This is a genomic window from Mesorhizobium sp. M0833 (assembly GCF_040319905.1).
GTDB lineage: Bacteria > Pseudomonadota > Alphaproteobacteria > Rhizobiales > Rhizobiaceae > Mesorhizobium.
Map to the genome: position 1 here is coordinate 114,134 of NZ_JAMYOQ010000004.1, position 111,036 is coordinate 225,169.

Genomic DNA, 111,036 nt, shown 5'->3' on the forward strand with positions numbered 1-111,036 from the left:
CCACCGGCCTGCCGGTGTTGGGGTCGATGAGGCCCTTGGGCTTCGGCGCGACGAGCGTGCCGGAACTGTCGTTCAATCCCATTCCAGCGCTCCTTTTTTCCATTCATAGGCAAAGCCGATGGTCAGCACCGCCAAAAACACCATCATCGACCAAAAACCGAGCATGCCGATCTGGCTGAACGACACCGCCCAAGGAAACAGGAAGGCCACCTCCAGATCGAAGATGATGAACAGGATCGACACCAGGTAGAAGCGGATGTCGAACTTCATGCGCGCATCGTCGAACGAGTTGAAGCCGCATTCATAGGCCGAAAGCTTTTCCGGATCGGGGTTGCGGTAGGCCACCAGGAAGGGTGCGGCAAGCAGCGCCAGCCCGACCACCAGCGCCACGCCGATGAACAGGACGATGGGCAGGTACGAACCTAAAAGTGCGTTCATGCTGCAGTTTCCGTTGGCGGCCAATCCACTCTGATTACAGCACCGGACCCACTTGCGGAAGCGTGACAGTTTAACCACTGAACCGTTTTAAGGGGGCTCTATGCTGCAACGCGGCGAGGGTTAGCGCAGCGCTTTCGGCGAAGCAAGTCAAACCTTGTTCAAATCGCGGTACTGGGCGGCATATCCGGGAAAACTGGTCAGATCCGCTCCTGTTTGATTTCTTTCACTTTTCACTCCACTTTTCTCTCCTGACATGGATACCGACAAAACCCTGCTAGCATGGCGCGGAATCGCAGATTCTCTGCTCTGTCCGGCATCATCAGGATACCCGCATTGATGAAGGAAAAAATCTCGCTTCGCATGGCCCGCCGCATCGCGCTGGCGGCACAGGGATTCAATGACCCCCGACCCGCCGGTACACCCGACCGCCGACATCTGGCCCGCGTGCTTGCCCGTACCGGCCTGCTGCAGATCGATTCCGTCAGCGCCGTGGTGCGCGCCCACTACATGCCGCTCTATTCGCGGCTTGGCCCCTACAAGCTGGCGCTGCTCGACGACGCCGCCATAACGCGCAAGCGGATGGTCTTTGAATATTGGGCGCACGAAGCCTCCTTCCTGCCGGTCGAGACCTATCCGCTGATGCGCTGGCGCATGCAGCGGGCCGAGCGCGGCGAGGAAATGTACAGCGGACTGGCCAAATGGGGCCGCGAGCACGCCGCCTATATCGAGGAGATCTATCGCCAGGTCGTCGATCACGGCCCGATCGCCGCTTCAGCCCTCGAAGGCCAAAAGGGCAATGGTGGCTGGTGGGGCTGGAGCCATGCCAAGCACGCCTTCGAATGGCTGTTCTGGGCCGGCCGCATCACCACAGCGCATCGCCGCGGCTTCGAGCGGTTCTACGATCTGCCGGAGCGCGTACTGCCGCCGGCGGTACTCGCTCTGCCGGTTCCTTGCCCCGAGGATGCGCACCGCGAATTGCTGCGTATCTCCGCCCGCGCCCATGGCGTCGCCACGGCAGGCGATCTGCGCGACTATTTCCGCCTCTCGCCCGCCGATATCAAGGGTCGCATCGAGGAGCTGGTCGAGGCTGGCGAGCTGTTGCCGGTGAGCGTCGACGGCTGGAGCAAAACAGCCTATCTCCACAAGAACGCCCGTTTGCCGCGCCGGACCGAGGCGCGCGCCTTGCTTGCGCCGTTCGATCCCGTGGTCTTCGAGCGGTCGCGCACCGAGCGGTTGTTCGACTTCCACTACCGCATCGAGATCTACACGCCGGCCGAAAAGCGCCGCTATGGCTATTATGTGCTGCCGTTCCTGCTCGGCGACAGCATCGTCGGGCGCGTCGACCTCAGGGCCGACCGTCCGGCCGGCGTATTGCGCGTCCATGCCGCCTATGCGGAGCCCGGCGCCCCGCCGCAAACCGCCGCCGAGCTTTTCGAAGAATTGAAGCAGATGCAGGGCTGGCTCGGGCTTGAGCGCATCGAGGTGACAGTTGCCGGTGATCTTGGGCCGGCGCTGGCCGACATTGCCGCGTCGTAGACGTGCGTTGACACGACTGCCTCCACAAGCCTAAATCCGTTTCAGACGGTCCCCTGCCCGCAACGGCAGGGGCCAAGAGGGAATGCGGTGCGAAATCTCGATTTCAAATCCGCGGCTGTCCCCGCAACTGTAAGCGACGAGCCAAGGCCGAAAACCACTGGGATATTCCCGGGAAGGCGGCACCAAGGCGATGACCCGCGAGCCAGGAGACCTGCCGTCTAGGACATAAGAATCCGATCGCCTGGCGGGTTTTCCGGGCAAGGAGCCTGATTTGGAACGCGACAGCAGTTTTTCGGCTGAGACAGCGGATTTATTGTCCGGCCCTGACGATTCCCTGGCCGGCGTTACCGTCATCGTCTGCTCTTCCTGCCGTGACGAGACCGGTTCGGACGCTCATCCCCGCGCCGGCGAACTGCTCGCCGAGGACACGCGCCGCGCCGCTTCCGGCGAAAACATCAAAATCCGCACCGTCGAATGCCTCGGCAATTGCAAGCGCCGGCTCAGCGCCGCCATGCTGCGCGACGGCTGCTGGAGTTACGTCTTCGGCGACCTGACCGCGACCAGCGGCGCCGATCTCGTGACCGGCGCAAAGCTCTTCGCCACCTCGACGGATGGGCTCATTCCGTGGCGCGGCCGTCCCGATTGCCTGAAGCGCGGTCTGGTTGCCCGCATCCCTCCCCTCGACCTTTTGAAGGACTTGATATGACCGCTGCCTCCCTTTCGCGCGTCCCCTGCACCGTCGTTACCGGATTTCTCGGCGCCGGCAAGACGACATTGATCCGCCATTTGCTCGAGAACGCCAAAGGCAAGCGGCTGGCCATCATCGTCAACGAGTTCGGCGACATCGGCATCGACGGCGAGATCCTGAAGGGCTGCGGCATCGACACCTGCCCCGAGGAAAACATCGTCGAGCTGGCCAATGGCTGCATCTGCTGCACTGTCGCCGACGATTTCGTCCCGGCGCTCGACCAGATCCTGTCGCTGATGCCGAGGGTCGACCATGTCCTGATCGAGACGTCCGGGCTGGCCCTGCCCAAGCCGCTGGTCCAGGCCTTCCAGTGGCCGTCGGTCAAGAGCCGGGTGACCGTCGACGGCGTCATCGCCGTCGTCGACGGACCGGCGCTGGCTGATGGCCGCGTCGCCAACGACATGGACGCCCTGCAGGCGCAGCGCGCGCAAGACGAGACGCTCGAACACGACGATCCGGTCGAGGAAGTATTCGAGGACCAGCTCGCTTGCGCCGACCTGATCATCCTGTCGAAGAGCGACCTGATGGACGCAGCCGGCTCGGCCCGTGCCAATGCCGTCATCGGCAAGCATGTTGCGCGGGCGGTGAAGATCGTGCCGACTTCGCAAGGCAAGGTCGATCCGTCGGTGCTGCTCGGCCTCGGCCTCGCCGTCGAGGACGACATCGAGAACCGCAAGACCCATCACGACGACGAGCTCGACCACGAACATGACGATTTTGACTCGTTCGTCATCGACATCGCGTCGGTGTCCAACCCGGACGAGCTCGCACAACGCGTCGCCACGGCGGCGGAGGAAGAAAACGTGTTGCGCGTCAAGGGCTTCGTCGAGGTTGGCGGCAAGCCGATGCGGCTCCTGCTGCAGGCTGTCGGTCCGCGCGTCAACCATTATTACGACCGCGCCTGGACGGCTGACGACGACCGCCGCTCGCGCCTCGTCGTCATAGGCCTGAAAGGGCTGAACCGCCCGGCGATAGAGCGTATCCTCGCCGGCTGACCCCAGGTACGAGCCGCGATGCACATCCTCACCACCACATCCGCCTCGCTCGACGATCTCGCCGAGCCTGTCGATCTCAGGCAAACGCCTGCGGATGTCGTGGCCCTGTCCTTCACCGACAGCGACCTGGCCGGGCTGGCGGCGGCGTGGAAGGCGGATGCGGACCGCCTGCCGTCGATGCGGCTCGCCGCCTTGCGTGACCTGCGCCATCCGATGTCCGTCGACCTCTGGACCGAGAGCGTCGCCCGCCATGCCAAGGTCATTCTGGTCCGCATCCTCGGCGGCTACGAGTGGTGGCGCTATGGCTGCGACCAGCTCGCCTCGACCGCCCGAGCGCGCGGCATAAAACTGGCGCTGCTACCAGGCGAGAGCCACGACGAGGATTTGCGACTGATCGAAGGCTCGACGCTGCCGCGCGAGGAGTTGGACGCCCTGCTGGGCTATTTTCGCGAGGGCGGGCCGGCAAATATGACGGCGCTGGTGCAGAGGCTGGCAAGTCTCGCTGGATCTGGTGCGGCGGTAGCCGAACCCGTTAGCGTGCCAAAGGCGGGATTTTACGAGCCGGGGCTGGGGGTCGTCCCCCTCCCCCTCGAGGGGAGGGTCCGGCCGAAGGCCGAGGGTGGGGTCCTCTCCGAAGCGTGCCAACACTTTGAAGCGCGCCGACAGAAAAAAATGTCGAGCACTGCCGCAACGACCCCACCCGGCCCTTCGGGCCACCCTCCCCTCGAGGGGGAGGGAGACGTCGTGCCAATTCTCTTCTACCGTTCGATGCTGCTCGCCGCCGACGTCGCGCCCATCGACGCGCTTTTCGAAGCACTGAGCGCGCGCGGCATGGCTCCCGTGCCTATCTTCGTCTCCAGCCTCAAGGACCCGGCCTCACTCGCCTTTGTTGAAACCGCGCTTGCAACGCTGAAGCCTGCCGCCATCATCACCGCCACAGCTTTCGCCTCCGGGGCCGAGCCGGGCGTTGAAACCCTGTTCGACCGCGCCGGCGTGCCGGTGTTCCAGGTCATCGTCGCAACCACCCGCCGCGACATCTGGCAAACCAATCAGCGCGGCCTGGCGCCCGCCGACCTTGCCATGCATGTCGTCCTGCCCGAGCTCGACGGCCGCATCCTGGCCGGCGCCATTTCCTTCAAGGGCGAAAGCGAAACCGATCCCGCATTGGCCTTCCGCGCCTTCGCCAACCGGCCAGAGCCCGACCGCGTCGCGCAAGTGGCGAACCGTATCGAGGCATTCGTGCGCCTGCGGCGGACGCCGCGCGCGGAACGCAAGCTCGCCATCCTGATCCCCGACTATCCGAGCGCCCCCGGTCGCACCGGCTACGCCGTCGGCCTCGACGTGCCGTCCAGCGTGCTGGCAATGCTGCACGACCTGAGAGAACAGGGCTACGCCGTTGAAAGGATTCCGCAAACGCCAAGGGAGTTGTTGGATTTGCTGGAACGGGGCAATGGTGGGCTGAGACTGGACGATTATCTCGCTCTTTCTGCAGAGTTACCGACTGCGGCACTCGCTGCCGTGGAGGCGGCATGGGGTAAGGCGGAAGATGAGACAGGTTCGCGCGAGGCGCCCCCCTCTGTCCTGCCGGACATCTCCCCCTCAAGGGAGGAGATTGGCCGTTTCGCCGACGGCTCTACCTTAATACCGTCGGTAGTTGGCGAAAGCAGAAGTCACGGAGCAATCTCTCCCCTTGAGGGGGAGATGTCCGGCAGGACAGAGAGGGGTGTTCAAGCGCCGGCCGTCGCCAAATTCCCCTTCCGCACGGCCACGTTCGGCAACATCACCGTGGCGCTCGCCCCCGATCGCGGGCGCTCGGTCGACCGCCGCGCCGACTATCACGATCCGACATTGCCGCCGCGCCATGCGCTGGTCGCCTTTGGCCTCTGGCTGCGCCAGTCGCTCGGCATCCATGCAATTGTCCATGTCGGCGCCCACGGCACGCTGGAATGGCTGCCCGGCAAGACCGTTGCGCTCAGCGAAAACTGCTTTCCCGAAATCGTCACCGGCGCCCTGCCCGTCATTTATCCGTTCATCGTCTCCAACCCCGGCGAGGCAGCGCAGGCCAAGCGGCGCGTTGCCGCCGTCACGCTTGGCCATCTGCCGCCGCCGCTGGCCGGCGCCGGGCTGGACGAAAACCAGCACAGGCTCGAACGACTGGTCGACGAATATGCCCAGGCCGACGGGCTCGACCGCCGCCGCCGCGACCGCCTGGCCAAGCTGATCGTCGAAACGGCGGAAAAGACCGGCCTCGCCTCAGAGGCTGGTGTCGCCAGGACCGACGCAGCCGACGAGGCTTTGCGCCGCATCGACGCCTGGCTCTGCGATCTCAAGGATTTCGCCATCAAGGACGGCCTGCACATTTACGGCCGCTCGCCGGAAGGCGAAGCTAATCCGGTACGGCGGCAAAGTGCGGCAGCTGAAAAAACCGCGCTGCTTGCCGCCCTCGACGGCCGCCACGTCGCTGCCGGTCCGGCCGGCGCGCCGGCGCGTGGCCGGAGCGATGTGCTGCCGACCGGGCGCAATTTGTTTACCGCCGACCCGCGCACCATGCCGACGCCGACATCGTTCGATCTCGGCAGGGCGGCCGCCGACGAGGTCTTGCGCAACTACATGCAATCGCATGGCGACTGGCCGCGCTCGCTGGTCATCGACCTGTGGGGCTCGGCCTCGCTGCGCACCGGCGGCGAGGAGATCGCGCAAGGCCTGGCGCTGATGGGCTGCCGGCCGCAATGGGATTCAGCCACCGGCCGCATCACCGGCATCGAGGTGCTGCCGCCGGCAACGCTCGGCCGCCCGCGCATCGATGTCACCTGGCGCATATCGGGCCTGTTCCGCGACATGTTCCCGACCCAGATCGCGCTGATCGACGCCGCGGCCAACGCGGTGGCGACCCGCGACGAGGACGATTCGGAAAACCCGCTGGCGGCCAGGACCCGCATCGACGGCAAGATCAGCCCGCGCATTTTCGGCACTTCGCCCGGCACTTACGGCGCCGGCGTCGAGGACATGTTGTCGAGCGGCGACTGGTCGGCGCGCGAAGAGATCGGCCGCACCTACCTCGACGCCACTTCGCATGCCTATGGCGGCGCCGAGGGCGAAGGCATTTCGGCGCCCGGCGCGTTCGAGGGCCGCATCGCCGAGGCCGACCTTCTGGTTCATACCGGCGACGACCCCGGCCGCGACATCCTCGAAGGCTCGGCCGACGTCGCCTTTATCGGCGGCTTTTCGGCAGCGCTTGCCGCGCTCGGCAAGAACGCCGACGTGATCGTGCTCGACACCACGGACCCGCAAAAGCCCAAGCCGCGCTCGGTTGGTGAGGCCGTATCCCGGGTAGTTCGCGCCCGCGCGGTGAACCCGCGCTTCATCGCCGGCCAGATGCGGCACGGGCCGCGCGGCGCCTCGGAATTCGCCGAGACGGTCGACCGGCTGGTCGGCTTTGCCGAGACTACCCATGCCATATCAGGCAAGCTGATCGAGGCCGTGCACGATGCCTATCTTGGCGACCCCGTGGTGCGCGCCTTCATCCTGCGCGAGAACCCGGCGGCGGCGAAGGTGATTGCCGAGCGTTTGCTGTCAGCACGGCGGCGCGGGCTCTGGCATCCGCTGCGCAACTCGATCGATGACGATCTCGCCGCACTGATTGCCGAAGCGCAAGCTCTGGGAGTGGCGGCATGAACGCTTTCTCGCGCCGTGGCGCCTGCCCTGCCTTGTCCGCGCCGATGCAGACCGGCGACGGGCTGCTGGTGCGGCTCAATCCGGTCGCTGGAGGACTGTTGCCGAAGTCGTTGATCGGACTCTGCGAATCCGCCTTGCGCCATGGCAACGGCATCATAGAAGTGACCGCCCGCGGCGGCCTGCAGATACGCGGCCTGCCGCCGGCAAGCGCGCGGCTACTGGCGATGGAGGTCGATGCGCTCGGCATCGCGGTGCGCACCGGCGTGCCGGTCGAGACCGGCGCGCTGGCCGGGCTCGACCCGGAGGAGATAGCCGACCCGCGCCCGATGGCGGAGCGGATTCGGGCGGCAATTGAAGAGGCTGGTCTGACGGCAAGGCTCGGTCCGAAGGTTTCAGTCGTCATCGAAGGCGGCGGGCAACTGACGATGGATGCGGTGACGGCCGACATACGACTGGCTGCGATCAGAACCGACGCGGGCGTCCGCTGGCTGATAGCCGTTGCTGGCGACGGGCAGAATGCCAAGCCTCTCGCCATGGCCGAGGAGGAAGCAGCCCGTGATATCGCCGTCGCGATTCTAAGGATGGTCGCCGAAAAAGGCCGCGAAGCTCATGCAAGGGATTTGACGGAACGGCAGCGCAGATCTCTCGCAAGCTGGCATTCCTTCGCGCCCCCCTCTGTCCTGCCGGACATCTCCCCCTCTAGGGGGGAGATCGGCAGTTCCGCCGACGGCCGTACTTCTGCTGCCTCGGTATTCGGCGCGACTTCGGCGATTAGCGAAGGCGGAGACCAAGGCGCAATCTCTCCCCTAGAGGGGGAGATGTCCGGCAGGACAGAGGGGGTCGCCGCCGAGCGCTTTCGCCCGCCCATTGGTATCTTCAACCTGAGCAACGGCCGTGCCCTCGGCATCGGCCTGCCCTTCGGCAGCATGCCCGCGCAAAAACTCATCGGCCTCACGCAAGAAGCCATCGCCCTGGGCGTCACCGAAATCCGCCTCGCTCCAAGCCGCGCGCTGCTTTTCATCGGCCTGCCACCGGCCGCCTGCCCCCAGCTGCACCAAGCCGCCGCAACCCTCGGCTTTGTCATCGACGCAGCCGATCCGCGCACGAAAATCGCCGCCTGCCCCGGCGCACCCGCCTGTGCCTCCGGCCGGATCGCCACCCGCGACATCGCCGAGATCATCGCTGCAGAAAACCGCGACATCCTCGATTCCTCGCTGACGCTGCACATCTCCGGCTGCGCCAAGGGCTGCGCCCATCCCGGTCCGGCGGAGCTGACCCTGGTCGGTGGCGAAAACGGAGCCGGACTTGTCGTGGACGGGACGGCAAAGGCATTGCCCGCCGGATACAGGCCGGGCTACGACGCCGCGCACGGCATCGGCCGCGTTGCAGCGGCGATCCGCAGCGCACGACATCCCGGCGAAACCGCTGCCGCCTGCCTGGTGAGGCTCGGCACGGCGGGCGTCGTCAAAGCTTACCGACAGGAATGAACATGACCGCCTACGACTACATCCATGATGGCACGGCGATCTATGAGCGCTCCTTCGCCATCATCCGCGCCGAGGCCGACCTGTCGCGCTTTTCCGAAGCCGAGGCCGACGTCGCTATCCGCATGATCCATGCATGCGGCCAGGTCGAGGTCGCGCGGCACTTCGTTTTCTCGACCGATTTCGTCGCCGCCGCGCGCACAGTATTGGGCGCCGGCGCGCCGATCTTCTGCGACGCGCAGATGGTCTCGCACGGCGTCACGCGCGCCCGGCTGCCTGCCGGCAACGAGGTGATCTGCACGCTGCGCGATCCGCGGACCGCCGACATCGCGAAAAAGATCGGCAACACCCGCTCGGCCGCCGCCATCGATCTGTGGGGCGAGCGCATGGCCGGTTCGGTCGTCGCCATCGGCAATGCACCGACAGCCCTGTTTTATCTGCTGGAAAAGCTGCGCGACGGCGCGCCGAAGCCGGCGGCGATTATCGGCATGCCAGTCGGGTTTGTCGGTGCCGCAGAATCGAAGGATGCGCTGGCCGAAAATTCCTATGGCGTGCCTTACGCCGTCGTGCGCGGCCGGCTGGGCGGCAGCGCCATGACCGCCGCCGCCCTCAATGCATTGGCGAGGCCGGGCCTATGAATGCGATTGCAAAAGGCAGGCTTGTCGGCGTCGGCACCGGACCCGGCGACCCGGAACTCTTGACCCTGAAGGCAGTGCGCGCGTTGGCCGAGGCCGAAGTCGTTGCGCATTTCGCCAAGCGCGGCAACAACAGCAACGCACGGGCCATCGTCGGCGCCCATTTTCGCCCCGATTTGATTGAACTGCCGCTGCTCTATCCGGTGACGACCGAGATCGACAAGGATCACAGCGATTACCGCTCGCAGATATCGGATTTCTACGAAGAGTCGGCCGAAAAGGTCGCCGCGCACCTAAGCGCCGGCAGGATGGTCGCGGTGCTTTCGGAAGGCGATCCGCTTTTCTACGGCTCCTACATGCATCTTCATGTCCGGCTGGCGCACCGTTTTCCGACCGAAGTCATCCCAGGCGTCACCGCCATGTCCGGCTGCTGGTCGGCGACCGGCCTGCCGATCGTCCAGGGCGACGACGTGCTGACGGTGCTGCCGGGCACGATGAGCGAATTCGAGCTGACGCGTCGCCTCGCCGACACCGACGCTGCGGTGATCATGAAGGTCGGCCGCAACCTGCCCAAGATCAGGCGCACGCTGGAGGCAACCGACAAGCTGGCGCGGGCCATCTACGTCGAGCGCGGCACCATGCCGGGCGGCGTCTCGATGCGGCTGGTCGACAAAAAGGACGACCAGGCGCCCTATTTCGCCATCGTTCTGGTGGCCGGCTGGTCGGGCCGGCCAAGCGCATTGAAAGCAGAAGCATGAGCGGCCGCCTCACCGTCATCGGCCTCGGGCCCGGCAATGCCGATCAGGTGACGCCGGAAGCCAGCCGCGCCGTTGGCGAGGCAAAATTCTTCTATGGCTACAAGCCTTATCTCGACCGGCTAGATCTGCGCCCCGAGCAGACCCGCGTCGCTTCCGACAATCGCGAGGAACTCGCGCGCGCCAGGGACGCGCTGCTGAAGGCTGCGGAAGGCCACGATGTCGCCGTCGTGTCGGGCGGCGATCCCGGCGTCTTCGCCATGGCGGCGGCCGTCTGCGAGGCGATCGAGGCGGGCCCACCCGAATGGCGCACGGTTGACATCGCTATCGTGCCCGGCATCACCGCCATGCTCGCCGTCGCCGCCCGCATCGGCGCGCCGCTCGGCCATGATTTCTGCGCCATCTCGTTGTCCGACAATCTGAAGCCGTGGGATTTGATCGAGCTGCGCCTGCTTGCCGCGGCGGGCGCCGGCTTCGTGATCGCGCTCTACAATCCGATCAGCAAGGCACGTCCCTGGCAGCTTGGCCGCGCCTTCGAGTGCCTGACGGCGATCCTGCCCGGCACCACGCCGGTGATCTTCGGCCGTGCCGCCGGCCGTCCCGACGAGCGCATCGAGGTTTTTCTGCTGGCCGACGCCGATGCCGCGAAGGCCGACATGGCGACCTGCATCATCATCGGCTCGCCGGAAACCAGGATCATCAAGCGGCGTGACAAGGCCGCGCTGGTCTACACGCCGCGTTCTGCAGCGGGCCCAAGAACATGACCGACCAGAAAATGATCGACCATAGCGGCAAGCGATTCGATGGTTCCCGCCGACGTAACGTCCGGCAACGCCGGCCTGCGGATCATGACCACCTCGACACCGAGCGCCCGCGCCGCGGCGATCTTGCCGTAGGTCGCCTCGCCGCCGCTGTTTTTGGAAACAACGACTTCGATGCCACGGCTTTCGAGCAGCGCGCGCTCATCGACCTCATGAAACGGCCCGCGCGCCAACAGATAGGCCGCGTCGGGCACAGCGAGCCTGGGCTCGACCGGGTCGACACTGCGAATGAGATAATGATGCCGGGGAGCTGCCTCGAAGGCGGCGACCTCCTGTCGCCCGAGCGCCAGGAATACACGGCGCGGCACCGATCCCAAAGCCGTCACCGCGCTGGCAACGGTGTCGACCAACATCCAGCGATCACCTTCGACCGCCTCCCATCCGGGACGCCTGAGCGCAACGATAGGCACGCCGGTCATGCGCGCTGCTTCCGCCGCATTGGCGGAGATTCGCGCCGCATAGGGATGCGTGGCGTCAATCAGCAGGTCGATCTTGTTCTGGCGGAGATACGCCGCCAGCCCGCCGGCACCGCCGAAGCCGCCGACCCGCACCGGCACCCCCTGCGCGGCCGGGTTTTCGGTGCGACCGGCCAGCGACAGCATGACCGAAATATCCGCGCGCGCGGCAAGCTTGCCGGCCAGTTGCCGTGCTTCGGTGGTTCCGCCGAGGATCAGAATGCGGTGTGTCATCATGCCTGCTGAAGCTCCGCGCGGCGCCAAGCTCACCTCAAAGTGGCTCACGATCGTCGGCATCGGCGAGGACGGTGTAGCGGGTCTCGGCGACGAGGCCAAGCGGTTGATCGCTGAGGCCGAGTTCGTCCTCGGCGGCAAGCGCCACCTGGCCCTTGTCGCATCACTGGTCAAAGGTGAAGCGCGCGCCTGGCCGACGCCTTTCGATGCCGAGATGCGCGACGTGCTGGCGCTCTCTGGCAGACGCGTCTGCGTGCTGGCCTCCGGCGATCCCTTCTACCACGGTGTCGGCGTCACCCTCGCCCGCAAGGTCGCGGCAGAGGATATGCGGGTGATCCCCGCGCCCTCGGCCTTTTCGCTGGCCGCCTCACGCCTGGGCTGGGCGCTGCAGGACGTCGAGACCGTCTCGCTGCATGGCCGCTCGCTCGACCTGATCCGGCCGTTGCTGCATCCTTGCACCTGCATTCTCGCGCTGACTTTGGACGGCGATGCACCGGAAGCAATTGCCCGTCTCCTGACCGAGCTCGGCTTCGGCGCTTCGCGGTTGACGGTACTGGAGGCACTGGGCGGGCCGAACGAAAGGCTGCGCTCGGCGAGCGCCGGCACCTTCGACCTCGCAAAGATCAATCCGCTCAACGTGCTCGCGATCGAAGTTGAATCGACTCCGCAAGCACCCATCCTGCCGCTGACAGCGGGACGTGCCGATCGTTTGTTCGAGCATGACGGCCAGATCACCAAGCGCGAAGTGCGCGCCGTCACCCTGTCCGCTCTCGCGCCAAGGCGCGGCGAACTGCTGTGGGACATCGGCGCCGGATCGGGCTCCATCGGCATCGAATGGATGCTGGCCCATCCTTCCATGCGTGCCATCGCCGTTGAGGCCGATCCGGCCCGCGCCGCCCGCATCCGACGCAACGCCGCGGCCTGCGGCGTTCCCGGTCTCGCCGTCGTTGAAGGTTCGGCACCGCAAGCTCTTGCCGGGCTGGAAACGCCGGCAGCGATCTTCATCGGCGGCGGCGGCAGCGATGCCGGCGTGCTGGAAAGAGCCATCGATGCCTTACCTGCCGGCGGCCGCCTAGTCGCCAACGCAGTGACCCTGGAGATGGAGGCACTGCTGCTTTCCCGTCAAGCTGTGCTCGGAGGCGAGCTTACCCGGATCGCTGTATCCCGTGCTTCGCCGGTTGGTTCGATGCAGGCCTGGCGGCCGGCTATGCCGGTCACCCAATGGAGTTGGGCCAAGCCATGATGGTCGCGGGCATCGGCAGCCGCAAAGGTGTCAGCACACGCGACGTGCTTGCTGCGGTAGAAACCGCGCTGGAGGCGCACGGGCTTGCCCTGCCCGCGCTTTCAGCCCTCGCGACCGCATCTCTCAAGCAGGATGAGGCGGCAATCTTCGCCGCCGGACGTGAACTCCGCCTCCCGGTGATCGTTGTCGAGCAGGACGAACTCAAAGCTGCATCTGCGACCAGCCACTCCGACCTATCACAGGAGCATGCCGGCACGCCGTCTGTTTCCGAAGCCTCGGCGCTTGCCGCCGCCGGCAAAGGCGCAAAGCTGCTCGGGCCGCGCACGGTGCTCGGTGCTGTCACCTGCGCCATCGCCATCAGCGGAGATGCGGCATGACCGTTCACTTCATCGGTGCCGGCCCGGGTGCTGCCGATCTCATCACCTTGCGCGGCAGCCGCCTTCTCGGCAGTTGTCCCGTCTGCCTCTATGCCGGATCGATCGTCGCGCCGGAGCTGTTGCAGCACTGCGCGCCCGGAACGAGGTTGATCGACACCGCACCGATGTCACTCGACGAGATCGAGGCCGAATATCTGGCCGCCCACGCGGCCGGCCATGATGTCGCCCGCCTGCATTCCGGTGATCTGTCGGTCTGGAGCGCAGTTGCCGAGCAGATCCGCCGGCTGGAAAAGCACGGCATCCCTTATACGCTGACGCCGGGCGTGCCGTCCTTCGCCGCTGCGGCGGCAGCGCTGCGCCGCGAGCTGACCATTCCAGAAGTCGCGCAAAGCCTGGTGTTGACCCGAATCTCCGGCCGCGCCTCGAAAATGCCGCCCGGCGAAACGCTGGCCGGCTTCGGCCGCACCGGCGCCACGCTGGCCATCCACCTTGCCATCCACGCCATCGACCGCGTCGTCGCCGAGCTGACGCCGCATTACGGCGCCGACTGCCCGGTCGCAGTCGTCTTCCGTGCCTCCTGGCCGGACGAGCGCGTGCTGAGCGGCACGCTGGCCACCATCGAGGCGCAATTGGCCGCCGATCCGATGGAGCGCACGGCAATCATCTTCGTCGGCCGCTCGCTGGCGGCGGAAGGCTTTGGCGAAAGTTCACTGTATGACGCGCACTACCAGCGGCGCTTTCGCGGACGGGGCGGGTTGTGAGCGGCGCCAATAGAAACACTACGGTCGAGCAGGCGCTCACCCGGCTGAACTTCAAGCCGCGCCAGCTGGAGCCCGGTCATGTCTGGCTGGCCGGTGCCGGCCCTGGCGATCCCGGCTGCCTGACGCTGGAAGTGCTGGCCGCCCTCGGACAGTGCGACGCGCTGGTTTATGACGCGCTGGTCTCGCCCGCGGTCGTCGCCGTCGCCGAGGGCGCGGAACTGTTCTATGCCGGCAAGCGCGGTGGCAAACCATCGATGAAGCAGGACGACATTACCGCTCTGCTGGTTCGGCTGGCGCGCGCGGGCCGGCGCGTCGTCAGGCTGAAGGGGGGCGATCCCTATATTTTCGGGCGTGGCGGCGAAGAGGCGCTGGCGCTGGCGGGGAAAACCATCCCGTTCCGCATCCTGCCTGGCCTGACGTCCGGCCTCAGCGCGCTGGCCGCCACCGGCATTCCCGGCACCATGCGCGGCATCAACAAGGCGCTGATCCTGGCGACCGGTCACGCCGCCGGCACCGATGACGATCTCGACTGGGCGGCCATCGCCCGTACCGGCCAGCCGGTGGTCATCTATATGGGCATGGCCAATCTGCCACTGATCGCCGCCTCGCTGCTCGAGGGCGGGCTGGCGCCTTCGACGCCCACCGCGGTGATTGTCGCTGCGACGACACCGCAGGAACGGATCGTCGTCGCCACGCTCGCCACCATTGCGGAAGAGACAGCGGCCGCCGGTCTGACGTCGCCGGCGCTGATCGTCGTCGGCGGTATAGTCGCTATGCGTGCGGCACTGGCGGGCGAGCCATGACCCGCGCCATCATCGTCGGCGCGCCGCGCTCGGGCTCGGGCAAGACCAGCGTCACCATCGGCATTCTGCGCGCGCTCGCCCGGCGCGGCCTGAAGGTGCGCGGCGCCAAGTCCGGCCCGGACTATATCGATCCCGGCTTCCACACCGCCGCCACAGGCTTGTGCGGCATCAACCTCGACAGCTGGGCAATGCCGCCGGCCCTGCTTAACGCACTGGCCGGCGAAGCGACCGAAGATGCCGATTTTATCTTCCTCGAAAGCGCCATGGGCCTGTTCGACGGAATTCCGGCTGCTCCGGGCCGCACCGGCTCGGCCGCCGACCTTGCCCGACTTTATGGCTTGCCGGTGCTGCTGGTGCTCGACGTTTCCGGCCAGTCGACCACGGCGGCGGCCGTTGCCAAGGGCTTTGCTACTTATGACCCCGATGTGCGCATGGCCGGTGTCGTGCTCAACCGATTGGGCAGTGAACGCCACCGCCGACTGTGCGGCGACGCCATCGAAGCGCTCGGCTTGCCTGTCGTCGGCGCTATCCTGCGCGATCCCTCGCTCAACCTGCCCGAGCGTCATCTCGGCCTCGTTCAGGCCGGCGAATATGAGAATCTGATGGCGCATCTCGACCGGCTGGCCGATATGGTCGAGCGCTCGCTCGACCTCGACGCCATCATGGCTCTGGCGGCGCCATTCACGCCCGCGCCGGGCAATTTCGGCGACGCGCTGCCGCCCCCCGGCCAGCGCATTGCACTCGCCGAGGACGCTGCCTTTACTTTCCTCTATCCGCACGTTGCCGCGCATTGGCGCAAGGCCGGCGCCGAGATCGTCCCATTCTCGCCGCTCGCCGATGAACCGCCCGGCGACAATTGCGATGTCTGCTGGCTGCCCGGCGGCTATCCCGAGCTCCACGCCGGCCGCCTCGCCGCCGCTGCGAATTTCAGGGCGGGCATGGCGAGGTTCGCCGCCACGCGGCCGGTGCATGGCGAGTGCGGCGGCTTCATGGTGCTCGGCGAGGCGCTCGAGGACGCATCGGGCGAGACGCATCGGATGCTTGGCCTGCTCGGCCATTCGACCAGCTTCGCCAAGCGCAAGATGAATCTCGGCTACCGCGAGGCGCGGCTGCGGTCCGGCTGTCCGCTCGGCAGCCAAGGCACGCTGATCCGCGGCCATGAGTTCCACTACGCGCAGATGGTTGCGACCGGCAATGACGAGCCGCTGGCCGATCTCGCCGACGGGCAAGGCAACCCGCTCGGCGCCTCCGGCTGCCGGCGCGGCAATGTCAGCGGCACGTTCTTCCATGCCATTGCGAGGGGCGCATGAAGGCCTCGCAACAGCAAATTCTCGATGATATCGCGCTTTGCCTCGTCTTCTTTACCCGGCTGCCGCTGCCGCGAGCCGACTTCCGTAGCCGCAGCCTTGCCGCTGCGATCTGGGCTGCACCGGTCGCCGGTCTCGCCGTCGCTATGGCCGGTGCGCTGGTCTACGCCGTCGGCACGAGGCTGGGCCTAGCCGGAGGTTCTGCTGCAGCGTTGGCCCTTGCCGCGATCTTGCTTGCCACCGGCGGCCTGCATGAGGACGCGCTGTCGGATGTTGCAGATGGTTTTGGCGGCGGCAAGACACGCGACAGGAAATTGGAGATCATGCGTGACAGCCGCATCGGTGCCTACGGCGCCTGCGCGCTCGGCATCTCGCTGCTGATCCGCTGGAGCGTGCTCTCTGGATTCGCCGGCCCGGCCCACGTGTTCTGGGCTTTGATTGCCGCGCATGCCGCCTCGCGCGGCCTGCCCGGCGCCTTCATGCACCTGCTGCAGCCGGCCCGCAGCGACGGCCTTTCGGCCGAAGCGGGCACCGTCTCGGCTAAAACAGCTGGCATCGGTGCCGTACTCGGTGCGGTCGCGCTGCTGGCGCTTGGGCTCGGCGGCGCCTTCACAGCACTCATCTTGCTTGGACTGGTATTTCTCGCCTTCCGCTCGCTTTGCCTCAACCAGATCGGCGGCCAGACCGGCGACACCGTCGGCGCCCTTCAGCAGCTGGGCGAGATCGCAATCCTGCTCGTCGCTTCCATTTCCCTTTCTTGACTCTGTTTCGGAGATTTTGCCCCCATGCCTTTCAAATCGCTCGATGAACTGCGCGCCGCCTGCCTCGGCCTGCCCATTGGCAGCGACGCCGCGGCCAATGCCGTCGCCCGCCGCCAGGACACGCTGACCAAGCCGCAAGGCAGCCTTGGCCGGCTGGAGACAATAGTCGCCTGGCTGGCGCGCTGGCAGGGCCGCGACATGCCAAAGCTCGACCGTGTCAAGGTCTTCGTCTTCGCCGGCAATCACGGCGTCACCGCGCAAGGCGTGTCGGCCTTCCCGTCGGAGATCACCGTGCAGATGGTGGCGAATTTCGCCGACGGCGGCGCCGCCATCAACCAGCTTGCCCGCATCGCCGGCGCGGAGCTGGACGTCATCCCGCTTGATCTGGATCATCCGACCGGCGATTTCACGCAAGACGTGTCGATGGACCACGAGGCCTTCCTCGCTGCCGTCTCGGCCGGCTACGGCGCGATCAGCAGGGAACTCGACCTTGTCTGCTTCGGCGAAATGGGTATCGGCAACACCACCCCGGCGGCGGCCATTTCGACCGCGCTGTTCGGCGGCGGCGCCGAACGATGGACCGGGCGCGGCACCGGCGTCGACGATGCCGGCCTCGTGCGCAAGATCGTCGCCATCGAGGCCGGCCTGAAGCGCCACGCCCCGGCGCTGGCCGATCCGCTGAAGGTAGCGGCAGCCCTCGGCGGCCGCGAGCTCGCGGCGATCCTTGGTGCGACGCTGGCTGCGCGTCATCTCGGCGTGCCGGTATTGCTCGACGGCTTCGTCTGCACCGCCGCAGCGGCACCCTTGGCAGCGCTGCACCCTGCTGGCCTCGCCCACACGCTGGCAGCCCATGTCTCGGCCGAATCCGGCCACCGTCGTCTATTGGAGGCGCTCGGCCTGCCGCCCTTGCTCGACCTCGGCATGCGGCTCGGCGAAGGCTCCGGCGCCTGCCTCGCAGTCAACATCGTCCGCTCGGCGCTGGAGTGTCATGCCCGCATGGCAAGTTTTGCCGAGGCTGGTGTTTCGGAGAAGTAATCGGATACGGCCTATGAACTCGATCCACTAAGGCAGCAGCTTCCGTTCGCAATGTTTCTCAGATAAATCTGGTGGGGATGAAAAAGTTTCAGCCCGCCTACTCTGCTGCGTTTCTCATTGTCGGTAGCGGTGCGCTAATTTCGCGCGGCAGATATTCCAGCTACGGTCCGATCGACACTGCGATTCTCGTCCTTTTCTTGATCTTCTTCTGGTGGCTTATCAGCGACTTTTCAGGGGGAAAAGCCGATGTTGATGCTGACAAACGTCAGAGTGCTGACAATGGCATCGCTTTTCGGTTCGGCAAGCTTCTGAGCCGCGTTTTCGGGCGCGGCAATCGCAGCGTTTGATCCAGTCGGCTGCGAGCTAAGAGCACACGCCTCGCCAAAGACTATCGGACTCCAAAGGCAGCCCAAAGTTGATGAAACGAGCGCGGTGAATGAAACCGGCTCGTTCTAAGGTCTTTCCACCAAATCCTGGAGATTTTTGGTGGGTGTGCACAGGATCGAACTGTGGACCCGCTGATTAAGAGTCAGCTGCTCTACCAACTGAGCTACACACCCACACGGCCGGTAAACCCAGCGTTGGCGGGCATATAGCCGCCGCCATCCGCCATGTCCAGCCCCGTGGGATTCATTTCCCGACAAATCGCCGAAGTGCCGAGGTCGTCAAACAAAAAGCCTGCCTTCAGCCACCTTCACCGCATGGCCGCCGATGCGGGCGGCCGCCAGTTCGCCGCCTTCGACATTCAATTCGAGGCGGATGCGCGACGGCCGGCCCATCTCCAGCCCCTGCTCGATCCACAGTTGTGAAACGCCGTCCGTTGGGCCGTCGAAATGCATGATCGCGCCGGCGAACGCGGCCGCCGCTGAGCCGGTCGCCGGGTCTTCGTAGGACGGATTACCGGGCACCATCATGCGGACATGGAAGGCACTGTCATGGTGCACCGTCTCGCGGCAATACACATAGGGGCTGGCGAAGGCCCATTCGCTCTTGCGTGGTGCCAACTCCGACCACGCCTGGTTGTCCAGCCTGATCCGGGCGGCCGCCTCCAGATTGGCGACGGGGATGGTCACGTAAGGCACGCCAGCCGACCAGAACGAAACGCGGTGGTTCTCGAAGCCGATCTCGTGCGGCCCAAGGCCAAGGGCCGCGCCGATCGCCTCGGGATCGGCCGACAATTCCAGCTGCGCAGGCAGTTTCGCCAAATCGAACTCGGCAAAGGTCGAACCATCGTGCTTGCTGACAGCGCAGCGCACCGGGCCGATATTCTCCTCGAGGACGAAGATGCCGGCGGCCTCTCCCGCCATTTCGGCGAGCGCTATCGCCGAGCCGACGGTCGGGTGGCCGGCGAACGGCATTTCATAGTCGGGTGTGAAGATACGGATGCGGGCCCGATGCTTGGGATTATCAAGCGGCAGCACGAAGACGGTTTCGGACAGGTTGAACTCGCGCGCCACCGCCTGCATCGCCGCAAGGTCCAGCCCGTCACAGTCGAGCACCACGGCCAGCGGATTGCCGGCCAGCCGGTTGGTGGTGAATACGTCGTAAAGCAAGTAATTCCGCGGCTGCATCTCAGTAAGTCCTCTGCCTCATTCCTAACATGAGCGAAATTTAATTTGAATTTTGAACCATAAGGCCTGATTTGTGCACTGATGGGATATCACTGAACATAGGGGTCCGGCGTGGACCAGATTGTCAATCTGCCAAAGACGGAATCCGCTTCCGCCATCGAGACGGCGCTCGGACTTGACCACCAGGGCCTGAAGACAAAACGCCGTCGCGGTTGGCTTTACGCATTGTTCGCGCTGCTTGCCGTCGCCGCCGGTGCCATCGGCTACCCGTGGTATGCGGGCTCGCCCGCCAAGATCGAGTATACCACGACACTGGCCGCCATGGCCGACCTTACCGTCGCGGTTTCGGCTACCGGCACGCTGCAGCCCCTCACCCAGGTCGATATTTCCAGCGAACTCTCCGGCGTCGTCCGCTCGGTTTCGGTCAACGAAAACCAGCTGGTGAAGAAGGGCGATGTGCTGGCTGCGCTCGACACCGCAAAGTTGGAGGTGCAGATCGAGCGCGCCCAGGCCTCCGCCAAGGCAGCGGCGGCGAGCGTCGAGGACGCCACTGTGACCCTGGCCGAAAACGAAAAGGCGCTGGTGCGCGCGGCACAACTGACCAAGCGCGGCATGGCGACGGACCAGTCGCTCGAAGCGGCAACCGCCACGCGCGACCGCTCGAAGGCGGCGCTCGATATTGCCAAAGCCAACCTCGCCATGGCCAGTGCCGATCTCAAGGCGCAGCAGACGGATCTTGCCAAGAGCACCATCTACGCTCCGATCGACGGCATCATACTGACGCGCTCGGTCGATCCCGGCCAGACGGTCGCCTCTTCGCTGCAGGCGCCGGTCCTGTTCGTCATCGCCGCCGATCTGAAGAACATGGAGTTGAAGGCGGCGGTCGACGAGGCCGATATCGGCGCCGTCAAACCAGGCCAGCATGCGCGCTTCACCGTCGATGCCTTCCCGGAACGGCCGTTCGACGCCGAAATCCGCGACATCTCCTATGCCTCAGTCACCACCGACGGCGTCGTCACTTACGATGCAAGGCTGGATGTCGACAACAGCGAACTTCTGTTGCGGCCCGGCATGACAGCCACCGTCTCGGTCGTCACCAAGCAGGCCAGGAACGTGCTCACCGTGCCGTCGATCGCCTTCCGCTACCGGCCGGCCCAGACGGCGGAGCGCGGCTGGAGCCTCACCGACCTGTTCACAGGCCGCATGGGACGCCCCGGCGGCAACCGCCAGCACCAGGCGGCGACGAAGCCCACCGACGGCTCGCGCACGCTCTACGTGCTGGAGAATGGGCGGCCGCATCCGGTCAACGTCAGGGTCGGCTCGACAGACGGAGAACTGACCGAGATCGTCTCCGGCCTGGAGGAAGGCGCACAAGTCATTACCGCCTCGCAGCAGCGGAGCTGATCGTGATCGGGCGCGATCACCCTCATAGGCTTCGACAAGGTCTGGAAAAGCTATGGGCAGGGGGAAGCCCGGGTGCACGCGCTGGCCGGCGTCGACCTCGCCATCAGGCGCGGCGAATTCGTCGCCATCATGGGCCCGTCCGGTTCCGGCAAATCGACGGCCATGAACATCATTGGCTGCCTCGACACGCCGACCGCTGGGACTTACAGCTTCGAAGGCATCGACGCCGGCCGTCTCGACCGCAACCGCCGTGCTCAGCTGCGCAATCTCTATGTGGGCTTCGTCTTCCAGGGCTATAATCTCTTGCCGCGCACTACGGCGGCGGAGAATGTCGAACTGCCGCTGATCTACCGCGGCGTAGGTGCCCGCGAGCGCCGCGGCCTTGCCATGCAGGCACTTGCCGAGGTCGGCCTTGTCGGCCGCGAGCATCATACGCCAGCCGAGCTGTCCGGCGGCCAGCAGCAGCGCGTGGCGATCGCCCGCGCCATCGTCACCAGGCCGACGCTGCTCGTTGCCGACGAGCCGACCGGCAATCTCGACACCGCCCGCACGCACGAGACCATGGAGCTCCTGACGCAGCTGAACAGCGAGCTCGGCCTGACCATCGCCATGGTCACGCACGAAGCCGATGTAGCCGGCTATGCCCAGCGCACGATCCGTTTCCTCGATGGCCATGTTGCCTCGGATATCGCCAATCTCGAGATGGCCTAGCCATGATCTGGGAAACCGTCCGCCTCTCGCTCCGCTCCATCCGCCGCAACGTGCTGCGCTCGTTCTTGACGCTGCTCGGCATCGTCATCGGCGTTGCCGCCGTCATCGCCATGCTGACCATCGGCTCGGGCACCACCGAGAAGGTCAAGTCCGATATTTCCAAGCTCGGCAGCAATCTGCTTGTCATCCGTTCCGGCCGTCCGGCGGGGCCTGGCGGCCCTGGAGGGCTCGACCAGGTGGTCCGGCCTCTTGCCTACAAGGATCTCGCAGCGCTTGTCGCGCATCTGGACGGCGCGCGCGCTATCGCGCCGGCGTCGCAAAAGCAGGTGCGCGTCATTTTCGGCACCGAAAGCCTGACCTCGGGCGTCACCGGCACCGACAGCGCCTATCTCGATGCCCGCGACTGGAAGCTGGTTTCGGGCCGCCCGTTCAGCGATTCGGAAACCCGCTCGGGGACCGACGTCTGCTCATCGGAGAGACGGTGCGCCAGCAGTTCTTCGGCGCCGGTGACCCCGAAGGCGAGATCATCCGCGTTAACCGCACCTCCTGCAAGATCATCGGCTTGCTCGAACCGAAGGGCTATACCGGCTTCGGCCAGGACCAGGACAATGTCGTGCTGATGCCGCTCGCCGCCTATCAGCGTCGCATTGCCGGCAATCGCGACATCGAATCGATCTATGTCGCCGCCGACGACCGTACGCCAACCACGGTGCTGCAGCAGCGCGTCGAGGACATCTTGCGCGACACACGCCGCATCACGCCCGACCGAGACGATGATTTCTCGATCCGCGACATGACCCAGATCGCCGATGCCATGGCCAGCGCCACCACCACCATGACTGGCATGCTCGGCGCCGTCGCCGGCGTCAGCCTGCTCGTCGGCGGCATCGGCATTATGAATATCATGCTGGTGTCGGTAACCGAGCGCACGCGCGAGATCGGCATCAGGCTCGCCATCGGCGCCCACGAAAAGCACATCCTCATCCAGTTCCTGGTCGAGGCGACGGTGCTGTCGCTGCTTGGCGGCATCATCGGCATCCTGATCGGCCTGGCATTGGCCGGCCTCGCCTCGCTGACGCTGACGATCCCGTTTGCGCCAAGCCCGGCGGTCATCCTGCTTGCGGTCGGCTTTTCCGCGCTGATCGGCATGGTGTTCGGCTTCTTCCCGGCGCTGCGCGGCGCACGGCTCAACCCCATCGACGCGCTGAGGCATGAATAGAGCGTTGCAGCAAATGTCGCCTCGCGACGCTGCCAATTTTATAAGCAACCTGCCCTTGTCGCAGCACAATCTGCAATGATAACAATGCTGTTGGGGACTAAGGGGGAACAATGGATGAGCAAGAAAGGGCGACTGGCTCTGGCGATGGTGATCGTCGAAGCCGCATTGGCAGGGCTTTGGTGGAATTTGATCCGTTATGGAATGGATAATCCCGATCGCGTCACAGCTGACTTCCAGCAGGTAATTGGGCAGACGATGGGAACGGCGATGGGGGCACTCCTGGGTCTCGGCGTGCTGCTGTATTTTGTCGCTGCCCGCAGCGACCGCAAGGCTATTGAAGGCAGGTCGCGACGTTAGAGTCGGAATCCTTGCGCAAAGTGCCATTCGATCAGCGGTCTCATATGTGGCATCAACCCGTCCGGCAGATCGGCTGCATTACGGATGATCACAGGACCTTCGATTTCAGGCTCTGACTCGGCCGCGACGAAAGCGCGGATCCGCTGTGCCAGGTCGTCGGCGGAGGCCGTCTCGCGGTAGCGGCGAAAGATCACCGTGCCGCTTGCCGTCGACAGGGCGTAGTGGCGCCTGCCGCGTGTCGCGCCTGATAGGTCGAGGCCGGTTTCCTCCCGTACCTCGCGGATCATGTTGAAGTCGACGTCGACAAGGCCGTCGCGGAAATCGGTTGGCTCGAACGAGCCGGCGGCGAAGTAGATGCGCCCGGCATTGACCGTATGCGGCGCCATGCGGATCGCCACCAGCGCATTGTCGCCAGCGACCAGCAAGGCGTGCGCGTAGGCATGTTCGGCGCCAGGCACCTGTCTATTGCTGCGCCAAAGCATGAAGGTCGAATACCGCACCGCATGGCAGCGGCCGACGAGGCGATTGTCGCGGTAGCTGAGTGCGGAAAGCAGCACCACAGTGCCGTCGAAAAGCGCCGGCTTGGATGCGGTCTCACGCCGCCAGTTCGCCGCGATCGCCTCGGCATTATCGCGCTCGAATGGATGCGGGCCAGGATCGAGCCTGACGTCGATGGCATCGACCGGCAGGATGACGTTGCGCGGCAGGTCGAAACTCACGCCTGTCTCACGCCATGTCGAGGCCAATTGCTACCGGGCAATGGTCGGATGCCTTCGGCCGGTCCCACCCTGCGCGTGGGAAGCGCTCGACCTCCTGGCCGGCCGGAAATATGGTGCGCCAAGGCTGTCCGTTACGGATGATATCGGGAACGGCGGTGGCGTTCTGCCTGGCCAGCGCCCTCGACAAAAGGATGTAGTCGAGTTGGCAGAGATGCCGCTCTTCCGGTCCGCGCGTGTGATAGAAAGTCCAACGGTCCATTTCCGGCCGCCGCTCGACCGCGTTTTCGCAAAAACCGCCGGCAGTGAGCACGTCGATGCAGGACCGGGTCTCGTCGATCACCTCGAAGCGATAGCCGTCGAAAACATCGCCAGTGATCTTCACGCGCTGCCGGTAGTCGTTCATGTCGCCGCAGATTGCCCAGCGCTTGTCGGCGGCATGGTCCTTGCCGAAGCGCTCCTCGATGATCCGGCGCACCGCCTGCGCCTCGGCGATACGCAGCGGCATTGTCGCCTCGCGGCCGTCGAGGCCGTTACGGGGCGAGCCCATCGACTTGAAATGCACGAGATAGAGCGTCAACGGCGCGCCAGCCACGGTCAGATCGATTTCCAGGCAGTCGCGCCGGAAGATGCGTTCATTGGCCTGGTGACCAAGCGCCGCCAATTCCGCCGTGTGCAGCCCGAATTGCTCGAACGTGACATAGGCGTAGCTGGTCATGCGCACGAATTCGATCGGCTGGCCCTGCGCGGTCTCGTTGCGCATCATCACGGCGACGTCGATGCCGCGCGAATCATTGCCGGCGGTGGTGTATTTCTGCCGGTAGCCTTGCCCCACCATCTTGAACAGATAACCATATTCGAAGGCCTTCAGCGCCTCGATATTGTCGACCTCCTGCATGCAGATGATGTCGGCGCGGGTGGCCGCGATCGCCAGCGCCGTCAACTGCCGCGTGTCGTCGGATTGCGCGATGGCCCGCGCCTGCTCGAGCATCTTGTATTCGGCCTCGCTCTGGATGTCGAAAAGCGCCAGCGTGCGATCTTCGTTGAGCTGATTGCGGTATCCGGAATAATCAAACCTGTTCATCAGGTTTTCGACGTTGAAAGTGGCAAGGCGCAGCGACATGGCTTTGACCTTTGCCCGCAAGCGCGCCCGAAAACAAGGGCGCAGAAATCAGGCGGCTCTGCTTGATCGCGCGCTCGCTATGGCTGACGGAACCTTTTTGTTCATCTTCCGTTCAGATGGAAAGTTCCATCAATAGGCCCTTCCCCGGGGTATTCTGGGCGTGGGGCCTGAATCTTCGGAGAGTGCGATGAAACCGCTCTTTTTATCTTCTGTCAGATCCGGGCTGATGGCCCTCGGTCTGATCACCGGCCTCTCGGCCCCCTCGCTTGCCGGGCCAATACCCAAACCTCTGCTGCCGGTGGCGGGCAATGCTGCCGACATCGTGCAAATTCGTGAAGATTGGGCAGGCGGCAATGACAGGCAGATCTGGCGTTGGCGCAATCGCGGCTTTCGGCAATGGCACGGCGGCGACGATTGGAGATGGCGGTCCCACAATTTCCGCGGCCGTCATTTTTCGAGACACTGGGATAATGGCGGCTGGGACGACAGCTGGCGCTGGCGCCACCATCGCCGCCATTACCGCGGCGGCTACTATGATGATGGTGCGGGTGCCGCGATTCTTGGCTTGGGCCTGGGGCTCGGCCTTGGCAGCCTGTACAACAGCTACAACTACTACGACGCGCCGCCACCGCGCCGCTATTATCGCGCAGGGCGGCTTTCCAGTGCACATGTCCAATGGTGTTACAATCGCTACCGGTCGTACCGCGCCTGGGACAACACCTTCCAGCCCTATTACGGGCCGCGCCAGCAATGCTACTCGCCCTATAGGTAAGCAGGCCGACAACAAGCATCGTTCGGCGCCGTGCTTCGCGGCGCCTTTTTCTTCCAGCCAGGAACCGCGAACATCTCCCAGTCCCGACTGCTGATAACGCTATTTTTATCAGGCAGGTCTAATAATCCTCCCGATCAGAACGCCCGAGACGCGAAAAATGGCTGGATTGCGTGCGATGGCCGAGGACGAACAGAGGGACAAACGCCGGCAGCGCGTCTTCAAGGGCGCGACGATCCTGACCGGCATGACCAATTCCGAGGTCACATGCACGCTGCGCAACATGCATGCCGGCGGCGCCGAATTGAAGGTCTCGATCGACGCGCGCGTGCCCGACGAGTTCCTGCTCTATGTTCCGACCGACGGCATCGCCTACAAGGCCGTGGTCCGCTGGCGCCGCGAGGATCGCATCGGCGTGATGTTCATCGGCACCGAACCAAAGCCCAGTTGGCACTACGGCTGATATCTACCGGCGCTATCCGGGTGGCAGGACTTGCAGCGTCTGCTCGTCAAACAGCGGCTCATCCTGGCCGACGCGAACGAATAGAAGCTTTCGCAGTTCGGGTGATTGCACCTCGAAATACTGAATGCCGTCCGGGGCTTCGCCCCATTCGCCGCAAGGCGGTTCGCCGACCTCGTCAGGGTTGGCGACGGTCTTCAATTCCTCACGATAGGCGGCATCGGGACTGAAAACATACCGGAGGATGCGCGCGGGCGTCGCCCCTTCGGTGTAAGGCATGAGCACGCAACGTGTGCTGATGGCTTTCTCGGTCTTCTGCGGAAAAATGCGCCGCAACGCAGCATCGGCGGCCTCGCCAGGCAGCATATCGAAGACTTCGACGACGGGATCGGCCGGCCCACCGTCGCTGTATTTGATGGCAAGAGCATTGCCGCCAAGCTCGAAATGAATCCGGCGAAAGCCGAAATCGCAGCGCTGTACCCAGGCAGCCAGCCCGACATCCCTGTCCGCCAAGCGTTCCCAGCTGCATTTGTTGATAGGTGGACGCGACGGCGTGCTTTGGTCGGCACCAGCGTCCGTGGCCATGGCCACAAGGACCGACAGGATGCAGATACAGGCCGGCAGTCTCTTGTTATTCATCGCTGCAACCCGTCAAGCTAAAGGCGTCCCAGGCTGAACCGTCGGGATTGGCTTTGGCGAAATCGGGCCATTCGGTAAAAATCGCGCCAAAGTCAGGCAACAGCAACCCTGCCGGTGCCGGCGAAGTTTCGCGGGAACTCAGCTGCTCGGCACCGCCTGCACTGAACGCATAGACCTGCCCATCCCACACTCTGCACAGTCCGGTGCCGTCCTCGAGACCCGCCTCGCGATCGTCGTCGGTGCAGGTGTGCCGGATCGTACCCACCGGAAACGAGTACTTGCCATTGGTCCAGGTGATGTCCGACGGCAGACGAAGGTTGGTGTTGGGCACGATCAGCGAAAAGACCTCGGTCGTCAGCGCAGCCGGCTCGTTGTCTGTGGGCCGGAACTGTATCGTCGCTCCCGAACGCGGCTCGCGATAGGTCGCATGGCTGAGCGAACATTCTGTTGCGTTCGCCGCTTGCGACAGGCTCAGCATGCTCAGAAAAATAGCTGCTGCCTTGCGGATGATCATTTAAGTCCCTGGAGCAGCATCATTGTGAAGTCTAAGCATCGATGCCTTAGCATGGCCCGATGTCATGGTCGAAAGAAAGAATCGATGATGCGAAATCTCTTGATGCTCATTTCGATCTTAACATTTTCGTGCGGCAGCGCCTTTGCCACGGAACCCTATGTCGGCACATGGTCCCGGGACAGATCGAACTGCACCGCCGTTGCGGATGTTCAACGCCAGACTGTCTACACATTGTACCGCGATGCGCTGTCGGTCCCTGCTCTCGGCTGTGACCACGCAATGTTTCTCAAGACACCCACGGGTTGGGTGGCGCGGGCCAGCCAATGCTACGGATCCGACCCGTCGGCCGAAGAGCCGTTCTCCCGTGTCATCCATGTTGTCGTCGACGGGGCGACGTTGAGACTGACATGGCCGGGCTTCGACAGCGGAGTTCTTGTCAGATGCTGAAGACAAGTGCCCTTCCTCTGGATCTACAGCGTCGAGGACGGCAGCTTCAGCCTTAGATCACCCCGACAAGCAGCGCGGCTCCACCTATGAAGCCAACTGCGCAGACCCACAGGAGCCAAAGCCCACTCACCCTGCATTCGAGAACCGCGGCAGCCGGATTGGCGGGATCGTAGTGGACCTCGACCTTGTCGCCCTGGAGGTAGCGCCGTGATTGACCGCTGACGAGGCTCGGCAGCGAAGCCGTCACGTTTGCGCCGAAAGCGATGCGATCGGCGGCGTAGCGCTGGCCGGCGACGCTATAGCTGTAGACGATGCGGGATTTGAAGACTGTTCGCCAGGGCCGATAGCCGCTTCCGGACCTGTCGCGGGTCTCAAATTTCTGCAAGCCCGAAGCATCGATGTGTCCTGCCGTGATGGGCCATTTCGCCGCCTGTTCCGCTAGTGACTTCTGGGCGAAGCCCATGCGCAGGACAAACAATCCCATGAACAGCAGCAGGGCCGCGGCGCCGAGGTTCTGCGGCTTGGGCAAAAACGGCCGGATCGCTTCCAGGACGCCGCCGACGGAGAAGACCAATACCAGCGCGCCAACCACCAGCCCGGCCGAAAGCTGGACCATGAATTTGAAGGAACCTTCGGGCATGGTGCGTTCGATTACGGCCTTGGCTGGATCGGCCGGGTTGTAGAAGACGGTTACGCCAGCCCCGTTTGGAAATTTCGCAAGGGTTTCCGCCACGGCAAAGTTTCCAAGGTTCTCCTGCACGCTGTAGTGCGAACTGCGAAACTTCTTGCCGTTCACCTTGTATTCGAAGGTGATCGCCGGGAAGTTGCGCATCTCGGTCGACCCTCTGCTGTCCGAACCGGATCCCGAACTGGTCACCTCGCGAGCCTCGACACGCGACGAGACGATCTTTCCCGGCGTCGGAGACCAGCGGCTGACCGCCCTCACCTCCCACCACTTCAGGAACGTGACGAGGGAGAGCATGCCGGCAACCGCGCAGGCAAACCCGATCAACAGAAATTTGAGTTCCAACGCTCACCCCCTTTGGCACTTTTGTGCCATGCCCCGCACAGGCATACCACGGTGATGAGGATAATACGCCTGTCCACAAGCCTGGGAACCACACAATATTGATGCGAAAAAGCCGGCGGATCGCTCCGCCGGCCTTTCTTGATCGGCAATGAAATTGCGATAGTTCTTGGCCTTATCGACCAGCTTGTTCTTGGAAATCCCCCGCGCGCCAGCAGGGCGAAGCCTGAGGACGCGCAACGAAACGAATGTGGATTTCCTTCAGTTCTTGGCCTTGTCGACCAGCTTGTTCTTGGAATCCCCCGCGCGCCAGCAGGGCGAAGCCTGAGGACGCGCAACGAAACGAATGTGGATCTCCTTCAGTTCTTGGCCTTGTCGACCAGCTTGTTCTTGGAAATCCCCCGCGCGCCCGCAGGGCGAAGCCTGAGGACGCGCAACGAAACGAATGTGGAGTTCCTTCAGTTCTTGGCCTTGTCGACCAGCTTGTTCTTGGAAATCCACGGCATCATTGCGCGCAGCTTGGCGCCGACTTCCTCGATCTGGTGGCTGTCATTGTTGCGGCGGATGCCCTTGAAGCGCGACATGCCGGCGCGGTATTCCTGCATCCATTCCGAGGTGAACTTGCCGGTCTGGATATCCTTCAGCACGCGCTTCATCTCGGCCTTGGTCTCGGCGGTGATGATGCGCGGGCCGGAGACGTATTCGCCCCATTCGGCGGTGTTCGAGATCGAGTAGTTCATGTTGGCGATGCCGCCTTCATAGATCAGGTCGACGATCAATTTGACCTCGTGCAGGCACTCGAAATAGGCCATTTCCGGCGCGTAGCCGGCTTCCACAAGTGTCTCGAAACCGGCGCGGATCAATTCGACCAGACCGCCGCACAGCACAACCTGCTCGCCGAACAGGTCGGTCTCGCACTCCTCGCGGAAATTGGTCTCGATAATGCCCGAGCGGCCGCCGCCAACGCCGCAGGCGTAGGAGAGCGCCAGGTCGAGCGCATTGCCCGAAGCGTCCTGGTTGACCGCGACCAGGCACGGCACGCCGCCGCCCTTCTGGTATTCGCCGCGCACAGTATGGCCAGGCCCCTTCGGCGCGATCATCACGACGTCGACCGAGGCTTTAGGCTCGATCAGGCCAAAATGCACGTTGAGGCCGTGGGCAAAGGCGATCGCTGCGCCATCGCGGATGTTCGGCGCGATCTCGGATTTGTAGATGTCGGCCTGCAGCTCGTCGGGCGTCGCCATCATCATCAGGTCGGCCCACTTGGCGGCATCGGCCACGCTCATCACCTTGAGCCCGTCGGCCTCGACCTTCTTGGCGGTCGCCGAGCCGGCCTTGAGGCCGATGGCGATGTCCTTGACGCCGGAATCCTTGAGGTTGAGCGCATGCGCCCTGCCCTGGCTGCCATAGCCGATGATGGCGACCTTCTTGCCCTTGATCAGGTTGAGATCGGCATCGCGATCGTAATAGACACGCATTTTTCTTCCTTCCCGTTTTGAATTCAGAGGCCTTGCGGCCCGGTTTTTGCCCCGTAAAGAGCTAGAAACTGCTGCGTCGCCCGGACGGCATCGCCGCCGATCGCCGCATCAGTCAATTCCAGCCGATCGCCAAGCAGCAGGCGGATCTGCACGTCACGGGCGACCAGCCCGAAAAAGGTGCGGAACGCCGTCTCAGCATCGGAAAACTCGAGGAAACCAGCTTCCTTGCCTGCCTCGAGCACCGGCTTAAGGCGCCTGGCCAGTGCGAAGCGGCCGTTCTCCAGCACGATGGCGCCGAGATCGTCTTTCCCCGAACTAGCATGGCCGACCGCCACCCGGTTCAGCGCGATCGAGGTGTCGCTCGAAATTACCTTGAGCCAGTCCGAAGCGAAGCGTTCGAGGCTCGCCGTCAGCGAAGCAAGGTCGAGCCCCTTGCGATCAACCGGCACTACCCGCACCTTGGACGCCTGCCATTGCACCGTTGCCGTCAACAGCCCGTCGCGATCGCCGAACCATTTGTAGAGCGTCTCCTTAGAGCAGCTCGCCCGCCGCGCCACCGCGGTCATGGTCAACTGATCGCCCTCTTCGACCAGCAGGCGAAGGGCAGCGTCGAGCACGGCTTTCTGCCGCTCCGTCAGCGTCTCGCTGGTGTCGATGTCGGTCACAGCGTGCAACACAGTCTTTCCTCAGGAGGCGAACTCGCCCGCAGTTCATATGGGAGCTCGATAGCGTACCGTACGTTACGGTTCGGCTTTATGGCGTATTGCCCGACCCGGCGCAAGTCTTTATTTCTGTAGCTTGCTCCATGCGGGGCATCACGGGAGACACGGATCATGCTCGCCGGATTGCTTGCCTTGACCGTTACCGCAGTGTTCGCAGGCGCGGCTATCTACGTCAGCGTAGCCGAACAGCCGGCGCGGCTTCGCCTCGAGGACAAAGCATTGCTGCAGGAATGGCAGCCTTCCTACAAGCGCGGCGCAGCCATGCAGGCCTCGATCGCCGTCATCGCCTGTATTCTAGGCCTCGTCGCGTGGTGGCTGACAGCCAATTTCGCTTATCTGGCCGGCGCCGTGCTGATCATCCTGCCTTGGCCATGGACGCTGCTGGTGATGATGCCGGCAAATAGGTTGCTGGAGGCGATGGACGCGAACACCATCAATCCTGAAGCTCGGACATTGATCGTCAAATGGGGCAATTTGCATATGGTCCGCGTCGGGCTTGGCGTTCTGGCGACATTGGCATTCCTCTGGGGCAGTGCCTGACCTCGCAAATCGGCGCATCTTCGCCATGAAGGCGTGTCACTCCAGGGCGGGCGGAACTCGCAGGCGCCCAAGCAGAGCTGACAGCGCATCGAGCTCATCATTGGAAAGCCGGGAGCCGACCAACTCCGCGATCGAGCGGCCGTAGACGGCCCACATGCGGCGACGCGTCTCGCGCCCCTTGTCGGTGACGCGGACGGTTTGCCCGCGGCCGTCATCGGCAACGGGAAGCTTCTCGACCAGCCCGTCGGCTTCCAGCCGCGCCAGCAGCCGGGAGATGTTGTACTGCGCAAACAGGGTGCGCTCGGTGAGTTGGAACGGCCGCAATCCGCCCTCGCCCGCCTCGGCAAGCTCATGCAGGACGTCGTACCACGCAAGCGGCGGCAGGCCACTGTCCTTCAGCGCGTCCTCGGCTCTTTCCAACAACTGGCGCGAAACCCGCATCAGGCGGGCCCAGGCTTTGATTGCTGGAGGTGTAGGAATCCCGGTCATGATTGCATCGTAGGGGATAGATGCAACTGCATCAAGCTTGACGATCGATGCAAATGCATCTATATAGATGCAGTCGCATCAATCACGAGAGGCAAATTCCGATGAAGTATGAAATCTGCAGGATCGCCGACGTTCCGGAAACAGGCAGCCTGATCGCTCCGTTCTTCGGCCGCGAGGTCCATGTCTACCGCAGCGGCGAGCGTATCCGCGCTGCCGCCAACGTCTGCCTGCATTTCGGTGGTCCGCTCGACTGCAAGGACGGCAAGCTCGTCTGCCAGTGGCACGGCGCCTCGTTCGACATGGCGAACGGTGATCGCCTCGAAGGCCCGGCGCCGAAGGGCTCCCGCCTGATGTTCCTCTCCACCCGCATCGAGGACGGCGCCTTGAACTATGTCTGGGGAGAGTGAGATGACCGGTAAGCTCATCCTCGTCAGCCACCATCTTTGTCCCTATGTGCAGCGCGCGGCGATTTCACTTCGCGAAAAGGGCGTGCCGTTCGAACGCATCACGGTCGATCTCGCCAACAAGCCTGCCTGGTTCAAGGCGATATCACCGCTCGGCAAGGTGCCGCTGCTTCGCGTTGAGCATGACGGCCAGGAAACGGTGATCTTCGAATCGGCGGTCATCCTCGAATTCCTCGAGGAAACCCAGCCAAATCCACTGCATCCCACCGACCCCTATGTCCGTGCCCGGCATCGCGCCTGGATCGAGTTCGGCTCGGCAATCCTCAATGCCGTCGCCCGCTTCTATTCAGCGCCTACGGAAGCCGCGCTGCTCGCTGAAAGCGAGACGCTATCGGCAATGTTCGATCGCCTGGAAGTGGAACGGGCGAATGGCGCGGCTGGGCCATGCTTCGACGGCGAGCGCTTTTCACTGGTCGACGCGGTCTACGGCCCGATTTTCCGCTATTTCGACGTCTTCGACCGGATCGGCGATTTCGGCATCCTGGACGGAAAGCCGCATGTCCAGGTGTGGCGCGAGGCGTTGCGCAAACGCCCATCCGTGAAGGGCGCGGTCGCTCCCGATTATCCGCAACGCCTCCATGCATTCTTGCAGGCTAAGGGTTCGCACCTTGCGGAAATCATCCGCCAAGGCGATCCGGCCATAGCGCTTCCGCAAGCCCTATCGGCTTGAATGGATTGATCACCGTTCCTGTAACCATGGAAGCAAGAAACTGCGGCGCCGGCGGGACTTTTGCCAGCGTCGCCACCAGCCTGTCGCGGACGAACGGCATCACAATCGAATCCGACTGATAAAACGGCGTCAGCACCAGCGACAGCGCCTGGAAGACCCGCACATGCCATCGCCGCGTCCGGACATAGGCCTCCAGTGCAGTATCGATACGGTCCGTTCCTATGAGTGCGTAGTTGAGCGCGGCTGCATCGAGCAGCGCCATGTTCGCGCCCTGGCCGAGCTGCGGGCTCGCTGAATGGGCCGCATCGCCGATAACAGCCAATCGCCGTCCGGCTGGGGTCCTCATCGTGTGATGGCCATAACGCGCCAGCGAAAGCTGCTCGAAACTGTCGATCTGCTCGATGAAGGCCGTGCATTCAGGCCACAGCCCGACCAATCTCGCCTTCCATGCCTCGAGACCTGCCGCCCAGACGTACTCGGCATCCGCCGGCTTGAGGCTCCAGAAGAATGCCGCCATCTTCTGGGCATCCGGCTCGGGCCGGCCGATTGGCAGCACGCCGATCATCACGCTTGCCCTGTCGTAGCGCTGCAGCAGCGCGTGCTCGTCGAAACCCTCGCCGCGCCAGCCAAGCGATGCCCAGAAAGCGCCATAGGCGAGCGATCGCGGTTCGCCCGGATTGTTCACGCACCGCCGCAGTTTGGAGCGTGAACCGCTGGCATCCACTACTAGGTCGAACGACCCCATCCGTCGTCCGTTGCCGCAGATCAATGTTGCCCGTTCGCCGGTTTCCAGCGTCTCAAGCTCGATACCTGTCTCGATGTGGATCGCTTGGCGCCGGGCGGCGCGGAAAAGCACGCCGAACAGAGCCGCGCGATGTACCGCCAGCCCGAAACGGCCGCCATGCCAGGCATCGTAGCGGACGTCGAGCACTGTGCGGCCGGTCTTGGCATCTGCACCATGCAGGCGGTCTATGCGGCAGCCCAGCGCCAGAATGTCTTCGAGCAGGCCGAGATCGGCAAGCACCGTCAGCCCGGTCGGCTGCAGGATCAGCCCGGACCCGACCGGTTTTGGCTGGTCGAAGCGCTCGAAGATCGTGACCCTATGTCCGGCGCGCTTGAGATAGAGCGCGGCGGCAAGTCCAGCCGGCCCGGCGCCGGCAATCGCGATGTCCAGAGAATTGCCCATCTGCCCGCCCAACCCAGGCCGGACAATCCTTCAGCGCTGTCGCTAAATCAAGGCGCCGTCTCGGCCTGGAGGCTCAGCCTTCGGCAGCATCGAAAACCTTCCGCGCCTCGCGTACAGCGCCGTGATTGAGCTCGGCCCATTGGATCAGCTGATGCAAGGGTCCAAACATCGAGCGCCCGAGATCGGTGAGGCTATATTCGACGCTCGGCGGCTTGGTCGGGAAGACCTGGCGATGGACATAGCCGTCGCGCTGCAGATCGTGCAACGTCTGGGTGAGCATGCGCTGTGAAATATCGGGCACGAGGCGCCGCAACTCGCCGAAGCGGTACGGCTTCTCGGCCAAGGCCTCCATCAGCAGCGAACTCCATTTGTTGCTGATCCCCTGGATCACGTCGCGAACCGGACAATCCGCAAGGTTTCCGCCACCGCTGCCTGCTTTGTAGATCTCGAGTTTCGATCTCAGATTGACGATCTTGCCGTCCATGGCTGGTTCCCTGGGTGTGCCTACCTCCCGCAAAACTGCCTTCTTTACGAGGATGGGTCAATTCCTATTTTAGTGCTGGTCTCTTTTTGAGACTAACATACGCACCCGCCGCTCCGGCGCAACGTCAGGACCCTTCATGACCGACACCCTTCTTGTCACCGGCGCCTCCGGCCAGCTTGGCCGCGGCGTCATCAATCATCTGCTTGACACGCTCAAGATCTCCCCTCAGCGCATCATCGCCGCCACCCGCAATCCGGAAAATCTGGCCGATCTGGCAGCGCGCGGCGTCACTCTCAGGGCGGCCGACTTCGACGACACCGCATCGTTGGCCAGTGCATTTACCGGCGCGGACAGAGTTCTGATCATTTCGACAAACGAGCTTGCCCTTCCGGGCAAGCGCCTGAAGCAACATGAGACCGCGGTCGTGGCCGCAAAAAGCGCCGGCGTTTCGCATCTGCTCTACACATCGATGCCCAATCCGGAGCCAGGATCGCCGGTGCTGTTTGCGCCCGATCACCACGGCACCGAGCAGGCGATCAAGGCGAGCGGCATTCCCTACACCATCTTCCGCAACGGCTGGTACCAGGAGAACCTGTTCATGGCGCTGCCGCACGCCATCGCCTCGGGGCAGTGGTACACATCCGCCGGAGACGGCCGTATTGCCCATGGCGCGCGCGACGATATGGCCGCGGCAATCGCCGCCGGTCTCGCATCGGGGGCAACCGAAAGCACGACATACACGCTGACGGGTCCGCAGGCCTATACGGTCGCTGAAATCGCGGCCCTCGTCACCGAAGTTACCGGCAGGCCGATCGAGGTCGTCCAGCTTTCGGACGAAGCGCTCACCGGGGGATTGAAGGCTGCCGGCGTTCCCGAAGGTTTCGCCCCGGTCACCGTTTCCTTCGACACCAACACCCGCTCCGGCCGCATCAGCATGGTGACGGACGCGATCGAGACGCTGTCCGGCAGGAAGCCGCGGCCGCTGAAGCAATTTCTTGAGGCAAACAAGGCGGCTCTGGTGAGCTGAGCCTGACAAATGGCCGTGCCCTTGGAAGGGCACGACCATTTGTTCAGATAGCCACCTGCGTCCCGATCTCGACCACGCGTCCGGTCGGGATCTGGAAATATTCCGTTGCATCGGCCGCCGAGCGCGCCAGCCCGATGAACAGCTTGTCCTGCCAGACCGGCATGCCGGAATTGGGCGAGGCCTTGAGCGAGCGCCGCGACAGGAAGAAGGAGGTCGTCATGATGTCGAACTTCCAGCCCTGCTTGCGGCAGATCGCCAGCGCACGCGGGATGTTGGGCTGCTCCATGTAGCCGAAGGTCAGCGTCACCCGCATGAACAGCTCGTTGACGGTCTCCATCTTGACGCGCTCGCTGTCGGGCACGACAGGCTGCGGCGCCGTTACCACCGAAAGGATGACGTTCTGCTCGTGCAGCACCTTATAGTGCTTCAGGCTGTGCATCAGCGCCGTCGGTGCGCTCAGCGGATCGCTGGTCAGGAACACCGCGGTGCCCGACACCAAATGCGGCTTCTTCTTCAGCAGATTGCCGGCAAGGAAATCCAGCGGGATCTCGTTCCGGCGGGTCTTGTCGAACAAATAGCGGCTACCGCGGATCCAGGTCCACATCGCCAGCACGATGGTGAAGGCCACCGCCAGCGAAGCCCAGCCACCTTCGAACACTTTGACGATGTTCGAGGCAAAGAAGCCAATGTCGATGAACGCGAATACCACTGTCAGGGAGATGGCCAGCCAGAGCTGCCATTTCCAGATGCGGCTCATGATCACGTACAGCAGCACCGTCGTCACCAGCATATTGCCGGTCACCGAAATGCCGTAGGCTGACGCAAGCTTGCTGGATTCGCCAAAGCCGACCACCAGCAGCATCACCACCAGCGCCAGCAGCATGTTGACGCGCGGCATGTAGATCTGGCCGGACTGTCTTTCCGACGTATGGAGGATTTCCAGGCGCGGCAGCATGTTGAGCTGCACCGCTTGCCTGGTCAGCGAGAAAGCGCCGGAGATCACCGCCTGGCTGGCGATGACGGTCGCAGCGGTGGCGAGAACGACCATCGGAATAAGCGTCCAGCCTTCGTTCATCTCGAAGAAGGGATGACCGACCACTCCGTTTTTCGCCAGCACGAATGCGCCCTGCCCGGCATAGTTCAGCAGCAGGCAAGGGAACACGATGGCCAGCCAGGCGAGCACGATGGGCCTACGGCCGAAGTGGCCGAGATCGGCATAAAGCGCCTCGGCGCCGGTGACGGCGAGGAAGATGGCGCCGATCGTCACGAAGGCGACGTCTGGTGAATTGATCAGGAACGCGACGATGTAATGCGGGCTGACTGCCAGCAGGATTTCCGGATCGGCGATGATGTGGTTGAGACCGGAAAGGCCGATGGCCAGGAACCAGACTGCCGTGATCGGGCCGAAGATCAGGGCGACGCCGCCGGTTCCAAACCGCTGTGCCGAAAACAGAATCGCCAGGATGACCAGCGTCAGCGGCACCACATAGGGCTGGAAGGTCGGCGTGACGACGTTCATGCCTTCGACCGCCGACAGCACCGAGATCGCCGGCGTGATGACTGCGTCACCAAAAAAAAGCGAGGCACCGACGATGCCGATGCCGAGGATCACCGCCGAGCGGGTCGGGAAACTGTTGCGCGCCAGCGCCATCAGCGACAGCACACCGCCCTCGCCGCGATTGTCGGCCCTGAGCACGAACATGATATATTTGATGGTGACGATGATCGTCAGTGACCAGATGATCAGCGACAACACGCCGAGGATGTCGCCACGGTTGGCGACTTCGCCCCCCGACGATGCCACCAAGGCCTCGCGGAAAGCATAGATCGGGCTGGTGCCGATATCGCCGTAAACCACGCCGAGTGCGCCCAGCATCAGCACCTTGGTGCTGTGCTGCTCGACCTCAGAATGGCTCGATTGTTCGACCGGTTCTGCCTCGTTACCAGTACTGGTAAGGGCCATAGACGACACTCCGATAAGCGCGCGGTGCTCTACGCTTGCTGCGCTGCAATATCAAGTGCCGTCACGTAATGGCTCCGTCCCGATATTGCGAGTCCTCCACGACCTGGCAGACCCAGTCCCATCGGCAGACTACCTGGAATGTCGCAACGGAAACGTTTTTAAATAGCCACCTGCGTCCCGATCTCGACGACGCGTCCGGTCGGGATCTGGAAATATTCCGTTGCATCGGCCGCCGAGCGCGCCAGCCCGATGAACAGCTTGTCCTGCCAGACCGGCATGCCGGAATTGGGCGAGGCCTTGAGCGAGCGCCGCGACAGGAAGAAGGAGGTCGTCATGATGTCGAACTTCCAGCCTTGCTTGCGGCAGATCGCCAGCGCGCGCGGAATGTTGGGCTGCTCCATGTAGCCGAAGGTCAGCGTCACCCGCATGAACAGCTCGTTGACGGTCTCCATCTTGACCCGCTCGCTGTCGGGCACGACAGGCTGCGGCGCCGTCACCACCGAAAGGATGACGTTCTGCTCATGCAGCACCTTGTAGTGCTTGAGGCTGTGCATCAGCGCCGTCGGCGCGCTCAGCGGATCGCTGGTCAGGAACACCGCGGTGCCCGACACCAGATGTGGCTTCTTCTTCAGCAGATTGCCGGCAAGGAAATCCAGCGGGATCTCGTTCCGGCGGGTCTTGTCGAACAAATAGCGGGTGCCGCGGATCCATGTGGACATGATCAGCCCCATGCCGCAGGCGACCGTGATCGACACCCACCCACCTTCGAGGATCTTGACGACGTTTGCGAGGAAAAATCCGGTATCGATCGTGCCGAACAGCAGTGTGAGCACGGCCGCCAGTGCAAGCTGCCATTTCCACCGGAACCGCATCACCACGAACAGCAGGATGGTCGTCATAAGCATTTCGCCAGTCACCGAAATGCCATAGGCGGAAGCCAGCGAACTCGAACTGCCAAAGCCGACCACCAGCAACATCACGCCCAGCGCGACCACCAGATTGACCCGCGGCATGTAGATCTGGCCGGACTGCATCTCGGAAGTATGCTGCACCTCGATACGTGGCAGCAGATTGAGCTGCACCGCCTGACGGGTCAGTGAGAAAGCGCCGGAGATCACCGCCTGACTGGCGATCACCGTCGCTGCCGTGGCCAGCCCAACCATGGGCATTAGCGCCCAATCCGGCAGCATCTGGAAGAATGGATTGGTGGGTTTGCCGCCGTTGGCAAGAACGAACGCGCCTTGTCCGAAATAGTTGAGGAGCAAACAAGGAAACACGACAGCAAACCATGCCAGCACGATCGGCCTGCGCCCGAAATGGCCGAGATCGACATAGAGGGCTTCGGCCCCGGTGACCGCCAGGAACACCGCCCCGACTGTGACGAAAGCGCCGGTGGGCGTATTGGCCAGATAAGCGACCGCGTAATAGGGATTGACCGCCAGCAGGACCGACGGATCGTCAAGCAGATGGTAGACCCCGGCGGCACCGATGGCCAGGAACCACGCTGCCGTCACCGGCCCGAACACGGCCGCCACCCTGCCGGTGCCGAACCGTTGCACGGCAAAGAGCATTGCCAGGATGACAAGAGTGATCGGAACGACAAAGGTTTCGAGCGTCGGAGCCATCACTTCCAGGCCCTCGACAGCCGAAAGCACGGAGATGGCGGGCGTTATTATCGCGTCGCCGAAAAAAAGCGCCGCGCCGCAAAGTCCGATCCCCAGAATGAACCGGGCTCCCTTTGGATAAGCACTACGCGCAAGCGACATCAGCGACAGCGTGCCGCCCTCGCCCTTGTTGTCGGCTCTGAGCACGAAAGCGACGTATTTTATCGTGACGATGATCGTCAGCGCCCAGACGATAAGCGACAGCACGCCGAGGACGTCGTTGCGCGCTACCGGTCCCGACGACGCGTGCAGCGCTTCCCGAAATGCGTAAATTGGGCTGGTGCCGATATCGCCGTAAACCACGCCCAGCGCGCCCAGCATCAGCACCTTGGTGCTGTGCTGCTCGACGGTGGAGTGGCTGGATTGCTCGATGGGTTCTGCCTCGCTACCAGCGTTGGCAAGGGCCATGGACGACACTCCCATAGACGTTCGGTGCTCTATGCCGCGGGGATGGAAAGGGCGCGCTGCCATGCCGGGGACCCAGGGCTATCGGCTCGCCTCTCTCTACCAGCCACAAGCCTTCAGAAACCGCCTGACCGTTCCAGCCATGCCATACTCCAACGCATCGGCTGTCAACCCATGCCCGGTCGACACTTCGGCCAATGCCGGGATGCGCCTGGCCAGTGCCGGCAAATTGCTCACCACAAGGTCGTGCCCGGCATTGACCTGGAGCCCTGCGGCCAGTGCGGCATCCGCCGTCTTTCCCAATTTCTCCAATTCCTTCGCCGCTTTTGCCGAATCGGAATGATAGCTGCCGTATGGACCCGTATAGAGTTCGATCCGGTCGGCGCCGGTGTCGCGAGCGGCTTTCACGCCATCGGGGTCAGGATCGGAAAACAGCGACACGCGAAAGCCTCCCTTCTTCAGGCGCTTGACAACCGGTGTCAGGAACGCAGCCTCGGCGGCGAAGTTCCAGCCATGATCGGAAGTCGCCTGCGCCGGGTCGTCGGGCACCAGGGTCACCTGCTCGGGCTGATGCTTTTCGACAAGCGCCAGGAACTCCTCGGTCGGATAGCCCTCGATGTTGAATTCGGCATTCGGGAACTCGTCGTCGATCAGCGCCCTGATCTGCGGCAGATCGGAATGCCTGGTGTGCCGCTCGTCGGGTCGCGGGTGCACCGTCAGCCCATGCGCGCCGGCGGCAAGGGCAATGCGTCCGAGCCCGGTCACGCTTGGCCACGGCAGGTCCCGCCGGTTGCGCAGCATGGCGATGGCGTTGAGGTTGACGGAAAGCTTTGCAGGCATTTGCACGGTTCCAGGCTGATCTCGGCGCGCATCTATACCGCCTTTAAGCGGAACAGACAGAGGGTTTCAGGTGTTCCAAGGTGAACGAAGAAAATCGAGCGCAAGGAGTTGCCTGTTGAATTTTCTCGATGTCGTGCCTGCGATCCGCCGCATCGATACCGATCGCGAAGACCTCCTCGCCATCGATGTCGTCGGCCATGTCGCAGCGGCCGACGCCGAAAACCTGTTTGGATTGCTGGAAGCGGCCTACGCGCTGCACTCGAAAATCGACGTGCTGGTGCGCCTGATCGATCATGAGGGTGTCGACTGGACCGACGTGTCGGACGACACGATCGAACAGGGCATAGCTCATGCAGTGGAGCATATCAGCCGCTGCGCCGCGGTCGGTGAGCCGAACTGGATAGCCGAGGCAAGAGCCTTTCTGCCTGCCTCTGTGCCTGTCGAACTCCGGCATTTCGAGGCCAAGGACGAGGCCGCCGCTTGGGAATGGCTTGGCGCCAACCCGATCGCCCAGCGCTGATGCGGCCTATCGGACGATCGTCAGCCGTTCGGCCGCGCGCGTGATAGCGGTGTAGAGCCAACGCTGCCGGGTTTCCTTGAACGCCCAGCTTTCGTCGAAAAGCACGATCTCGTTCCACTGCGACCCCTGCGCCTTGTGCACGGTCAGCGCGTAGCCATAGTCGAAATCGTCGAAACGCTTCTTCTGCTGCCAGGGAATGTCGGCGTCCGGATCTTCGAACGCCGCCTTGAGCAGCTTGATCTTGGCGACGCCGCGATCCGGGTCGTCTTCCTCCGGCGAAACCAGAAGATTGATGCCGGGCTTGACCGTCTCGCGCGACGAGGTCATCACCTTCCACAGCGAGCCGTTGAGCAGTCCCTTGGCCGGATCGTTGCGCAGGCAGACCAGCTTGTCGCCGGCTTGCGGATAATCGGCGTTGAACCCCTTCAGCTCGCGCAGCCGCTGGTTATAGCGGCGGCGCGTGCGGTTGGTACCGACCAGCACCTGGTCCGCCTTCAGCACCAGTTCCTGGGTGACGTCTTCCTTGCCGATCACTTGCGCCGCGCCATAGTCGCCGCGCATGAACTCGCGGCCCTCGCGCACGTCGAGCGCCAGCCTGATGATCGGGTTGTCGCGCGCCTGGCGGTGGATTTCGGTGAGCAGAATGTCCGGCTCGTGGTCGGTGAAGAAGCCGCCGCCGGAGATCGGCGGCAACTGGCCGGGATCGCCAAGCACCAGGATCGGCGTGCCGAAGCTCATCAGGTCACGGCCAAGCTGCTCGTCGACCATCGAGCATTCGTCGATGACGACGAGCTTGGCTCGCGAGATCGGGCTCTGCCGGTTGAGCGAAAAGGTCGGGGACATCGAGGTTTTGCCGGTCACCTCGTCCGCTACCGATTCCTCGCCTTTCGGCCGGTAGATCAGCGAATGGATGGTACGGGCATTGACCGCGCCCTTGGAACGCAGCACCTGCGCCGCCTTGCCGGTAAACGCGGCGAACTGCACCTGGCCGTCGACATGCTCGGCGAAATAGCGCGCCAGCGTCGTCTTGCCGGTGCCGGCATAGCCGAACAGCCGGAACAGCTGCGGCTTGCCGGCTTTCAGCCAGCCGGCCACTGCCTTCAGCGCCTCGTCCTGTTGAGGAGAGAATTCCATCAGCGCGACAGACCGGATTCGCGAGGGAAAGACAAGGTGAGTGTCATCACCATCAATATCACTGCCGGCAACTGCGCCGCTGCGACAGGATTATCAGTGACGAACCGGAACGTAAAGAGAACAAACCAGGCGACCGCAGCTTACCCAGCCCGCTGTGGATCGTTCTCCAGCAGGATCGGCTTGCCGTGCGGCGTTGCATGCGCGGCGCGTTCCCAGGCAGCGGCAATGGTGTCGACGTCTTTCTTGCCGGCAATGCCTTTGGCCGACAGCAGCTTTTCCAGCGCCGCCAGCCAGTGCTCGTAGTAATCGCGACCGTCGCGCGCGGCGCCCGGCCGCTTCACCTCTGCCGACAAAGCATCCGCCCATTCGCTCCACGAAAACAACCCGTTATCGTGCAGTGCTACCGTCATGGCAAAGGCCTCTGCCTGCCACGGCTCGGCAAACACAGGCGCCTCGACACCGGCTGGCGGCATATCGGCGATTGAGCTCGTCTCACGCCGGCTCAAGGTAGCCCTCCCAGGCATCGATCGAAACGACAAGTGTCGGGTCGGCGCCCTCGCCCCAGATTTCGCTGCCGGTGAAGGCCACCGTATAGACCCATTGCGGGTTTTCACCCTGGCCGTGCGCGTTTGTGTCGGGAAAAACAAAGCCGCCGCGCACAGCCTCGACGACACCTTGCTTGCCGCGTGCATAGCGCGGGAGCCTGGTGTGGCCCGTCGGATGGAAATTCTTCGTACGCACAGTGTCGCCCGCCTTGAACCGCGCCGGCGTAGCGACCGTCCGGTCGCAAGGCCCGCCCTTGGCCAGCACCGCCGGAACATCTTTAGCCTTCAGCACCCGTTTGGGTGTCGCTGCCGGGTCGACTGCGTCGCCCGTGGCCAGGTCGCGGTCGCCGACGAAACCATGGCGTTTGAGCAGCACCTCCAGCGCCTTGATCCATATCTGGTAGTAGCTGGAGGCATAATAATCCGCTGGATGCAGCGATTCCCGCGCGTGCCGGCTCTCGTCGATGCTCCAAGCGCCCATGGCGCCGGCGCACAACGTCACGCCCAGCGCCCGCCTTTCCCAATCGGCATGGAAATAGGGTTCGTCCGGTTCGGGCGCGATCGGCCCGAAACCCATCTGGCCGCCGAGGTCCTGCGGTCCGTTCATGCCGGCTCCCGCGCCAACGCTGTGCCGATCATGGCATCGCGCGTCACCAGATCGGCGAGCCGTGCCTCCTCCCAGCCCTCGGTGCCCCTTGGCTGCATAGGCACCACCAGATAGCGCAGCTCGGCGGTCGAATCCCACACCCGGATTGTTGTCGTCGCCGGCAAGATCAGCCCGAATTCCTCGAGCACGCCGCGCGGATCGATCACTGCGCGCGAACGGTAGGGCGGCGCCTTGTACCAGACCGGCGGCAGGCCGAGCACCGACCACGGATAGCAGGAGCATAGCGTGCAGACGACGAGGTTGTGCGTGTCGGCCGTGTTGAAGACCGCCTGCATGTGCTCGCCTTGCCGGCCGGTGTAGCCGAGCGATTCGATTGCTGCCGTCGCGTCACACTTCAGCCATGCGGCAAACGCGGGATCAACCCAGGCTTTCGCCACCACCTTTGCGCCGTTGCGCGGCCCGATCTTGGTCTCGTAGGTGTCGACAATGACATCGATCGCCGCCGGATCGATCAGGCCTTTGCGGGTGAGAATCGTCTCCAGCGCGCGCACGCGCGCCGCAAAAGGATCAAGCTCGTTGTCATGGTGGTGATTATGCGGCATGGCGTCAAATTACGATCGCGGACCCCCGGCCGCAAGCACCACGGCTTGGGCCAGCGCTATTCGGCTGCCGCCTTTTGCGGCACTGGTTCTTCCTCCTCGTCGAACAGTGATGGCTGGTCGACCGCTTCGACCGGCCTCGGCTCGCCCCGGCGCCGCGCCCACAGCCTGACCAGCCAGCCGGAAAAATGCTCCATGTAGACGTAGATGACGGGCGTGACGAACAGCGTCAGTGCCTGCGAGGCGACCAGACCGCCGACCACCGCCACGCCGAGAGGCTGGCGCAGTTCCGCACTGGCGCCGGTGCCGAGCGCGATCGGGATGGTACCCATCAGCGCGGCAAGCGTGGTCATCATGATCGGTCGGAAGCGCATCAGGCAGGCCTTGTGGATGGATTCGACAGGCGACATCCCCTCGCGCCTAAGCTCGAGCGCCACGTCGATCATCATGATGCCGTTCTTCTTGACGATGCCGATCAGCATCAGGATGCCGATCACCGCGATCACCGACAGGTCCATCCCCGCCAGCCGCAGTGCCACCAGCGCGCCAAGCACCGCCGACGGAAGCCCGGTCAGGATGGTAAGCGGATGGATGAAGCTCTCATAGAGCATGCCGAGAACGATATAGATGGTGAGGATCGCGCCACCGATCAGCAGTCCCTGGTTGGAAAGCGAATCCTGGAAGGTCTTCGCCGTGCCCGAGAAAGTGGTCGAGATCGTCGGCGGCATGCCGATCTTTTCCTTCAGCGCATTGATGTGGCTCACGCTGTCGCCGAGGGCCACGCCCTGCGGCAGATTGTAGGAGATGGTCACTGCCGGGAGCTGGCCGAGCTGGTTGACGGTCAAAGCACCGGCGGTCCGATCGACGCGGGCGAACGCGCCGAGCGGCACCAGGCTGCCGCTCGCCGTTCTCACCTTGATGGCGAGCATCCGCTCGGGCGACCACTCGATCTTCGGATCGAGCTCCATGATCACGTCGTAGCTGTCAGCCGAGCCGAAGATGGTCGACACCTGCTGGGTGCCGAAACCGCCATAGAGACTGGAGCGCAACGTATCGGTATCGACGCCGAGCGTCGCTGCCTTGTCGCGGTCGATCACCAGCGTCGCCTGAAGCGCATTGTTCTGCAGGTCATTGGTGACGTCGGTGAAGGCGGCATGGTCGGCAGCCATCGCGTCCGTCAGCTTCTGCGCCCAGACGTTCGTCAGGCGGGTATCGAGGCCCTGCACGGCAAGCTGGTAGGCACTCGCCGAAGAACGCGCGCCGAGCCGCAGGTTCTGCACCGGCTGCATGTAGGTTTCGATGCCGGGCACGTTGGCAAGTTGGCGCCGCAGGTCCGAAAGCACCTTGTCGATGTTCGGTCGCTGGTCCTTGTCTTTCAGCTGGACAAACAGCTGGCCCTGGTTGAGCGCATTGCTTCCACTGCCCGCCGACCAGCCGACATGCGCGACGTAGGGCGAATGGGTGAAGACATCCGCCACTTGCCCCTGCAGCTTCACCATGGCGTCAAACGAAATATCCTGGCGCGCAATGGTCGTCACCGAGACCTGGCCGATATCCTCCTGCGGGAAAAAGCCCTTCGGCGAGATCTGGATCAGCCATACCGACAGCCCGGCGGTCACGAGGAAGACAAGGAAGACAAGGAAATTGTGGCGCAGGCAGAATGTCAGCAGCCTGTCATAGCCCCGCATGAAGACGTTTTGTCGGTGGTCCCCGCCATGCGCTGCTTTCTGCTCGGCTTTCGATAATGACAACAGCCGCGAGCACAGCATCGGCGTCAGCGTCAGCGAGACGAACATCGACGCCAGGATGGCGACCGTCACCACTACCGCGAATTCGTTGAAGATGCGCCCGATCACGCCGCCCATCAAAAGCACTGGAATGAACACGGCGACCAGCGAGATCGAGATCGAGATGATGGTGAAGCCGATCTCGCGCGCGCCCTTGAGCGACGCCTCGAGGGCCGAGAGCCCGTCCTCCTCCATATGGCGGAAAATATTTTCCAGCATGACGATGGCATCGTCGACGACAAGGCCGACCGCCAGCGTCAGCCCCATCAATGAGACGTTGTCGATGGAAAAGCCGAACAGGTACATCACACCCAGCGTGGCGATGAGCGAAATCGGCACCGCCACTGCCGGGATGACCGTCGCCGTCACCCGGCGCAGGAACAGGAAGATCACCATCACCACCAGCGCGATGGTGAGCAGCAGCGTGAATTGCACGTCGTCCACCGCCTCGCGGATCGACGTCGAGCGGTCGTTGAGCAACTGGATGCTCGCCGCCGCCGGCATCTGACCCTCGAAGGAAGGCAGCATCGCCTTGACGCGGTCGACGACGTCGACGGTATTAGCATCCGGCTGACGCTGCACCGCCATGATGATGGCGCGGGTGCCGTCATACCAGCTTGCCGTCGTCGTGGTCTCGACCGAATCGATGACGCGGGTCACCTCGCCGAGCCGCACCGGATGGCCATTCTTGGTTGCGATGATGATGTTGGAGAATCCCGCCGCGTTGGTCAGCTGCGTGTTCGCGGTGATCGTCAGCTGCTGTTTGTTGTTCTTGAGCACGCCGAGCGGCGTGTTGCTGTTTGCCGAGGCAATGGCCGTCTGCAGCTGGTCGATCGAGATCCCGCGAGCGGCGAGCGCCGTCGGATCGATCTGGACGCGTACGGCATATTTTTGCTGGCCGTAGATCGAAACCTGCGCAACCCCATCGATCGTCGACAGCGATGGCGAAATCACATTCTCGGCAAAGGCATCGAGATCGGTCAGCGGAATGGTGTCGCTGACCAGCGACATCAGCAGGATCGGCGCGTCGGCTGGATTGACCTTGCGATAGCTCGGCGGGCTGGTCATCTCCGGCGGCAATTGTCGTTGCGTGCGTGCGATCGCCGCCTGCACGTCGGCGGCGGCGGCGTCTATGTCGCGGTTGAGCACGAACTGAATGGCGATCGAGGTCGAGCCGAGCGAGTTGGTCGTCGAAATCGAATCGATGCCGGCGATGGTGGCAAACTGCTTGATGAGCGGCGTTGCCACCGAGGTCGCCATGGTTTCCGGCGAGGCCCCGGGCAGCGAGGCCGAGACGTTGACCACCGGAAATTCCGCGCTTGGCAGTGCCGCCACCGGCAGGAATTTGTAAGCAAATAGCCCGCCCAGAACCAGAGCGAACGACATGAGCAGCGTGGCGACCGGCCTGCGGATGCAGAATTCGGAAATCATGGCTGTGTTCCGCCCGTCCGGTCAGCCTCGGCGACCTTCGGAGCCGCCTGGTCGCCGGTGCCGGTCGAAGCCTTGCCTTCGCGCACCGCCGCACCGTTCTTCAGCTTGGTCTGGCCTTCGACGACGACACGCTCGCCGCTTTTCAATCCTTGGCTGATCGCGGTGTTGGCGCCTTCTGTCAGCGCGACCTGCACCGGCCGCATTTCAACGGTGTTGTCCGGCTTGATCACATAGACGAACGGTCCCTTCTGGCTGGGCTGGACGGCAACCGTCGGAACCGACGTCATTTGCGGCATAATGCCGGCATCGAGCACGACATTGACATATTGGCCCGGCCACAGCGAAAGATCGGCGTTGGGCACGCTGGCCCGCGTTGCGATCGTGCCGGACGCGGTATCGACGGAGGAATCGACGAAATCCAGGGTTCCCCTGCCGATCGGCTTCGGGTCACCATCCTTGGTCAGCGTCACCGCGCCTTGCTGCGGCGCCGCCAGCGCTTTGTGCAGTAACGCAAGATCGCTTTCGGGGAGATTGAAATTCACCTGCAACGGGTCGACCTGCGTGATCGTCACCAGCGGGATCGACGTGCTGCTGCTGTTGCTGGTGGTGACGAGATCGCCGACGGCGACGCTGACCGCGCCAAGCCTGCCGGAGATAGGCGCCCTGATCGTGGCGAAGCCAAGCTGGATTTGGTCGGCATCGATCGTTGCCTTGTCGGCGTCGACGGTGGCCGCTGCGGATTTCTGCGCCGCGACAGCCTGATCGTAGGTCTGCTGTGTGCCGGCTTGCCTGGCGACAAGATTTTTGGCCCGCAGAAGATCGGCCGTAGCGCTGGCAAGCAGCGCCTGATCTTTTGCGAGCGTCGCCTGATCGCGTGCCAATTGCGCCTTCAACGAGCGATCGTCCAGCGAGAACAGAAGGTCGCCTGCCTTCACCATCTGTCCGTCCTTGACCGCGATTGCGACGATCTGGCTCGAGACCCGTGCGTTGATGCTGACCACGGCAGGAGAGGACACGAAGCCGATGGCATAGCGCCGGACCGGAAAATCGGCCGTCGAGGCGGTGCCGGCAACCACCGAAGTCGAACGCGCGGCACTTGCCGCTGCAGCGGGTTTGTCCGCCGCCGTCTGCTTCGCCGACAGCAGATGCTGAAGATCGCTCATTGCGCTGGGCGAAAGATAGAGCCACGCCGCGGCAACGCAGGCTGCAGCGATCACCGCAAATACGATCTTTCCGCGCATCGACAAAAGGCCTCTCGATCCGACACGCCGCTATCCGGTGGCCGTAGTCTAGCTCAACTCGCAGCCGATTGCCGCGCTTTTGCCAGATAATAGAGGATGCCGAAGGCGAAAAAGGGCCAAAACCCGTCATTACGAAGATTTAATGTGCAGTGCACAATAAAACGGCAGCTAACGCAGCATCGGCCACAGCGTCGCCGCCAGCATCACGCCCATGGCGATGTTGAACCATTTGAGCCGCACCGCATCTGCCAGAAAACCGCGCAGCGCCATGCCGAAACCGGCCCAGGTCGAAATGCTCGGCAGCATGACGACGGCGAACGCAGCCGCGATCAGCACCACGGACACAAACGGGCGCTCCGGGTTCGTATAGACGGCCATGGCCGTAATCGCCATCACCCAGGCCTTGGGATTGACCCACTGGAAAGCCGCAGCCTCGATGAAGCGCATCGGCTGGCCCTTCGCCTCGCCTTCGCCGCCGAGCGACCGCGACATGGCGATCTTCCAGGCGAGATAAAGCAGGTAAAGGCCGCCGGCGATCTTCAACCCGGTATGCAGCACCGGAAAGGCCGTCAACACGGCGCCAAGCCCGAAGCCTACGGCAAGCAACAGCACGAGGAAGCCGAAGCCGATGCCGAGCATGTGTGGCACAGTCTTGACCAAGCCGAAATTCACACCCGAGGCCAGAAGCATGAAATTGTTCGGACCCGGCGTGACCGAGGTCACGAAGGCATAAACCAGCAGAGCAAGGAATGCATCGAAGGTCATGCCGTTTCCCTAAATCAATGCGATCGGTGGCAAAGCGATGAGACAGAGCCAAGCTGGATGACTACATCCCTTGCGGGCCGCGGTTCATCGCCGCCACCCCGGTGCGGCAGATCTCGACGAGCCCGAGCGGTTTCATGATGGCGATGAACTGATCGAGCTTGGACCCCTTGCCGGTGATCTCGAAGATGAAATGCTCGGTGTTGGCATCGATGACGCTGGCGCGGAATGCATCGGCGAGCCGGAGCGCCTCGACGCGGGCTTCGCCGGTGCCGGCGACCTTGACCAGCGCGAGTTCCCGCTCCAGTGGCCGCTCCTGTCCAAATTCCTGCGACCGCACGGTGAGATCGACGACGCGGTGCACCGGCACGATGCGCTCGAGCTGGTGCTTGATCTGCTCCAGCACGTGCGGCGTGCCGCGCGTCACGATGGTGATGCGCGACAGGTGCTTTTCGTGCTCGGTTTCCGAGACCGTCAGGCTCTCGATGTTGTAGCCACGTCCGGAAAACAGGCCGATGACCCGGGCAAGCACGCCCGGCTCATTGTCGACCAGGACCGAAAGCGTGTGGTTCTCTGGCTTTTCCGTCTCCTTGGCGATGAAATAGGCCGAGCCGGTCGGTTGCAACTGTGCGTTCATGGGGGTGACTTTTCTATCCTCGATGTTTGGTTGTCCAACAGGGACTGAGATACTTTTGCGGCGTTTGCCTACGGCGGCTTTTCCATAATTGTTCCAAGAGCAAGCTTCCTAAGCAGAGGGCTCCCGTTAGCTTTTGAAGGCGACTGAAGACGCAATATGTTCGACCACATCCCGCAATTCTTGCATTTGCGCTTCATTGCCCATCACAACCAAACGCAAAAAGAGGCCGTCTTTTCCAATGCTAAAGCGCTGGGAGAACTGCTTGACGCTCCCATCCAAGGTGACTGTGCCCTCAAGCAAAATACCCTCCACTCCGGCAAACTTTATTGGCCGGGTTGACCGGATCTCCGCAGCCCTGAAGCTTGACGTAGTCCTAAGCTGGGTTTCAGCCATTTTCTCCAGGCTGTCGGGTGCCACTGGCCCTGCTTGATGAATCACAAGCAAGATCGGTTGCAGATTGCCGGAGTTCAAATCGTTTGGACCAACGGTGAGCAGCACTCCCGCGCCTGCCGGTGTCCCTATGAACCGAAAGGGTTCGACCACCTTGAGTTCAAATGGCAAGACCGAAAGCTGCTCCTCTTCCGATGCCGCAATTCCGGTCTTCACCGAAGCAAAGACAGCCTTGACGATTGAAGGTTCAAGGGAATTTGGTTCCATGACTTGCAGGGTCACTAAGGATGTTTTGTTTCCGCCATACAGAGCCATCCACTTATCAAAATGGCCGTCCAAAGTACTCTGCGTGCCATGTATAAGCGGGACGGATCCCCCTGTATTTATCTTCAGCCACTCGAGAGTATTCGCTTTGATGCCCCCGCTGGAGAATTTTTCATTTATTTTGCCGACATCTGAAAAAAGCGATGACATTTGACCGAACGCCTCTTTGGGTAATTCGGTAACTGCGATCGTTCCCTTTATGTCGTTATTCACAAAACCGGCAAAATCTCCTGCGGGCTCGAAACCTTTCGGGGGAGCTAACGATACAGTCGTTCCTCGCACCCTAAGGACATCCTGGGCTATCGCCTTATTATTGACGGCAAGAACGATCGCAAATGCGCACAGCACACCAAATGTGTTGTGCAACATTAACCAAAATGCCCTTGCTGACTTCGTCATTGTTGTGAACCTGCTTTCAGCAGTTGCGGGCTACACCAGTTCCCTGCCCTTGGCGTCGATCGCGTTGGCCACAGCTTCGTCGGTCGCCTCGTCAGGCAACAGCATCTCGTTATGCGCCTTGCCGGACGGAATCATCGGGAAGCAGTTGGCGAGCGTCGCCACGCGACAGTCGAAGAGGACGGGCTTCTTGACCGCGATCATCTCCTTGATGGCGTCATCGAGCTCGTCCGGCTTGTCGCAGCGAATGCCGTGGCCGCCATAGGCTTCGGCGAGCTTGACGAAATCCGGCATCGCCTCGGTGTAGGAGTGCGACAGCCGGTTGCCGTGCAGCAGCTGCTGCCATTGCCGCACCATGCCCATATACTGGTTGTTGAGGATGAAGATCTTGATCGGCGCCTCGTGCTGCACCGCCGCGCTCATCTCCTGCATCGTCATCTGCACCGAGGCGTCGCCGGCGATATCAATGACCAGCGCATCCGGGTGCGCGATCTGCACGCCGAGTGCCGCCGGCAGGCCGTAGCCCATCGTGCCCAGTCCGCCGGAGGTCATCCAGCGGTTCGGTTTCTCGAAATGATAGTGCTGCGCCGCCCACATCTGGTGCTGGCCGACCTCGGTGGTGATGTAGGTGTCGAGGTCCTTGGTCAGCGCATAGAGCCGCTGGACGGCATATTGCGGCATGATCACCTCGTGGTTCATCTTGTAGGCGAGCGAATCGCGGGCGCGCCATTTGGCAATCTGCTCCCACCACGGGTGAAGCGCTTTCTTGTCGGTCTTGGCGGTTGCCCGCCACAGCCGCACCAGATCCTCCAGCACACGCCCGACATCGCCGATGATCGGCACGTCGGTGTGGACGTTCTTGTTGATCGACGACGGGTCGATGTCGATGTGGATCTTCTTCGAATTCGGCGAAAACGCCGTCAGCCGCCCGGTGATGCGGTCGTCGAAGCGCGCGCCGATGCAGAGCATGACGTCGCAATCGTGCATCGCCATGTTCGCCTCATACGTGCCGTGCATGCCGAGCATGCCCATCCAGTTCTTGCCCGACGCCGGATAGGCGCCGAGGCCCATCAGCGTGGAGGTGATGGGAAAGCCGGTCAGGTCGACCAGCTTGCGCAGCAGATGGCTCGCCTCCGGGCCGGAATTGATGACGCCGCCGCCCGAATAGATGATCGGCTTCCTGGCGCCGGCCATCAGCTCGACCGCCGCCTTGATCTTTTCCAGGTCGCCCTGGACCTTCGGCTGGTAGCTGGTGCGCGGCGCCGTCTGCGGCGGGACATAGGTACCCTTGGCGAACTGAACGTCCTTCGGAATGTCGACGACGACCGGACCGGGGCGCCCTGTCGTTGCCACATGGAAGGCCTCGTGGATCGTTGCCGCGAGCTCGTTGACGTCCTTTACCAGCCAGTTGTGCTTGGTGCAGGGTCGCGTGATGCCGACCGTGTCGCACTCCTGGAACGCATCCGAGCCGATCAGCGAAGTCGGCACCTGGCCGGTCAGGCAGACCAGCGGGATCGAGTCCATCAGCGCGTCCTGCAATGGCGTCACCGCATTGGTGGCGCCCGGCCCCGAGGTCACCAGCATGACGCCGGCCTTGCCGGTCGAGCGCGCATAGCCTTCCGCCGCATGGCCCGCGCCCTGCTCGTGGCGGACGAGGATGTGCTCGACCTCGTCCTGCTGGAAGATTTCATCGTAGATTGGCAGAACCGCGCCGCCCGGATAGCCGAAAACATGCTTGACGCCATTGTCCTTCAGCGCCTGCACCACCATTTCGGCGCCAGTCATTTCAGTTCTTGGCATTTCAGTTCTTGGCATGTCGCGCCGCTCATTCTGTCCACTGCTCATCGGTCTGGTCCCGTACTGTTCGCCATCTGGCGATTGCTCGTCGTTTAGTCGTGTTTCGGGCAATAAAAAAGGCCCCCGAGGGAGCCTGTGTCTTGCGCATGGGAGGTCATCGCCCGGCGGTTACACCGCCTCGCCCACGCGCTTTCCTACGAGAATGAGTGCCTTTTTCATGGTGGCGGACAATAGAATTGGTTTGACGCCGCTGTCAACGGCGAATGTGCACGGGTCGGATCAGGCTGAACCAATGCGTTTCCAGTAGATGAGGGTGGCTGTGAGCCCGCCATGCGGCTTCAGCGCATAATCCGGTATTTCGCCGGCCAGCGTGAAGCCGAGCTTTTCATAGAGGCCGGAAGCCCCCTCCTCTTTTGCCGTGTCAAGGACCAACAACGTGCGGCCTTTCTCCACGGCAACGGCTTCCGCCGCCTCCATCAGGCGGGTTGCTATGCCCTTGCCGCGGCAATCGAGGCGGGTCATCAGCTTGGCGATCTCGGCCCGGTGCGGCTGGTTGGGAGGGCAGTCGAGCAGCAAGGTGACTGTGCCGACCAGAGCCTCGCCGTTCCAGGCCCCAAGCACCGCCCTTTCGCCTCTGGCGGCCGCATCAAGCGACTTGTTCCAGAAGGCCGCGGCCATCTCCGGCGCCAGCGGATGCATGAAGCTGACCGAGCCGCCGGCAGCGACTGTCCCGATCAGCAGATCCGCCAGCATTTTTTGCGTTCCGTCAGTATTGCTGAGTGGCCTGATTTCGATCGAACTCATGTGGTTTCCCTTCGCCGCCCGTCAGTCGAAATGACTGGTCCGCTTCCGCTTCCTGGCCCGGCGGATTTCCGCGATGCGATCGGCGTCTTCCTCTTGCAGATGTCGCCCGCGTTCCAGCAGTTCGAGCGTGTATTCCTCATAGGTCAGGCCCAGCCGCTCGGCCTTGTCCAGCCGCATCAGCATGATCTCGCGGCTCGGCGCTTTCCATGCCTGGGCATGGGCGGTCCGCCAGGCAAGAAAGACATAGGGATCGCCCTTGCCCCAGGGCGGACCGTCATAGTCGTCGAGCGGCGGCCCACCATTGTCGGAGCGTTTCGGACGGCGTGCCTTCACCTCAGCGCCTGGCCAACGCAACCAGATAGTCGGCGGCGTCCGGCCCCGGAGCGTGGAAGACGCAATCTGATGGCGCGCCGAGCGCCAGGCAGTCGCCGGTTTCGAGCTTGTGAACGATGTCGCCCTCGGTGAATTCGAGGCGCCCGGAGATCAGCCAGATCTGTTGCCTGATGAAGGCATAGGACGCCGCCGGGAAACTTACCTTGGCGCCGGCCGGCAACTGGACCCGGATCAGTTCGAGCGGCATGTCGGAGACCGGCGAAAGATGCCGCCGCACATAACCCGTAGCCGGATCGCGCCACAGCGGCTGGTCACCTTCGCGAAGCAGGCCACCGCCCTGCAATTCCGCCCTTGCGATCAATGTGGACAGCGTCATGCCGAAGGCGGCCGCGATGCGCACGAGGAGTGCCGCCGTCGGGCTGGTCATGCCGCGCTCGATCGTGCTCAGCATGGCTTTCGAGACATCGGACCGCTCCGCCAATTCAGCCAGGGACCAGCTGCGAGCCACCCTTTCGGTGTGTATCCTTCTGCCGATAGTCGAGGATATGTCGTTCGCTATATCATCCATTAATCCAATATATCGAAATTTTTCTGCGAGGCAACGACCGTTTCGTCCACTTTTCGCAAACTCCTTAATGTCCGCTAAACCATCCGGCCTCATCCCACCTTAACCCCGTTCGCCTAGGCTCATCGCTTGGGAAAAGGGGACCGGCCTGTCCATGCTCGTTGAACGCGAAGCCTCCATTGGGGAACCGACTTTGCTGGAGCGCCGCAGGGCGGAGCAGAACGACAAGCGGATTCTGGGCAATGTCGTGCAATGCGACGGCGCGCGCGCCACCATCAGCGCCTATGCCGACGACGTCGAAGGCACGGTCACCGGCCTGTGGAGCGTCGGCAAGATGATCTCGATCAATCTCGGCACATCACGAACCGTCGGCCTGGTCTACGAAATCGGCAAGTCGGATCGTGCCTGGAGCAGCGAGGGCCAGAATCCGATCGAGGTCAGCATCGAATTGATCGGCGAGGTGCGCGACGGTGCCGAACCCGGCGCGAAGCCGATCTTCGACCGTGGCATCACAACCTACCCGCATATCGGCGCCATTGCCCATCGTATCCGCAGCCGCGACCTGCAGGCCGTCTACGATCTCGCCGGTCGTCATTCGATCACCATCGGCACGCTGTCGCAGGACGAGGCCATCGACGCCAATATCGCAATCGATGATACGCTGGCGCGCCATTTCGCCATTGTCGGCACCACTGGAGTCGGCAAATCGACCGCCGTGTCGCTGCTCTTGCGCAAGTCGATCGCCGCCCGGCCCGACCTGCGCGTGCTCATCCTCGATCCACACAACGAGTTCGCCGCGTCGTTGCCCGAACATTGCGTTAGGGTCGATTCGACGACGCTCGACCTGCCCTTCTGGATGTTCAAGCTCGAGGAATTTGCCGAGGTGCTGTTTCGCGGCCGCGAGACGGTCCCGGAAGAGGTCGACGCCTTGCGCGATCTTATTCCCGCGGCCAAGAACCTCTACCGCAATCCGAACTCCGGCAACTATCTACGGCGCAGCACCGACGCACTGACCGCCGACGCGCCGGTGCCCTATCGCATTGCCGACCTCATCAAGCTGGTCGACGAGCGCATGGGATTGCTGGAAAGCAAGAACGATCGCCCGACCCTCAGGTCACTGAAGGCACGTATCGAATCGGCGGCATCCGATCCGCGCTACCGTTTCATGTTCAACTCGCGCCTGATCGAGGACACCATCCACGAGACGATCGGCAACATTTTCCGCGTGGCGCATCACGGCCGCCCGGTGACCTGCTTCGAAATGGCCGGCATGCCATCCGAGGTGGTCAATTCCGTTTGCTCGGTGCTGGCGCGGCTGGCCTTCGACCTGGCATTGTGGAGCGAAGGCCGCTTGCGGCTGCTCTTCCTGTGCGAGGAAGCGCATCGCTACATGCCGGCCGATCCGCGCCTCGGTTTCGCGCCTACGCGGCACGCGCTGTCGCGCATCGCCAAGGAAGGCCGCAAATATGGCTGTTATCTGGGCGTCGTCACCCAGCGCCCGGGCGAACTCGACCCGACCATCCTGTCGCAGTGCTCGACGTTCTTTGCCATGCGGCTCGCCAACGAGCAGGACCAGGCGATCATCCGCTCGGCAATCGCCGATTCCTCGGCCTCGACGCTGGCGTTCCTGTCTTCCATGGGCCAGCGCGAGGCCATCGCCTTCGGAGAAGGCGTGGCGACGACGATGCGGATGAAGTTCGAAAAACTCTCCGAGGATTTGATCCCAGGCACCGCCAAACGCGAGAATGCCTTGCCGTCCGAAACCGGCGACGAGGTCGACCTAGTGGCGATCGTCGAACGGCTGCGCAACCTGCCGAAATCACAGCAGGCAATGCCTTTCGCGGAAGTCGTCGATCCGGGCCGGCAGGCCGGCGATTCGGACTATCGCAAGCCGTCGGCCGCACGCATCCAGCGGAACGACGATTTCGACTTGCGATACGGCCTCAAGCCGGCGACCTTCGGGCTGCGTCCGCCAGAATGATCGAGCCGAGCGACTTTTAGGCAGCGCTCGCAGATATCACAGCTGAGCTTCGATGGCTGTCTTGTCTATAATTGACCACACCTGGCGAATTTTCCCTCTCTGAAACTCATAGAATACGTTCTCGGCAAACGAAATTCTCTTCCCGCTCACATCGAGCCCAAGGAACATTCCCCTTGGCGTGCAGTCGAAGCTTAGCCGGCTCGCTACATAAGGCGGATCGGCAATCAATAGCTGAATGTCGAAGTAAAGGTCCGGAATTTCGTCGAAGTCTCTCACCAACATTTCGAGATAGCCGGACAATCCGAGCTTGCGACCGTTGTGGGTCACTTCATCATGGACAAACCGCCCCAGGTTTGGCCAATCCTGCTTGTTTAGACATGCAATATAGCCCCGATAACGATCTGAGAGGTCGGATTTAGTCACGGCAACACCTCTATTTCCGGCAAGCCCCACAAAGGCAGCATCTCAGCTTGACTGGGTGACGTCGGTCTGCGTGCACCGGAAACGCAAAAAACGATACCAGACGGCCAGCATCACGAATTTCCACATCACGAATTTAACGACGGAATTTCAGGCGCAGACGCGGTTGCGCCCTTGCCTCTTCGCCTCATAGAGCTGGCGATCGGCGCGGCGATAGAACTCCTCGGCGGTTTCCTTGCGATCCCAGACAGCAAGCCCGACGCTGGTGGTGATTTTCAGTCGGACATTGCCTGTCAGCACCGACATGTTGGCGATCGCCTTGCGGATGCGCTCGGCGAATTTGGATAGCAGCTCGGCATCCATATTGGGCGTGACCACCGCGAACTCCTCGCCGCCGAGGCGCGCCACCACGTCGTGATAGCGTGTCATGTCCTTGAGACAGTTTGCGACCGCCCGCAACACCTCGTCGCCGACATCGTGGCCGTGGCTGTCGTTGACCTGCTTGAAATGGTCGAGGTCGAGGATCATCAGCCCGACTGGTTTCTCGATGCGGCGGAACTCTTCGAGATATTCCTTCAGCGCATCGTCGAAGTAGCGGCGGTTCTGCATGCCGGTGAGGCTGTCGGTGAGCGCCGCATGCTCCAGCGTCTCTGAACGCGCGCTGAGCGAAACGGTCATGGCACGCAGCTTGCCTTCTTCCGTCGCCTGCTTTCGGATCAGCGGGTAGATGAAGAAAATGCCGAAGAACAGCGCAGTCGCCAGCAGCACGCCGGTCGCAAACAGCAGCTTGTTGAGATAGATGATTTCATCGAGTTCCGAAGGCGTATTGCTAATGTCGGCGGCCAGGGTTTGCAGGAGCCCATAGGCGTAAAGCGTCACCAGGCCGGCGGCCAGGATCACAAAAATAAAGACAAAAAAGGCTGATTCCGCCTTATGGAAACGCATCTGCTCCCCGTGGGAAAGTTCCTATCGATCTTATGGCATGCGGGAACTTACGGACAGTTAACCTGGACAACTTCAACGCGAAATGGCCCCTCGGTGTCGACTTTTCAGGTTGCGCTCGAAGGAGGAGGTGAGGGCATCGAGTCGATCCCCTCACCCGGACGCAATCTCTGCCATTCCGGGCCCAATTGGTGCCTGAACCAGGTCGTCTGCCGTTTGGCATATTGCCGCGTCGCGATCTTCGCGCGCTCGATGGCCGCGGGAAAACTGATGGCGCCGGCCAGCGCGGCCTGGAGCTCGCGAACACCGATCGCCTTCATCGCCGGCAGGTCGGGATCGAGGCCGAGCGCCGAAAGCTGCTTCACCTCGTCCAGTGCCCCCTTGTCCAGCATGCGGTCGAAGCGGACATCGATCCGCTCCACCAGCGCCGCTCGCTCCGGCTCGATGACGAAAAAGCGCGCGCTGCTCCTGTCGATCAACGGCCGGCCACGCGCGGCCTGCCATTCCAGGATGGAACGGCCCGATGCGTCGAGCACCTCCAGCGCCCGCACGATGCGCTGACCATCCGTCGGCTTCAGCATCATGCCGGCCGCAGAATCCTCGCGCAACAGGATGCGGTGCAATCTCACTGCGCCCTGTTCCTGGAGTTCGTAGCGCCAGCGATCGCGGATCGACTTCGGAATGTCGGGCATCTCCGACATACCTTCCGTGAGCGCCCGGAAATAAAGCCCGGTACCGCCGACGAAAATCACTGGCCGCTCCGAGAGCATGCCGTCGTCGATCAGCTTCGTGACATCACGCAACCAGGCGCCGGTGGAATAGGCAGTGGACGGATCGACGTGTCCATAAAGAAAGTGACGGACGCGGGCGAGTTCGGCAGGACCAGGCCGCGCCGTCAGCACGTCGAGCACCGAATAGCCTTGCATGGAATCGGTGTTGACGATGACACCGCCATTGCGCTCGGCGAGGTCGAGTGCGAGCGCCGACTTGCCGCTGGCGGTCGGCCCGGCTATCAGGATCGCGTTCTTCACGCGGCCTTCGCCCGCCTGTCCGCTGGAATTTTCGATGCCGCTGATCGCCACGCTTCTATCCCATCCCGCCGGCCGCGCATTGACGTCGACGCTAGCGAATATGGCCTCGCGGTCGGTCGGCGCAAGCGCTGTTCGCTGGCTGGCCGAAGGCATCGCCTGCGAGCTCGACTTGCCGGAGACCGCCGACGCTTCCGAAATAACGGCGCGCCTGCATGCCGCGCTTGCTTCCGAACCGATCGACGTGGCCGTCCAGCCGGCTGAGAACAGGCGCAAGAAGATCCTGATCGCCGACATGGATTCGACGATGATCGACCAGGAATGCATCGACGAGCTTGCCGACGAGATCGGCGTCAAGGATCGTGTCGCCGCCATCACCGCGCGATCGATGAACGGCGAGATTGCATTCGAGCCGGCCTTGCGCGAGCGCGTGGCGCTGCTCAAGGGTCTCGATGCCGCGATCATCGACCGCATCATCGACAATCGCCTGACGCTTGCCTCCGGCGGCCGCACGCTCGTCCAGACGATGGCGGCCAGCGGCGCCTGGACGGCGCTGATCTCCGGTGGTTTCGACATCTTCACCACCCGCATCGCAGCATTGCTCGGCTTTCACGAAAATCGCGCCAACCGCCTGATCGAGCAGGATCGCCGCTTCACCGGTTTGGTCGCCGAACCGATCCTCGGCCGCGCCGCCAAGGCCGAAGCCCTTATCGAGATTTCCGGCCGCCTCGGCCTGACACCTGCCGATGCCATTGCCGTCGGCGATGGCGCCAACGATCTCGACATGATCCGTCTTGCTGGCATCGGCGTCGCCATGCATGCCAAGCCGGCCGTGGCAGCCGCGGCAAAGATCCGCATCGACTACGGCGACCTCACCGCCTTGCTTTATCTGCAGGGTTATCACCGGGAGGAATTTGTCGAATGACGCCGATCCGCACCGAGCGCCTGATCCTGCGCAACTGGGAAGATCGTGACCGCGAGCTCTTCCATCGCATCAATTCCGACGAGTTGGTCATGGAATTCTTTCCGTTTCGCCGCGACCGCGCCCAGGCTGACGCCAAGATGGAGGAGTTGCGCGCGGCTATCAATCGCGACGGCTTCGGCTTCGCGGCTGCTGAGATCGCAGCCACAGGTGAATGCATCGGCTTCGTCGGCATAACCCGAACCGATCATTTGCCATTCCTGCCGCCCGGCACGATCGAGATCGGCTGGCGGCTGGCACCCGAATTCTGGGGCCGCTTCTATGCCACGGAAGCAGCCGAAGCCTGGCTCACCTATGGCTTTGAAAGACTTGGCCTCGACGAAATCGTGTCCTTCGCAGTCAAGGATAACAGCCGGTCCACTGCCGTCATGGAGCGCCTGGGCATGATCGCCGACCCCGCCTCCGACTTCGACCATCCAGGTGTTCCGGACAACCACACCGCACTCAGGCGACATGTCTTCTACAGGCTGTCACGCACAGACTGGCAGGCAAGAAAAAGAGCGACCCGCTAGCCGCCCTTTTTCTTTCAACATCAGAGTGTTTCAGGCTCTTCCGGACTCAATCCATCCGGATTGTCACAAACCTCAGCTCGCCGGTCTTCGACGCCAGCATCAAAAGCGCGTTCTTGCGCCCCTGCTCCTTCAGCGCACCGATCCGGTCCATGACGTCCTTGGGCGTTGCGACCGATTCCTGCGCGATCTCGGTGATCACCTCGCCCGGCTGGATGCCGCGTTCGGCCGCCGCCGAATCCTTGGAGACGTCGGTCACGACGACGCCGGAGACGTCGGCGGCGATGCCGAACTTCGTGCGCGTCTCGTCATTGAGCTCGCCGATCGTCATGCCGAGCACGGAAGCCGTCGAAACCGCAGGCGCCTTGTCGGCGTCGTCCTGGTCGGTGTTGCCGTTTTCACCGCCGCTGGCAAGCTTCTCGCCATCCTCGAGCCGGCCGAGCGTCACCTTGACGGTCTGCTCGACACCCTTGCGCACGATGATCACGTCGACGGCCTTGCCGACCGGGCTCTCCGCCACGACGCGAGGCAGGTCGCGCATTTCATGGATGTCCTTGCCGTCGAACTTGATGATGACGTCGCCGGCCTGGATGGTGCCGTTGTCGACCGGCCCGCCCTTGATGACGCCGGCGACCAGCGCGCCCTTGGCGGTCGCCATGCCCAGGCTCTCGGCAATGTCGTCGGTCACCGGCTGGATGCGCACGCCAAGCCAGCCGCGCCGCGTCTCGCCGAACTGGCGAAGCTGGTCGACGACGCCCGAGGCAAGCTGCGACGGGATCGAGAAGCCGATGCCGATCGAGCCGCCCGACGGCGAGATGATTGCCGTGTTGATGCCGATGACCTCGCCGCTGCTGTTGAACAGCGGTCCACCTGAATTGCCGCGGTTGATCGCGGCATCGGTCTGGATGAAGTCGTCATACGGGCCCGAATTGATGTCGCGATTGCGCGCCGAGACGATGCCGACCGTCACCGTGCCGCCGAGACCGAACGGATTGCCGATCGCCATTACCCAGTCGCCGACACGCATCTTGTTGGAATCGCCAAACTTCACAGCCGTCAGCTTGTGCCCTTTCGGATCGACCTTCAGCACCGCGACGTCGGTCTTGGTGTCGGTGCCGACCAGCGTCGCCTTGAGCGTCACCCCATCGGAGAAATTCACCTCGATGTCGTCGGCATCGGCAATGACGTGGTTGTTGGTCACCACGATGCCCTGCTCGGCGTCGACCACGAAGCCGGAGCCCAGCGACTGCACCTTTTGCCCGCCGCCGCCCTTGTCGCCGCCACGGTTCTTGAAGAAATCGTCGAAGAAGTCCTGGAAGGGCGAGCCTTCCGGCAGCTGCGGCATCGGCACTGCGCCCGGCCCCTCAGTGCCTTTAACAGTCTGCGACGTCGAGATGTTGACCACGGCGCCAAGCAGGCCGGCGGCGAGATCGGCAACCGAGGGCGGCCCGTCGGCTGCCATCGTCGGCGCCACGAACGAGGGAACGGCAACGGCGCCGACCAGAAGCGCGGCGGCCCCGGCGATGAACGTCCGCCTCGCTGCACGCAGAAGGGTGGTGGATGTCATCGAAAGGCCTCCGGGTGTTCTGAAAAAACCGCTTCGGCAAAAATGCCGGTCCGCGTCATGTTGGCAAGAAATAAGGCACGTTTGCGGCTATGGCTACGGCCAGAGGATAAATCCTCCGTTACGCCGCCGCCCCTGCACCGGCCCTACTGGCCGGTGCTTGGCTGTGCCGCCGGTGCGGCGGGAGCGGCAGGCGGTGGTGCCGCCGGTGCCGCAGGCGTTTCCTTGCTGTTCGGGTCGCGGAAAAAGCGGAAGAACTCGGAATTCGGCGACAGCACCATCGTCGTTCCGGTACTGTTCAGCGCCGTGCCATAGGCATTCATCGACCGATAGAAATCGAAGAAGGCCGGATCGCGCTGATAGGCACCGGCAAACGTGGCACTGCGCTGGGCTTCACCTTCACCACGCAGGATTTCAGACTCTTTTTGCGCTTCGGCGACGATTTCCACCACTTCGCGGTCGGCGCGAGCCCTGATCCGCTGCGCTGCCTCGTTGCCGCGCGCTCTCAGCCGCTCGGCTTCAGCGAGACGTTCGGCCTTCATGCGGTCGAAGGTCTGCTGCGAAACTTCGGCCGTGAGATCGGTGCGGCGGATGCGGACATCCTCGATCTGCAGGCCAAGCGAGGTGGCATCGGGCCTCAGCTGATCGCGCACCTCGCGCATCATCACGGCGCGCTCTTCCGAGAGCGCCGCCTCGAAGTCTCGCAGGCCATAGACGCGGCGCAAGGCGGCGTCGAGACGCGTCCTCAGCCGGGCCTCGGCCAGTTCGATCTGGCCGGAGACCGCGGCGCGGAACACACGCGGGTCCGAGATACGATAGGCGATAAAGGCATCGACCTCATAGAACTTGCCGCCCGAAACCTGGACACGGATGTTGTCGAGGTCGAAGCGCAGCACCCTGTTTTCGATCAGCTGCACGGTGTCGGCATCGAAGAAGGAGAATGGCGCCTTGAAATAGATGCCCGGCTGGTTCTTGACGTCGACGATTTCGCCGAACCTGAGCACCAGCGCCTGCTGGCGCGCATTGACGACGAAGACCGACGAATAGAGCAGGAACAGGATGACCGCGGCGATGACCGCAATGACGGGAAGACGGTTGGCCATCACTGGTTTCCTCCGGTGGCCGGTGCCGGCGCCTTCTGCTGCAATGCCGGCAGCGGCAGGTAGGGAACCACCCCTTGCCCATTGCCCTGCTCGACGATGACCTTGCTCGAATCCTTCAGCACCCTCTCCATCGTCTCCAGGTAGAGCCGCTTGCGCGTCACTTCCGGCGCCTTTGCATATTCGTCATAGACCGAGATGAAGCGCTGCGCCTCGCCTTCGGCCTCCTGCACGACCCGGTTCTTGTAGGCGGCCGCGTCTTCCCGGATCTGCGCGGCCGCACCGCGCGCCTGCCCGAGCTTCTGATTGGAATACTGATTGGCCTGCTCGACGAACTTGTCCTCGTCCTGTTCGGCCCGCTGCACCTCGTCGAACGCGTCTGCCACCTCGCGCGGCGGCGCGGCGTCCTCGATCGAAATTGCGTTGACGTTGAGGCCGGCCTTGTAGCCGTCCAGCGTCGTCTGGATGATCTCACGCACCGACGCCGCAATGCCTTGCCGGTCGTCGCGGAAAATGTCCTGCGCCGGGCGCCGGCCGACCGCTTCGCGCATCGCGCTTTCGGCGACCTGCTGCAGCATGCCGTCCGGGTCGGACACGTCGAACAGATAGGCCTTAGGGTCGGAGACCTGATAGGCCACAGAGAACTGCACATTGACGATGTTCTGGTCGCCGGAAAGCATCAGGCCATTGCCGCTGGAACTGCCGCCGCCGATGCTGACAAGCTGCTCGGCGATGTTGGCGGTCTCGACCGTTTCAATGGGCCACCAATGGAAATGCAGGCCAGGCTGCGAGAGCTCCGCCTTCGGCTTGCCGAACCTGAGCTCGACCGCAACTTCGTCGGGCTGCACGGTGTAGACCGCCTTGAACGCCCATAGCACCACCAGCGCCGCGGCAATCAGCCCGAACACGGCCGGGCTCGCGCCACCGCCGCCCGGCAGCGCGCGCCGCAACCTGTCCTGCCCGCGCCGAATGATATCCTCGAGATCGGGAGGCGAGCCTTGTGGGCCGCTGGGTCCCTTGGGTCCCTGACCCCAAGGCCCCTGATTGTTGCCGCCGCCCCACGGGCCGCCGCCGCCGCTCTTGTCGTTCCAGGGCATGGGTGTCCTTTCGCTTGGAATTCCCTCAAGCGCCGGCTCACCGGCGCAAAATCCAATATTATTCTTCTATAGGGATGCAACGGCACGCTTTCAACGCGATCGGCTGCCGCCACTGTCCGCCTTTTGGGTCCATTTAGACCTGTCGCGACCCTTTGTCGTCTTCAATGCACGTCGCGGCGCCGCTCGTAAACCGAATAGCGTGTCGCATGGCTGTCCTTTTCGCCAGCCGCCAGGTCTTGCGAGCGGACGATCCGCCACAGCGCCGGATCGATCGGCGGGAAATGGGCATCGCCTTCGACCCTGGCTAGAACATGGGTCACGTGCAGCCTATCGGCCAACGGCAGCGCCTGAGCGTAGATCTCCCCGCCGCCGATGACGCAGACCTCGTCGGCGCCGGCCATGCAGCGCCCGCGCACCGTCGCCAGCGCGATCGCGTCCTCGATTGAGTGCGCGACTTCGACGCCCTCGGCGCGCCATGCCCTGTCTCGTGTCACCACGATGTTGAGCCTGCCCGGCAATGGCCGGCCGATGCCTTCATAGGTCTTGCGGCCCATGATGATGGGCTTGCCCATCGTATCGGCCTTGAACCGCTTGAGATCGGTGGAAAGCCGCCACGGCAACCCACCCTCGCGCCCGATCACGCCGTTCTCGGCGATGGCGACATAAATCGCGAGATCCATCAGCCGCCGTTCCCGCCATCGGATGGCTCCAGCAGCAATATGTCGACGTCGTGCTCGGGGTAGAAGTTCTGCGCCTTCATCTCGAACGTCGTCGGTCCGATCTTCCTGACGTTTTCGCCGCAAAACGAGACCAGGTTCTTCGGATCGCCCTTGTCGACGGTCAGCTTGAACGTACCGATGTTTCCCGAGGCCCAGTTGCCGCCCGTGGTCAGGATATAGGCGATGCGGTTCTCGAAATATTTGGGATAGCCGTCGGGATCGTCCTTGGCTGCCTTGCGCACGGCATTCTCGAAGGCATCGTCCATGCAGTAGCGTGTTTTGTAGGCGGCATACTGGCCCTGGAACTGGCCGTCATAGAAGAAGCTGACCGAGGAGGTGCCGCCGACGCTCGGCTTGTAGCGATGCGAGACATGGACCGTCTTGTTGGCCGGAAAGGTCGAGCGCCACCAATAGGTCGAGCGCAATTGCCAGAACGGCGTATAGACGGTCTTCATGCCCGAACCGTCGTCGGCGGTGTCCTCGATGATGATGCCACGATTGACCCAGTCGTCGGTGACCGCTTGCGGCAGCTTTGCCAGCGCTGCCTTGGCCGCATCGCCGAACGGATAGAACGGCACGCCCTGCGCCTTCAGGTCAGCGCCGATGTCGATGCCGAGCGCGAACACCTTCTGCTCGAGCTGCGGCTTTGCCGGCACCCCGTCGATCGTCACTTCGAAGCCGAGGAAATTGTCGCTCTGCGCCTCCGGAATTGCCGGTATTTCTTCGGGGTCGCCTTCGATGTCGGGCATCGGAAAGGCGACGATCGCATTGACATCCTTGTCGGTGTTGTTGCGGAAGACGTAGTCGACCGTCACCTTTTCCGGCGAGATGTAGAGATCCTCGCTTTCCATCGCCACCGCATCGCTGCGCGAAAGGATCAGCCCACCAGTGCCGAGTTCGGCGACCGAATCATTGGCGAGCGCAGGCGTAGCCGAGAGCGCCAAGGCTGCGGTCAAGACGTAACGGAACATGGAAACTCCCCCGGCGAGAATGCCAACAGGACTCTAGCTGTTCAATGTGGCGTTTCAAAGCCTTTCGGCAAATGCGCCGGCGCCTGCCGGCATGTCGTGTCGGTCTAGACACGCCGGTTCCGATCGGGCAGGAGTTCGCCCATGCGCAAGCTTCTCGTCATCGGCATCGGCGCCGGCAATCCGGAGCACATGACGGTCCAGGCCATCAACGGCCTCAATCGGGCCGACGTGCTGTTCATTCCCGACAAGGGCGCCAAGAAGAGCGACCTCGCCGAATTGCGCCACCAGATCTGCGACCGCTTCGTCACTAATCCGAACTCCCGCCGTGTCGAATTCGAGTTGCCGGTGCGCGCCGAACCGGCGCCTTCCTACCGCTCGACCGTCGACGACTGGCACGAAGCGATCGCCGTGATCTACGAAGGCCTGATCCGCGACGAACTCCCCGAAGATGGCTGCGGCGCCTTCCTGATCTGGGGCGATCCATCGCTCTACGACAGCGCGCTGCGCATCCTGGATCGCGTGCGCCTCAGAGGCAATATCGCGTTCGAGCTGGAGGTCATCCCTGGCATCACCGCCATCCAGGCACTCGCCGCCAGTCACAAAATGGCATTGAACCGAATCGGCGACGCCATTTTGATCACCACCGGCCGCCGGCTCACCGAGGAAGGTCTGCCCGAAAACGCCGGCAGCACCATCGTCATGCTGGACGGCAAATGCGCCTTCAACACGCTGGACGACAAGGACGTCACCGTCCACTGGGGCGCCTACCTCGGCACCCCCGACGAGATCGTCATCTCGGGCCGGATTGGCGACGTCGGCGACAAGATCGTGAGCACCCGTGAGGAGGCCCGCCGGAAAAAAGGCTGGATCATGGACACCTATCTGCTGCGCAAGCCGGGCGAGCCGGAGGAGTAGCAGGGATCGAGCGCGGCATGAATTCCGCCGAGCTCACGCTGCGTCGATCTCGGCCTGCAGCGCCTCCATATGCGCCGCCGCTGCTGAAGACGCAGCCCGCTCGATGGCGCGGAAGCGGCTGACCACAGCAAGCCCGACCGACGTCAACTGGGCGCCACCGCCTTTTTTGCCGCCCGTCTGTGCCGCAACCAGCGGCTTACCGAACACCCGGTTCATGTCTTCGACCAGATCCCATGCGTGCTTGTAGGACATCTCCATGCCGCGCGCCGCGGCGGAAATCGAGCCGAAGGCGGCGATCTGTTCCAGAAGCTCGATCTTGCCCGGCCCGATGCGGCCATCCGGATCGAGATTTATCCGCAAACTCAGCGACGGCATTTGCTCCTCTGCGGTCACGCTATTCTACAAGTTCTGCAGCGATACCGCTATTCCCAAACGATATAGCGAATCATCGGCCGTTCACCCATCCGCCTCGGCCGGCATGCCGGCGCCGGTATTCGCCCGGTCGAAGCTCACCGTCTTGACCACGGCGAAGACCTGTCGACCAAGCCGAAGCCCCAGCGTCTGCCGCGACTGTTCGGTGATGCGGGCAAGCACGGTTGCGCCATTGCAGTCGAGGCCGATCTCGACCGTAGGCCCTTCGCCCGGCTCTATCGCCACGATCGTGCCCGGCAATATGTTGAGCGCGCTGAGGCCAACCGGCTGCTCGGTGGCGATCATCACGTCGCGGGCACGGATGCGGACGCGCACCGGCGCACCGACTGGCATTGCCAGAAGCGGCACCCGGATCTCGCCTGCCGCCGAGCCAAGCACGGTCATGCCAAACGCCTCGTCGTGGCGCAGAACCGCGGTATCCAGCACGGCACCGCCCTCGCCCCGCTCTTCGGCCGGCAATAGATCCAGACGCTGCATGATCGCTCCGGTCGGACCGGTAGCGGCGACCTTGCCTTGCATCAGCACCACGACGTCACTCGCCAGCCGCGCCACTTCGGCGATCGAGTGGCTGACATAGACGATCGGAATTTTTGTCTCGTCGCGTAGCCGCTCGATATAAGGCAAGATCTCGGCCTTGCGCGCCTCGTCGAGCGACGCCAGCGGCTCGTCCATCAGCAGCAATTTCGGACTGGCAAGCAGCGCCCGGCCGATTGCCACGCGCTGCTTCTCGCCACCGGAGAGTTTTGCCGGCCGCCGGTCGAGCAGATGACCGATGCCGAGCAATTCGACCACGCCATCGATATCAGCGTAGCGCTCGGCAGCCGGCGTGAACCAACGGCCGTAGCGCAGATTGCTCGCCACGCTCATATGCGGAAACAGCCGCGCATCCTGGAACACCATGCCGATCCGCCGCTTGTGTTTCGGCACGAACAGGCCGGCGTCGCTATCGACCAGCACGCGGCCCTCGGCCGCGATACGGCCTTTGTCGGGGCGGATCAGCCCGGCAATCAAATTTATAAGCGTCGTCTTTCCGGAGCCGGAAGGCCCGAACAGCGCAGTCAGCCGCCCGGCGCTCTCGAAGCGGGCATTGACGGCGAAACCGCCAAGCCGGTGGCTGATGTCGACCTGAACCGTCATTCGATGTCCATCCGCCGGCCGACACGCCGCGCCAGCACTTCCGAGGCCACGAGTGCCGCCATCGATATGACGATCGAGATCAGCGTCAGCCTGAGCGCTCCGGCGTCGCCGCCGGGAACCTGCGTGAAAGTGTAGATAGCCGACGGCAGCGTCTGCGTCTCGTTCGGGATGTTGGAGACGAAGGTGATCGTCGCGCCGAATTCGCCCATCGCCTTGGCGAAGGAGAGGATCGCACCGGCGATCAGGCCGGGCAGGATAAGCGGCAGGGTGATCGTGCCGAATACCCATAGCGGATTGGCGCCGAGCGTGCCGGCGGCCGCCTCGATTTTGCGGTCGACGGCCTCGATAGACAGCCGGATCGCCCGCACCATCAGCGGAAAACCCATTACGCCGCAGGCGAGCGCGGCGCCCGTCCATCGAAAGGAAAAAACGATGCCGAAATGCTCGGCCAGGAAAGCCCCGGCCGGACCGCGCTTGCCGAAAGTCAAAAGCAGCAAATAGCCAGTCACCACCGGCGGCAGGATCAGCGGCAGATGCACCAGACCATTGAGCAGCGTCTTGCCCCAGAACTGGCCGCGGGCGAGCACAAGGGCGATTGCTACGCCCGGCGGCAGGCTGGCGATCATCGCCACGGTCGCCACCTTGATCGACAGCCGGACCGCGTTCCATTCGTCGGGAGTAAGATCCAGCAGCCAGTTCATGCGTCAGCGCGTTGCCCTAATTGCTCGGCGCGAGCACGGTAAAACCTTGCGCCTTAAAGAGTTCGCCAGCCTTGGCGGATTGCAGGCATTTTAGGAATGCCGGGGTATCCTTGCTCTTAGAATCCGCAAGCTGGGCGACTGGATAGATGATTGGCGGATGGGTACCCGCGGGGAAAGTGCCGATCACCTTCACGCCGGGCTCGGCATGCGCATCCGTCGCGTAGACGATGCCGAGTGCTGCCTCGCCGGTCGATACCAGCTTTAGAGCGGCGCGGACATTCTCGGCCTGCGCCACCTTGCCTTCGACGGAAGACCAGACACCGAGCGATTCGAGGGCTGCCTTGCCGTATTTGCCGGCCGGCACCGCCTTGACATCGCCCATGGCAAGTTTGCCGTCACCGACGAGCCCGGCAAGAGCGAACCCCTTTTCAATCCTGGTCTCGACCTTGGAATCCCGCGGCGCGACCAGCACGATCTGGTTACCGAGCAGTTTCACTTCGGTTTCGGGCTTGGTCAGCTTCCTGTCGGAAAGATATTTCATCCAGTCGAGATCGGCCGAGATGAACACGTCTGCCGGCGCGCCGCTTTCGATCTGCCTGGCCAGCGCCGAGCTCGCCGCGTAGGAAATGGTTGCCACCTCGCCGACGTCGGCCTCGCAGGCTTTGTTGACGGCGTCGAGCCCTTCCTTGAGGCTCGCCGCAGCAAACACGACCACCTTGTCATCGGCATAGGCCGCCGGCACCACGACCATCAGCATGGCGGCGAGACCGACTTTGGCAATCGTCGTCGAACCCTTGCGCGTCAGCATGAAACTCTCCTCGTCCCGGATCGCCCGAAGCCGTCTATCGATATATCCATGTGAACATAACAAGGAAAGCTTCTTTACCGCCCACGGTCTTCTGGGCTGAGGTTTTCGTAGCCTGCGATAATCTTCGTTGGATACAGCGGTATCGAGGCCGAAGGAAATATTGCATAAAAACAGCGACCAGGGATTGCGTCAGGTCGACGTCGGCCGATCAAGTAGAATGCTGACAAAGCCCAAGGGCGTAGCCGCAGTAGGCAATTTCGATATGGACGGTCAGCTATGGTGCTAGACCGCGATCGGCGCCTTGATCGTCGCGTCGGCGAAATAGTTGTCGAGCCGGAAATCCTCGAAGCGGAAGGCAAAGAGATCGTTCACCTCGGGGTTTATCCATAGCGTCGGCAACGCCTTGGGCGTGCGCCGCAATTGCTCGAACGCCTGCTCGAAATGGTTCGAGTAAAGATGCGCATCGCCGAGCGTGTGGATGAAATCGCCGGGTTTCAATCCGGTCACCTGCGCCACCATCAGCGTCAGCAACGCATAGGAAGCGATGTTGAACGGCACACCGAGAAAGATATCGCCCGAACGCTGGTAGAGCTGGCAGGAAAGCTTGCCTTCCGAAACATAGAACTGGAACAGGCAGTGGCAGGGCGGCAACGCCATGGCCTCCACCTCGGCCGGGTTCCACGCCGAAACGATCAGCCGCCGCGAAGTAGGATTTTTGCGTATCTCCTTCAGAAGATTCGCAATCTGGTCGATCACGCCGCCATGGCCGTCCGGCCACGACCGCCACTGTTTGCCATAGACCGGACCAAGATCGCCGTTCTCGTCGGCCCACTCATCCCAGATCGAGACGCCGTGATCGTTGAGATATTTGATGTTGGTGTCGCCGGCCAGGAACCACAAAAGCTCGTGGACAATCGACTTCAGGTGCAGCTTCTTGGTGGTGGTGACCGGAAAGCCGCGGGCCAGGTCGAAGCGCATCTGGTAGCCGAATACCGAGCGCGTTCCGGTGCCGGTACGGTCGCCGCGATCAGTGCCGTTTTCCAGCACATGCTTCAGAAGATCGAGATACTGGCGCATCTGCTCCGGTCCGATTCGGGTTGTCAGCCATCATAGCCGAATGACCGTCGGCCGAACACAGCAAAGCGAGACGATTCCAGCAGAAGCCTCACCAGCATCAGCGGCGAGGTTGCTCAGAGCGAGCCGAGCATGCCCAGATCCCTGGCGACAAGGTAATAGAACGTCACCCGGCTCTTGCTGTTGTCGGCCGCCATCGCCTTGCAGGCCTTTTCGATAGCCGCATCTGCCTTGGCGCCGTCGGTGACGCCGAGCTTGCCGGCGACCCAGCTGTTCCTGACGCGCTTCAGTTCCTCCGGGTCGGTGCAGGACACCAGCGAGGAATCGCGGTTCCTGAGCGCGATGCCCAGATGTTTGACGATCTTGGCGACCGCGTCGGCATCCGCCGCCGCATCATATTTCTTTACGTCTGCAAGATAATCGGCCATCGAATTTCCCCTCGTCGGCGCCACGGGATCCGGTTGATGAGGATTGTGGCGCGCTGCCGCAAGTATGCGCTAGGTCTCCTCACCGCCACAAAGCTTCGGTTGAGACCGGCTACAAGTCAACCCTTCATGATCCACGTTGGCACCGACGAAAGTGGCATTCCGGCCTTTCATTTTCCACCGCCAGTCCCTATATTCGCTTCGTCGGCGCGACCGACTATGGCGATAAACAGGCGATGAAATAAGCCGTTCGGACCCGGGGGCGGTACCCGGCGCCTCCACCAAAAACCGCTGCTCAGGAGCGGCTTTTGCTGGGGGCGAAATAGGATCGACGAAGGTGTAAAGATCGTACTTTTGCCCGGCATTGTACCACCGTTATCGGGCTAAACTTATAGTTGCCAACGACAACTATGCGGAAGCACGTCTCGCCGCGTAAGCGGTGCGATAGCTTCAATTCAAGCCCTAGTGGTTCGCACTTCTAGGCGGGGTTCGGAGGTACCTGGCAACAGAAACCTCCATTCTCCCTTTTTGATTATGTGCAGCTGCAGGCTCGTCGGCGGCTTTTTTTATGCGCCCTGACAGACCCAAGGCGCCGCAGCGTTTATACCAATCCCTGGCTGACCGCATCGATCGCACCGGCGAATGTTTCACCTGTGGCCGCGTCGTCGGGCAACAGCATTTCATTGTGCCCCCTGCCAGTCCGGATCATCGGAAAACAATTGGCGAGCTTGGCAACACGACAGTCAAGGAGCACCGGCCCGCCCACATCGATCATCTCCTGTATCGCATCGTCAAGGTCGGCTGGTTTGTCGCAGCGCAGGCCGACCGCTCCGAACGCCTCGGCCAATTTGACAAAATCGGGCAAGGCCTCGGAATAGGAATGCGCGAGGCGGTTGCCGTGAAGAATTTGCTGCCACTGGCGAACCATGCCCATATATCCGTTGTTCAGAATGAAGATCTTGATCGGCGCGTCGTACTGGACTGCCGTCGACATCTCTTTCATGGTCATCTGAACCGATGCGTCGCCGGCAATATCGATGACAAGGCTGTCTGGATGTGCGATCTGCACGCCCAGCGCCGCCGGCAGGCCGTAGCCCATCGTCCCGAGGCCGCCCGAACTCATCCAGCGGTTCGGCTTTTCCAAGCCGTAGAATTGGGCCGCCCACATCTGATGCTGGCCCACTTCAGTGGTGATGTATGTGTCGCGATCCTTCGTCAGCGCGTAGAGACGCTCCACCGCATATTGCGGCATGATCACATCCTTGTTCATCTCATAGGAGAATGAATTGCGTGCGCGCCAGCCGGCGATCCTTCTCCACCAGTCCTGGAGGCGGCCTCCATCCGGTTTCTGAGGCAATGCGCGCCATAGACGAACCATGTCATCCAGAACATTGCCGACATCGCCTTGTATGCCGATATCGACGTGGACGTTCTTGTTGATCGAGGACGGATCTATGTCGATATGGATCTTGCTGGAGTTCGGCGAAAAAGCGTCCACACGCGAGGTCACGCGGTCATCGAAGCGCGCGCCAACACAGATCATGACGTCGCAATCGTGCATCGCCATGTTGGCCTCATAGGAACCATGCAGACCGACCATCTTGAGCCAGTTCTTGCCGGAGGCGGGGTAAGCTCCAAGGCCCATCAGCGTCGAGGTGACCGGAAAGTCGGTCAGTTGAACCAGCTCCCGGAGCAACCTCGATGCTTCCGGGCCGGAATTGACGATGCCGCCGCCGGCATAAATAACGGGACGGCTGGCATTGGCCATCAATTCTATCGCCTGGCCGATCTTGCCGATATCGCCCTGCAGCTTCGGTTGATAGTTCTTCAGCGCGACAACGTCCGAAGGCGGCGTGTACATTCCGGACGCAAACAGAACGTCCTTCGGCATGTCGACGAGAACAGGCCCCGGCCGCCCCGACCGGGCGATGTGGAATGCCCCATGGATCGCTGACGCCAGGTCATTGACGTCTTTGACCAAAGAGTTGTGCTTGGTGCAGGATCGCGTGATGCCAATCGTGTCACATTCCTGAAACGCATCGGAGCCGATCAATGTTGTCGGCACTTGTCCGGACAGACAGACGATCGGCACTGAATCCATCAGTGCGTCCTGCAGGGGCGTCACGGCATTTGTCGTGCCTGGGCCTGACGTGACCAGCATCACGCCGACCTTGCCTGTGGACCGGGCATAACCCTCGGCGGCATGGCCGGCGCCCTGTTCGTGGCGCACAAGGATATGCTTGATGTCGTCCTGCTGGAATATCTCGTCATAGATCGGCAATATGGCCGCGCCGGGATAGCCGAAAATATGCTCCACACCATTGTCTTTGAGTGCGCGGAGAACGATCTCCGCTCCTGTCATGCGGTTGCTCGTATGCCGAATGGAATTATCGCCTGTCATGGTTCTGTCCCGTAGCGTGATGAGGATGGGTTGACGGGGCGTCGCCGAATTCGGGCGCAAGAGGAATTTCGGGCATAAAAAAAGGCCCCGTCAGGAGCCTGTTTGTCGCGCACGGGTGGCTGTCGCCGGATGGTTACACCATCCTGCCCGTGCGCTTTCCTACCACTGCAAGAACCGTTGCGATTTTCATGATGATCGCTGCTACACAGAAAATCGTGGATCGTCAACGTCTCAGGCTGAGGCGTCTCAGGCTGAGGCGAAAGCCCAAGGGCTTCCCATCATCGGAACCTCCGATGGCAGCATTCGTATCTTCCCGTTTCCCTTCTCTCATGCCTTTGCGGGACAAGGCCTCAATTTCTCGCCGCGTGTGGTCATGCCCGGCGAGCTACTGATGGAGACAAGATGAACCAGGAAACCACACCAAAACACGAACGCATCCTGATCGTTGGCGGCAGTTCCGGCATGGGGCTTTCGCTGGCCGAACAGCGGCTTGCCGCCGGCGCTAAGGTTACGATCGTCGGCCGCTCCCAGGACCGGTTGTCGGCCGCACGGCAGCGCTTGCCTCACCCGGAAAGGCTGAGGACGATCGCAGCCGACGTCACAAGTGAGGACGAGGTCCGACGCCTGTTCCAGGATGTCGGTACGCTCGACCACATCGTCTCGACCGCCGCCGACGTCACCGGCGTCTATGTATTGCTTCCCGAGATGGACATCTCGTTGGCGCGGAAAGTGATGGATTCCAAGGTCGTCGGACCGCTTCTTCTTGCCAAGCATGGCGCGCCTCGTCTGACGCCCAGGGGATCGATCACGCTGACCTCGGGAATCGCCGCCTATCGTCCGGCGGCGAAAGGCTCGGTGGTGGCAGCCGTTAATGGGGCCCTTGGCTCACTCGCCTACGCACTTGCCGTCGAACTGGCGCCGATCCGCGTCAACGTCGTCTCGCCGGGCTGGGTCGACACGCCGATTTGGGATGCCGTCGCCGGCAGCGGAAAGACGGCTGCGCTGGACGGCATGGCAAAGCGCCTGCTCGTCGGCAGGATCGGGCAGGCAGCCGACATTGCCCAGGCCATCACGTCCCTCATGCATAACGGCTTCATCACCGGAACTGTGCTTCATGTCGATGGTGGCCAGCGGCTGGTCTAGCGATGGCCAAATTTCGCGAACCATTGCGAGGAACAGCCGCAGCACCGGCGCTTGAATGCGCCGGTGGCGCCATACCATGGTGACCGGCGTCACCGGGCTGCTTCCGACCCAAGGCAGCACGACGATACTGGCGTCGGCCGCGGAAGCCACGAGACGAGGAACCAGCGCGCATCCAAGACCGGCTGCAACAAGGCCCCGTATCGCACCCATGCTGGCGAACTCGCCGACGAGTTTTGGACGGTCAGGCAATGTTGCGGCAAACGTTTCGTCGAACATCCGCCTATAGACGCAACCGGGCTGGGTGACGAGGAAGGCCTCGTCAGCCAGCTCGTCGGACGTTATGGCAGAATATCCGGCCAACCGGTGATTTGCCGGCATTATGACGACGAGCTCTTCCTCGGCTATCTGTTCGCTTCGCAGCTCCGGCGCCGCCGCCGGGACGGCTCCGAAATGGAACGATACGTCCAGCGCCCCGCTTGTCACGCCGGCACGCAACCCACTGCTATCGTTCGCCCTGAGGTCCAGTTCCACATCGGGATGACGCCGATGGAATTCCCCCAGCAAAGCCGGCAAGCGTGTCGAGCAAAGCGTCTCCAGGCCGCCGACCGTCAGACGACCGGCAACCGTACCGCTCGCGTCGGCGACAGCGGAACGGGCTTCGTCCGCAAGGTCGAGGAGATCGTTTGCGTAGTCCAGCAGGCGCTGTCCTGCCGCCGTCAGCTTCAAGCCACGCCGTGACCTGTCGAACAGCGACGTGCCCAGATCGGCTTCCAGCGCCTGGATCTGTTCGGTCACGCTCGATTGGGCAAGATGAACCCGCTCGGAGGCGCGCGTGATGTTCAAGGTGGTGGCGACCGCCACGAAGGTCTTGAGATGTCGAAGCTGCATGTCTTGAACCCGTCATATAGGCATAGGCTGCTTTGAACCGGGACCGCAAACGTGAAAAGGCCGGGAACATCGCCCGGCCTTTTTGTCTCGACAGGTGAAGCTTACTCCGCCGGCGCTTCCGCAACGTCCCGGCTGCGGCCGAGCGTTATCTTGGCCAGTGTGAAGGAGATCGCCGCGCACAGCGTGATGCCCGCCACCATCGGCAGCGGCGTGCCGTCGAAAAACACGCCGGCGACGCCCATGGCGACCGCGCCGATGGCGAAGTGCAGCGTGCCCATCAGCGCCGAAGCGGTGCCGGCGATCTCGCCATGCTCTTCCATGGCCAGCACCGAAGTCGTCGGGATGACCAGGCCGAGAAAGCCGTAGCCGATGAACAGCAGCGCCGCCATTACGTCGAGCCGGTCGACACCCGATGCCATCACCGCGAACAGCACCACCATCGTCGTCGCATAGCCGGTCACCGCGACGCGCACCACGCGCTGCAGCCCGAACCGCTCCGACAGCAACCCGGTCAGCTGCGACATGCCGATGAAGGCAACCGCATTGATCGAGAAGAACACGCTGTAAACCGAAGGGGACAGGCCATAATGGTCGATCAGGATGAAGGACGAGCTCGACAGATAGACAAAAAAGCTCGCAATGCCGAAGCCGGCGATGGCCGTCAGGCCAAGGAAGTTGCGGTCGCCCATCAGGAAGCGATAGCCGGAAAGTGCCGTCCCGAAGGACGAACCGGCGCGCTCTTCGACCGGCCGCGTCTCCTTGAGAGAGGTCGCCAGCAGGATGGTGGCCAGCACGGCCGCGCCCGTCACCGTCCAGAACACGGCCCGCCAGCCGAAGTTCTCGATGATCTGGCTACCGGTCAGCGGCGCCAGGATCGGCGAGACCGAAAACACCAGCATCAGCAGCGACATCAACTTGGCGGCCTCGGTGCCGGTATGCAGGTCGCGCACGATCGCGCGCGGTACGGCCATGCCGGCGCTGGCGCCGAGCCCTTGCAGGAAGCGGAAGGCGATCAGCCATTCGATCGAGGGAGCCAGCGCCGAGCCGACGCCGCCGACCATGAACAGCGCCAGGCCGCCGTAGAGCGGCAGCTTGCGGCCGACCATGTCGGAGATCGGTCCGACGACGATCTGGCCGAAGCCCATGGAAAGAAAGAAGATCAGCAGGCTCATCTGCACCGCGGCAGTGCCGGCATGCAGATCCTCGCCGATTGACGGCAGGGCTGGAAGATACATGTCGATGGCAAACGGGCCGATCGCGGACAATAGGCCGAGCACGACCGCAATGCGGAGGAATTTGGCGTTCATGATAGCAGGCTCTTTCGAATTCTGGTTGCCGCCGAGGACCGGCGCGTAACCCTAGGACGTTCCATCCCATGGAGTTCCGACTCTTCTGCGGAACGAAACTCCCTTCGTGCAGTCCACAAATTTAGACAGGCTTGTCTAATTCGTCAACCACCTCTATATAGTTTTGCATGAAGGCCAACGTTTCTCCTGACATTTTCCCGCCACGGGGCCATGAGGCCAAGCGGATGTCGATTGTCGATGCCGCCACCTCGGTCTTCTGCCGCGAAAGCTTCGCCGGTGCCAATATCGACATGATTGCGGCCGAAGCCGGCGTCTCCCGCCAGACCATCTACAATCATCACGGCGACAAGGAAAAACTCTTCGTTGCCATCGTCCGCGACCTCACCGAACGTTGCAACGCCGGCATCTTTTCCACGATTTCCACTTTTCCCGATCAGCCGAAGGATCTCGAGGCCGACCTCATCGCTTTTGCTGTGCGGATGAATCACAACTGCATCTGCAACCGCGACGGCAAATTCCTGCGCAAGCTGATCCAGACCGAGGGCGGGCGCTATCCCGAGTTGTTCGCCGAATGGCGCGAAGAAGGACCGGGCAGGACATGGCCGGCGATCGCCGCCCGCTTCGCCCGCCTCGCTCATGCCGGCTTCCTTGATATCGATGATCCCGACGTCGCAGCGCGCCAGTTCATGGCGCTTGCCAATGCCGAGTTGCAGACGACGTTCATGCTCGGCGGCACACCGACCGAGGACGAGGTGGTGCAGTCGGCGACAAATGGCGTGCGCACCTTCCTGCGCGCCTTCGGCAAGCGGCGGCCTGTGGCTGGTAAACAGGGCGCGCTCGCCAGCGCTTGACGATCAAAGCCGTTTGACGATCAAATCGTCGCCGATGGGCTTCGCTTCCGCACGCAGGCGATCTATATCCGGTTTACGCCGCGCTCAAGCTTGATTACAGCTATCAGGACGATTCAACGGAACCCGACAGCCACATGGCCGACGACCACATCCGCTACGACATTCTGGCCCAGGAGGCGTTGCGCGGCGTCATGCGCAAAGTCCTGGCCGAGGTCGCGCGCACCGGTCTCCCGGGCAACCATCACTTCTTCATCACCTTTCTCACCGGCGCGCCGGGTGTGCGCGTATCGTCGCGGCTGCGCGAGCGCTATCCCGAACAGATGACCATCGTCATCCAGTTCCAGTATTGGGACCTGAAGGTGAGCGACACCGGCTTCGAAGTCGGGTTGTCGTTTTCCGACGTGCCGGAGAAACTGGAAATCCCGTTCTCGGCAGTGCGCGGCTTTTACGATCCATCCGTCAACTTCGAGCTCGAATTCGACGTCAAGACCGATACCCCGGCGGAACAGGAGACAAAGGCCAAGCCTGCTCCCGAGCCGCTGGCCATCGTCGCCGAGAAAAAGCCTGAGACGAGGAAGAAAAACGCTGAGGTGGAAAAGAAGCCTGCCGCGGCCGACGCCGGTGCCAAGGGCGCCGACGTGGTGTCGCTCGACGCCTTCCGCAAGAAATGACCCGACGGGCGGCGTGACATGGCCGAGATCGTCAATCTCCGTCAGGCACGCAAGCAGAAGGCGCGAACCGAGAAGGAGCGCCTGGCCGAGCAAAACCGGGCGCTGCATGGCCGTTCCAAAACCAGCCGGGATCGCGACCGCCTGATCGCCGACAAGGCCGATAAATTCGTCGCCGGCCATCGCCGCGAAAAATCGGGCGATTCGGACAAATCCGATGCTTGAATGTGAATAGGATCGTCGCGTGAGCCCGGTCGAAAAGCGCTCGGTCACGATTCGCGGCCACCGCACCAGCTATTCGCTCGAAAAGCCTTTTTACGACGACCTGATCGCTATTGCGGCCGTGCGAAAACTGACGCTCGCCGCGCTTGTCGCCGAAATCGACGAGAGCCGCCCGCGCGATGCGAACCTCTCCTCGGCGCTCAGGCTCTATGTGCTGGATTGGGCCAAGCGCGGCAAGTTTTAGCCTTCAGGCAACGCTATCCTGTTTCCTGCGCCGGATACGGAAGCCCAGCAAAGCCGAGCGGTCGCGTTCTTCGGCCTGTTTCTTCGATCTGACGCGCATCAGGTCCTTCCAGCCGACACATTCGCGAACCATGTGATGCCCTCGCCGTGCGATTTTTTCGGTGAGGATCGAACGCTTCATCAACAGCACCGTCACCGCATGCGCAGTGGCAGTTGCCGCGATCAGCGGCACCAGGACATGGGTGTTGCCGGTCAGTTCGACCGCAAAGAAGGTGGCGGTCAGCGGCGCACGCATGGTGCCGCCCATCGTCGCCGCCATCGCCAGCAGCGCCCAGAAGCCCGGATCGGCGGCCGGCAGGAAGCCGGCGAGGACCGCGCCCATCGCCCCGCCCATGATCAGCAGCGGCGCCAGCACACCTCCCGACGTTCCCGAGCCGAGTGCGACCGACCAGATGATCGCCTTCACCACCAACAGGGTGAGCGCAGCGGTCGCTATGGTGCGGCCATCCAGCATGTCGGCGATATTGTCATAGCCGACGCCGAGCGCCTGCGGCTCGATCAGCCCGCCAACGCCGACCACCAGGCCGCCGAGCATCGGCCACCACATCCAGTGGATGGGCAGCTTCTGGAAACCGTCCTCGCAGGCATACACCATCTGGGTCAGCAACCCCGATAGCAGCCCGGCTGCCATGCCGACCAGCACCCAGCCGGCAAGGGCTGGAAATGAAACCTCCATGCCGCCCTGAAACGGGAAGATCGGCCCCGGCAGGTGCAGCATGGTGCGCTCGACCTCGGCAATAACCGCGGCGACCGCTACGGGAATGAAGCTGCGCGGCGTCCATTCGAAGAGCAGCAATTCAACCGCAAGCATGATGGCAGCGATCGGTGTTCCGAACACGGTGGTCATGCCGGCCGCCGCACCCGCCACCAGCAGCGTCTTGCGTTCATTGTCGCTGACCGGCAGCATCTGCGCGATCAGCGAGCCGATGGCGCCGCCGGTCATGATGATTGGCCCTTCCGCGCCGAATGGCCCACCGGTGCCGATCGAGACTGCCGACGACAACGGCTTCAGGATTGCCACCTTGGCGTCGAGCCGCGAGCGTCCGAGCAGGATCGCCTCGATGGCTTCGGGAATGCCATGGCCGCGAATCTTGTCGCTTCCGAAGCGAGCCATCACACCGATGATCAATGCCCCGATGACCGGAACAAATACCGAGGCATAGCCAAACGGCGTATCCTGCAGTTTCAGGTCGGCGAGCGTGAACTGGCCAAAATAGGCGATGTTCGTGGCAAGCCGGATCAGCTTCAAAAGGGCAATGCCGGCAAACAGCCCCACCGTCGCCACCACCACCGCTATGCCGGCAATGAGCAGCACCCGGGCATCGGTGGTAAAATCGCGCAGATGGCCGGGGTTGGCGTGATCGGACTTCATTTGCAAACCTTGCTTTCTGGCGGCGTGCCGACTTGCGGATGGGTCGCTGGCCGTGCCACCGATGATGGCGGGCACGAGCCATGTTGGTGCGCTCTGTATCGTAACACGATATAAATGTTCAAGGCCCGTTTGCGGCTTTGTCGGAAAGGAATCGATGGCAGACACTTCGAAGCCACAAAAGCGCGGCGCAGCGATCGGACCGGCCGACTACCAAAGGCTGTCCGAATTTCGTTACCTGATCCGCCGCTTTCTCGAATTCAGCCAGATCCAGGCGCAGGAAGCCGGCCTGACACCACGCCAGCATCAGGCCCTGCTTGCAATCAAAGGGTTTCCCGGCGGAGGGCCGGTGACCATTGGCGACCTCGCGGAGCGCCTGCGCATCCGCCATCACAGCGCCGTGGAATTGGTCAACCGTCTTTGCGAAGCCGGGCTCGTCGCGAGGGACCACGACGAGGAGGACCACCGCCGCGTGCTGCTGCGGCTGACCGAGCGCGCCGACGACAGTCTCGCCGATCTGTCAGCCGCTCATCTCGACGAACTCGGGCGGATCGAGCCGATGCTCAAGCGCTTGCTTGCTGGACGCGACACATAAGGGATGCGCCGTCACCCGCCATTCAGCGATTTTAGCAGATCGTCGATCGACGAGGGATCGAACTTGAGCTTTGGCGGGGGCTGCACTGGCGGTGGCACGTTATTTGTGGCCGGTGGCGCCCGTTCCGCTCGCTCCGCCGCGGCCTTGCGTTCGGCGTCGAGCCTTGCCTTCTCTTCCGAGGCGATCCGCAACGCCTCTTCCGCCCTCTGGCGTTGCTGTTCTTCGGCCTGCGCTGCTTCCTCGGCAGCCTGTTGCGCCGCCTTGGCTTTGGCTTCCGCATCCGCTTTGGCCTTTGCAGCCGCCTCGGCCTTCGCCCTCGCCTCGGCTTCGGCCTTCGCCGCTGCATCCGCCTTCGCCTTGGCTTCGGCCTGCGCCCTGGCCTCCGCTTCGGCTTGGGCCTGCGCCTCGGCTTCGGCCTGCGCCTTGGCTTCAGCCTGCGCCCTCGCCTCCGCTTCGGCTTGGGCCTGAGCCTCGGCTTCGGCCTTTGCCCTGGCGTCGGCCTCAGCCTTCAGCCGCGCCGCTTCCTCCTCCTGCTTGCGCCGTTCCGCCGCCGCTCTTTCACGCTCGGTTTGCAGGGCAGCGTAGTAGCGCACCTCACGCCGCAGCCTTTGTTTCTCGAGCAGTGCGGCTTGCATGGCTTCGACTCGCTGCTGCTCCTTTTCCAGCGCACGCTGGGTCAGGAACTGGGCCAGCGGCTCGCTGTCGAACTGCCGTTTGGTGGCGCCGAACGGACCGTCGACGCTGAAATTCAAAATCGGTTCGGAGCCGACCAGCGCCTCATCGCCGGGTCGATAGGCGATCTCGCCCTTGGCATCGACGGTGCTGGTGTTCAGATCGGCGGTGATGTCGGCGGACAGCGTCGCGCCCGGGCTTTCCAATTTGACCGGCGGCGCCCTCAGCGTGCCGCCGGCGATGGTGAAGGCAATATCGGTGTCCTGCGCCGGAAAACTGCCCGCCGCGGCGATCTGCGGCACAAAACCGGCAGTCTTCGATGCGTCGATATCGCGCCCGATCGCGTCGGCCTTGGCAATAAATGCGCCAAAGGCATCGGGATTAAAACCGGCAATAGTCATACCCTTCAGCGTCGCCGTGCCGGAACCGGACAGCGCCGCGACCATCGCGTCGACCGATTTGCCGCTGGTCGAAAGCGCCGTCGAGAAATCGCCGCTTCCGCTGATGCCGGCCTCCGGCAGCACAGCTGTCAAATCGGAGCCCGCGAGTTTCATCTGACCGGAGAAAAGCCCGGTGCCGTCATTGTTCTTGAGCTCGAACAGGCCACTCAACTCGCCCCCGAGGAATTTTGCCTTGAGGTCGGAAACACGGATGCCCTCCTGGTCGAGCTGCAGCGAAAGCGCAGCCTCATAGGCGGTGGCAAGCGGGCCGGCGGCAAGCGACGCCGCCGTCAGATCGAGATCGGCGGTAAATGGCAGACTGGATTTCTGGCTGAACGGTGCCGTCGGCCAGGTCCTGTCATTGACAAGGAAAGCGTGGTCGCCGAACAGCATCACCGCCATCGGATCGAGGTCCAGCTCGTCCAGCGACAGCGCGCCGGCAAGATGCGGCAGCCCCTCTTTGATGTCGATATTTACGTCACCGGAAACCGCCGCTTCGTTGACGGCGCCGCTGAGCCCGCTCAGCACCAGGAGACCATTGCCGTAGTCGGCATCGGCAGCAAGCGACGTCGACATGCCGGTCTCCATGCCGGGCAGGCCGACGCCGGTCGTCATCAGCCATGGCGAGATGTCGGCCGTTTCAAGGCTGACCTTGCCCTTGGCGGCCGCGCCCTGAGGCGTGTCGGCAATTGTCCCGTCGAAACCAGCTTTGAAGTCATTGCCGGCCAGGCTGAATCGTGTCGCCAGGCCGCCGCCAAGCGTGCCTTTGGCCGAGACGTCGGTGGTCGCCTCGCCGAGCATGCCGAGCGGCAGCGCCGGCAGACCGTAAAGCGCCAGAAGCGCGGTGGCGTCGGCGTTCCTTGCGTTGAAGGTCAGCGTCACCGGCGCTTCGAGAGGCCGGTCGAGCGCCCCTTTGCCGGACAACGACGCCGAAAAGGCCGAGCCACCGGCCTTGCCCTGTGCGCTCATGGCCAGTCCGGTCGTACCATCGCCATTGTCTGCGGCACTCGTGACCGCGTCGATACGCGCATCCTGGAACAGCTCGGGATAGGCAGCAGCGCGCTCCGCCAGCCACTTCAGCACCGCATTGTCTGGATAATGCTGGACGGCGACGTCGATCAGCGGCTTGAGGTCGACGGCGACCACCGAGGCGTCGAGCTTGCCGGTCGGGCTCGCCGGGAAATCCTTGATCCGGCCGGTGGCACTGATCGAGGCGCCGGCAAGTCCGCCGACCGACAGGCGGTCGATCTCAAGCAGCCCCTCACGCAATCTAAGTGAAGTATCGACGCTATCGGCGGTCAAGCCGCCGGCGCTGACCGGCCCGGCCTTGATCTGGAAATCGAGGTCGCGATCGGAAAAGCGGTTGGCGCCCTTGTCGCTGACGAAGATCGAGGCGAAGGCAGCGAGCCCATCGACGTCGAGTTCGCCACCTTCGAGTTGCATCAGCACCGATGGACGGGTTTCGTCGGGCTGGTTGGAATCGATGCGGCCGGAGAACTTCGCCTTGCCGAGGATGAGTTCGAGATCGCTGAAGGCCTGGTGTCTTTCGCTCAAATCCACCTTGGCCTTGAAGCCGGCGGCCGGCAAACGGCGGATCGCCTCGTCGACGTCCTTCGACAGCCAGGCGGCAAAGCCGGAGGGCTGCGCCACCGCCAGAAGCAGCGATCCGGTGAAACCGAAATGGTCCTCGACGCTGACCATGCCATTGGCTTCCAGCTTGGCGCGGCCGGGCAGCGTGGCGGCCAGCGATTTTACCGCCCAGCCGCCTTCGGCCGGCTCGGCGGACAGATGCACGTCGCGAACCGTCGTGTCGCCTACGACCACCGCCGGCAGTTTCACCTCGACCGTGCCCGGTATTGTCGGCTTCGGCAGATCGAGCAGCGCCTGCTCGAGCGCCGCCACCCGTTCGGACAGCGTCAATCCGGCCCCGGCCGCCGCCCCGATGGCCTCGTCGAACTGCACCTGCGCGCCATTGGCCTCGATAGAGAAATGCGGCTTCAGCCCAAGGTCGACCGCAGCCTTGCCGTCGGCCGTGTAGGGATTGTCGAGCGGCCCGGTCTCGAAGCGGAATTCGTCGACGCCGAGCTTCTGGTGGTCGAGCGAAAACTTGCCGTTCAGCCTGAAGCCCGGGTCCGGTTTGCCGGCGCTGACCTTCAGCGCCTCGCCGCCGGTGCCGCGCGGCCGCGCCGCGGTCCGGTCTGCGCCCGATATCTTGAACTGGCCCGAATAGACGGCGGCGCCCTCGACGAGGCCCACATTGCCGTCGGTCTCGATGACCAGCGGATAGGCATCCGGATCGGCCTTGAGCCGGAGCCGCATTTGCCCGTCCGGTTCGGCTTTGCCGGTGGAAGCGGCGATCGTGGTCCGCAACCCGTCCAGCAACAGTGAGCCGTCCAGCCGCCAGGGGCCGGCCAGCGACTTGGCCGAGATCGTTGAGTTGATCTCGGAAATAAGATGGCTGCGCCCGCCCGCGGCGTGGCTGAGCGCGATCTGTCCTTCCGTCACCGTCAGCTTCTCGATGGAGATCTGGCCGGGATCGAAGGGCGAGGATGGCCGTATCGTCCAGTCGACCGTGCCGTCGGCGGCGATGTCGATCGTCGCCTTCGGCCGCACCAGCCGCATGTCGAAGATCAGCACCTCGCCGCGCAGGAATGGCGCGAGTTCTGCATCCATCGAAAAGGTTTCGACGGTCATTGCCGGCTGTCCGTTGGGGCCACCGGCAACGGCGACATTCGAGAACGTCACCGAGGGAAACGGCAGCAGCCTTGCCGTCGCATCGCCTTGCACGGTCACCTTGCGGCCGAGGACGGCACTCGCCTCGCGCTCGAAATCTGCACGGTAACCAGTCCAGTCGACAAAGTACGGCACCACCAGCGCCGCACACAGCACCAGCACAAGAAGCCCACCGAAGATCACGAACAGGCGTGCGAGCATTAGCTCCGAAGCGGTTGATTGAAAGTCAGCCGCACTCTACCTGCATCAGCGTGTCGATAAAGAGGCAATTCCCGCCAGACGGGCTTCCAGAGCAAAAGAAGACAGCCAAGAAAACTCAGCGCGCGTCGCGCTTTGCTTGCGCCACCTTTGCCGCCTGCCGCTGCCGGCCGACTTCCATCGGCCGGATCAGATCCTCGGGCCGCCGGCTCACGATCGCGCGCATGCCTTTGTGCGCAGTGCGCGTGTTGAACTCGGGACTGTCCGCCGCAGCGCCTTGCTTCATGGACAGCGCCTTGCGTGCATTCTCGACCAGCGAAACGCGCGCCGCCAACTGGCGGCGGCGTTCGGCCTCGCCATTGAGCCGTCGCATGGTCATCGCCAGAACCGCCAGCTTCAACTGCGAACCTCCATCGGCCTTCGAGGCGCCGGCACCCTTTGGCGCACCTTTGCCACGCATTTCGCGGCGGCGGCGATGCGCCTCGGTCTGGGCCTTGTCGCGCCGCTCCCTTAAGAGCTTGACCAGGCTGGCGAGTTCGGCGTCGGCAAGACGCTGTACCGCTGGATGGTGCGACTTCTCGACGAGAGCATGTTCGTCGGCGCTCAGCGCCCGAGCCTCTTCCTTGCGTGAAATCGCCATGTTGTTCGCTCCTCCGTTTACCACGTCTGCCCGGTTTCAGGCTCTGGCGACGTCCGGAGTCTCCGACCAAATGGCTGTGCGGTCAAGGCTGACCGGGCCAGCGGATCAGCCGCGTCGCCAAAGCCTGTCGAGAAGCCATCTTCGTTCGCCTTGCAGCGCCGAGGCGCGAGGACTGACGGCCTCCATCAACGAGGTCAGAACCGATCCGTCGCGACGGCTTATCGAAAAGCTCTCCGCGACAAATTCAAGCGTCGAGTCGTGGAAGGTGAAGATGAAGTGCCGATAGCCAGAAAACAGCTCTGGCTGATGAGAACTGTGAACTCGATTTGCCCGTTCAAGCGAACCGATCCATGACGAGTTGAGTACCTCGAATGCAGCATAGGGTTGCAGGCCCAGTTGGTAGAGCCGATGACCGCTCAAGGCCTCATCGTTCGGCAGGCCGAATTGAAGTGCCAGACAAGGCTTTGCCGTCAGGATCGCAACCGATTGGCCGTTGGTTACAGGCGAAACTGAGCGCGGATTCGTCCCGTCGAATGACGGGTCTCTCATGTTGACGATATAGGCGACCAGCAACTTGTCTTCGTCGGCGAAGACGTGAGGTAGTGGTGCACCGGCAGAAAGAGGCGGTGCTTCGATGGGCAGAAGTGCCTCGGCTGCAGCCATCGCGGTTATTGCCCAACTGCCGGCAATATCTTGCCCGGGTTCATGATGTTCAGCGGGTCGAGCGCCTGCTTGATCGTGCGCATGATGTCGACGCCATGGCCAAGCTCGTGCCGCAGGAAGCCGATCTTGCCTTGCCCTATGCCATGCTCGCCGGTGCAGGTGCCATCCATGGCGATAGCGCGCATGTTGAGCCGCGCCACGAATTTTTCCGCCAGCGCGATCTCCTTCCGATCGTCCACGTCCATCAGCACCAGCACATGGAAATTGCCGTCGCCGGCATGGCCGACGATCGGCGCGATCAGGCCCATCTCGGCGATATCCGCCTCGGTCTCGGTGACACATTCGGCAAAGCGCGAGATCGGCACGCAGACATCGGTCGACAGGCCCTTGGCACCCGGCCGCAGCGTCAGCGACGACCAGTAGGCATCGTGCCTGGCCTTCCACAATTTCGTCCGCTCTTCGGCGACGCTGGTCCACAGGAACGGGCCGCCGCCATTTTCCTCGGCGATCATGCCGAAGGTTTCGGCCTGCTCGGCGACGCCGGCATCGCTGCCGTGGAACTCGACGAACAGGCACGGGCTCTCCGGGTAATCAAGCTTCGAATAGGTCTTCATCGCCCGCATCTGCAGCGCGTTGACCAATTCGATGCGCGCCACCGGAATGCCCATCTGGATGGTCGCGATCACCGCATTGCACGCCGCCTCGACACTGGGGAACGGGCAGACGCCGCCCGAAATCGCCTGCGGAATGCCCTGCAGCTTCAACGTCAGCTGGGTGATGATGCCGAGCGTGCCTTCCGAGCCGATCAGCAGCCGTGTCAGATCGTAGCCGGCCGAGCTTTTCTTGGCGCGCTTGCCGGTCGTCACTGCTTCACCGTCGGCCATCACCGCGGTCAGCGACAAGACGTTTTCGCGCATCGTGCCGTAGCGCACGGCGTTGGTGCCCGACGCCCGCGTCGCCGCCATGCCGCCGAGCGAAGCGTTGGCACCCGGGTCGATCGGAAAGAACAGGCCCGTGTCGCGCAGATGCCGGTTGAGGTCCTCGCGCGTCACGCCGGGCTCGACGGTGCAATCGAGGTCCTGCGGATTGACCGCTATGACCCGGTTCATCCGTGAGGTATCGAGCGAGATCCCGCCGCCCGGCGCATTGGTGTGGCCTTCCAGCGAAGAGCCGACGCCGAAGGCGATCACCGGCACGCGGTGCGCGGCGCATGCGCGCACGATCTCCTGCACCTCCTGCGTGGTTTCGGCAAAGGCAACGCCGTCCGGCGCCTGCGTCGGAATATAGGTCGTGGTGTGCGCGTGCTGGGCGCGGATCGCCTGGCCGGTCTGGAATCGCTCGCCGAGCCGCTGTTTGAGGATGCCGAGCACAGCAGCGATGCCTTCTTCGTTGCGCTCGACCGGATTGAGGTCGCTTAGAGCCATCGATTCCTCCGCGAATGGACCAGCGTCCACCCTTGTTCTGCATCTAGGGATGCGTAGTCTCACCAACCACGTTCTGTCCAGTCCACGCTCATCCCGGCATGACGAGAAGGAAGTTTCCGATGCCCATCCCCGCCCCTTTCGTCTCTCGCGCCATGGACATCGAGGAGGCCTGGATCGACTACAACGGCCATCTCAACATGGCCTATTACAACGTGCTGTTCGACCGGTGCTCCGACGAAGCCTTCGAGATGATGGGGATGGGGCCGGACTATGTAAGGGAACGGCGGCTGACCATCTACACCGCGGAAGTCCATGTCTGCTACGTCCAGGAATTGCATCTCGACCACAAGGTCACAGTCTCGTTCCAGTTGCTGGACCATGACGAGAAGCGGCTGAGGGCCTACCAGGAAATCCGCCATCGCGACGGCTGGCTCGCCGCCACCTCCGAAACGCTGTCGCTGCATGTCGATATGGCTGGCCCGAGGGTCGCGCCCTTCCCCGCTGACGTCCTGGCCAGGGTGGAAGCGATGCGCGCCGCCCATGCTGCCCTGCCGATGCCGGAGCGCGCCGGCCGCTCGATCGGTATTCGTCGTAAGCCGGCTTGAACCAAGAGAGCGCTTGAACCACTGGCCAACCGCCGTTAACCTTACCGAGGTTTTAACGTGAACAAGCCGAATTGAGACGTTGAACGACTCAGCGCGGCGTTGGAAAACCATCCGCATCGAATTGCGATACGGGCGGCGGAGCAGCAGCGGTTCGGGGAACGTGCATGAAAACCGACATCAAGGTCGAGGCGGACAGGCTGGCGGCTGATCCACGCATCACCGACTATGATTTCTGGCGCTCGCTGAAGAACCTCAACAACGAGATCTTCCACATCGCCAACAACAACGAGCCGATTCCCTTCGCCATGATCCGCTGGCGCGCCATCCTGAAGCAGGCGCGGATGAAACGCGGCCACGCCTGAACGGTGCGGGAAGAAACAGACCGGCCGGCCGGTCTGCATTTCTGGGACGTTTGCGCTGCCCCTCATCCGGCTGCCGCCACCTTCTGCGTATAGTGACGGGGAAAAGGGGCTGGCCGCAGCCTCGGCGCTCTTTCAGCAACGCTGGCAATTGGCGAAACCATTGGTGACAGCGTCCGAGAAGTGCCCGGCAGGGCGATGAAGGGCCGGGGCGACGTTTCGAGTTAAGCGGACGACGTGCTGACGAACGACCCCAAGCATCAAGGCTGGCGCTTCACCGCCCCCAGCGGCGAGCGCGGCATCAACGGCGACGACTGGATGATCGCCGTGTTGGTCATCGCATGGGGAATGATCCGGTCGATCACTCGGTCGAGCTCGGCCACCGAGGCGACATGCGCCAGCGCGATGAAGCAGTCCTCACCGGTGACCCGGTCGCATTGGGCGATTTCCGGCAGGTCGCGGATGATTTCGGCCACGACGGCGAGTTGCCCCGGCACCGGCCTGATGCGCAGCCATGCCGACAGCTTCATGCCGAGCGCGGCCGGATTGATACGCACCGTGTAGGCGTCGATCACACCGCTTTCCTGCAGCCGCTTGATGCGCTCGGCCACGCTCGGCGCCGACAGGCCGACCGATCGCGCCAGTTCGGCGGTGCTGGTGCGCGCGTCCTTTTCCAGCAGGCGCAGGATTTTCAGATCCGCCGGGTCCAGATCGGTATTTTCATTTCGAAGGCGTTTCAGCGGACAACTCCTTGCTTTCGGAAAGCAAATAGCCGCAATGACCGGCCATCATCCATATCAATGGCAAAAATCGCCTGCGATACTGATCCCATGCAAGATCGGACGCAAGCCCCAGCAGCAAGTCCGGCACTCGCCGGCCCCGCCTTTACCTTGGCAAACGCGGTCCCGCCGCATCTCTGGTTCGGCGTCAGCGCCGTGTTCCACTATCTCGGACCGGCCTTCGCAGTGCTGCTGTTCCCGCATGTCGGCGTGCTCGGCATGGCTTGGCTGCGCATCGCCACCGCGGCACTCGTCTTTGCCCCGTTGACCCGGCCATGGGCGGTCTTCGCCCGCGCCGATCGCTCGACGCGGTTGTTGCTTGTGGCTTTCGGCGTCTGCCTTGGCGTGATGAATTGCTCGTTTTACCTGGCGCTCGACCGACTGCCGATCTCGCTGGTGGCGGCGATCGAATTCGTCGGCACCATCGGCGTTGCGCTTGTTGGCCTCAGAAGCCCGCGCAATCTCGCCGCCCTCGCAATCGCCGTCGCCGGCACCCTGTTGCTGATCGACGTCAAATGGTCGAGCGATCCCGTCGGCCTGTTCTGGGCCTTCCTCAACGGGACGCTGTTTGTTGGCTACATCGTGCTCGGCCACCGCGTCGCGCGCGGCGGCGCCGGCGATGGCATCGCCGGGCTGGGTGCCGCCATGGCGGTCGCCCTTCTCGTCGTTCTGCCGATCGGTTTCGCCGATGCTCTGCCGGCTTTGTCGGCGCCGCCGCTGCTGCTTGCGGCGATCGGCGTCGGCATCTGCTCGTCGGTCATTCCCTATATATGCGACCAGCTTGCCATGTCGCGGCTGCCGCGCTCCAGCTTCGCGCTGATGCTGTCTTTGCTGCCGGTCACCGCGACGTTGATCGGCGTCATCGTGCTGCGGCAGGTGCCGAGCCTCACCGACTGCATTGGCATCGCGCTGGTGGTGGCCGGCGTCGCCCTTCACAAACCAGCGCCGGCGCCCACCTGATCAGGCCAGCTTCTCCTTGAGGAAAGCGATCGTCCGGCCCCAGGCGAGGTCAGCCGCCTTCTTGTCGTAGCGGGCCGCCGACGTATCGTTGTTGAAGGCATGGTTGGCGCCTTCATAGACATAGACCGAGTATTCGACATGAGCCGCGTCGAGTGCCTTCTTGAAGGCATCGATGCCGGCATTGGTGCGGGTGTCGAGGCCGGCATAATGCAGCATGAGCGCGGCCTTGATCTTCGGCACGTCCTCGGCCTTTGGCTGCATGCCGTAATAGGCGACGGCGGCGGCGAGGTCCGGCGCGTTGACGGCCAGCATGTTCACCGTGCCGCCGCCCCAGCAGAAGCCGACGGCGCCGACCTTGCCGTTGCCGTCCTTGTAGCCTTTGAGGTAGGCGACCGTTGCCACGGCATTGGCGGCGACCTGTGCTGGATCGAGCTGGGAAAACAGGTCACGTGCCCTGTTTTCGTCGTCCGGCGTGCCGCCGAGCGGTGTCATGAAGTCCGGCGCAAGCGCCACGAACCCTTCTAGCGCAACGCGCCGCGCTACGTCGCGAATATGCGGGTTGAGACCCCTGTTCTCATGCACCAAGATGACGGTACCAAGCTTGCCGGTCTGGTCCGCCGGCCTGACCAGATAGCCCTTCATCTCGCCGCCGCTGCCGGAATAGCTGATGTCCTCGCCTTTCACACGCGGATCGTCTTCCGCCACGATTGCCGCCTGGGCCGAGTTCGCCGCCAGCAGCGGCGCGATCGCGGCAGCTGCCGCACCCGATCCGGCAAGCCTGGTCAATTGCTCCATGAAGCGCCGCCGGTCGAGCGTCAGATGCGTGTATTCGTCATAGGCATCGATCATCGCCTGGGTAATGACAGGCTTGGCGGCAGTGGGTCCGGCAGGTGTTGTCATGGCGCGCTCCTCGTGGGCCCCCGCGGCAACATAGAGCCGAAGCTTGCCTGGTCCAGTCACGGCTGAGTGAGGCTGCCAAAAGTCCCTGCACGACGACCGTGATGCCCGGCGCCGCACTGTCGTTAAATTTTGGTCCTTTGTGGCAATGCTAAATGCACGCGCCACGATGTAAAAAGAAGTTACCGGGCTATGCCTCATTCGGGCCATCTGCCGAACGAGAATGGCCATTTGGCGGGAAAAGAATGCCTGATTGACGACGAAGGAATACGCCCATGACCTTTCCCTCCCCACTTCTGGCAAGTGGGTTCGCCCTCGCCGCCATGGCTTTGCTGGCGCTGCGGTTCACTGCCTTCCCCGCCTTCAAACGATCGTTGATCAAGATCCGCGTCAACCGGCACCCGCCCGCAAACACCAAGGCCTGAGGAAAGATCATGGACGTTCAGGACATCATCAACACCGTCTCCCAAAAATCCGGTCTCAACCAGGCTTTGACGGAAAAGATCGCCGGCACGATTTTCTCGGTGCTTGAACACGAGGCGGAAGGCACGACCCTGTCGAGCTTCTTTGCCAAAATCCCGGGAGCCGACGCCCTGGCCAAGCAATATGATGTCATGGCTCCCGGCGCGGCTTCCGGTGGTGGCCTCCTGTCCTCGCTGGAGGGCGCGCTCGGCGGCGCTCTCGGCGAAAAGACCGGCGCACTGATCAACGGCGTCGCCATACTCAAGGCATCGGGCCTTACGCTGGCACAAATCAGTCAGGCCGGCACGATGCTGGTCCAGCAGGCCGAGGCAGCAGCCGGCCCGCAGCTGACCAATGAGGTCCTTGCATCGGTACCCGACCTGAAAGGGCATCTCGGGCTCTGAAGGAACTTCTCTATTTCGGCAGCGTGTAGGCCATCACATAATCGCCCGGCTTGGTGCCGACCGAGCCGTGGCCGCCGGCAACGATGACGACGAACTGGCGTCCGTCGGCTACCGTGTAGGTCATGGGTGTCGACTGCCCGCCGGCAGGCAGCCGCGCCTGCCAGAGCTGCTTGCCGGTCGTCAGGTCATAGGCGCGCACATAGTCGTCGACCGCCGCACCGAGGAAGGCGACGCCGCCGGCAGTGATCATCGGCCCGCCAATGCCGGGAACGCCGACCTTGAACGGCAGCGGCAACGGCGTCATGTCGTAGACGGTGCCGTTGCGATGCTTGTAGACGATCTTGCCGGTCCGAAGGTCGGCACCGGCGACATAGCCCCAGGGCGGCGCCTGGCAGGGAATGCCGAGCGGCGACAGGAACGGCTTCAATATCACTGCGTAAGGCGCACCCTCATTGCGGTTCAGGCCTTGTTCGCTGCCCTTGGTGTCACCGGGCGGCGGCACGTCGGCGCGCGGCACCAGCTTGGAGATGAACGCCAGGTATGTCGGCATGCCGAACATCACCTGCCGGACCGGATCGACTGCCACGCCGCCCCAGTTGAAGGTGCCGAAATTTCCGGGGTAGATCAGCGAGCCCTGCAGCGACGGCGGCGTATAGCGGCCCTCATAGCGCAACTTGCGAAGCTCGATCCGGCAGGCCAGCTGGTCGAACATGGTAATGCCCCACATGTCGGCGCCGGTCAGTGGCTTCGGACTGAAGCTCAGGTCCGAGGTCGGCTGTGTCAGCGAGGTATGGTCGCCCTCGATCGCGCCGCCGGGTGCTGGCACTTCCTTGACCGGAACGATCGGCTCGCCGCTGCGCCGGTCGAGCACATAGAGGTCGCCCTGCTTGGTCGGCCCGACCAGCGCCGGCACCACGCCATTTTCCGTGGTGATGTCGACCAGCGTCGGCTGCGCCGGCACGTCCATGTCCCAGAGATCGTGATGTACGGTCTGCCGCACCCAGCGCAATTGTCCGCTGTTGAGATCGAGCGCGGTGATCGACGAGGAGAATTTCTCGTCATTGGCGCTGCGCCCGGCGCCGAGCTGGTCCGGCGTCTTGTTGCCGAGCGGCACATAAAGCAGGCCGAGCTTTTCGTCGGCGCTTGCCGTCGACCACATGTTGGGCGAGTTGTTGGTGTAGGTCTGGCCCGGCGGCAGCGGCGTCGTCTGGTCTGGATTGCCGGAATCCCAGTTCCACAACAGCGCGCCTGTGTCGGCATCGTAGGCACGGATGACCCCGGACGGCTCCTGCGTCGAATAATTGTCGTTGACCGCGCCGCCGACGATGATCTTGTTGGCGACGATCAGCGGCGCCGACGTCGAATAATAATAGCCCGGCTTCGGATATGGCATGTTGGCGAGCAGGTTCAGCGTGCCACCCTCGGCAAATGTGGGGCAGACCTGGCCATTCGCCGCATCGAGGGCGATCAGCCGAGCGTCGGATGTCGGCAGGTAGATGCGTGTGGCGCAGGGCTGGCCGGCGGCGATCTTGGCGTCGGCATAATAGGACACGCCGCGGCAGGTCTGGTGCTGGCGGTCCTTGTTTAGCTTGACCTGGGGATCGAAGCGCCATTTCTCCTTGCCGCTCGCGGCATCGATGGCGATGGCGAAGTTATGCGGTGTGCAGATGTAGAGCGTGTCGGCAATCTTCAGCGGCGTCACCTGATAAGTCGTCTCGCCGATGTCGTCGGGCCCTTTCACGTCGCCGGTTTGATAGGTCCAGGCCGGCTGCAGATTGGCGACGTTTTCCGGGGTGATCTGGTCGAGCGGCGAATAGCGCTGGCCATAGGGTGTACGGCCGTAATAGTGCCATTCGCCGGGCGGCACATTGCCGCCGAGATCGGCCGTCGGCGTCACCTTGTCAGTGTTGAGTTCACCCGCAATATCCTTTGGATCGACCGTCATCGAATAACCGGCGACGGCAAGCGATGCCAGCACGGCGAGGATAAGCGGTGCGCGTCCGTCGGGACCAGTAAGCCCGCGCCGCGCCCATGGCGTCAACAGCCATAGCGCGACAAGCACGATGATGCCGCCGCGCGGACCGAGTTCCCACCAGTCGAAGCCGATCTCCCAGACCGCCCAGGCGAGCGTGCCGAGCACGATCGCCGCGTAGAGCCACAGCGCGGTGGATCTGCGCCTGTAGAGCAGCCAGGCCGCGACAAGGAAAGCTAGACCAACGATGACGTAATACCAGCTGCCGCCCAGCGTCACGAGCCAGATACCGCCGCCGCCAAGCGCCAGGCCGATGAGGAAAAGGATCAGGGAGGTGATGACCACAGCCAAGACGGTGCTCCTTCGACTGGTGCGCTCCGCGACGCGTCCATGGGCAACCCGGCATTGCGCTCCTGCCCCGAGCACAACTTTCTCCGGCCCGCCTCCCCTGTCAAGCAAGCTCGGCGTTTTGCAGCGCCGGCTCATCGCAAGCCCGGCGTTTTGGTTAGCAGACCCATTCAGATTGTGAGTCTACCGACTGGACAGAGAACAAAACGGAGACGCTTCTGGCCTTTCGCTGCCGAATCACTACATTCGGGGAGAGATGTCCGGCTTTTCGGAAGACATGCCCTTTTTTGACGAACCGAACGCGCGGCCTGTGGCCCCGTCGGGCATTGCCGCGCGCGCCATGGCTGCCCGCAGCAACCAGAACAACGCGCCCGATTATCTCAACGGCCTCAACCCCGAGCAGCGGCTGGCGGTGGAAACCACCGAAGGCCCGGTGCTGGTGCTGGCCGGCGCCGGCACCGGCAAGACGCGCGTCCTGACCACCCGCATCGCCCACATCCTTGCCACCGGCAAAGCCTTCCCTTCGCAGATCCTCGCCGTCACCTTCACCAACAAGGCGGCGCGCGAGATGAAGCAGCGCATCGGCCTGTTGATCGGCGAAGGCAATGTCGAGGGCATGCCGTGGCTCGGCACCTTCCACTCGATCGGCGTCAAACTGCTGCGCCGACACGCCGAGCTGGCCGGGCTCAAATCCGATTTCACCATTCTCGACACCGACGACGTGGTGCGCCTGATCAAGCAGCTGATCCAGGCCGAAGGGCTGGACGACAAGCGCTGGCCGGCCAAGCAGTTCGCTCAGATGATCGACGGCTGGAAGAACAAGGGCCTCGGTCCCGCCGACATCCCCGAGGGCGATGCCCGTGCCTTCGCCAACGGCAAGGGCCGCGAGCTCTACAAGGCCTATCAGGAGCGGCTGCAAACGCTGAACGCTTGCGACTTCGGCGATCTATTGTGCCACCCGATCCGCATCTTCCGCGCCAATCCGGACGTGCTGAAGGAATACCACCAGCGCTTCCGCTACATCCTCGTTGACGAGTATCAGGACACCAACACCGCGCAATACATGTGGCTGCGGCTGCTGGCACAGCGGCCGCAATCCTCCCCCCTTGAGGGGGAGGTGCCCGCGAAGCGGGCGGAGGGGGTTGCCGCAGAAGGCACCGCCACGGGGTCGAGCACTGCCGCTCGGACCCCACCCGACCGGGCTTTGCCCGGCCACCCTCCCCTCAAGGGGGAGGGAAGCCCGCGCCTGTCCACCGTAAATATCTGCTGCGTCGGCGACGACGACCAGTCGATCTATGGCTGGCGCGGCGCCGAGGTCGACAATATCCTGCGCTTCGACAAGGATTTTCCCGGCGCCACCATCATCAGGCTGGAGCGCAACTACCGCTCGACCGCGCACATCCTCGGCACCGCCTCCCACCTCATCGCCCACAATGAGGGCCGTTTCGGCAAGACGCTGTTCACCGAAAAGATCGCCGAGGACGACGAGAAGGTGCATGTCCACGCCGCGTGGGATTCCGAGGAGGAGGCCCGCGCCGTCGGCGAAACGATCGAGGCCTACCAGCGCCAGAAGCACAATTTGAACGATATGGCGATCTTGGTTCGCGCCTCCTTCCAGATGCGCGAATTCGAGGACCGTTTCGTCACGCTCGGCCTCAATTACCGCGTCATCGGCGGCCCGCGCTTTTATGAGCGGCTCGAAATCCGCGATGCGCTGGCCTTTTTCCGCGTCGTCGCGCAAGGCGCCGACGACCTCGCCTTCGAGCGCATCGTCAACGTGCCGAAACGCGGCTTGGGCGAGGCCACCATCCGCCAGATCCACGATACCGCACGCGCGCTGCGCATCCCGATGCTGGAGGCAGCGGCAAAACTCGCCGAGAGCGATGAGCTGAAGCCGAAGCCTCGCGCGGCACTGCGCGAAGTATCGGCCAATTTCGAACGCTGGCAGAAGGCGCTGGAAACCACGCCGCATACCGAGCTCGCCGAGACCATACTGGAGGAGAGCGGCTACACCGACATGTGGAAGAACGACCGCTCGGTTGAAGCGCCCGGTCGGCTCGAGAACTTAAAAGAACTGATCCGCTCCATGGAGGAGTATGAATCGCTGCGCTCCTTCCTCGAACATGTCGCCTTGGTGATGGACGCCGAGCAGAACGCCGAGCTCGATGCCGTCAACATCATGACGCTGCATTCGGCCAAGGGCCTCGAATTCGAAACCGTGTTCCTGCCCGGCTGGGAGGAAGGCCTGTTCCCGCATCAGCGCTCCCTCGACGAGGGTGGCCGCTCCGGCCTGGAGGAGGAACGCCGCCTCGCCTATGTCGGCCTGACCCGCGCCAAGAAGAACCTGCACATCTGGTTCGTCTCCAATCGCCGCATCCACGGCCTCTGGCAGTCGACCATCCCGTCGCGCTTCCTCGACGAACTGCCGGAAGCCCATGTCGAAGTTTCCGAGGGCGGCAACTCCTATGGCGGCTACGGCAATGCCTATGGTGGCGGCTCGTTCGCCTCCGGTCGTGGCGGCCAAGGGGCGGGCAGGCAGAACCCCTATGGAGCATCGCGCTTCGACAACATCGGCGGCAATAACGGCGCCGAGAAATCCGGCGCTTTCTCCAGCACCTATGCGACGCCGGGCTGGCAGCGTGCTCAGGCCAACCGCACCGAAGCCACCGACCGCAATTGGGGCACGCGCTCCGGCCACCAGGTCGAGCGCATCGGCTATGGCGAAACCGACTCCGGCTACGGCGCCGGCCGCACCTCGATCAAGGGCCGCACCATCGACGGCGAGCTGGTCGCCAAATCCGTCGCCGACACGCCGTCCCCCTTCAGCGTCGGCGACCGCGTCTTCCACCAGAAATTCGGCAACGGCAACATCTCGGCCATCGAAGGCAACAAGCTGACCATCGACTTCGACAAGGCCGGCCAGAAACGGGTACTGGATGGGTTTGTCACGGGGGTGTGAGGCCGCCGGTCACCGATACCGCGCCTGGTTCCACTTATGGCCGAGCAGCGACAGGATGATGATCAGCCCGTTGAAGAACTGGACGTAGAAGCCGCTCAGTCCCGCCGCGACGACGCCGGTCTGGATGAACGAGACCGTGACCGCGCCGATCGCGCCGCCGACCACCGTGCCGATGCCGCCCCAAGTCGGCGTGCCGCCGACGAACACCGATGCCAGCACCGGCAGCAGGTAGCCGTCGCCGGCCGTCGGCCACCAGGTGAAGTTGATCATTACCGAAAACGTGCCGGCGATCGCAGCGCCGATGCCGACGAAGACGAACACTTTTACCCGCACGCGCTTGACGTCGATGCCCATCTGCTGGGCGCTGTCGGGATTGTCGCCGACCACCTTGACCTGCGCGCCGAAGCGATGGCGGTTGTAGAGCAGCGCCGACAGCACGACGAAGGCGATGGCCCAGAAGATCTGCACCGGAATGCCATAAAGCTGGCTGGAGAAGATCTTGTAGGCCCAGCTGTCGGCAAGGCCGGTCAGTGCCGTCGACCTGCCCTCGTTGATGATCTGGATCAGGCCGCGCAGCAGGAAATTCATGCCGAGCGTGGCGATCAGCGACGACAACCCGCCATAGACGACCAGGGAGCCGACCAGGAAGCCGAGCAGCATGCCGGTGACGATTGCGGCGGCGATGCCGAGGAACGGGTCGTAGCCGGCCTGCACGACCAGCGCGAACACCCATGAGGCAAAGCCCATCGTCGCCGGAAACGACAGGTCGATCTCGCCGCAGGTGACGACGAAGACCAGCGGCACAACTACGAACAACGCCACCGGCAGCGTGGTCAGCACGGAACTGTAAAGATACCAGGTGGTGAAGACCGTCGGATTGGCGATCATGAATACCGCCATCATAACGATGAACACGGCCAACGTGCCGAGTGCGGCGCGGTTGTCGAGGATGAACCCGCGCAGCCAATTGTCGGACGGGTGTCGCCACTCTTTCCCCGCGGTTTCGCCATGCGTGCCGCCGAGGGGGCTCTGCAGATCGGGTTCCATGGTCTTGCTCATCGTGCCGCCCTCCCCGCATCGGCCACGTCGTGCAACCCCGGCAATCCGCTGGGGTGGGCGACGTCTTCCATGAAGTTGATCAGGTCTTCGGCCGACTTGACCTCGCTGCGGTCGGCGGTGAGCGCGACCTTGCCGCGGTCGAGCACCACGAACCGGTCGGCGATGTCGAAGACGTGGTGAATATTGTGGCCGATGAACAGGATCGAGCGTCCGCTCGCCCGCACCTGGCGCACGAAGTGGAAGACCTTGGCGGTCTCGGTCAGCGATAGCGCGGTCGTCGGTTCGTCGAGGACTATCAGCTCCGCCTTCTTATAGATGGCCCGCGCGATCGCCACGCCCTGGCGTTCGCCGCCCGAGAGCTGGCCGACGATCGACTGTGGCGTGAACACTTTCGAGGTGAAGCCGATCTCGCGCATCAGCCGGCTCGCCTCCGCGATCTCCTTGTCGACCTTCAGCCAACCAAGCCAGCCGGTGAGCTCGCGGCCCATGAAGATGTTGCGCACGATGGTCTGCTGCACGGCGAGCGCCCGGTCCTGGAACACGGTCTCGATGCCGGCGTCGCGCGAGCGCGCAGGGTTCCATCCGGTCACCGGCTTGCCGCGGACGAGAATCTCGCCGCTGGTCGGTTTGACCACGCCGGACAGGATCTTGATCAGCGTCGACTTGCCGGCGCCGTTATCGCCGATCAGGCCAACCACCTCGCCGCGGTCGACGCTGAGATTGACCCCGCCCAGCGCATAGACCTGGCCATAGGACTTGCTGATGTCACGCAGTTCGATGATGCGTTCGGCCATGGCGATCCTCACTTGATTGTCGCGTGCCGGCCTTTTTCGCCGGCGGTCCCGCCGGCCGGGCTCGATCCCGGCCGACGGCTTGGGAGGTCAGCGCAGCGCCTGCTTGGCGAGCTCGGCGACGATCTCGTAATTCTGTGGCGTGACGAAGCCGGCGCCGGTGTCGACATTCATCGGCGCAAGGCCGAGCACCACCTGCTGGCAGAGGCTGAGGATCGGCAGGTAGCCTTGCAGGAACGGCTGCTGGTCGGCCGTCAGTTGCACCCAGCCGCCCTTGAAGCCCTCTACGATCTGCGGGCTGGTGTCGAAGCCGAAGTTGAAGATGTCGCCCGGCTTCCTGCCCGCCGCCTGCATGTAAGTCGGTACGTTGCCCAGCATCTGCCCGCCGGGATAGCCAACTGCCTTGACGTCGGGATTGTTGAGCAGTGCCGCGGTGATCACCGGAATGGCCAGGTTGGGATCGGAAGCCCACTCGCCGCTCGGCGGCGAGGAGAGCTGGATGACCTCGACCCCCGCCTCTTTGAGCGCGGCGACTGTGCCGCGTTCGCGCGCGCCGCGGCTCTCGTTCTCGAACGGGCCGATCATGATCGCCTTGTCGCCGGCCTTGAGCCCGGCCAGCTTGACCGCCTCGGCGCCGAGCGCGCGGCCCTGCTGCTCCTGCTGGGCGCCGACATAGCCGCCGCCGAACGCCGCCGTGACCGTCGGCACCGGCACGTTCTGGTACATCATCTTGATACCGTCCTTGTGTGCCTGTTCGGCCAGCGGCATGATCGCGGCGTCGCCGGGGTGGCCCATCATGGCGATGCCTTGGGGCTTGACCGCGACAGCCTCGCGCAATTGCTGCACCATCTTCTCGACATCCCACTGGGAAAAGATGTAGTCGACCTTCGGCCCAAGATCGGCTGCCGCCTGCTTGGCACCATTATAGACGATCGTGCCGAAGGCATCGCCCTCGGCGCCGCCGACGAAGAAGCGGATATGGACATCCTTGCACCACTGGGCATCGAGCGCCTGCGCCGGCAAGGTCGAGAGTGCGGCGGCGAGCGCCATCGCGGCCGCCGCGACGGTCGAGCGCAGAACTGTCCTTCTCATCGTAATGCTCATGCACTTATCCTCCCTTTGTTCCCTCGCTAGCCGAGGGGTTTTGACGATCGCTTCGGCAAGGGGCCGCAATCTTTCGCTGGCCGGCACCTCCCGCCGGCCGAGTTCTCACACCGGGTTCGGCAGGTAGCTCGCGCCTCCCCGGCATTGTTGGAGATAATCCAGCGCACGCGCCTGGCCGGTGATCTCGAGATCGCCGCGATAGACCGGGTCGTGCCAGCCCTCGATGTCGATGGCGCCCTTGTAGCCGGCCAGCCGCAGCTCGCTGATCACCCTTGTCCAGTCGCTGTCGCCGAAACCCGGCGTGCGCATCTGAACGAACGGCAGGCGGCCGAACACGCCATGTTCGCGGATCACGTCCCAGCGCACGGTCGCGTCCTTGCCATGGACGTGGAAGATGCGCGGCGCCCATTTGCGGATCTGCGGGATCGGATCGATCAGATAGACCAGCTGGTGGCAGGGCTCCCACTCCAGGCCGAGATTGTCGTCCGGCAACTCGTTGAACATCAACTCCCAGGCGTCCGGATTGTGGGCGATGTTCCAGTCGCCGCTGGCCCAGTTGCCGTCCATGGCGCAGTTCTCGAACGCGATGCGCACGCCCTTGTCGGCGGCACGCCTGGCCAACGGTCCCCAGACCTCTCGGAAACGCGGCAGGCTGTCGGGCAGCGGCTTGCCGCGAATGCGGCCGGTAAAGCCGCTGACCATATTGGTGCCGAACAGATGCGCGTTGTCGATGATCGTTTCCCACGCCTGGAGCACGCCGCGATCGATCTCGCCGCTCTCCAGCGGATTGCCGAAAACGCCGATCGATGAGACGATGACATCGGCATCGCCGATCGCCTCGCGGATCTCGCCCGCCAGCCGCGGAATGTCCTTGCCGCCCAGCGTCTGCCAGAAGAACGGCTGGATGCTCTCGAAGCCGAGCGGCAGGATCTGCCTGACATAGGCGGCCGGGTCGTCGAGATTGGCCCGCACCATTGTGCCGATCCTGATGTCGAGCAGCGGGTTTGGCATCATGATCCTTCCTGTGCAGCGATGGCGACCCGGCGCCCGGTCTCGGCGCTCTCGATCGCAGCGAAAACCATGGCCAGGCTCTTGATGTTGTCGGCGCCGCGCGTCTCCGGCTCAGTGCCGGTCTCGACGGCGCGGACGAAATCCTGGATGATGCCGAGATGGCCGCCGACGCGATCGGCCGGGTCGAGCGGCGGCACGGCTATCGGTTCGGTGCGGTCGAACAGGCCTTCACGGACCGGCTGCACGATTTCCGCCTTCAGCCCGTCCTCGCCGTCCCACACAATGCTGCCGCGCTCTGCGACGATCCGCCATGTACTGTCCCAGCTGGTGCGGAAGCCGGCCGCGCACCAGCTGCCGGCATAGGTGAACAGCTTGCCGCCGCCGAGGTCGAAGCTTGCGGTCGCCGACGACCCTTGCCGATACCAGGAATTGGCCGGCTCCCACTCCTGGCAATAGACACCGGTCGGCTCGCCGGCCGCCATGTAGCGGGCGGCATCGAATGTGTGGATCGCCATGTCGAGCAGCAGCACATGACGCATCTCCTCGCGAAAGCCGCCGAAATGCGGCGCGACGAAGAACTCGGCATGGATGCTGGTTGGCGCACCAATGGCGCCGGAATCGAGAAAGCGCCGGATGCGCCTGACATTGGCGACATAGCGGCGGTTCTGGACGACGGCATGGATACGCCCGGCGCTGCGGGCGGCCTCGACGATGGCACGCGCATTGTCCGGGCTGTCGGCGAGTGGCTTTTCGGTCAGCAGGTGGCAATTATGGGCAAAGGCGGAAAGCGCGACCTCGCGGCGAGCGGCGGGAACCACCACGTCGAATACCGCGTCGGGCCTGGTCTGGTCGAGCACGGCGTCGAGGTCGGTTCCAATGATGGCGCTCGAAAGCTCGTATTCGCGCGCCCTCGCCCGCGCCCGTTCGACATCGATATCGACCAGGCCGACAATGGCGAGCCCGTCGATCTGCCTGGCTGCATCGAGCCATGCCTTGCTCATGGCGCCGCAGCCGACCAGGACGACATTGATCATCCAGTGCTCCTCCCTCTCGGCCCCTCCAGACCGATCGTCACGGCGTTCACGGCAGGGCCGTGAATGTTTTCCGTAAACGTTTACGAGAACACACCCGATGGCGTAGAATGTCAATCGGCCGATAGCGAAAAACGTGATGCCGGCTTGGCCTGAACAGCAGCCGGTGCTAGCCAAGCAAGGGGGAGAACTGTCCTTTGGCGTCCAGCATTCACGACCTTGCGCGTCACCTGAACATTTCGATCGGCACGGTGTCGCGCGCGCTCAACGGCCGCGCCGACGTCAACGCCGACACACGCCAGCGCGTGCTCGATGCGGCCAAGAAGCTGAATTATTCGCCGAACCAGTCCGGCCGCAGTTTGCGGCGCGGCGCCACCCATTCGATCGCCTTCATGCTGCAGCCGCATCCGGGCGATCAGGAATATGGCGAGCCGTTCTTCATTCCGTTCCTGACCGGGTTGCAGGCCAAGCTCGCCGAAAGCGGACTCGACCTGATCGTGGTGATGGGCGCGCCGGGCGACTATCAGCAGGAGCGCCTGCGCCGTGTCGTCGAGACCCGGCGGGCCGATGCGGTGGTGCTGGCCTGGACGCGGCGCGAGGACGAGCGCATCGACTATCTGACCCAGGCCGGTTTCCCGTTCGCGACGCTCGGCCGCAGCCGCTCCGGCGGCGATGCCTACCCCTCGCTCGACCTCGACTTCGAAAAAGCCGGTGCTGACGCGGTCGATCGTCTTGTCGCGCGCGGTCACCGCCGCATCGCGGCCATCCGCCCGTCGCTCGATCTCAATTTCGGCTATCTGTTCCTCGCCGGCTATCGCAAGGCGTTGCGGCGGCACGGCATCGAATTCGACCCCGAGTTGATCGCCGACGGCTTCATCAACGAGGCAGGCGGCTACGCGGTGACGCCGAAGGTCATGCGCTCCAAGGACCCGCCGACCGCCATCATCTTCAACAATGACGCGATGGCGCTTGGCGGCTGCAAGGCTTTGGCCGAGGCGGGCATCAAGCCCGGCCACGACATCGCGGTGATCGTCATCGTCGACACCCCGCTCTGCCGCTATTTTTCGCCGGCGCTGACCGGCTTCCGCCCGGCGCTTGAGCCGATGGGCGAGCGGCTGGCCGAAATGCTGCTGGCATCGATCCCGGCTTACGCCGGCGCCGAAGGCGCACGCATCATCCGTGAAGTCTGGCCGCTGCAGCTGATCGCGCGCGACAGCGATTGAGCGCGGCACTTCCCTTCTCCCCTTGGGGAGAAGGTGGCCGAGCCCACGGGTCTTGCCTTCGGCAAGCCAGAGGACAGGCTCAGCTCGGTCGGATGAGGGTGCTCCAGCTCGGCACCGAGGCACTCCGTCCAGCACCCCTCTTCCGTCTCGGCGCTGCGCGCCGATCCACCTGCTCCCACAAGGGACGAAGGAACAAGCGCCCTCTGTCACGCAAGTATCATGTTCGCGTCCTAGACCTTTTTCGGAAAGCGCTGGCGGCATGTCGATGCGACGCCCGCTTCGGCTGTTTTGTCACAAAGAGGATTTCCATGAAAAACCTGCACCGAAACGCGTCCCTCGCGGTCGCGCTGGCGATGTTCACCGCCTTGACTCCGGCCTTGGCTGAAAACGCAGCGACCGTCGGCGGCGTCAGCTTCGTCAACAAGGGCCTGGTCGGTGTCGGTCGCATCCCGGCCAGCCAAAGGGACAAGTTCGGCGAGACGTTTGGCTCCGGCTCGGGCATGGCGATCGACGCTGCCGGCTGGACGCATGGCGCCGATGGCTATAAGGGCTCGCTGTGGCTGCTGCCGGATCGTGGCTACAATGTCGTCGGCACCACCGATTACCGTCCGCGCATCAACACGATTGCCATCGAATTCGCCCCGATCGCACCGGGTGCGGCACCAGCCGCCGGCCAGGAACAGTCGGGCCTCAAGGCAACCCTTGCCGACACCATGCTTTTGACCGACGACAAGGGCGCCGACGCAACCGGCCTCGATCCGCTCAACGGCGTGCGCGCCGCGACCGACGACATGCCGATCCTGCCCGAAGCCAACGGCAAGCTCGCGCTCGATAACGAGGCGATCGTGCGGCTGCCCGACGGCACCATGTTCATCTCGGACGAATATGGTCCGAACATCTACCACTTCTCCGCCGATGGGCGTCTGATGTCGGCAACGCAGTCGCCGGCGGCGCTTGTCCCGATGCGTCATGGAACGCCGAACTTCGCGTCCAACAATCCGGGACCGGGCGCGGCAGACCCAGATCCGACGGATCCCGAAACCGGCCGTCAGAACAACCAGGGCCTCGAAGGCATGGCACTGACGCCGGACGGGAAGTTCCTGATCGCTGTGCTGCAATCGGCCCCCAGACAGGATGGCGGCGATTCCGCTTCGACGCGCCAGAACACGCGCGCGCTGGTCTACGATGCCTCGGATCCGGCCCAACTCAAGCTTGCGCATGAATATGTTGTGCCGCTGCCGGTGTTCACCGATGCCAAGGGCAAGACCAAGATTGCCGCGCAGAGCGAAATCGTGGCTCTGTCGGACAAGACCTTCCTGATGCTGGCGCGCGACAGCGGCAACGGCCAGGGGGTGAAGGGCGACACCTCGCTCTATCGCGAGATCAGCGTCGTCGATGTGTCGGCGGCAACCGACATCGCCGGCACCGAGTTCGACAAGGACAAGCCGGTTGCGCCCAAAGGTGAGCTCGATCCCTCGCTGACGCCGGCCAAGCTGACGCCGTTCATCGACATCAACGACAAGACCGAGCTCGGCCGCTTCGGGCTGCACAATGGCGCGCCCAATGACCGCAACAACCTTTCGGAGAAGTGGGAGGCGATGTCGGTGGTGAGCGTCCTCGATCCAACACGGCCCGACGACTATTTCCTGTTCGTCGCCAACGACAATGACTTTCTCACCCAGGACGGCTTCCAGGTCGGCGCGGCCTACAAGGCCGAAGATGGCGCCGATGTCGACACGATGTTCCTGGTCTATCAGGTCACGCTTCCAGGCCTCGCCGGGAAGTAGCGACACCCCCAGGCAGGGGGGCGCCCCGACCGCGTCCGCCTGCCTGGCACGATCGAACGGTCGGGCCCTTCAGTTGCGGCTCGCCGGCACAAGGATTGTGTTCTAGTGGGTTTGCAAAACCTAAGACTGATGATCCGTCGAAGGCACTTACCTCAACATCTCCGCGTCCTTTGGCACGCCCGCATCGATCGGCTCGGCCGTCCTGTCCGACACGGCGGCGATCTTCCCGGCGGCCGACAGGTTCGGGCGCACGAAGACCGGCGCGACGCCGTCGACGCGGCTGTAGAGGTCGATAATGTCCTGATTCATGAAGCGCACACAGCCGGAGGAAGCGTTCTTCCCGATGGAATCCCACTCCGGCGTGCCGTGCAGCCGGTACATCGTGTCCTTGCCGTCACGGAAGAGATATAGCGCGCGTGCGCCCAGCGGGCTGTGCGGGCCGGGCGGCATGCCGTCCTTGTATTTCGCCAGTTCCGGCCGGCGCTGGATCATCTCCGGCGGCGGCGTCCAGACCGGCCACTTCTTCCTCGCCTGAACCACGGCGCTGCCGGTCCATCCGAAACCGGCCTTGCCGAGGCTGACGCCATAGCGAATTGCCTTGCCGCCGTCGCGCACCAGATAAAGGAAGTGCTCGGAGGTATCGACGACGATCGTGCCGGGTTTTTCTCCGGTCGGATCGGACACGATTTGGCGCACGAATTTCGGATCGACCTTGGCTACCGGGATTGCCGGCAGTTGATAGCCCTCGTCGACGCGCGCCGCATACATACTTGCGGCATCGCCGAAAGCCGGATCGCTTGGCGCCGCGGTCACTGGCGGCGCCGCTACGTCCGTCGTGGTGCACGCCGAAAGAGCCACGGAGGCCGCGCCCAAAGCGGATGCACCAAGAAACGCACGCCGGTTCAGGCGCTCAAAAAACAGCGGAATATCGGACATGAACCCCCGGCTTGCCCATGAGATCTAGGAAAGATGCGGCCCCACGCGTGCAGGATCAATATACGATTCCGGAAGCTTTGAGAACATGATTGGATCAAGGCACGCCAGGCGGAATTCGCAACGCTGCGTCGACCTGTCTCGTTAAATCGGCAATCATTGCGGACCGGACTCAAGATAAGCCTTCGCCGAGTTGCCTGCCATGGACGACAAGATGCCCGCACGCCGGCGGACCAGCGACCTCACCAGTGGACCTATCCCGCGTACATTGCTGCTGTTCGCCCTGCCGGTGCTCGGCTCCAATGTTCTGCAGTCGCTCAACGGCTCAATCAATGCCGTCTGGGTCGGTCGTTTCCTCGGCGAAGCGGCGCTGACCGCCACGTCCAATGCCAACCTCGTGCTGTTTCTCATCCTTGGCACCGTCTTCGGCATCGGCATGGCGGCGACCATCCTGGTCGCGCAATCGGTCGGCGCCCGCGATCTGCCCGAAGCCCGCCGCATCGTCGGCACCAGTGCCACCTTCTTCTTCCTTGTCTCGGTGGTGTTCGCGGTCTGCGGCTGGATCTGGGTCGATACAATCCTCAATGCGCTCGGCACGCCGGCCGATGCGTTGCCGCTGGCGCGTTCCTATCTGCGTATCATTTTTCTCGCCGTACCGATGATGAACCTGCTGTCCTTCGTCATGACGGTGCTGCGCGGCGCCGGCGATTCGCGCACGCCTTTCCTATTCATGGCGCTGGCCGTCGTGCTCGACGTCATTTTGAACCCGTTGCTTATTCTCGGCATCGGCCCGTTCCCCGAACTCGGCATCGCCGGCTCGGCCACCTCGACGCTGATCGGCCAGACGGTAAGCGTGCTTGCCATCCTGATCGTGCTTTATGCGCGCAAGCACCCGCTGCGGCTGGCCGGCGCCAATCTTGCTCTGCTGCGGCCGGACCCGGCGCTGCTGCGCATTGTCGTCTTCAAGGGCGTGCCGATGGGCCTGCAGATGATCGTCGTCTCGTCCGCGGCGCTGACTGTGATGGGCATGGTCAATGCCTACGGCTCGCAGGTCGCGGCTGCCTACGGCATAGCCGCCCAGCTCTGGACCTATATCCAGATGCCGGCGCTCGCCATCGGCGCCGCGGTCTCGTCCATGGCGGCGCAAAATGTCGGCGCCGGACGCTGGGACCGGATCGGCCGCATCGCCGCGTCCGGCGTCGGCTTCAACCTTGTGCTTACCGGCGTGCTTGTCGCGCTGCTGTTCGTATTCGATCGCGCGGTGCTCAGCCTCTTCCTCAGCAGCGACAGTGCAGCGATCGACATCGCCACTCACATCAACAAGGTCGCATCCTGGTCCTTCATCCTGTTCGGCATCACCATCGTGCTCTTCGCCACTGTGCGTGCCACGGGCGCGGTGATGCCGCCGCTGATCATCCTGGTGATCTCGGTACTTCTGGTGCGCACCAGCTTCGCCTATTTCTTTCGAAGTGCGATCGGTGAGGAAGCGTTGTGGTGGAGCTTTCCGGCCGGCTCGATAACCTCGCTCGTGCTGGCCACGGCCTATTATCGCTTCGGCCGTTGGCGCAGCGTGCACATGATCGAAAGCCGGCCGGCTGCCGGCGAACCGCCGGATACCGGCCTCGGCGTACCGCGCCAGCGCGCGCACCTTTCGCCCGAGACACCGACCGGCTGAAAGATCGGTTCAGTGCGCGTATTTCGCGCCGAACCCGAGCGCCACTAGGGAAAAGATAACGATCATGCCGGCAAAGGCCCCGCTTGCCACGGTCGCGCTTGTCATGGTCGACAGGACGCCGATGCCGATCACCGGCAGCGCGTTGCCGCAAAAACAGCAGATGAAGAAGGCCGAGACGACTTCGGCGCGCCGGTCCGCTGGCGCGATCTCGTTCACCACTTGCAAGCCGCCGCGATAACCGAGCGCTGCCGCCACGCCGCACAAGGCGGTCCCGGCAATCATTGTGGCCATCGATGCGAAGACCTGCGCCGCAACAATCAGCGCGACGGTTGGAATCATCAGCGCAAGCGCCGCGAACATCGCGGCTCGGCTCGAAAGACGTGCCGTCACTACAATGGTGGCGGCCGTCACGATCGCCAATTCAAAGAACAGAGCGCCCGCTTCAGCATGGTTGGTTACCTGCAACTGCTGCGCCAAAATGCTCGGTGCGAGTGCTGCATAAAAGCCGACCAGCGCCATTGCGCCAAAGCCGGTCACCGCCGGCGCAACGAAATTTGCGCGGATGGCATCGGGCACGGAAAGGCGCGGCCGCATCGAAACGTCAGCCAGTTTCCCCGGCCGCGAAACGGTTTCCTGCGTGCGCCAGACCAGCAGGGTTACAGTCGCGAGCATCGCCAGGTAGACGACGAATGTCAGCCTGAGCGGCCAAGGCGCGTATTCGGCGAGCAACCCGGCCCCCAGCGCACCAAGGCCGAGACCGAGGAAATTGGTGCTGGTGGCAATCGTCGCCGCCTGTGACTTGTCGTCGGTCGGGAGCAATTCGGCAAGCCAGGCGGTGCCGGTACCCGCGCCGACGCCGATTCCTAATCCGCTCAGAATTCGGGCGACGTCGAGCCAGGCGACATTTTCGGCGAACAGGAAAACCACCGCGCTAACGACGGCCACCGCCATTCCGGCCAACGCCATCGGACGGCGCCCGATGACATCTGACACACGCCCCAACATCAGCAGCGCCGCCAGATTGCCGATGACATAGACGGCGTAGACCAGCGTCAAAGTGATCTGCGAGAAGCCGAAGACCTGCTTGTAGATGATGTAAAGCGGCGTCAGCGCGGTGCTGCCGGCGAAAAGAGCCGCGATCATGGCGGCCACGGCGGCCGCTGCAGCGCGCCCGCCGAGTTCGTAATCGCGCGTCATGACTTGAGCGTGAGCAGTCATTTTTCGGACCTTTTTGCTGTTCGGGATCTGACACCCTAACGCCTTCTTTTCGTCAGCCGTTCCCCCTCCCCGACTTGCTCCTGACAATTTTGGCAGCTTTGCGATGGCGCTGAGCGAGATCCTCTTTTAACTTCAGCGGATTGTCAGGGGAGATTGATGGGCAAGGGACGAGTCGAGGCATTCACCGATGGCGTGGTCGCCATCATCATCACCATCATGGTGCTGGAATTGAAGGTGCCGCATGGCGAGGATTTTTCCGCGCTGGCGCCACTCTGGCCGGTATTCCTCAGCTATGTGCTGTCCTTCATCAATGTCGGCATCTACTGGAACAATTTGCACAACATGTTCCATACCGTGCAGCGGGTCGACGGGCGCGTGCTGTGGGCGAACCTCAACCTGCTGTTCTGGCTATCGCTGATGCCGGCGACGACAGCCTTCATGGGTGAGAATCATTTCGCGCCGGTGCCGGTCGCCGTCTATGGCGTCGACCTGGCGCTCTGCGCCATCGGCTTCAACATCCTCACCATAGCCCTGCATCGGCTGCACGGCAGCGAAACCCTCTTCGCCAGGGCTTTGGGCAATGACCTCAAGGGAAAAATCTCGCTGGCCCTCTATATCGCCGCCGTCGCGCTGACCTTCGTCAATCACTGGATCGGTGTCTCGATCTATGTCCTGGTGGCGATGGTCTGGCTAGTGCCGGACAGGCGCTTCGAGCGGCTAATCGAGAAATAGGCAGACCAAGATCCCGAACCGAAGGACCGCGTCAACGAAAAGTGGATGCCAGTTTCCGGAAAAGATCATGAGAAGATAGAGCCCATACCGAATTTTATCGAATGGAACAGGCTCTAGCCTCGCATTTCTTTGAGCTTTTCCGCTACCGAAGCGGCAAGGTCGGCGTAGCGCTCCTCCAGCCGCTCGGCCGCTTTGATCACTGAGAAGTCATGGCCGAATTTTTCCAGCGCCATGCGCAGCTTTTCGACGAATTCTGCCTGTTTTTCGAGCGCCGAAAACAGCGTTTTCACTTGCGCTTCGCTGATGTCGGGGTTGGCAAGCATTTGCGGCACTTCGCGGCTCATCTGGTCGCCGGTTGCGGTCTGTTCTTTCAGGATCTCGATCCAGTCGGTCAATCGTCAGTCTCCTTTTTCAATATCAGCATGCGCAGCGCCCGCCGACGCGGTCAACCCGAAGATGCCGCACCGGCTTGCGCGAGCCTCTTTCCGCGCTAAGTTCGCCGCGGCCAGAACAGGAGAAAATCATGACCACCGACGCCGAGATCCAGATCGCCCTGCCCGCACTTGCCTCCGGTAATGTCG

General features: G+C 63.2%; 110 protein-coding genes, 1 tRNA gene, 1 other RNA gene, 3 pseudogenes and 1 riboswitch (2 of these 116 only partly in view). Of the genes and pseudogenes, 51 read left to right on the forward strand and 64 right to left on the reverse strand.

The annotated features are described in order from the left end of the window. A protein-coding gene (locus NKH98_RS06490; RefSeq protein ID WP_023720749.1) for a NuoB/complex I 20 kDa subunit family protein crosses the window boundary here: on the reverse strand, positions 1–82 show its start. The gene continues 500 nt to the left of window position 1, outside the view; 82 of the gene's 582 nt are visible here — the first part of the coding sequence; the start codon lies at positions 80–82; its stop codon lies beyond the left edge, outside the window. Next, positions 73–438 (reverse strand): NADH-quinone oxidoreductase subunit A, encoded by a 366-nt coding sequence (locus tag NKH98_RS06495; RefSeq protein ID WP_023720750.1) that lies wholly within the window; start codon positions 436–438, stop codon positions 73–75. The genes NKH98_RS06490 and NKH98_RS06495 overlap by 10 nt, the downstream gene beginning before the upstream one ends. 336 nt (positions 439–774) lie before the next feature. Here NKH98_RS06495 and NKH98_RS06500 point away from each other — a divergent pair, with 336 nt between their 5' ends. The 8 genes from NKH98_RS06500 (at position 775) to NKH98_RS06535 (ending at position 11,030) form a co-directional block, all read left to right on the forward strand. After that, positions 775–1,974 carry a winged helix-turn-helix domain-containing protein gene (locus NKH98_RS06500; RefSeq protein ID WP_352897239.1) on the forward strand — a complete coding sequence of 400 codons (1,200 nt, stop codon included), beginning with the start codon at positions 775–777 and terminating at the stop codon, positions 1,972–1,974. Positions 1,975–2,003: 29 nt separating this feature from the next. After that, positions 2,004–2,207: riboswitch (cobalamin riboswitch) on the forward strand. A gap of 38 nt (positions 2,208–2,245) precedes the next feature. Then, positions 2,246–2,680 carry a DUF1636 family protein gene (locus tag NKH98_RS06505; RefSeq protein WP_352799618.1) on the forward strand — a complete coding sequence of 145 codons (435 nt, stop codon included), beginning with the start codon at positions 2,246–2,248 and terminating at the stop codon, positions 2,678–2,680. Then, complete coding sequence (gene cobW / locus NKH98_RS06510; protein ID WP_352897241.1) at positions 2,677–3,717, forward strand: cobalamin biosynthesis protein CobW; 1,041 nt, start codon at positions 2,677–2,679, stop codon at positions 3,715–3,717. The genes NKH98_RS06505 and cobW overlap by 4 nt, the downstream gene beginning before the upstream one ends. 18 nt (positions 3,718–3,735) lie before the next feature. Next, entirely contained in the window at positions 3,736–7,392 is a 3,657-nt protein-coding gene (cobN, locus tag NKH98_RS06515) for a cobaltochelatase subunit CobN (protein WP_352897243.1), read from the forward strand. Then, positions 7,389–8,879, forward strand: a complete 1,491-nt coding sequence (gene cobG, locus NKH98_RS06520; protein ID WP_352897244.1) for a precorrin-3B synthase — start codon at positions 7,389–7,391, stop codon at positions 8,877–8,879. The genes cobN and cobG overlap by 4 nt, the downstream gene beginning before the upstream one ends. A gap of 2 nt (positions 8,880–8,881) precedes the next feature. After that, on the forward strand, positions 8,882–9,514 hold the full coding sequence (locus tag NKH98_RS06525; RefSeq protein WP_352897246.1) for a precorrin-8X methylmutase: 633 nt from the start codon (positions 8,882–8,884) through the stop codon (positions 9,512–9,514). Then, entirely contained in the window at positions 9,511–10,269 is a 759-nt protein-coding gene (locus NKH98_RS06530; RefSeq protein WP_352897248.1) for a precorrin-2 C(20)-methyltransferase, read from the forward strand. Before NKH98_RS06525 ends, NKH98_RS06530 begins: the two co-directional genes overlap by 4 nt. After that, positions 10,266–11,030 carry a precorrin-3B C(17)-methyltransferase gene (locus tag NKH98_RS06535; RefSeq protein ID WP_352691656.1) on the forward strand — a complete coding sequence of 255 codons (765 nt, stop codon included), beginning with the start codon at positions 10,266–10,268 and terminating at the stop codon, positions 11,028–11,030. The genes NKH98_RS06530 and NKH98_RS06535 overlap by 4 nt, the downstream gene beginning before the upstream one ends. Here NKH98_RS06535 and NKH98_RS06540 read toward each other — a convergent pair. Beyond that, on the reverse strand, positions 10,994–11,776 hold the full coding sequence (locus NKH98_RS06540; protein WP_352897433.1) for a cobalt-precorrin-6A reductase: 783 nt from the start codon (positions 11,774–11,776) through the stop codon (positions 10,994–10,996). The two genes, NKH98_RS06535 and NKH98_RS06540, sit on opposite strands and share 37 nt — an antisense overlap. A gap of 1 nt (position 11,777) precedes the next feature. Here NKH98_RS06540 and cbiE point away from each other — a divergent pair, with 1 nt between their 5' ends. The 8 genes from cbiE to NKH98_RS06580 all read left to right on the forward strand — a co-directional run bounded on the left by cbiE (position 11,778) and on the right by NKH98_RS06580 (position 18,410). Continuing rightward, positions 11,778–13,019, forward strand: coding sequence for a precorrin-6y C5,15-methyltransferase (decarboxylating) subunit CbiE (gene cbiE, locus NKH98_RS06545; RefSeq protein WP_352897249.1), 1,242 nt, complete (start codon positions 11,778–11,780; stop codon positions 13,017–13,019). After that, complete coding sequence (locus NKH98_RS06550; RefSeq protein WP_352897251.1) at positions 13,016–13,396, forward strand: cobalamin biosynthesis protein; 381 nt, start codon at positions 13,016–13,018, stop codon at positions 13,394–13,396. Before cbiE ends, NKH98_RS06550 begins: the two co-directional genes overlap by 4 nt. After that, positions 13,393–14,157: a precorrin-4 C(11)-methyltransferase gene (cobM, locus tag NKH98_RS06555; protein WP_352897253.1), complete on the forward strand. Its 765-nt coding sequence runs from the start codon at positions 13,393–13,395 to the stop codon at positions 14,155–14,157. Before NKH98_RS06550 ends, cobM begins: the two co-directional genes overlap by 4 nt. Further along, complete coding sequence (gene cobA / locus NKH98_RS06560) at positions 14,154–14,960, forward strand: uroporphyrinogen-III C-methyltransferase (protein ID WP_352897255.1); 807 nt, start codon at positions 14,154–14,156, stop codon at positions 14,958–14,960. The genes cobM and cobA overlap by 4 nt, the downstream gene beginning before the upstream one ends. Then, on the forward strand, positions 14,957–16,270 hold the full coding sequence (locus NKH98_RS06565) for a cobyrinic acid a,c-diamide synthase CobB (protein WP_352897257.1): 1,314 nt from the start codon (positions 14,957–14,959) through the stop codon (positions 16,268–16,270). The genes cobA and NKH98_RS06565 overlap by 4 nt, the downstream gene beginning before the upstream one ends. Next, the gene (cobS, locus tag NKH98_RS06570; protein ID WP_352897259.1) at positions 16,267–17,028 is read left to right on the forward strand and encodes an adenosylcobinamide-GDP ribazoletransferase; all 762 of its coding nucleotides are present in this window, start codon (positions 16,267–16,269) and stop codon (positions 17,026–17,028) included. The genes NKH98_RS06565 and cobS overlap by 4 nt, the downstream gene beginning before the upstream one ends. A 24-nt stretch (positions 17,029–17,052) precedes the next feature. Beyond that, positions 17,053–18,063 (forward strand): nicotinate-nucleotide--dimethylbenzimidazole phosphoribosyltransferase, encoded by a 1,011-nt coding sequence (cobT, locus tag NKH98_RS06575; protein WP_352897260.1) that lies wholly within the window; start codon positions 17,053–17,055, stop codon positions 18,061–18,063. Positions 18,064–18,140: 77 nt separating this feature from the next. After that, complete coding sequence (locus NKH98_RS06580) at positions 18,141–18,410, forward strand: hypothetical protein (RefSeq protein ID WP_352897261.1); 270 nt, start codon at positions 18,141–18,143, stop codon at positions 18,408–18,410. A gap of 137 nt (positions 18,411–18,547) precedes the next feature. On the opposite strand, the gene NKH98_RS06585 is transcribed toward NKH98_RS06580, so the two are convergent. Beyond that, positions 18,548–18,623, reverse strand: a tRNA-Lys gene (locus tag NKH98_RS06585). A gap of 105 nt (positions 18,624–18,728) precedes the next feature. Further along, positions 18,729–19,634 (reverse strand): PhzF family phenazine biosynthesis protein, encoded by a 906-nt coding sequence (locus tag NKH98_RS06590; RefSeq protein WP_352897263.1) that lies wholly within the window; start codon positions 19,632–19,634, stop codon positions 18,729–18,731. A gap of 111 nt (positions 19,635–19,745) precedes the next feature. Here NKH98_RS06590 and NKH98_RS06595 point away from each other — a divergent pair, with 111 nt between their 5' ends. The 5 genes and pseudogenes from NKH98_RS06595 to NKH98_RS06615 all read left to right on the forward strand — a co-directional run bounded on the left by NKH98_RS06595 (position 19,746) and on the right by NKH98_RS06615 (position 23,325). Continuing rightward, on the forward strand, positions 19,746–21,038 hold the full coding sequence (locus tag NKH98_RS06595) for an efflux RND transporter periplasmic adaptor subunit (RefSeq protein WP_352897264.1): 1,293 nt from the start codon (positions 19,746–19,748) through the stop codon (positions 21,036–21,038). A gap of 15 nt (positions 21,039–21,053) precedes the next feature. Next, a complete protein-coding gene (locus tag NKH98_RS06600; RefSeq protein ID WP_352897435.1) occupies positions 21,054–21,749 on the forward strand; it encodes an ABC transporter ATP-binding protein in 696 nt (231 codons plus the stop codon). Between the two features lie 110 nt (positions 21,750–21,859). Further along, a pseudogene (locus NKH98_RS06605) lies at positions 21,860–22,422 on the forward strand (ABC transporter permease); the annotation flags it as partial. Between the two features lie 231 nt (positions 22,423–22,653). Next, on the forward strand, positions 22,654–22,968 hold the full coding sequence (locus tag NKH98_RS06610) for an ABC transporter permease (RefSeq protein ID WP_352897436.1): 315 nt from the start codon (positions 22,654–22,656) through the stop codon (positions 22,966–22,968). 114 nt (positions 22,969–23,082) lie between these two features. Further along, positions 23,083–23,325: a hypothetical protein gene (locus NKH98_RS06615; protein WP_254820696.1), complete on the forward strand. Its 243-nt coding sequence runs from the start codon at positions 23,083–23,085 to the stop codon at positions 23,323–23,325. On the opposite strand, the gene NKH98_RS06620 is transcribed toward NKH98_RS06615, so the two are convergent. Continuing rightward, positions 23,322–24,044 carry a hypothetical protein gene (locus tag NKH98_RS06620; protein WP_352691645.1) on the reverse strand — a complete coding sequence of 241 codons (723 nt, stop codon included), beginning with the start codon at positions 24,042–24,044 and terminating at the stop codon, positions 23,322–23,324. The genes NKH98_RS06615 and NKH98_RS06620 overlap by 4 nt on opposite strands. Before the next feature lie 7 nt (positions 24,045–24,051). Beyond that, positions 24,052–25,164, reverse strand: coding sequence for an endonuclease/exonuclease/phosphatase family protein (locus NKH98_RS06625; protein ID WP_352477526.1), 1,113 nt, complete (start codon positions 25,162–25,164; stop codon positions 24,052–24,054). Here NKH98_RS06625 and NKH98_RS06630 point away from each other — a divergent pair. From NKH98_RS06630 to NKH98_RS06640, 3 genes are all read left to right on the forward strand, one after another. Further along, positions 25,163–25,300 (forward strand): hypothetical protein, encoded by a 138-nt coding sequence (locus NKH98_RS06630; RefSeq protein ID WP_254820699.1) that lies wholly within the window; start codon positions 25,163–25,165, stop codon positions 25,298–25,300. The genes NKH98_RS06625 and NKH98_RS06630 overlap by 2 nt on opposite strands. Before the next feature lie 51 nt (positions 25,301–25,351). Then, the gene (locus NKH98_RS06635) at positions 25,352–25,936 is read left to right on the forward strand and encodes a BA14K family protein (protein WP_352477524.1); all 585 of its coding nucleotides are present in this window, start codon (positions 25,352–25,354) and stop codon (positions 25,934–25,936) included. A gap of 175 nt (positions 25,937–26,111) precedes the next feature. Next, complete coding sequence (locus NKH98_RS06640) at positions 26,112–26,396, forward strand: PilZ domain-containing protein (RefSeq protein ID WP_254820713.1); 285 nt, start codon at positions 26,112–26,114, stop codon at positions 26,394–26,396. Between the two features lie 12 nt (positions 26,397–26,408). Here NKH98_RS06640 and NKH98_RS06645 read toward each other — a convergent pair whose 3' ends face one another. The 5 genes from NKH98_RS06645 to NKH98_RS06665 all read right to left on the reverse strand — a co-directional run bounded on the left by NKH98_RS06645 (position 26,409) and on the right by NKH98_RS06665 (position 31,175). After that, positions 26,409–27,032, reverse strand: a complete 624-nt coding sequence (locus NKH98_RS06645; protein ID WP_352897266.1) for a hypothetical protein — start codon at positions 27,030–27,032, stop codon at positions 26,409–26,411. Next, positions 27,025–27,546: a hypothetical protein gene (locus NKH98_RS06650; protein WP_352897268.1), complete on the reverse strand. Its 522-nt coding sequence runs from the start codon at positions 27,544–27,546 to the stop codon at positions 27,025–27,027. Before NKH98_RS06650 ends, NKH98_RS06645 begins: the two co-directional genes overlap by 8 nt. A gap of 499 nt (positions 27,547–28,045) precedes the next feature. Further along, the gene (locus tag NKH98_RS06655) at positions 28,046–29,023 is read right to left on the reverse strand and encodes a DUF3592 domain-containing protein (protein WP_352897269.1); all 978 of its coding nucleotides are present in this window, start codon (positions 29,021–29,023) and stop codon (positions 28,046–28,048) included. Positions 29,024–29,478: 455 nt separating this feature from the next. Then, a complete protein-coding gene (gene ilvC, locus NKH98_RS06660) occupies positions 29,479–30,498 on the reverse strand; it encodes a ketol-acid reductoisomerase (protein ID WP_023676662.1) in 1,020 nt (339 codons plus the stop codon). A gap of 23 nt (positions 30,499–30,521) precedes the next feature. Continuing rightward, the gene (locus tag NKH98_RS06665; RefSeq protein ID WP_352897271.1) at positions 30,522–31,175 is read right to left on the reverse strand and encodes a TetR/AcrR family transcriptional regulator; all 654 of its coding nucleotides are present in this window, start codon (positions 31,173–31,175) and stop codon (positions 30,522–30,524) included. A gap of 156 nt (positions 31,176–31,331) precedes the next feature. On the opposite strand from NKH98_RS06665, the gene NKH98_RS06670 reads away from it, so the two are divergent. Then, positions 31,332–31,760 carry an anthrone oxygenase family protein gene (locus NKH98_RS06670; protein ID WP_352897272.1) on the forward strand — a complete coding sequence of 143 codons (429 nt, stop codon included), beginning with the start codon at positions 31,332–31,334 and terminating at the stop codon, positions 31,758–31,760. Positions 31,761–31,796: 36 nt separating this feature from the next. On the opposite strand, the gene NKH98_RS06675 is transcribed toward NKH98_RS06670, so the two are convergent. Beyond that, positions 31,797–32,249 carry a MarR family winged helix-turn-helix transcriptional regulator gene (locus NKH98_RS06675; protein ID WP_352509627.1) on the reverse strand — a complete coding sequence of 151 codons (453 nt, stop codon included), beginning with the start codon at positions 32,247–32,249 and terminating at the stop codon, positions 31,797–31,799. 101 nt (positions 32,250–32,350) lie between these two features. Between NKH98_RS06675 and NKH98_RS06680 the strand changes: the two genes are divergently transcribed. After that, a complete protein-coding gene (locus tag NKH98_RS06680) occupies positions 32,351–32,656 on the forward strand; it encodes a Rieske (2Fe-2S) protein (protein ID WP_254820707.1) in 306 nt (101 codons plus the stop codon). Position 32,657: 1 nt separating this feature from the next. After that, the gene (locus NKH98_RS06685; RefSeq protein WP_352897274.1) at positions 32,658–33,383 is read left to right on the forward strand and encodes a glutathione S-transferase family protein; all 726 of its coding nucleotides are present in this window, start codon (positions 32,658–32,660) and stop codon (positions 33,381–33,383) included. Here the strand turns inward: NKH98_RS06685 and NKH98_RS06690 are convergent. Together NKH98_RS06690 and NKH98_RS06695 are read right to left on the reverse strand one after the other, a co-directional pair. Continuing rightward, positions 33,331–34,569 carry an FAD-dependent oxidoreductase gene (locus NKH98_RS06690; RefSeq protein WP_352897276.1) on the reverse strand — a complete coding sequence of 413 codons (1,239 nt, stop codon included), beginning with the start codon at positions 34,567–34,569 and terminating at the stop codon, positions 33,331–33,333. The two genes, NKH98_RS06685 and NKH98_RS06690, sit on opposite strands and share 53 nt — an antisense overlap. A 73-nt stretch (positions 34,570–34,642) precedes the next feature. Continuing rightward, on the reverse strand, positions 34,643–35,053 hold the full coding sequence (locus NKH98_RS06695) for a winged helix-turn-helix transcriptional regulator (RefSeq protein ID WP_352466906.1): 411 nt from the start codon (positions 35,051–35,053) through the stop codon (positions 34,643–34,645). A gap of 136 nt (positions 35,054–35,189) precedes the next feature. Between NKH98_RS06695 and NKH98_RS06700 the strand changes: the two genes are divergently transcribed. Then, positions 35,190–36,080 carry an SDR family oxidoreductase gene (locus NKH98_RS06700; RefSeq protein ID WP_352897278.1) on the forward strand — a complete coding sequence of 297 codons (891 nt, stop codon included), beginning with the start codon at positions 35,190–35,192 and terminating at the stop codon, positions 36,078–36,080. A 43-nt stretch (positions 36,081–36,123) separates the two neighbouring features. Here NKH98_RS06700 and NKH98_RS06705 read toward each other — a convergent pair whose 3' ends face one another. The 3 genes from NKH98_RS06705 to NKH98_RS06715 form a co-directional block, all read right to left on the reverse strand. Next, positions 36,124–38,043 carry a potassium transporter Kup gene (locus NKH98_RS06705; RefSeq protein WP_352751385.1) on the reverse strand — a complete coding sequence of 640 codons (1,920 nt, stop codon included), beginning with the start codon at positions 38,041–38,043 and terminating at the stop codon, positions 36,124–36,126. Positions 38,044–38,201: 158 nt separating this feature from the next. Next, a complete protein-coding gene (locus tag NKH98_RS06710) occupies positions 38,202–40,115 on the reverse strand; it encodes a potassium transporter Kup (RefSeq protein ID WP_352897280.1) in 1,914 nt (637 codons plus the stop codon). A gap of 96 nt (positions 40,116–40,211) precedes the next feature. Further along, entirely contained in the window at positions 40,212–40,952 is a 741-nt protein-coding gene (locus NKH98_RS06715) for a pyridoxine 5'-phosphate synthase (protein ID WP_352897281.1), read from the reverse strand. Positions 40,953–41,067: 115 nt separating this feature from the next. Between NKH98_RS06715 and NKH98_RS06720 the strand changes: the two genes are divergently transcribed. Next, a complete protein-coding gene (locus NKH98_RS06720; protein ID WP_352897282.1) occupies positions 41,068–41,472 on the forward strand; it encodes a SpoIIAA family protein in 405 nt (134 codons plus the stop codon). 6 nt (positions 41,473–41,478) lie between these two features. On the opposite strand, the gene NKH98_RS06725 is transcribed toward NKH98_RS06720, so the two are convergent. From NKH98_RS06725 to NKH98_RS06785, 13 genes are all read right to left on the reverse strand, one after another. Further along, complete coding sequence (locus NKH98_RS06725; protein ID WP_023720791.1) at positions 41,479–42,606, reverse strand: ATP-dependent DNA helicase; 1,128 nt, start codon at positions 42,604–42,606, stop codon at positions 41,479–41,481. A gap of 140 nt (positions 42,607–42,746) precedes the next feature. Continuing rightward, complete coding sequence (locus tag NKH98_RS06730) at positions 42,747–43,079, reverse strand: nitrile hydratase accessory protein (protein ID WP_352808234.1); 333 nt, start codon at positions 43,077–43,079, stop codon at positions 42,747–42,749. A 19-nt stretch (positions 43,080–43,098) separates the two neighbouring features. After that, entirely contained in the window at positions 43,099–43,758 is a 660-nt protein-coding gene (gene nthB / locus NKH98_RS06735; RefSeq protein WP_352897284.1) for a nitrile hydratase subunit beta, read from the reverse strand. After that, the gene (gene nthA, locus NKH98_RS06740; protein ID WP_352897285.1) at positions 43,755–44,360 is read right to left on the reverse strand and encodes a nitrile hydratase subunit alpha; all 606 of its coding nucleotides are present in this window, start codon (positions 44,358–44,360) and stop codon (positions 43,755–43,757) included. Before nthA ends, nthB begins: the two co-directional genes overlap by 4 nt. A 56-nt stretch (positions 44,361–44,416) precedes the next feature. Beyond that, positions 44,417–47,575, reverse strand: coding sequence for an efflux RND transporter permease subunit (locus tag NKH98_RS06745; protein WP_352897287.1), 3,159 nt, complete (start codon positions 47,573–47,575; stop codon positions 44,417–44,419). Next, entirely contained in the window at positions 47,572–48,816 is a 1,245-nt protein-coding gene (locus tag NKH98_RS06750; RefSeq protein ID WP_352897288.1) for an efflux RND transporter periplasmic adaptor subunit, read from the reverse strand. The genes NKH98_RS06745 and NKH98_RS06750 overlap by 4 nt, the downstream gene beginning before the upstream one ends. Positions 48,817–48,984: 168 nt before the next feature. Next, positions 48,985–49,581 carry a LysE family translocator gene (locus NKH98_RS06755; protein ID WP_352897290.1) on the reverse strand — a complete coding sequence of 199 codons (597 nt, stop codon included), beginning with the start codon at positions 49,579–49,581 and terminating at the stop codon, positions 48,985–48,987. Positions 49,582–49,642: 61 nt separating this feature from the next. Further along, positions 49,643–50,215, reverse strand: coding sequence for an acetolactate synthase small subunit (ilvN, locus tag NKH98_RS06760; protein ID WP_023676680.1), 573 nt, complete (start codon positions 50,213–50,215; stop codon positions 49,643–49,645). A 126-nt stretch (positions 50,216–50,341) separates the two neighbouring features. Further along, the gene (locus NKH98_RS06765; protein ID WP_352475316.1) at positions 50,342–51,328 is read right to left on the reverse strand and encodes a hypothetical protein; all 987 of its coding nucleotides are present in this window, start codon (positions 51,326–51,328) and stop codon (positions 50,342–50,344) included. 30 nt (positions 51,329–51,358) lie between these two features. Then, a complete protein-coding gene (locus NKH98_RS06770; protein WP_352897292.1) occupies positions 51,359–53,110 on the reverse strand; it encodes an acetolactate synthase 3 large subunit in 1,752 nt (583 codons plus the stop codon). Positions 53,111–53,401: 291 nt separating this feature from the next. Then, positions 53,402–53,926: a GNAT family N-acetyltransferase gene (locus NKH98_RS06775; RefSeq protein WP_352799586.1), complete on the reverse strand. Its 525-nt coding sequence runs from the start codon at positions 53,924–53,926 to the stop codon at positions 53,402–53,404. 21 nt (positions 53,927–53,947) lie between these two features. Then, positions 53,948–54,259, reverse strand: a complete 312-nt coding sequence (locus NKH98_RS06780) for a hypothetical protein (protein WP_254818924.1) — start codon at positions 54,257–54,259, stop codon at positions 53,948–53,950. Position 54,260: 1 nt separating this feature from the next. After that, positions 54,261–54,827: a helix-turn-helix domain-containing protein gene (locus NKH98_RS06785; RefSeq protein ID WP_352644620.1), complete on the reverse strand. Its 567-nt coding sequence runs from the start codon at positions 54,825–54,827 to the stop codon at positions 54,261–54,263. Positions 54,828–54,978: 151 nt separating this feature from the next. Between NKH98_RS06785 and NKH98_RS06790 the strand changes: the two genes are divergently transcribed. After that, on the forward strand, positions 54,979–56,805 hold the full coding sequence (locus NKH98_RS06790; protein WP_352897294.1) for an ATP-binding protein: 1,827 nt from the start codon (positions 54,979–54,981) through the stop codon (positions 56,803–56,805). 36 nt (positions 56,806–56,841) lie between these two features. Here the strand turns inward: NKH98_RS06790 and NKH98_RS06795 are convergent, their stop codons facing one another. The 3 genes from NKH98_RS06795 to miaA all read right to left on the reverse strand — a co-directional run bounded on the left by NKH98_RS06795 (position 56,842) and on the right by miaA (position 59,243). Continuing rightward, positions 56,842–57,228, reverse strand: coding sequence for an ester cyclase (locus tag NKH98_RS06795; protein WP_352897296.1), 387 nt, complete (start codon positions 57,226–57,228; stop codon positions 56,842–56,844). A 147-nt stretch (positions 57,229–57,375) separates the two neighbouring features. After that, entirely contained in the window at positions 57,376–58,170 is a 795-nt protein-coding gene (locus NKH98_RS06800; protein WP_254818928.1) for a GGDEF domain-containing protein, read from the reverse strand. Positions 58,171–58,274: 104 nt separating this feature from the next. Further along, positions 58,275–59,243 carry a tRNA (adenosine(37)-N6)-dimethylallyltransferase MiaA gene (miaA, locus tag NKH98_RS06805; RefSeq protein WP_352799731.1) on the reverse strand — a complete coding sequence of 323 codons (969 nt, stop codon included), beginning with the start codon at positions 59,241–59,243 and terminating at the stop codon, positions 58,275–58,277. On the opposite strand from miaA, the gene serB reads away from it, so the two are divergent. Together serB and NKH98_RS06815 are read left to right on the forward strand one after the other, a co-directional pair. After that, positions 59,233–60,120 (forward strand): phosphoserine phosphatase SerB, encoded by an 888-nt coding sequence (gene serB, locus NKH98_RS06810; RefSeq protein WP_352799580.1) that lies wholly within the window; start codon positions 59,233–59,235, stop codon positions 60,118–60,120. The two genes, miaA and serB, sit on opposite strands and share 11 nt — an antisense overlap. Beyond that, positions 60,117–60,689, forward strand: coding sequence for a GNAT family N-acetyltransferase (locus NKH98_RS06815; RefSeq protein WP_352897298.1), 573 nt, complete (start codon positions 60,117–60,119; stop codon positions 60,687–60,689). The genes serB and NKH98_RS06815 overlap by 4 nt, the downstream gene beginning before the upstream one ends. 46 nt (positions 60,690–60,735) lie before the next feature. Here the strand turns inward: NKH98_RS06815 and NKH98_RS06820 are convergent, their stop codons facing one another. The 5 genes from NKH98_RS06820 to NKH98_RS06840 form a co-directional block, all read right to left on the reverse strand. Continuing rightward, the gene (locus NKH98_RS06820; RefSeq protein ID WP_254818931.1) at positions 60,736–62,253 is read right to left on the reverse strand and encodes a DegQ family serine endoprotease; all 1,518 of its coding nucleotides are present in this window, start codon (positions 62,251–62,253) and stop codon (positions 60,736–60,738) included. Between the two features lie 143 nt (positions 62,254–62,396). Next, the gene (hflC, locus tag NKH98_RS06825) at positions 62,397–63,353 is read right to left on the reverse strand and encodes a protease modulator HflC (protein ID WP_254818932.1); all 957 of its coding nucleotides are present in this window, start codon (positions 63,351–63,353) and stop codon (positions 62,397–62,399) included. After that, positions 63,353–64,447: an FtsH protease activity modulator HflK gene (hflK, locus tag NKH98_RS06830; protein ID WP_023676693.1), complete on the reverse strand. Its 1,095-nt coding sequence runs from the start codon at positions 64,445–64,447 to the stop codon at positions 63,353–63,355. Before hflK ends, hflC begins: the two co-directional genes overlap by 1 nt. Positions 64,448–64,608: 161 nt before the next feature. Beyond that, positions 64,609–65,127: a dihydrofolate reductase gene (locus tag NKH98_RS06835; protein WP_352808214.1), complete on the reverse strand. Its 519-nt coding sequence runs from the start codon at positions 65,125–65,127 to the stop codon at positions 64,609–64,611. After that, a complete protein-coding gene (locus NKH98_RS06840; protein WP_352897300.1) occupies positions 65,127–66,137 on the reverse strand; it encodes a DUF4424 domain-containing protein in 1,011 nt (336 codons plus the stop codon). Before NKH98_RS06840 ends, NKH98_RS06835 begins: the two co-directional genes overlap by 1 nt. Before the next feature lie 141 nt (positions 66,138–66,278). On the opposite strand from NKH98_RS06840, the gene cobF reads away from it, so the two are divergent. Then, on the forward strand, positions 66,279–67,052 hold the full coding sequence (gene cobF, locus NKH98_RS06845; RefSeq protein ID WP_352897302.1) for a precorrin-6A synthase (deacetylating): 774 nt from the start codon (positions 66,279–66,281) through the stop codon (positions 67,050–67,052). A gap of 33 nt (positions 67,053–67,085) precedes the next feature. Here cobF and NKH98_RS06850 read toward each other — a convergent pair whose 3' ends face one another. From NKH98_RS06850 to NKH98_RS06875, 6 genes are all read right to left on the reverse strand, one after another. Then, on the reverse strand, positions 67,086–67,427 hold the full coding sequence (locus tag NKH98_RS06850) for a winged helix-turn-helix domain-containing protein (protein WP_023676697.1): 342 nt from the start codon (positions 67,425–67,427) through the stop codon (positions 67,086–67,088). A gap of 81 nt (positions 67,428–67,508) precedes the next feature. Then, entirely contained in the window at positions 67,509–68,621 is a 1,113-nt protein-coding gene (gene modC / locus NKH98_RS06855) for a molybdenum ABC transporter ATP-binding protein (RefSeq protein WP_352644638.1), read from the reverse strand. Continuing rightward, entirely contained in the window at positions 68,618–69,322 is a 705-nt protein-coding gene (gene modB / locus NKH98_RS06860; RefSeq protein WP_254818937.1) for a molybdate ABC transporter permease subunit, read from the reverse strand. Before modB ends, modC begins: the two co-directional genes overlap by 4 nt. A 16-nt stretch (positions 69,323–69,338) precedes the next feature. Continuing rightward, positions 69,339–70,130, reverse strand: coding sequence for a molybdate ABC transporter substrate-binding protein (gene modA, locus NKH98_RS06865; RefSeq protein WP_502894203.1), 792 nt, complete (start codon positions 70,128–70,130; stop codon positions 69,339–69,341). Positions 70,131–70,412: 282 nt separating this feature from the next. After that, positions 70,413–71,207: a thymidylate synthase gene (locus tag NKH98_RS06870; protein ID WP_352897304.1), complete on the reverse strand. Its 795-nt coding sequence runs from the start codon at positions 71,205–71,207 to the stop codon at positions 70,413–70,415. Positions 71,208–71,320: 113 nt separating this feature from the next. Beyond that, positions 71,321–71,632, reverse strand: a complete 312-nt coding sequence (locus NKH98_RS06875) for a DUF2853 family protein (RefSeq protein ID WP_254818940.1) — start codon at positions 71,630–71,632, stop codon at positions 71,321–71,323. Between the two features lie 161 nt (positions 71,633–71,793). On the opposite strand from NKH98_RS06875, the gene ssrA reads away from it, so the two are divergent. Next, positions 71,794–72,149: a transfer-messenger RNA gene (gene ssrA / locus NKH98_RS06880) on the forward strand. A gap of 81 nt (positions 72,150–72,230) precedes the next feature. Here ssrA and NKH98_RS06885 read toward each other — a convergent pair. Continuing rightward, entirely contained in the window at positions 72,231–74,030 is a 1,800-nt protein-coding gene (locus NKH98_RS06885; RefSeq protein ID WP_352897306.1) for an acetolactate synthase 3 large subunit, read from the reverse strand. 402 nt (positions 74,031–74,432) lie between these two features. Between NKH98_RS06885 and NKH98_RS06890 the strand changes: the two genes are divergently transcribed. Beyond that, on the forward strand, positions 74,433–75,173 hold the full coding sequence (locus NKH98_RS06890) for an SDR family oxidoreductase (protein ID WP_352897308.1): 741 nt from the start codon (positions 74,433–74,435) through the stop codon (positions 75,171–75,173). Positions 75,174–75,245: 72 nt separating this feature from the next. On the opposite strand, the pseudogene NKH98_RS06895 reads toward NKH98_RS06890, so the two are convergent. Then, positions 75,246–76,061, reverse strand: a pseudogene (locus NKH98_RS06895) (LysR family transcriptional regulator); the annotation flags it as partial. A 101-nt stretch (positions 76,062–76,162) separates the two neighbouring features. Beyond that, positions 76,163–77,368: a multidrug effflux MFS transporter gene (locus NKH98_RS06900; protein ID WP_023676705.1), complete on the reverse strand. Its 1,206-nt coding sequence runs from the start codon at positions 77,366–77,368 to the stop codon at positions 76,163–76,165. A gap of 167 nt (positions 77,369–77,535) precedes the next feature. On the opposite strand from NKH98_RS06900, the gene NKH98_RS06905 reads away from it, so the two are divergent. The 4 genes from NKH98_RS06905 (at position 77,536) to NKH98_RS06920 (ending at position 79,353) form a co-directional block, all read left to right on the forward strand. After that, positions 77,536–78,219 (forward strand): TetR/AcrR family transcriptional regulator, encoded by a 684-nt coding sequence (locus tag NKH98_RS06905; RefSeq protein ID WP_352897309.1) that lies wholly within the window; start codon positions 77,536–77,538, stop codon positions 78,217–78,219. 134 nt (positions 78,220–78,353) lie between these two features. Then, on the forward strand, positions 78,354–78,890 hold the full coding sequence (locus tag NKH98_RS06910; protein WP_352897311.1) for an SspB family protein: 537 nt from the start codon (positions 78,354–78,356) through the stop codon (positions 78,888–78,890). An 18-nt stretch (positions 78,891–78,908) separates the two neighbouring features. Continuing rightward, positions 78,909–79,112 carry a DUF4169 family protein gene (locus tag NKH98_RS06915; protein WP_352739953.1) on the forward strand — a complete coding sequence of 68 codons (204 nt, stop codon included), beginning with the start codon at positions 78,909–78,911 and terminating at the stop codon, positions 79,110–79,112. Between the two features lie 19 nt (positions 79,113–79,131). Next, positions 79,132–79,353: a ribbon-helix-helix domain-containing protein gene (locus tag NKH98_RS06920; protein ID WP_254818946.1), complete on the forward strand. Its 222-nt coding sequence runs from the start codon at positions 79,132–79,134 to the stop codon at positions 79,351–79,353. A gap of 120 nt (positions 79,354–79,473) precedes the next feature. On the opposite strand, the pseudogene NKH98_RS06925 reads toward NKH98_RS06920, so the two are convergent. Further along, positions 79,474–80,784, reverse strand: a pseudogene (locus NKH98_RS06925) (chloride channel protein); the annotation flags it as partial. Between the two features lie 154 nt (positions 80,785–80,938). Here NKH98_RS06925 and NKH98_RS06930 point away from each other — a divergent pair. Then, positions 80,939–81,376, forward strand: a complete 438-nt coding sequence (locus NKH98_RS06930; RefSeq protein WP_352897315.1) for a MarR family winged helix-turn-helix transcriptional regulator — start codon at positions 80,939–80,941, stop codon at positions 81,374–81,376. Between the two features lie 11 nt (positions 81,377–81,387). Here the strand turns inward: NKH98_RS06930 and NKH98_RS06935 are convergent, their stop codons facing one another. The 4 genes from NKH98_RS06935 to NKH98_RS06950 all read right to left on the reverse strand — a co-directional run bounded on the left by NKH98_RS06935 (position 81,388) and on the right by NKH98_RS06950 (position 88,146). Then, positions 81,388–85,422 (reverse strand): AsmA family protein, encoded by a 4,035-nt coding sequence (locus NKH98_RS06935; protein ID WP_352897317.1) that lies wholly within the window; start codon positions 85,420–85,422, stop codon positions 81,388–81,390. 115 nt (positions 85,423–85,537) lie between these two features. Beyond that, a complete protein-coding gene (locus NKH98_RS06940) occupies positions 85,538–86,059 on the reverse strand; it encodes a hypothetical protein (protein WP_352897319.1) in 522 nt (173 codons plus the stop codon). 105 nt (positions 86,060–86,164) lie between these two features. Then, entirely contained in the window at positions 86,165–86,722 is a 558-nt protein-coding gene (locus tag NKH98_RS06945) for a hypothetical protein (RefSeq protein ID WP_352897321.1), read from the reverse strand. Positions 86,723–86,727: 5 nt separating this feature from the next. Continuing rightward, entirely contained in the window at positions 86,728–88,146 is a 1,419-nt protein-coding gene (locus NKH98_RS06950) for an FAD-binding oxidoreductase (protein ID WP_352897323.1), read from the reverse strand. Positions 88,147–88,265: 119 nt separating this feature from the next. Here NKH98_RS06950 and NKH98_RS06955 point away from each other — a divergent pair, with 119 nt between their 5' ends. Then, a complete protein-coding gene (locus NKH98_RS06955) occupies positions 88,266–88,751 on the forward strand; it encodes a thioesterase family protein (RefSeq protein WP_352808208.1) in 486 nt (161 codons plus the stop codon). Between the two features lie 164 nt (positions 88,752–88,915). Next, positions 88,916–89,113 carry a hypothetical protein gene (locus NKH98_RS06960; RefSeq protein ID WP_023676715.1) on the forward strand — a complete coding sequence of 66 codons (198 nt, stop codon included), beginning with the start codon at positions 88,916–88,918 and terminating at the stop codon, positions 89,111–89,113. Positions 89,114–89,370: 257 nt separating this feature from the next. On the opposite strand, the gene NKH98_RS06965 is transcribed toward NKH98_RS06960, so the two are convergent. Further along, positions 89,371–89,850 carry an Lrp/AsnC family transcriptional regulator gene (locus NKH98_RS06965; protein WP_352897441.1) on the reverse strand — a complete coding sequence of 160 codons (480 nt, stop codon included), beginning with the start codon at positions 89,848–89,850 and terminating at the stop codon, positions 89,371–89,373. 90 nt (positions 89,851–89,940) lie between these two features. Here NKH98_RS06965 and NKH98_RS06970 point away from each other — a divergent pair, with 90 nt between their 5' ends. Then, complete coding sequence (locus NKH98_RS06970; RefSeq protein WP_352897325.1) at positions 89,941–90,849, forward strand: EamA family transporter; 909 nt, start codon at positions 89,941–89,943, stop codon at positions 90,847–90,849. On the opposite strand, the gene NKH98_RS06975 is transcribed toward NKH98_RS06970, so the two are convergent. Beyond that, positions 90,850–91,749, reverse strand: a complete 900-nt coding sequence (locus tag NKH98_RS06975) for a dienelactone hydrolase family protein (protein WP_352897326.1) — start codon at positions 91,747–91,749, stop codon at positions 90,850–90,852. 272 nt (positions 91,750–92,021) lie between these two features. On the opposite strand from NKH98_RS06975, the gene NKH98_RS06980 reads away from it, so the two are divergent. Both NKH98_RS06980 and NKH98_RS06985 read left to right on the forward strand, forming a co-directional pair. Beyond that, positions 92,022–92,171, forward strand: a complete 150-nt coding sequence (locus NKH98_RS06980) for a hypothetical protein (RefSeq protein WP_352475341.1) — start codon at positions 92,022–92,024, stop codon at positions 92,169–92,171. A 9-nt stretch (positions 92,172–92,180) separates the two neighbouring features. Continuing rightward, positions 92,181–92,612, forward strand: coding sequence for a hypothetical protein (locus NKH98_RS06985; protein ID WP_254818955.1), 432 nt, complete (start codon positions 92,181–92,183; stop codon positions 92,610–92,612). Positions 92,613–92,622: 10 nt separating this feature from the next. Here NKH98_RS06985 and NKH98_RS06990 read toward each other — a convergent pair whose 3' ends face one another. Then, complete coding sequence (locus NKH98_RS06990; RefSeq protein WP_352897328.1) at positions 92,623–94,935, reverse strand: glucose/quinate/shikimate family membrane-bound PQQ-dependent dehydrogenase; 2,313 nt, start codon at positions 94,933–94,935, stop codon at positions 92,623–92,625. A gap of 253 nt (positions 94,936–95,188) precedes the next feature. Between NKH98_RS06990 and NKH98_RS06995 the strand changes: the two genes are divergently transcribed. Next, on the forward strand, positions 95,189–97,891 hold the full coding sequence (locus tag NKH98_RS06995; RefSeq protein ID WP_352897330.1) for an ATP-dependent helicase: 2,703 nt from the start codon (positions 95,189–95,191) through the stop codon (positions 97,889–97,891). A gap of 9 nt (positions 97,892–97,900) precedes the next feature. On the opposite strand, the gene NKH98_RS07000 is transcribed toward NKH98_RS06995, so the two are convergent. The 5 genes from NKH98_RS07000 to NKH98_RS07020 form a co-directional block, all read right to left on the reverse strand. Continuing rightward, positions 97,901–98,950 (reverse strand): ABC transporter permease, encoded by a 1,050-nt coding sequence (locus NKH98_RS07000; RefSeq protein WP_352644672.1) that lies wholly within the window; start codon positions 98,948–98,950, stop codon positions 97,901–97,903. After that, entirely contained in the window at positions 98,947–99,744 is a 798-nt protein-coding gene (locus NKH98_RS07005) for an ATP-binding cassette domain-containing protein (RefSeq protein WP_352644674.1), read from the reverse strand. Before NKH98_RS07005 ends, NKH98_RS07000 begins: the two co-directional genes overlap by 4 nt. An 87-nt stretch (positions 99,745–99,831) precedes the next feature. Continuing rightward, positions 99,832–100,845: a substrate-binding domain-containing protein gene (locus NKH98_RS07010; RefSeq protein WP_352475347.1), complete on the reverse strand. Its 1,014-nt coding sequence runs from the start codon at positions 100,843–100,845 to the stop codon at positions 99,832–99,834. A gap of 105 nt (positions 100,846–100,950) precedes the next feature. Then, a complete protein-coding gene (locus tag NKH98_RS07015; protein ID WP_352589921.1) occupies positions 100,951–101,859 on the reverse strand; it encodes a sugar phosphate isomerase/epimerase family protein in 909 nt (302 codons plus the stop codon). Then, positions 101,856–102,890, reverse strand: a complete 1,035-nt coding sequence (locus NKH98_RS07020; protein WP_352475349.1) for a Gfo/Idh/MocA family protein — start codon at positions 102,888–102,890, stop codon at positions 101,856–101,858. Before NKH98_RS07020 ends, NKH98_RS07015 begins: the two co-directional genes overlap by 4 nt. A 194-nt stretch (positions 102,891–103,084) precedes the next feature. Between NKH98_RS07020 and NKH98_RS07025 the strand changes: the two genes are divergently transcribed. After that, positions 103,085–104,110: a LacI family DNA-binding transcriptional regulator gene (locus tag NKH98_RS07025; RefSeq protein ID WP_352475350.1), complete on the forward strand. Its 1,026-nt coding sequence runs from the start codon at positions 103,085–103,087 to the stop codon at positions 104,108–104,110. 308 nt (positions 104,111–104,418) lie between these two features. Next, a complete protein-coding gene (locus tag NKH98_RS07030; protein ID WP_352897332.1) occupies positions 104,419–105,897 on the forward strand; it encodes an esterase-like activity of phytase family protein in 1,479 nt (492 codons plus the stop codon). A gap of 147 nt (positions 105,898–106,044) precedes the next feature. Here NKH98_RS07030 and NKH98_RS07035 read toward each other — a convergent pair whose 3' ends face one another. After that, positions 106,045–106,833: a L,D-transpeptidase gene (locus NKH98_RS07035; protein ID WP_352481524.1), complete on the reverse strand. Its 789-nt coding sequence runs from the start codon at positions 106,831–106,833 to the stop codon at positions 106,045–106,047. A gap of 199 nt (positions 106,834–107,032) precedes the next feature. Between NKH98_RS07035 and NKH98_RS07040 the strand changes: the two genes are divergently transcribed. Beyond that, a complete protein-coding gene (locus NKH98_RS07040) occupies positions 107,033–108,505 on the forward strand; it encodes an MATE family efflux transporter (protein ID WP_352740973.1) in 1,473 nt (490 codons plus the stop codon). A gap of 9 nt (positions 108,506–108,514) precedes the next feature. On the opposite strand, the gene NKH98_RS07045 is transcribed toward NKH98_RS07040, so the two are convergent. Next, positions 108,515–109,723 (reverse strand): MFS transporter, encoded by a 1,209-nt coding sequence (locus NKH98_RS07045; protein WP_352897333.1) that lies wholly within the window; start codon positions 109,721–109,723, stop codon positions 108,515–108,517. A 156-nt stretch (positions 109,724–109,879) separates the two neighbouring features. Between NKH98_RS07045 and NKH98_RS07050 the strand changes: the two genes are divergently transcribed. Then, on the forward strand, positions 109,880–110,455 hold the full coding sequence (locus NKH98_RS07050) for a TMEM175 family protein (protein ID WP_352475354.1): 576 nt from the start codon (positions 109,880–109,882) through the stop codon (positions 110,453–110,455). A 113-nt stretch (positions 110,456–110,568) separates the two neighbouring features. Here the strand turns inward: NKH98_RS07050 and NKH98_RS07055 are convergent, their stop codons facing one another. After that, positions 110,569–110,850, reverse strand: a complete 282-nt coding sequence (locus NKH98_RS07055; RefSeq protein WP_023721174.1) for a hypothetical protein — start codon at positions 110,848–110,850, stop codon at positions 110,569–110,571. 128 nt (positions 110,851–110,978) lie between these two features. Here NKH98_RS07055 and NKH98_RS07060 point away from each other — a divergent pair, with 128 nt between their 5' ends. Further along, on the forward strand, positions 110,979–111,036 hold the start of the coding sequence (locus NKH98_RS07060; RefSeq protein WP_352897334.1) for an SDR family NAD(P)-dependent oxidoreductase. It continues 806 nt past the right edge of the window; 58 of the gene's 864 nt are visible here — the first part of the coding sequence; it begins with the start codon at positions 110,979–110,981; its stop codon lies off the right edge, out of view.

What these genes read in the sequence shown, in the direction of transcription:
- NKH98_RS06495 (WP_023720750.1), bottom strand. Translation starts at nt 438, where the DNA reads ATGAACGCACTTTTAGGTTCGTACCTGCCCATCGTCCTGTTCATCGGC.
- NKH98_RS06500 (WP_352897239.1), top strand. Translation starts at nt 775, where the DNA reads ATGAAGGAAAAAATCTCGCTTCGCATGGCCCGCCGCATCGCGCTGGCG.
- cobW (WP_352897241.1), top strand. Translation starts at nt 2,677, where the DNA reads ATGACCGCTGCCTCCCTTTCGCGCGTCCCCTGCACCGTCGTTACCGGA.
- cobN (WP_352897243.1), top strand. Translation starts at nt 3,736, where the DNA reads ATGCACATCCTCACCACCACATCCGCCTCGCTCGACGATCTCGCCGAG.
- cobG (WP_352897244.1), top strand. Translation starts at nt 7,389, where the DNA reads ATGAACGCTTTCTCGCGCCGTGGCGCCTGCCCTGCCTTGTCCGCGCCG.
- NKH98_RS06525 (WP_352897246.1), top strand. Translation starts at nt 8,882, where the DNA reads ATGACCGCCTACGACTACATCCATGATGGCACGGCGATCTATGAGCGC.
- NKH98_RS06530 (WP_352897248.1), top strand. Translation starts at nt 9,511, where the DNA reads ATGAATGCGATTGCAAAAGGCAGGCTTGTCGGCGTCGGCACCGGACCC.
- NKH98_RS06535 (WP_352691656.1), top strand. Translation starts at nt 10,266, where the DNA reads ATGAGCGGCCGCCTCACCGTCATCGGCCTCGGGCCCGGCAATGCCGAT.
- NKH98_RS06540 (WP_352897433.1), bottom strand. Translation starts at nt 11,776, where the DNA reads ATGACACACCGCATTCTGATCCTCGGCGGAACCACCGAAGCACGGCAA.
- cbiE (WP_352897249.1), top strand. Translation starts at nt 11,778, where the DNA reads ATGCCTGCTGAAGCTCCGCGCGGCGCCAAGCTCACCTCAAAGTGGCTC.
- NKH98_RS06550 (WP_352897251.1), top strand. Translation starts at nt 13,016, where the DNA reads ATGATGGTCGCGGGCATCGGCAGCCGCAAAGGTGTCAGCACACGCGAC.
- cobM (WP_352897253.1), top strand. Translation starts at nt 13,393, where the DNA reads ATGACCGTTCACTTCATCGGTGCCGGCCCGGGTGCTGCCGATCTCATC.
- NKH98_RS06565 (WP_352897257.1), top strand. Translation starts at nt 14,957, where the DNA reads ATGACCCGCGCCATCATCGTCGGCGCGCCGCGCTCGGGCTCGGGCAAG.
- cobS (WP_352897259.1), top strand. Translation starts at nt 16,267, where the DNA reads ATGAAGGCCTCGCAACAGCAAATTCTCGATGATATCGCGCTTTGCCTC.
- cobT (WP_352897260.1), top strand. Translation starts at nt 17,053, where the DNA reads ATGCCTTTCAAATCGCTCGATGAACTGCGCGCCGCCTGCCTCGGCCTG.
- NKH98_RS06580 (WP_352897261.1), top strand. Translation starts at nt 18,141, where the DNA reads ATGAAAAAGTTTCAGCCCGCCTACTCTGCTGCGTTTCTCATTGTCGGT.
- NKH98_RS06590 (WP_352897263.1), bottom strand. Translation starts at nt 19,634, where the DNA reads ATGCAGCCGCGGAATTACTTGCTTTACGACGTATTCACCACCAACCGG.
- NKH98_RS06610 (WP_352897436.1), top strand. Translation starts at nt 22,654, where the DNA reads ATGCTGGTGTCGGTAACCGAGCGCACGCGCGAGATCGGCATCAGGCTC.
- NKH98_RS06615 (WP_254820696.1), top strand. Translation starts at nt 23,083, where the DNA reads ATGAGCAAGAAAGGGCGACTGGCTCTGGCGATGGTGATCGTCGAAGCC.
- NKH98_RS06630 (WP_254820699.1), top strand. Translation starts at nt 25,163, where the DNA reads ATGGCTTTGACCTTTGCCCGCAAGCGCGCCCGAAAACAAGGGCGCAGA.
- NKH98_RS06625 (WP_352477526.1), bottom strand. Translation starts at nt 25,164, where the DNA reads ATGTCGCTGCGCCTTGCCACTTTCAACGTCGAAAACCTGATGAACAGG.
- NKH98_RS06635 (WP_352477524.1), top strand. Translation starts at nt 25,352, where the DNA reads ATGAAACCGCTCTTTTTATCTTCTGTCAGATCCGGGCTGATGGCCCTC.
- NKH98_RS06640 (WP_254820713.1), top strand. Translation starts at nt 26,112, where the DNA reads ATGGCCGAGGACGAACAGAGGGACAAACGCCGGCAGCGCGTCTTCAAG.
- NKH98_RS06645 (WP_352897266.1), bottom strand. Translation starts at nt 27,032, where the DNA reads ATGAATAACAAGAGACTGCCGGCCTGTATCTGCATCCTGTCGGTCCTT.
- NKH98_RS06650 (WP_352897268.1), bottom strand. Translation starts at nt 27,546, where the DNA reads ATGATCATCCGCAAGGCAGCAGCTATTTTTCTGAGCATGCTGAGCCTG.
- ilvC (WP_023676662.1), bottom strand. Translation starts at nt 30,498, where the DNA reads ATGCGTGTCTATTACGATCGCGATGCCGATCTCAACCTGATCAAGGGC.
- NKH98_RS06670 (WP_352897272.1), top strand. Translation starts at nt 31,332, where the DNA reads ATGCTCGCCGGATTGCTTGCCTTGACCGTTACCGCAGTGTTCGCAGGC.
- NKH98_RS06675 (WP_352509627.1), bottom strand. Translation starts at nt 32,249, where the DNA reads ATGACCGGGATTCCTACACCTCCAGCAATCAAAGCCTGGGCCCGCCTG.
- NKH98_RS06680 (WP_254820707.1), top strand. Translation starts at nt 32,351, where the DNA reads ATGAAGTATGAAATCTGCAGGATCGCCGACGTTCCGGAAACAGGCAGC.
- NKH98_RS06685 (WP_352897274.1), top strand. Translation starts at nt 32,658, where the DNA reads ATGACCGGTAAGCTCATCCTCGTCAGCCACCATCTTTGTCCCTATGTG.
- NKH98_RS06690 (WP_352897276.1), bottom strand. Translation starts at nt 34,569, where the DNA reads ATGGGCAATTCTCTGGACATCGCGATTGCCGGCGCCGGGCCGGCTGGA.
- NKH98_RS06695 (WP_352466906.1), bottom strand. Translation starts at nt 35,053, where the DNA reads ATGGACGGCAAGATCGTCAATCTGAGATCGAAACTCGAGATCTACAAA.
- NKH98_RS06700 (WP_352897278.1), top strand. Translation starts at nt 35,190, where the DNA reads ATGACCGACACCCTTCTTGTCACCGGCGCCTCCGGCCAGCTTGGCCGC.
- NKH98_RS06705 (WP_352751385.1), bottom strand. Translation starts at nt 38,043, where the DNA reads ATGGCCCTTACCAGTACTGGTAACGAGGCAGAACCGGTCGAACAATCG.
- NKH98_RS06710 (WP_352897280.1), bottom strand. Translation starts at nt 40,115, where the DNA reads ATGGCCCTTGCCAACGCTGGTAGCGAGGCAGAACCCATCGAGCAATCC.
- NKH98_RS06715 (WP_352897281.1), bottom strand. Translation starts at nt 40,952, where the DNA reads ATGCCTGCAAAGCTTTCCGTCAACCTCAACGCCATCGCCATGCTGCGC.
- NKH98_RS06725 (WP_023720791.1), bottom strand. Translation starts at nt 42,606, where the DNA reads ATGGAATTCTCTCCTCAACAGGACGAGGCGCTGAAGGCAGTGGCCGGC.
- NKH98_RS06730 (WP_352808234.1), bottom strand. Translation starts at nt 43,079, where the DNA reads ATGCCGCCAGCCGGTGTCGAGGCGCCTGTGTTTGCCGAGCCGTGGCAG.
- nthB (WP_352897284.1), bottom strand. Translation starts at nt 43,758, where the DNA reads ATGAACGGACCGCAGGACCTCGGCGGCCAGATGGGTTTCGGGCCGATC.
- nthA (WP_352897285.1), bottom strand. Translation starts at nt 44,360, where the DNA reads ATGCCGCATAATCACCACCATGACAACGAGCTTGATCCTTTTGCGGCG.
- NKH98_RS06745 (WP_352897287.1), bottom strand. Translation starts at nt 47,575, where the DNA reads ATGATTTCCGAATTCTGCATCCGCAGGCCGGTCGCCACGCTGCTCATG.
- NKH98_RS06750 (WP_352897288.1), bottom strand. Translation starts at nt 48,816, where the DNA reads ATGCGCGGAAAGATCGTATTTGCGGTGATCGCTGCAGCCTGCGTTGCC.
- NKH98_RS06755 (WP_352897290.1), bottom strand. Translation starts at nt 49,581, where the DNA reads ATGACCTTCGATGCATTCCTTGCTCTGCTGGTTTATGCCTTCGTGACC.
- ilvN (WP_023676680.1), bottom strand. Translation starts at nt 50,215, where the DNA reads ATGAACGCACAGTTGCAACCGACCGGCTCGGCCTATTTCATCGCCAAG.
- NKH98_RS06765 (WP_352475316.1), bottom strand. Translation starts at nt 51,328, where the DNA reads ATGACGAAGTCAGCAAGGGCATTTTGGTTAATGTTGCACAACACATTT.
- NKH98_RS06770 (WP_352897292.1), bottom strand. Translation starts at nt 53,110, where the DNA reads ATGACTGGCGCCGAAATGGTGGTGCAGGCGCTGAAGGACAATGGCGTC.
- NKH98_RS06775 (WP_352799586.1), bottom strand. Translation starts at nt 53,926, where the DNA reads ATGAGTTCGATCGAAATCAGGCCACTCAGCAATACTGACGGAACGCAA.
- NKH98_RS06785 (WP_352644620.1), bottom strand. Translation starts at nt 54,827, where the DNA reads ATGGATGATATAGCGAACGACATATCCTCGACTATCGGCAGAAGGATA.
- NKH98_RS06790 (WP_352897294.1), top strand. Translation starts at nt 54,979, where the DNA reads ATGCTCGTTGAACGCGAAGCCTCCATTGGGGAACCGACTTTGCTGGAG.
- NKH98_RS06800 (WP_254818928.1), bottom strand. Translation starts at nt 58,170, where the DNA reads ATGCGTTTCCATAAGGCGGAATCAGCCTTTTTTGTCTTTATTTTTGTG.
- serB (WP_352799580.1), top strand. Translation starts at nt 59,233, where the DNA reads ATGCCGCTGATCGCCACGCTTCTATCCCATCCCGCCGGCCGCGCATTG.
- NKH98_RS06815 (WP_352897298.1), top strand. Translation starts at nt 60,117, where the DNA reads ATGACGCCGATCCGCACCGAGCGCCTGATCCTGCGCAACTGGGAAGAT.
- NKH98_RS06820 (WP_254818931.1), bottom strand. Translation starts at nt 62,253, where the DNA reads ATGACATCCACCACCCTTCTGCGTGCAGCGAGGCGGACGTTCATCGCC.
- hflC (WP_254818932.1), bottom strand. Translation starts at nt 63,353, where the DNA reads ATGGCCAACCGTCTTCCCGTCATTGCGGTCATCGCCGCGGTCATCCTG.
- hflK (WP_023676693.1), bottom strand. Translation starts at nt 64,447, where the DNA reads ATGCCCTGGAACGACAAGAGCGGCGGCGGCGGCCCGTGGGGCGGCGGC.
- NKH98_RS06835 (WP_352808214.1), bottom strand. Translation starts at nt 65,127, where the DNA reads ATGGATCTCGCGATTTATGTCGCCATCGCCGAGAACGGCGTGATCGGG.
- NKH98_RS06840 (WP_352897300.1), bottom strand. Translation starts at nt 66,137, where the DNA reads ATGTTCCGTTACGTCTTGACCGCAGCCTTGGCGCTCTCGGCTACGCCT.
- cobF (WP_352897302.1), top strand. Translation starts at nt 66,279, where the DNA reads ATGCGCAAGCTTCTCGTCATCGGCATCGGCGCCGGCAATCCGGAGCAC.
- NKH98_RS06850 (WP_023676697.1), bottom strand. Translation starts at nt 67,427, where the DNA reads ATGCCGTCGCTGAGTTTGCGGATAAATCTCGATCCGGATGGCCGCATC.
- modC (WP_352644638.1), bottom strand. Translation starts at nt 68,621, where the DNA reads ATGACGGTTCAGGTCGACATCAGCCACCGGCTTGGCGGTTTCGCCGTC.
- modB (WP_254818937.1), bottom strand. Translation starts at nt 69,322, where the DNA reads ATGAACTGGCTGCTGGATCTTACTCCCGACGAATGGAACGCGGTCCGG.
- modA (WP_502894203.1), bottom strand. Translation starts at nt 70,130, where the DNA reads ATGCTGACGCGCAAGGGTTCGACGACGATTGCCAAAGTCGGTCTCGCC.
- NKH98_RS06870 (WP_352897304.1), bottom strand. Translation starts at nt 71,207, where the DNA reads ATGCGCCAGTATCTCGATCTTCTGAAGCATGTGCTGGAAAACGGCACT.
- NKH98_RS06875 (WP_254818940.1), bottom strand. Translation starts at nt 71,632, where the DNA reads ATGGCCGATTATCTTGCAGACGTAAAGAAATATGATGCGGCGGCGGAT.
- NKH98_RS06885 (WP_352897306.1), bottom strand. Translation starts at nt 74,030, where the DNA reads ATGACAGGCGATAATTCCATTCGGCATACGAGCAACCGCATGACAGGA.
- NKH98_RS06890 (WP_352897308.1), top strand. Translation starts at nt 74,433, where the DNA reads ATGAACCAGGAAACCACACCAAAACACGAACGCATCCTGATCGTTGGC.
- NKH98_RS06900 (WP_023676705.1), bottom strand. Translation starts at nt 77,368, where the DNA reads ATGAACGCCAAATTCCTCCGCATTGCGGTCGTGCTCGGCCTATTGTCC.
- NKH98_RS06905 (WP_352897309.1), top strand. Translation starts at nt 77,536, where the DNA reads ATGAAGGCCAACGTTTCTCCTGACATTTTCCCGCCACGGGGCCATGAG.
- NKH98_RS06910 (WP_352897311.1), top strand. Translation starts at nt 78,354, where the DNA reads ATGGCCGACGACCACATCCGCTACGACATTCTGGCCCAGGAGGCGTTG.
- NKH98_RS06915 (WP_352739953.1), top strand. Translation starts at nt 78,909, where the DNA reads ATGGCCGAGATCGTCAATCTCCGTCAGGCACGCAAGCAGAAGGCGCGA.
- NKH98_RS06930 (WP_352897315.1), top strand. Translation starts at nt 80,939, where the DNA reads ATGGCAGACACTTCGAAGCCACAAAAGCGCGGCGCAGCGATCGGACCG.
- NKH98_RS06935 (WP_352897317.1), bottom strand. Translation starts at nt 85,422, where the DNA reads ATGCTCGCACGCCTGTTCGTGATCTTCGGTGGGCTTCTTGTGCTGGTG.
- NKH98_RS06940 (WP_352897319.1), bottom strand. Translation starts at nt 86,059, where the DNA reads ATGGCGATTTCACGCAAGGAAGAGGCTCGGGCGCTGAGCGCCGACGAA.
- NKH98_RS06945 (WP_352897321.1), bottom strand. Translation starts at nt 86,722, where the DNA reads ATGGCTGCAGCCGAGGCACTTCTGCCCATCGAAGCACCGCCTCTTTCT.
- NKH98_RS06950 (WP_352897323.1), bottom strand. Translation starts at nt 88,146, where the DNA reads ATGGCTCTAAGCGACCTCAATCCGGTCGAGCGCAACGAAGAAGGCATC.
- NKH98_RS06955 (WP_352808208.1), top strand. Translation starts at nt 88,266, where the DNA reads ATGCCCATCCCCGCCCCTTTCGTCTCTCGCGCCATGGACATCGAGGAG.
- NKH98_RS06960 (WP_023676715.1), top strand. Translation starts at nt 88,916, where the DNA reads ATGAAAACCGACATCAAGGTCGAGGCGGACAGGCTGGCGGCTGATCCA.
- NKH98_RS06970 (WP_352897325.1), top strand. Translation starts at nt 89,941, where the DNA reads ATGCAAGATCGGACGCAAGCCCCAGCAGCAAGTCCGGCACTCGCCGGC.
- NKH98_RS06975 (WP_352897326.1), bottom strand. Translation starts at nt 91,749, where the DNA reads ATGACAACACCTGCCGGACCCACTGCCGCCAAGCCTGTCATTACCCAG.
- NKH98_RS06980 (WP_352475341.1), top strand. Translation starts at nt 92,022, where the DNA reads ATGACCTTTCCCTCCCCACTTCTGGCAAGTGGGTTCGCCCTCGCCGCC.
- NKH98_RS06985 (WP_254818955.1), top strand. Translation starts at nt 92,181, where the DNA reads ATGGACGTTCAGGACATCATCAACACCGTCTCCCAAAAATCCGGTCTC.
- NKH98_RS06995 (WP_352897330.1), top strand. Translation starts at nt 95,189, where the DNA reads ATGTCCGGCTTTTCGGAAGACATGCCCTTTTTTGACGAACCGAACGCG.
- NKH98_RS07000 (WP_352644672.1), bottom strand. Translation starts at nt 98,950, where the DNA reads ATGAGCAAGACCATGGAACCCGATCTGCAGAGCCCCCTCGGCGGCACG.
- NKH98_RS07005 (WP_352644674.1), bottom strand. Translation starts at nt 99,744, where the DNA reads ATGGCCGAACGCATCATCGAACTGCGTGACATCAGCAAGTCCTATGGC.
- NKH98_RS07010 (WP_352475347.1), bottom strand. Translation starts at nt 100,845, where the DNA reads ATGAGCATTACGATGAGAAGGACAGTTCTGCGCTCGACCGTCGCGGCG.
- NKH98_RS07015 (WP_352589921.1), bottom strand. Translation starts at nt 101,859, where the DNA reads ATGATGCCAAACCCGCTGCTCGACATCAGGATCGGCACAATGGTGCGG.
- NKH98_RS07020 (WP_352475349.1), bottom strand. Translation starts at nt 102,890, where the DNA reads ATGATCAATGTCGTCCTGGTCGGCTGCGGCGCCATGAGCAAGGCATGG.
- NKH98_RS07030 (WP_352897332.1), top strand. Translation starts at nt 104,419, where the DNA reads ATGAAAAACCTGCACCGAAACGCGTCCCTCGCGGTCGCGCTGGCGATG.
- NKH98_RS07035 (WP_352481524.1), bottom strand. Translation starts at nt 106,833, where the DNA reads ATGTCCGATATTCCGCTGTTTTTTGAGCGCCTGAACCGGCGTGCGTTT.
- NKH98_RS07040 (WP_352740973.1), top strand. Translation starts at nt 107,033, where the DNA reads ATGGACGACAAGATGCCCGCACGCCGGCGGACCAGCGACCTCACCAGT.
- NKH98_RS07045 (WP_352897333.1), bottom strand. Translation starts at nt 109,723, where the DNA reads ATGACTGCTCACGCTCAAGTCATGACGCGCGATTACGAACTCGGCGGG.
- NKH98_RS07050 (WP_352475354.1), top strand. Translation starts at nt 109,880, where the DNA reads ATGGGCAAGGGACGAGTCGAGGCATTCACCGATGGCGTGGTCGCCATC.